The 112,376-nt window shown below is 71.8% G+C and carries 107 protein-coding genes and 1 tRNA gene (2 of these 108 cut by a window edge); 54 read left to right on the forward strand and 54 right to left on the reverse strand.

The features are described 5' to 3' along the window. On the reverse strand, positions 1-868 hold the 5' end (the start) of the coding sequence (locus IW245_RS16395) for a hypothetical protein (protein WP_231398826.1). Its footprint begins 869 nt before the window's first position; only the first 868 of its 1,737 coding nucleotides appear in the window; it begins with the start codon at positions 866-868; the stop codon falls past the left edge of the window. Between the two features lie 354 nt (positions 869-1,222). Here IW245_RS16395 and IW245_RS16400 point away from each other — a divergent pair, with 354 nt between their 5' ends. The 6 genes from IW245_RS16400 (at position 1,223) to IW245_RS16425 (ending at position 6,999) form a co-directional block, all read left to right on the forward strand. Next, the gene (locus IW245_RS16400) at positions 1,223-2,272 is read left to right on the forward strand and encodes a glycosyl hydrolase (protein WP_197004049.1); all 1,050 of its coding nucleotides are present in this window, start codon (positions 1,223-1,225) and stop codon (positions 2,270-2,272) included. A 90-nt stretch (positions 2,273-2,362) separates the two neighbouring features. Then, positions 2,363-3,166: a Cof-type HAD-IIB family hydrolase gene (locus tag IW245_RS16405; protein ID WP_197004050.1), complete on the forward strand. Its 804-nt coding sequence runs from the start codon at positions 2,363-2,365 to the stop codon at positions 3,164-3,166. After that, positions 3,163-4,152, forward strand: coding sequence for a Gfo/Idh/MocA family protein (locus IW245_RS16410; RefSeq protein WP_197004051.1), 990 nt, complete (start codon positions 3,163-3,165; stop codon positions 4,150-4,152). Before IW245_RS16405 ends, IW245_RS16410 begins: the two co-directional genes overlap by 4 nt. Continuing rightward, positions 4,149-5,057 carry an MBL fold metallo-hydrolase gene (locus tag IW245_RS16415; RefSeq protein WP_233473101.1) on the forward strand — a complete coding sequence of 303 codons (909 nt, stop codon included), beginning with the start codon at positions 4,149-4,151 and terminating at the stop codon, positions 5,055-5,057. Before IW245_RS16410 ends, IW245_RS16415 begins: the two co-directional genes overlap by 4 nt. Positions 5,058-5,137: 80 nt before the next feature. Continuing rightward, on the forward strand, positions 5,138-6,367 hold the full coding sequence (locus IW245_RS16420) for a sensor histidine kinase (protein WP_233473100.1): 1,230 nt from the start codon (positions 5,138-5,140) through the stop codon (positions 6,365-6,367). Continuing rightward, on the forward strand, positions 6,364-6,999 hold the full coding sequence (locus IW245_RS16425) for a response regulator (RefSeq protein WP_197004052.1): 636 nt from the start codon (positions 6,364-6,366) through the stop codon (positions 6,997-6,999). The genes IW245_RS16420 and IW245_RS16425 overlap by 4 nt, the downstream gene beginning before the upstream one ends. A gap of 9 nt (positions 7,000-7,008) precedes the next feature. Here the strand turns inward: IW245_RS16425 and IW245_RS16430 are convergent, their stop codons facing one another. Beyond that, the gene (locus IW245_RS16430) at positions 7,009-7,932 is read right to left on the reverse strand and encodes a hypothetical protein (protein ID WP_197004053.1); all 924 of its coding nucleotides are present in this window, start codon (positions 7,930-7,932) and stop codon (positions 7,009-7,011) included. Positions 7,933-8,075: 143 nt separating this feature from the next. Here IW245_RS16430 and yidD point away from each other — a divergent pair, with 143 nt between their 5' ends. Next, a complete protein-coding gene (yidD, locus tag IW245_RS16435) occupies positions 8,076-8,816 on the forward strand; it encodes a membrane protein insertion efficiency factor YidD (RefSeq protein ID WP_233473099.1) in 741 nt (246 codons plus the stop codon). On the opposite strand, the gene thpR is transcribed toward yidD, so the two are convergent. The 3 genes from thpR to IW245_RS16450 form a co-directional block, all read right to left on the reverse strand. Then, positions 8,755-9,300 carry an RNA 2',3'-cyclic phosphodiesterase gene (gene thpR, locus IW245_RS16440; RefSeq protein ID WP_197004054.1) on the reverse strand — a complete coding sequence of 182 codons (546 nt, stop codon included), beginning with the start codon at positions 9,298-9,300 and terminating at the stop codon, positions 8,755-8,757. The two genes, yidD and thpR, sit on opposite strands and share 62 nt — an antisense overlap. Next, positions 9,252-10,157, reverse strand: a complete 906-nt coding sequence (locus IW245_RS16445) for an NAD-dependent epimerase/dehydratase family protein (protein ID WP_197004055.1) — start codon at positions 10,155-10,157, stop codon at positions 9,252-9,254. The genes thpR and IW245_RS16445 overlap by 49 nt, the downstream gene beginning before the upstream one ends. Before the next feature lie 62 nt (positions 10,158-10,219). Beyond that, positions 10,220-11,074: an exonuclease domain-containing protein gene (locus IW245_RS16450; RefSeq protein WP_197004056.1), complete on the reverse strand. Its 855-nt coding sequence runs from the start codon at positions 11,072-11,074 to the stop codon at positions 10,220-10,222. A gap of 53 nt (positions 11,075-11,127) precedes the next feature. Here IW245_RS16450 and IW245_RS16455 point away from each other — a divergent pair, with 53 nt between their 5' ends. Together IW245_RS16455 and IW245_RS16460 are read left to right on the forward strand one after the other, a co-directional pair. After that, positions 11,128-12,450, forward strand: coding sequence for a coiled-coil domain-containing protein (locus IW245_RS16455; protein ID WP_197004057.1), 1,323 nt, complete (start codon positions 11,128-11,130; stop codon positions 12,448-12,450). 111 nt (positions 12,451-12,561) lie between these two features. Beyond that, on the forward strand, positions 12,562-13,998 hold the full coding sequence (locus tag IW245_RS16460) for a hypothetical protein (RefSeq protein WP_197004058.1): 1,437 nt from the start codon (positions 12,562-12,564) through the stop codon (positions 13,996-13,998). Positions 13,999-14,004: 6 nt separating this feature from the next. Here IW245_RS16460 and IW245_RS16465 read toward each other — a convergent pair whose 3' ends face one another. Beyond that, positions 14,005-15,486 (reverse strand): peptide MFS transporter, encoded by a 1,482-nt coding sequence (locus tag IW245_RS16465; protein ID WP_197004059.1) that lies wholly within the window; start codon positions 15,484-15,486, stop codon positions 14,005-14,007. 301 nt (positions 15,487-15,787) lie between these two features. Here IW245_RS16465 and IW245_RS16470 point away from each other — a divergent pair, with 301 nt between their 5' ends. Both IW245_RS16470 and IW245_RS41670 read left to right on the forward strand, forming a co-directional pair. Beyond that, positions 15,788-16,135 (forward strand): RNA polymerase-binding protein RbpA, encoded by a 348-nt coding sequence (locus IW245_RS16470; protein ID WP_197004060.1) that lies wholly within the window; start codon positions 15,788-15,790, stop codon positions 16,133-16,135. A gap of 136 nt (positions 16,136-16,271) precedes the next feature. Further along, complete coding sequence (locus tag IW245_RS41670; RefSeq protein ID WP_267920108.1) at positions 16,272-16,400, forward strand: hypothetical protein; 129 nt, start codon at positions 16,272-16,274, stop codon at positions 16,398-16,400. Between the two features lie 55 nt (positions 16,401-16,455). Here IW245_RS41670 and IW245_RS16475 read toward each other — a convergent pair whose 3' ends face one another. From IW245_RS16475 to lnt, 3 genes are read right to left on the reverse strand one after another with little or no spacing between them, the layout of a single operon-like run. Continuing rightward, entirely contained in the window at positions 16,456-16,923 is a 468-nt protein-coding gene (locus IW245_RS16475; RefSeq protein ID WP_197004061.1) for an FxsA family protein, read from the reverse strand. A 7-nt stretch (positions 16,924-16,930) separates the two neighbouring features. Then, the gene (locus tag IW245_RS16480; protein ID WP_197008539.1) at positions 16,931-17,698 is read right to left on the reverse strand and encodes a polyprenol monophosphomannose synthase; all 768 of its coding nucleotides are present in this window, start codon (positions 17,696-17,698) and stop codon (positions 16,931-16,933) included. Between the two features lie 20 nt (positions 17,699-17,718). Further along, positions 17,719-19,338 (reverse strand): apolipoprotein N-acyltransferase, encoded by a 1,620-nt coding sequence (lnt, locus tag IW245_RS16485; protein WP_197008540.1) that lies wholly within the window; start codon positions 19,336-19,338, stop codon positions 17,719-17,721. A 478-nt stretch (positions 19,339-19,816) separates the two neighbouring features. Here lnt and IW245_RS16490 point away from each other — a divergent pair, with 478 nt between their 5' ends. Next, on the forward strand, positions 19,817-20,155 hold the full coding sequence (locus IW245_RS16490; protein WP_197004062.1) for a YciI family protein: 339 nt from the start codon (positions 19,817-19,819) through the stop codon (positions 20,153-20,155). On the opposite strand, the gene IW245_RS16495 is transcribed toward IW245_RS16490, so the two are convergent. Together IW245_RS16495 and IW245_RS41675 are read right to left on the reverse strand one after the other, a co-directional pair. Beyond that, the gene (locus IW245_RS16495) at positions 20,121-21,311 is read right to left on the reverse strand and encodes an RNA polymerase sigma factor (RefSeq protein ID WP_233473098.1); all 1,191 of its coding nucleotides are present in this window, start codon (positions 21,309-21,311) and stop codon (positions 20,121-20,123) included. The two genes, IW245_RS16490 and IW245_RS16495, sit on opposite strands and share 35 nt — an antisense overlap. A gap of 73 nt (positions 21,312-21,384) precedes the next feature. Then, a complete protein-coding gene (locus IW245_RS41675) occupies positions 21,385-24,060 on the reverse strand; it encodes a helix-turn-helix transcriptional regulator (RefSeq protein ID WP_197004063.1) in 2,676 nt (891 codons plus the stop codon). A 218-nt stretch (positions 24,061-24,278) separates the two neighbouring features. On the opposite strand from IW245_RS41675, the gene IW245_RS40735 reads away from it, so the two are divergent. From IW245_RS40735 to IW245_RS16520, 3 genes are all read left to right on the forward strand, one after another. After that, positions 24,279-26,162, forward strand: a complete 1,884-nt coding sequence (locus IW245_RS40735; RefSeq protein ID WP_231398828.1) for a carbohydrate-binding protein — start codon at positions 24,279-24,281, stop codon at positions 26,160-26,162. 53 nt (positions 26,163-26,215) lie between these two features. Further along, on the forward strand, positions 26,216-27,667 hold the full coding sequence (locus IW245_RS16515) for a glycoside hydrolase family 64 protein (RefSeq protein WP_197004064.1): 1,452 nt from the start codon (positions 26,216-26,218) through the stop codon (positions 27,665-27,667). Positions 27,668-27,773: 106 nt separating this feature from the next. After that, positions 27,774-28,538, forward strand: a complete 765-nt coding sequence (locus IW245_RS16520) for a trans-aconitate 2-methyltransferase (protein WP_197004065.1) — start codon at positions 27,774-27,776, stop codon at positions 28,536-28,538. On the opposite strand, the gene IW245_RS16525 is transcribed toward IW245_RS16520, so the two are convergent. The 7 genes from IW245_RS16525 to kdd form a co-directional block, all read right to left on the reverse strand. Beyond that, positions 28,535-28,960, reverse strand: coding sequence for a DUF1761 domain-containing protein (locus IW245_RS16525; RefSeq protein WP_197004066.1), 426 nt, complete (start codon positions 28,958-28,960; stop codon positions 28,535-28,537). The genes IW245_RS16520 and IW245_RS16525 overlap by 4 nt on opposite strands. A gap of 61 nt (positions 28,961-29,021) precedes the next feature. Further along, positions 29,022-30,326, reverse strand: a complete 1,305-nt coding sequence (locus IW245_RS16530; protein ID WP_197004067.1) for a glutamate mutase L — start codon at positions 30,324-30,326, stop codon at positions 29,022-29,024. Next, positions 30,326-30,697: a 3-aminobutyryl-CoA ammonia lyase gene (gene kal / locus IW245_RS16535; RefSeq protein WP_197004068.1), complete on the reverse strand. Its 372-nt coding sequence runs from the start codon at positions 30,695-30,697 to the stop codon at positions 30,326-30,328. The genes IW245_RS16530 and kal overlap by 1 nt, the downstream gene beginning before the upstream one ends. Continuing rightward, positions 30,694-31,443, reverse strand: a complete 750-nt coding sequence (gene kamE, locus IW245_RS16540) for a lysine 5,6-aminomutase subunit beta (RefSeq protein WP_197004069.1) — start codon at positions 31,441-31,443, stop codon at positions 30,694-30,696. The genes kal and kamE overlap by 4 nt, the downstream gene beginning before the upstream one ends. Next, complete coding sequence (gene kamD / locus IW245_RS16545) at positions 31,440-32,993, reverse strand: lysine 5,6-aminomutase subunit alpha (RefSeq protein ID WP_197004070.1); 1,554 nt, start codon at positions 32,991-32,993, stop codon at positions 31,440-31,442. The genes kamE and kamD overlap by 4 nt, the downstream gene beginning before the upstream one ends. Before the next feature lie 3 nt (positions 32,994-32,996). Continuing rightward, on the reverse strand, positions 32,997-34,475 hold the full coding sequence (locus IW245_RS16550; protein WP_197004071.1) for an amidohydrolase: 1,479 nt from the start codon (positions 34,473-34,475) through the stop codon (positions 32,997-32,999). Between the two features lie 6 nt (positions 34,476-34,481). Continuing rightward, the gene (kdd, locus tag IW245_RS16555) at positions 34,482-35,510 is read right to left on the reverse strand and encodes an L-erythro-3,5-diaminohexanoate dehydrogenase (protein ID WP_233473097.1); all 1,029 of its coding nucleotides are present in this window, start codon (positions 35,508-35,510) and stop codon (positions 34,482-34,484) included. Between the two features lie 102 nt (positions 35,511-35,612). Between kdd and IW245_RS16560 the strand changes: the two genes are divergently transcribed. Beyond that, positions 35,613-37,016 carry a KamA family radical SAM protein gene (locus tag IW245_RS16560; protein WP_197004072.1) on the forward strand — a complete coding sequence of 468 codons (1,404 nt, stop codon included), beginning with the start codon at positions 35,613-35,615 and terminating at the stop codon, positions 37,014-37,016. A 43-nt stretch (positions 37,017-37,059) separates the two neighbouring features. On the opposite strand, the gene IW245_RS16565 is transcribed toward IW245_RS16560, so the two are convergent. Beyond that, positions 37,060-37,974, reverse strand: coding sequence for a polysaccharide deacetylase family protein (locus tag IW245_RS16565; protein WP_197004073.1), 915 nt, complete (start codon positions 37,972-37,974; stop codon positions 37,060-37,062). A 78-nt stretch (positions 37,975-38,052) separates the two neighbouring features. Further along, a complete protein-coding gene (locus tag IW245_RS16570; RefSeq protein WP_197004074.1) occupies positions 38,053-39,108 on the reverse strand; it encodes a PP2C family protein-serine/threonine phosphatase in 1,056 nt (351 codons plus the stop codon). 89 nt (positions 39,109-39,197) lie between these two features. Between IW245_RS16570 and IW245_RS16575 the strand changes: the two genes are divergently transcribed. Both IW245_RS16575 and IW245_RS16580 read left to right on the forward strand, forming a co-directional pair. Further along, complete coding sequence (locus IW245_RS16575; RefSeq protein WP_197004075.1) at positions 39,198-39,806, forward strand: PadR family transcriptional regulator; 609 nt, start codon at positions 39,198-39,200, stop codon at positions 39,804-39,806. Then, the gene (locus IW245_RS16580; RefSeq protein WP_197004076.1) at positions 39,803-41,134 is read left to right on the forward strand and encodes an FAD-dependent oxidoreductase; all 1,332 of its coding nucleotides are present in this window, start codon (positions 39,803-39,805) and stop codon (positions 41,132-41,134) included. Before IW245_RS16575 ends, IW245_RS16580 begins: the two co-directional genes overlap by 4 nt. 54 nt (positions 41,135-41,188) lie before the next feature. Here the strand turns inward: IW245_RS16580 and IW245_RS16585 are convergent, their stop codons facing one another. Beyond that, on the reverse strand, positions 41,189-41,641 hold the full coding sequence (locus tag IW245_RS16585; protein WP_372445168.1) for a DUF4442 domain-containing protein: 453 nt from the start codon (positions 41,639-41,641) through the stop codon (positions 41,189-41,191). Positions 41,642-41,653: 12 nt separating this feature from the next. After that, positions 41,654-42,781 (reverse strand): lipase family protein, encoded by a 1,128-nt coding sequence (locus tag IW245_RS16590; protein WP_197004077.1) that lies wholly within the window; start codon positions 42,779-42,781, stop codon positions 41,654-41,656. Between the two features lie 119 nt (positions 42,782-42,900). Here IW245_RS16590 and IW245_RS16595 point away from each other — a divergent pair, with 119 nt between their 5' ends. Further along, a complete protein-coding gene (locus tag IW245_RS16595) occupies positions 42,901-43,710 on the forward strand; it encodes an SAM-dependent methyltransferase (protein ID WP_197004078.1) in 810 nt (269 codons plus the stop codon). A 26-nt stretch (positions 43,711-43,736) separates the two neighbouring features. Here IW245_RS16595 and IW245_RS16600 read toward each other — a convergent pair whose 3' ends face one another. After that, the gene (locus tag IW245_RS16600) at positions 43,737-44,186 is read right to left on the reverse strand and encodes an Lrp/AsnC family transcriptional regulator (RefSeq protein ID WP_197004079.1); all 450 of its coding nucleotides are present in this window, start codon (positions 44,184-44,186) and stop codon (positions 43,737-43,739) included. Positions 44,187-44,293: 107 nt separating this feature from the next. Here IW245_RS16600 and IW245_RS16605 point away from each other — a divergent pair, with 107 nt between their 5' ends. Further along, the gene (locus tag IW245_RS16605; protein ID WP_197004080.1) at positions 44,294-44,950 is read left to right on the forward strand and encodes an O-methyltransferase; all 657 of its coding nucleotides are present in this window, start codon (positions 44,294-44,296) and stop codon (positions 44,948-44,950) included. A gap of 240 nt (positions 44,951-45,190) precedes the next feature. Next, the gene (locus IW245_RS16610) at positions 45,191-45,838 is read left to right on the forward strand and encodes a response regulator transcription factor (RefSeq protein WP_197004081.1); all 648 of its coding nucleotides are present in this window, start codon (positions 45,191-45,193) and stop codon (positions 45,836-45,838) included. Between the two features lie 62 nt (positions 45,839-45,900). Here IW245_RS16610 and IW245_RS16615 read toward each other — a convergent pair whose 3' ends face one another. Continuing rightward, positions 45,901-46,824, reverse strand: coding sequence for a hypothetical protein (locus IW245_RS16615; RefSeq protein WP_197004082.1), 924 nt, complete (start codon positions 46,822-46,824; stop codon positions 45,901-45,903). Between the two features lie 153 nt (positions 46,825-46,977). After that, entirely contained in the window at positions 46,978-48,126 is a 1,149-nt protein-coding gene (locus IW245_RS16620; RefSeq protein WP_197004083.1) for an acyl-CoA dehydrogenase family protein, read from the reverse strand. Between the two features lie 147 nt (positions 48,127-48,273). On the opposite strand from IW245_RS16620, the gene IW245_RS16625 reads away from it, so the two are divergent. The 5 genes from IW245_RS16625 (at position 48,274) to IW245_RS16645 (ending at position 52,251) form a co-directional block, all read left to right on the forward strand. Then, entirely contained in the window at positions 48,274-49,017 is a 744-nt protein-coding gene (locus IW245_RS16625; RefSeq protein WP_197004084.1) for a HipA family kinase, read from the forward strand. Next, complete coding sequence (locus IW245_RS16630; RefSeq protein ID WP_197004085.1) at positions 49,014-49,388, forward strand: DUF3037 domain-containing protein; 375 nt, start codon at positions 49,014-49,016, stop codon at positions 49,386-49,388. The genes IW245_RS16625 and IW245_RS16630 overlap by 4 nt, the downstream gene beginning before the upstream one ends. Positions 49,389-49,498: 110 nt before the next feature. Continuing rightward, positions 49,499-50,800 (forward strand): GH1 family beta-glucosidase, encoded by a 1,302-nt coding sequence (locus tag IW245_RS16635; RefSeq protein ID WP_197004086.1) that lies wholly within the window; start codon positions 49,499-49,501, stop codon positions 50,798-50,800. A gap of 9 nt (positions 50,801-50,809) precedes the next feature. Next, positions 50,810-51,352 carry a hypothetical protein gene (locus IW245_RS16640; RefSeq protein WP_197004087.1) on the forward strand — a complete coding sequence of 181 codons (543 nt, stop codon included), beginning with the start codon at positions 50,810-50,812 and terminating at the stop codon, positions 51,350-51,352. Then, positions 51,349-52,251, forward strand: coding sequence for a Gfo/Idh/MocA family protein (locus tag IW245_RS16645; RefSeq protein WP_197004088.1), 903 nt, complete (start codon positions 51,349-51,351; stop codon positions 52,249-52,251). The genes IW245_RS16640 and IW245_RS16645 overlap by 4 nt, the downstream gene beginning before the upstream one ends. Positions 52,252-52,303: 52 nt before the next feature. Here IW245_RS16645 and IW245_RS16650 read toward each other — a convergent pair whose 3' ends face one another. Next, on the reverse strand, positions 52,304-52,732 hold the full coding sequence (locus tag IW245_RS16650) for a VOC family protein (protein ID WP_197004089.1): 429 nt from the start codon (positions 52,730-52,732) through the stop codon (positions 52,304-52,306). Between the two features lie 139 nt (positions 52,733-52,871). Between IW245_RS16650 and IW245_RS16655 the strand changes: the two genes are divergently transcribed. Next, positions 52,872-53,594, forward strand: a complete 723-nt coding sequence (locus IW245_RS16655) for an SOS response-associated peptidase (RefSeq protein WP_197004090.1) — start codon at positions 52,872-52,874, stop codon at positions 53,592-53,594. A gap of 35 nt (positions 53,595-53,629) precedes the next feature. Here IW245_RS16655 and IW245_RS16660 read toward each other — a convergent pair whose 3' ends face one another. Both IW245_RS16660 and IW245_RS16665 read right to left on the reverse strand, forming a co-directional pair. Beyond that, positions 53,630-55,132, reverse strand: coding sequence for an RtcB family protein (locus IW245_RS16660; protein WP_197004091.1), 1,503 nt, complete (start codon positions 55,130-55,132; stop codon positions 53,630-53,632). Positions 55,133-55,311: 179 nt separating this feature from the next. Beyond that, entirely contained in the window at positions 55,312-56,514 is a 1,203-nt protein-coding gene (locus IW245_RS16665; RefSeq protein ID WP_197004092.1) for a PucR family transcriptional regulator, read from the reverse strand. A 105-nt stretch (positions 56,515-56,619) separates the two neighbouring features. On the opposite strand from IW245_RS16665, the gene IW245_RS16670 reads away from it, so the two are divergent. Further along, positions 56,620-58,080 (forward strand): rhomboid-like protein, encoded by a 1,461-nt coding sequence (locus IW245_RS16670; protein WP_197004093.1) that lies wholly within the window; start codon positions 56,620-56,622, stop codon positions 58,078-58,080. On the opposite strand, the gene IW245_RS16675 is transcribed toward IW245_RS16670, so the two are convergent. Next, complete coding sequence (locus tag IW245_RS16675; protein ID WP_197004094.1) at positions 58,071-59,498, reverse strand: sigma-70 family RNA polymerase sigma factor; 1,428 nt, start codon at positions 59,496-59,498, stop codon at positions 58,071-58,073. The two genes, IW245_RS16670 and IW245_RS16675, sit on opposite strands and share 10 nt — an antisense overlap. Before the next feature lie 131 nt (positions 59,499-59,629). Further along, positions 59,630-60,358 carry an NBR1-Ig-like domain-containing protein gene (locus tag IW245_RS16680; protein WP_197004095.1) on the reverse strand — a complete coding sequence of 243 codons (729 nt, stop codon included), beginning with the start codon at positions 60,356-60,358 and terminating at the stop codon, positions 59,630-59,632. Between the two features lie 135 nt (positions 60,359-60,493). Here IW245_RS16680 and IW245_RS16685 point away from each other — a divergent pair, with 135 nt between their 5' ends. The 3 genes from IW245_RS16685 to IW245_RS16695 all read left to right on the forward strand — a co-directional run bounded on the left by IW245_RS16685 (position 60,494) and on the right by IW245_RS16695 (position 64,050). Next, the gene (locus IW245_RS16685; protein WP_197004096.1) at positions 60,494-61,444 is read left to right on the forward strand and encodes a hypothetical protein; all 951 of its coding nucleotides are present in this window, start codon (positions 60,494-60,496) and stop codon (positions 61,442-61,444) included. An 86-nt stretch (positions 61,445-61,530) separates the two neighbouring features. Further along, complete coding sequence (locus IW245_RS16690) at positions 61,531-62,298, forward strand: phosphotransferase family protein (RefSeq protein ID WP_197004097.1); 768 nt, start codon at positions 61,531-61,533, stop codon at positions 62,296-62,298. A 102-nt stretch (positions 62,299-62,400) separates the two neighbouring features. Next, the gene (locus IW245_RS16695) at positions 62,401-64,050 is read left to right on the forward strand and encodes an FAD-binding dehydrogenase (RefSeq protein ID WP_197004098.1); all 1,650 of its coding nucleotides are present in this window, start codon (positions 62,401-62,403) and stop codon (positions 64,048-64,050) included. Positions 64,051-64,110: 60 nt separating this feature from the next. Here the strand turns inward: IW245_RS16695 and IW245_RS16700 are convergent, their stop codons facing one another. After that, positions 64,111-65,415 (reverse strand): outer membrane protein assembly factor BamB family protein, encoded by a 1,305-nt coding sequence (locus IW245_RS16700; RefSeq protein WP_197004099.1) that lies wholly within the window; start codon positions 65,413-65,415, stop codon positions 64,111-64,113. 56 nt (positions 65,416-65,471) lie between these two features. Here IW245_RS16700 and mug point away from each other — a divergent pair, with 56 nt between their 5' ends. Continuing rightward, on the forward strand, positions 65,472-66,011 hold the full coding sequence (gene mug / locus IW245_RS16705; RefSeq protein WP_197004100.1) for a G/U mismatch-specific DNA glycosylase: 540 nt from the start codon (positions 65,472-65,474) through the stop codon (positions 66,009-66,011). 4 nt (positions 66,012-66,015) lie between these two features. On the opposite strand, the gene IW245_RS16710 is transcribed toward mug, so the two are convergent. Together IW245_RS16710 and IW245_RS16715 are read right to left on the reverse strand one after the other, a co-directional pair. Continuing rightward, positions 66,016-66,618, reverse strand: a complete 603-nt coding sequence (locus tag IW245_RS16710) for a class I SAM-dependent methyltransferase (protein ID WP_197004101.1) — start codon at positions 66,616-66,618, stop codon at positions 66,016-66,018. Continuing rightward, complete coding sequence (locus tag IW245_RS16715) at positions 66,615-69,383, reverse strand: M36 family metallopeptidase (protein WP_231398831.1); 2,769 nt, start codon at positions 69,381-69,383, stop codon at positions 66,615-66,617. The genes IW245_RS16710 and IW245_RS16715 overlap by 4 nt, the downstream gene beginning before the upstream one ends. A 157-nt stretch (positions 69,384-69,540) precedes the next feature. On the opposite strand from IW245_RS16715, the gene IW245_RS16720 reads away from it, so the two are divergent. Then, positions 69,541-70,167, forward strand: coding sequence for a phosphoribosyltransferase (locus tag IW245_RS16720; RefSeq protein WP_197004102.1), 627 nt, complete (start codon positions 69,541-69,543; stop codon positions 70,165-70,167). Here the strand turns inward: IW245_RS16720 and IW245_RS16725 are convergent. The 3 genes from IW245_RS16725 to IW245_RS16735 are packed head-to-tail and all read right to left on the reverse strand — an operon-like array spanning position 70,164 to position 71,492. Next, on the reverse strand, positions 70,164-70,556 hold the full coding sequence (locus tag IW245_RS16725; protein WP_197004103.1) for an ASCH domain-containing protein: 393 nt from the start codon (positions 70,554-70,556) through the stop codon (positions 70,164-70,166). The genes IW245_RS16720 and IW245_RS16725 overlap by 4 nt on opposite strands. A gap of 6 nt (positions 70,557-70,562) precedes the next feature. Next, on the reverse strand, positions 70,563-71,336 hold the full coding sequence (locus tag IW245_RS16730; protein WP_233473096.1) for an arylamine N-acetyltransferase family protein: 774 nt from the start codon (positions 71,334-71,336) through the stop codon (positions 70,563-70,565). 9 nt (positions 71,337-71,345) lie between these two features. Then, entirely contained in the window at positions 71,346-71,492 is a 147-nt protein-coding gene (locus tag IW245_RS16735) for a hypothetical protein (RefSeq protein WP_197004104.1), read from the reverse strand. 337 nt (positions 71,493-71,829) lie between these two features. Between IW245_RS16735 and IW245_RS16740 the strand changes: the two genes are divergently transcribed. Further along, on the forward strand, positions 71,830-72,885 hold the full coding sequence (locus IW245_RS16740) for a methyltransferase (protein ID WP_231398833.1): 1,056 nt from the start codon (positions 71,830-71,832) through the stop codon (positions 72,883-72,885). Between the two features lie 133 nt (positions 72,886-73,018). Here IW245_RS16740 and IW245_RS16745 read toward each other — a convergent pair whose 3' ends face one another. The 4 genes from IW245_RS16745 to IW245_RS16760 all read right to left on the reverse strand — a co-directional run bounded on the left by IW245_RS16745 (position 73,019) and on the right by IW245_RS16760 (position 76,020). Continuing rightward, positions 73,019-73,390, reverse strand: a complete 372-nt coding sequence (locus IW245_RS16745; RefSeq protein WP_197004105.1) for a hypothetical protein — start codon at positions 73,388-73,390, stop codon at positions 73,019-73,021. A gap of 156 nt (positions 73,391-73,546) precedes the next feature. Next, positions 73,547-73,927 carry a hypothetical protein gene (locus IW245_RS16750; RefSeq protein WP_197004106.1) on the reverse strand — a complete coding sequence of 127 codons (381 nt, stop codon included), beginning with the start codon at positions 73,925-73,927 and terminating at the stop codon, positions 73,547-73,549. A gap of 81 nt (positions 73,928-74,008) precedes the next feature. Next, positions 74,009-75,325 (reverse strand): sensor histidine kinase, encoded by a 1,317-nt coding sequence (locus IW245_RS16755; protein WP_197004107.1) that lies wholly within the window; start codon positions 75,323-75,325, stop codon positions 74,009-74,011. A 2-nt stretch (positions 75,326-75,327) separates the two neighbouring features. Further along, entirely contained in the window at positions 75,328-76,020 is a 693-nt protein-coding gene (locus IW245_RS16760; protein WP_197004108.1) for a response regulator transcription factor, read from the reverse strand. Between the two features lie 107 nt (positions 76,021-76,127). Here IW245_RS16760 and IW245_RS16765 point away from each other — a divergent pair, with 107 nt between their 5' ends. Next, positions 76,128-77,102 (forward strand): glutathione S-transferase family protein, encoded by a 975-nt coding sequence (locus tag IW245_RS16765; RefSeq protein ID WP_197004109.1) that lies wholly within the window; start codon positions 76,128-76,130, stop codon positions 77,100-77,102. A gap of 40 nt (positions 77,103-77,142) precedes the next feature. Next, a tRNA-Gly gene (locus IW245_RS16770) sits at positions 77,143-77,218 on the forward strand. Positions 77,219-77,226: 8 nt separating this feature from the next. Here IW245_RS16770 and IW245_RS16775 read toward each other — a convergent pair. Beyond that, positions 77,227-77,841: a hypothetical protein gene (locus IW245_RS16775; protein WP_197004110.1), complete on the reverse strand. Its 615-nt coding sequence runs from the start codon at positions 77,839-77,841 to the stop codon at positions 77,227-77,229. A 654-nt stretch (positions 77,842-78,495) separates the two neighbouring features. Here IW245_RS16775 and IW245_RS16780 point away from each other — a divergent pair. Beyond that, positions 78,496-79,476, forward strand: coding sequence for a hypothetical protein (locus IW245_RS16780; protein WP_197004111.1), 981 nt, complete (start codon positions 78,496-78,498; stop codon positions 79,474-79,476). Between the two features lie 632 nt (positions 79,477-80,108). Here IW245_RS16780 and IW245_RS16785 read toward each other — a convergent pair. Continuing rightward, positions 80,109-81,464 carry a helix-turn-helix domain-containing protein gene (locus tag IW245_RS16785; RefSeq protein ID WP_197004112.1) on the reverse strand — a complete coding sequence of 452 codons (1,356 nt, stop codon included), beginning with the start codon at positions 81,462-81,464 and terminating at the stop codon, positions 80,109-80,111. Positions 81,465-81,631: 167 nt separating this feature from the next. On the opposite strand from IW245_RS16785, the gene IW245_RS16790 reads away from it, so the two are divergent. The 5 genes from IW245_RS16790 (at position 81,632) to IW245_RS16810 (ending at position 83,451) form a co-directional block, all read left to right on the forward strand. Next, entirely contained in the window at positions 81,632-81,922 is a 291-nt protein-coding gene (locus IW245_RS16790; protein ID WP_197001451.1) for a hypothetical protein, read from the forward strand. After that, complete coding sequence (locus tag IW245_RS16795) at positions 81,919-82,146, forward strand: hypothetical protein (RefSeq protein ID WP_197001452.1); 228 nt, start codon at positions 81,919-81,921, stop codon at positions 82,144-82,146. Before IW245_RS16790 ends, IW245_RS16795 begins: the two co-directional genes overlap by 4 nt. 127 nt (positions 82,147-82,273) lie before the next feature. Then, entirely contained in the window at positions 82,274-82,534 is a 261-nt protein-coding gene (locus IW245_RS16800; RefSeq protein WP_197004113.1) for a hypothetical protein, read from the forward strand. An 81-nt stretch (positions 82,535-82,615) separates the two neighbouring features. Further along, complete coding sequence (locus tag IW245_RS16805) at positions 82,616-83,029, forward strand: DddA-like double-stranded DNA deaminase toxin (RefSeq protein ID WP_197008548.1); 414 nt, start codon at positions 82,616-82,618, stop codon at positions 83,027-83,029. Beyond that, positions 83,026-83,451, forward strand: a complete 426-nt coding sequence (locus IW245_RS16810; protein WP_197004114.1) for an Imm1 family immunity protein — start codon at positions 83,026-83,028, stop codon at positions 83,449-83,451. Before IW245_RS16805 ends, IW245_RS16810 begins: the two co-directional genes overlap by 4 nt. A gap of 9 nt (positions 83,452-83,460) precedes the next feature. Here the strand turns inward: IW245_RS16810 and IW245_RS16815 are convergent, their stop codons facing one another. Together IW245_RS16815 and IW245_RS16820 are read right to left on the reverse strand one after the other, a co-directional pair. Further along, on the reverse strand, positions 83,461-84,120 hold the full coding sequence (locus IW245_RS16815; RefSeq protein ID WP_197004115.1) for a HEPN domain-containing protein: 660 nt from the start codon (positions 84,118-84,120) through the stop codon (positions 83,461-83,463). After that, entirely contained in the window at positions 84,121-84,915 is a 795-nt protein-coding gene (locus IW245_RS16820) for an ApeA N-terminal domain 1-containing protein (RefSeq protein ID WP_197004116.1), read from the reverse strand. It abuts the gene before it with no gap. Positions 84,916-85,170: 255 nt separating this feature from the next. Here IW245_RS16820 and IW245_RS16825 point away from each other — a divergent pair, with 255 nt between their 5' ends. The 3 genes from IW245_RS16825 (at position 85,171) to IW245_RS16835 (ending at position 86,858) form a co-directional block, all read left to right on the forward strand. After that, the gene (locus tag IW245_RS16825) at positions 85,171-85,410 is read left to right on the forward strand and encodes a type II toxin-antitoxin system HicA family toxin (protein ID WP_197004117.1); all 240 of its coding nucleotides are present in this window, start codon (positions 85,171-85,173) and stop codon (positions 85,408-85,410) included. Beyond that, positions 85,403-86,026, forward strand: coding sequence for a hypothetical protein (locus tag IW245_RS16830; protein ID WP_197004118.1), 624 nt, complete (start codon positions 85,403-85,405; stop codon positions 86,024-86,026). Before IW245_RS16825 ends, IW245_RS16830 begins: the two co-directional genes overlap by 8 nt. A 451-nt stretch (positions 86,027-86,477) precedes the next feature. Further along, on the forward strand, positions 86,478-86,858 hold the full coding sequence (locus IW245_RS16835) for a DUF1304 domain-containing protein (protein ID WP_197004119.1): 381 nt from the start codon (positions 86,478-86,480) through the stop codon (positions 86,856-86,858). A 116-nt stretch (positions 86,859-86,974) separates the two neighbouring features. On the opposite strand, the gene IW245_RS16840 is transcribed toward IW245_RS16835, so the two are convergent. Genes IW245_RS16840 through IW245_RS16855 form a run of 4 tightly spaced genes read right to left on the reverse strand, consistent with a single transcriptional unit; the run spans position 86,975 to position 93,060 of the window. Continuing rightward, positions 86,975-90,082 (reverse strand): GH92 family glycosyl hydrolase, encoded by a 3,108-nt coding sequence (locus IW245_RS16840; protein WP_197004120.1) that lies wholly within the window; start codon positions 90,080-90,082, stop codon positions 86,975-86,977. A gap of 16 nt (positions 90,083-90,098) precedes the next feature. Then, the gene (locus IW245_RS16845; RefSeq protein ID WP_197004121.1) at positions 90,099-90,905 is read right to left on the reverse strand and encodes a carbohydrate ABC transporter permease; all 807 of its coding nucleotides are present in this window, start codon (positions 90,903-90,905) and stop codon (positions 90,099-90,101) included. Then, the gene (locus IW245_RS16850; protein WP_197004122.1) at positions 90,902-91,789 is read right to left on the reverse strand and encodes a carbohydrate ABC transporter permease; all 888 of its coding nucleotides are present in this window, start codon (positions 91,787-91,789) and stop codon (positions 90,902-90,904) included. The genes IW245_RS16845 and IW245_RS16850 overlap by 4 nt, the downstream gene beginning before the upstream one ends. A 2-nt stretch (positions 91,790-91,791) precedes the next feature. Next, positions 91,792-93,060, reverse strand: coding sequence for an ABC transporter substrate-binding protein (locus tag IW245_RS16855; protein ID WP_197004123.1), 1,269 nt, complete (start codon positions 93,058-93,060; stop codon positions 91,792-91,794). Positions 93,061-93,219: 159 nt separating this feature from the next. On the opposite strand from IW245_RS16855, the gene IW245_RS16860 reads away from it, so the two are divergent. Then, positions 93,220-94,386 carry an ROK family transcriptional regulator gene (locus tag IW245_RS16860; protein WP_197004124.1) on the forward strand — a complete coding sequence of 389 codons (1,167 nt, stop codon included), beginning with the start codon at positions 93,220-93,222 and terminating at the stop codon, positions 94,384-94,386. A gap of 78 nt (positions 94,387-94,464) precedes the next feature. Here the strand turns inward: IW245_RS16860 and IW245_RS16865 are convergent, their stop codons facing one another. After that, complete coding sequence (locus tag IW245_RS16865; RefSeq protein WP_197004125.1) at positions 94,465-94,908, reverse strand: Lrp/AsnC family transcriptional regulator; 444 nt, start codon at positions 94,906-94,908, stop codon at positions 94,465-94,467. A gap of 87 nt (positions 94,909-94,995) precedes the next feature. Here IW245_RS16865 and IW245_RS16870 point away from each other — a divergent pair, with 87 nt between their 5' ends. From IW245_RS16870 to IW245_RS16880, 3 genes are all read left to right on the forward strand, one after another. Further along, positions 94,996-95,880, forward strand: coding sequence for an SMP-30/gluconolactonase/LRE family protein (locus IW245_RS16870; RefSeq protein ID WP_197004126.1), 885 nt, complete (start codon positions 94,996-94,998; stop codon positions 95,878-95,880). 125 nt (positions 95,881-96,005) lie between these two features. Beyond that, positions 96,006-98,057, forward strand: coding sequence for a glycoside hydrolase family 183 protein (locus IW245_RS16875; RefSeq protein WP_197004127.1), 2,052 nt, complete (start codon positions 96,006-96,008; stop codon positions 98,055-98,057). 192 nt (positions 98,058-98,249) lie between these two features. After that, positions 98,250-98,678, forward strand: coding sequence for an NUDIX hydrolase (locus IW245_RS16880; RefSeq protein ID WP_197004128.1), 429 nt, complete (start codon positions 98,250-98,252; stop codon positions 98,676-98,678). A gap of 123 nt (positions 98,679-98,801) precedes the next feature. On the opposite strand, the gene lpdA is transcribed toward IW245_RS16880, so the two are convergent. The 3 genes from lpdA to IW245_RS16895 all read right to left on the reverse strand — a co-directional run bounded on the left by lpdA (position 98,802) and on the right by IW245_RS16895 (position 102,889). After that, complete coding sequence (lpdA, locus tag IW245_RS16885; RefSeq protein ID WP_197004129.1) at positions 98,802-100,202, reverse strand: dihydrolipoyl dehydrogenase; 1,401 nt, start codon at positions 100,200-100,202, stop codon at positions 98,802-98,804. Positions 100,203-100,324: 122 nt separating this feature from the next. Then, complete coding sequence (locus tag IW245_RS16890) at positions 100,325-101,365, reverse strand: family 2 encapsulin nanocompartment cargo protein polyprenyl transferase (RefSeq protein ID WP_197004130.1); 1,041 nt, start codon at positions 101,363-101,365, stop codon at positions 100,325-100,327. Between the two features lie 120 nt (positions 101,366-101,485). After that, positions 101,486-102,889, reverse strand: a complete 1,404-nt coding sequence (locus IW245_RS16895) for a family 2B encapsulin nanocompartment shell protein (protein ID WP_197008549.1) — start codon at positions 102,887-102,889, stop codon at positions 101,486-101,488. A gap of 274 nt (positions 102,890-103,163) precedes the next feature. Between IW245_RS16895 and IW245_RS16900 the strand changes: the two genes are divergently transcribed. The 4 genes from IW245_RS16900 (at position 103,164) to IW245_RS16915 (ending at position 108,719) form a co-directional block, all read left to right on the forward strand. After that, positions 103,164-104,357 carry an MFS transporter gene (locus IW245_RS16900; RefSeq protein ID WP_197004131.1) on the forward strand — a complete coding sequence of 398 codons (1,194 nt, stop codon included), beginning with the start codon at positions 103,164-103,166 and terminating at the stop codon, positions 104,355-104,357. A gap of 50 nt (positions 104,358-104,407) precedes the next feature. Further along, positions 104,408-106,129: a DNA polymerase/3'-5' exonuclease PolX gene (polX, locus tag IW245_RS16905; protein ID WP_197004132.1), complete on the forward strand. Its 1,722-nt coding sequence runs from the start codon at positions 104,408-104,410 to the stop codon at positions 106,127-106,129. A 64-nt stretch (positions 106,130-106,193) separates the two neighbouring features. Then, positions 106,194-107,015, forward strand: a complete 822-nt coding sequence (locus IW245_RS16910; RefSeq protein WP_231398835.1) for a methyltransferase domain-containing protein — start codon at positions 106,194-106,196, stop codon at positions 107,013-107,015. A 72-nt stretch (positions 107,016-107,087) separates the two neighbouring features. After that, the gene (locus IW245_RS16915; protein ID WP_197004134.1) at positions 107,088-108,719 is read left to right on the forward strand and encodes a catalase; all 1,632 of its coding nucleotides are present in this window, start codon (positions 107,088-107,090) and stop codon (positions 108,717-108,719) included. Between the two features lie 117 nt (positions 108,720-108,836). On the opposite strand, the gene IW245_RS16920 is transcribed toward IW245_RS16915, so the two are convergent. Then, positions 108,837-110,432: a discoidin domain-containing protein gene (locus tag IW245_RS16920; protein WP_197004135.1), complete on the reverse strand. Its 1,596-nt coding sequence runs from the start codon at positions 110,430-110,432 to the stop codon at positions 108,837-108,839. Between the two features lie 173 nt (positions 110,433-110,605). On the opposite strand from IW245_RS16920, the gene IW245_RS16925 reads away from it, so the two are divergent. Further along, a complete protein-coding gene (locus tag IW245_RS16925) occupies positions 110,606-111,565 on the forward strand; it encodes a helix-turn-helix transcriptional regulator (protein ID WP_197004136.1) in 960 nt (319 codons plus the stop codon). Positions 111,566-111,601: 36 nt separating this feature from the next. Here the strand turns inward: IW245_RS16925 and IW245_RS16930 are convergent, their stop codons facing one another. Then, positions 111,602-112,376: the 3' end of an APC family permease gene (locus IW245_RS16930; RefSeq protein WP_197004137.1), read on the reverse strand. The gene runs 1,202 nt beyond the window's last position; the window shows 775 of its 1,977 coding nt (coding positions 1,203-1,977); the start codon falls outside the window, past its right edge; the stop codon is at positions 111,602-111,604.

Here is a 112,376-nt window from a genome sequence, read left to right on the forward strand (position 1 = left end):
TGGCGACGTCGGCGGGGAAGTACTCGGGCGGGTACAGGCCGCTCCAGCCGCGCTGCGGCCCGGCGAACTGCAGCCACAACGGCCGGGCCACGAACGGCGCGGCCGTGGCGAGGGCGACGCCCGCGCCCACCAGCAGGGGCCGCAGGACGCCGAACACCAGCCGCGGGGCGAGTACGAGATAGGCGAGGAGGAACAGCCCGAGGGTCAGACCCGTCAGGAACAGCACCTCCTCGCCGGTGAAGACCTGCGCCGTGACCGCGAGACCCAGGGCGCAGCCGGTCCACACCGGCGTGCGGCGGCGCACGAGCCGCACGACGCAGTACACGATGACCGGCGGGAGCCACCAGGCCGTCAGATTGATGTGCGCGTGGGAGTGCGACACCATCGGCGGGGCGAATCCGCAGAACATCCCGCCGACCGCCGCGGCCAGCCGGTCGAGGCCGCAGACCCGGGTGAGGAGCAGGTACCACGCCGAAGCCGTGCCTGCGAGGTTCAGCGTCACCAGGGTCACGAAGGTGAACGGCACCCCGAACGCCCAGGTGAGCGGAGCCAGCAGCGCGCCGGGGAACAGGTCGTTCGTGTTGGCCATCATGTTGACCCCGTCGGGGCTGTTCATCCGGTCGGTGAGCAGCGAGAGGTCGCCGCTCCACAGCCGGGAGGCCCAGGCGAGGAACCACTCCGTCTGGCTCTGGTCGTTCAGGTTGACGGCCACCCCGCGCAGGTTCGGGTCCCGCCACAGGGGCAGCGTGAACACGACGGCGACCGCCAGGAAGACCAGGCACGGCGCGAGATCGACCGGCGGCCGCCTCCCCGCGCGGGGGGTCGCCCGCTCCGCCTCCTCGGCGACCAGCGTGTCCGCCCCAGCCATGAGAACCCCTCTCGCGCGACATCACTGCGGGCTCAGCATTTCATGCCATATCAGACTTTTCACGCACATGCGCCGCGCGCTCGACGAGTGAGCCAGGACCCCATTGGCGGCATTGGTCCATGTCTGTCAATGGCGGTGAGACCAGCGTCACACCCACCCGCACACGAGGGCCCTGAGCTGCAGAGATACGAATGTGACCACGTCAGGCGACGGAGTGGTCACCATCCGTCGAGATATCACCGAGAGTAGTCAAATCTGCGCAAACTCGGCCTGGTCATTCACCGTCGGTGATGGGTAGCGTCGCGGTCTCAGTACACCAAAACCCTCACTGAGCTGCCCAAAGGATCAACACAGATGCGCAAGACCCCTCGCATCGGTGCCCGAATCGCAGTGGGACTGACCGTAGTGGCACTCTGCCTCGCGTCGGCCACCACCGCGACGGCCGCCGCGCCCCGCGACTGCACCCCCGACAAGCTTCTCGTGAACCCCTGCCGCCCCCTCCTGGGCGCCCGGGCGACCGGCTACACCGAGGTGGGCGCCGGCGAGCGGGCCCAGATCGAGTTCCACGAGCAGCGCATCGGCCGCAAGCTCGACGTCGCGCACACGTTCTCGCCGGCCGGCAGCCTGCCGCTGACGAACCCGGACGTGCGCTACCTCGCCCAGCGCGACGGCACGACCCTCTTCCAGAACTGGAAGGCCGCGGACGTGTGGAAGGACGCCGGCGGCGGCAACGCCACCGTCAACGCCCGGATCGACAAGGCCGCCGACAACATCAAGAAGCTCGGCGACAAGAAGATCTTCCTGACGCTGCACCACGAGCCCGAGAACGACGTCTCCAGCGCGCCCGGCTGCAAGACCAAGGCCGGGGCCATCGGGGGTACGCCGGCGGAGTACCGCCAGATGTGGGCCAACGTCCGGGCCCGCTTCGACGCCAAGGGCGTCAGCAACGTCATCTGGGTGATGGACTACATGAACTACCCCACGTGGGACTGCCTCGTCCCGCAGCTCTACCCGGGCGACAACCTGGTCGACTGGGTGATGTTCAACGGCTACGGCGCGAGCTGGAACCCGAACTTCGCCGCCAACATCGACCGGTTCCAGAAGATCCTGGAGAAGAACACCACGCCCACCCGGCAGTACACGTCGAAGCCCTGGGGCATCGTGGAGTGGGGCATCACGCACGCCACGGCCGCCGAGCAGCGCTCCTACTTCCAGCAGGCCAACGCCGCCCTGGACGCCAACAGGTTCCCGAAGCTCAAGCTGTGGATGATCTTCGACTCCCCCGGCTACGAGCCCTTCCCCGGCCTGCGGATCCGCTACGACGACGCCGGCAACAAGGACCTCAGCGAGGAGTCGCTGTACAAGAAGTTCGCGAACAACCCGGTGCTGACCGCCGGCATGTGAGCCACTGACCGGCCACGGCACAGGACCGCCGTGGACGTGCCGCGTGCCCCGAGCCCTCCTGGGCCCGGGGCACGCGTGCGATCATGACGGATGCGCCTGATCGCCACCGACCTCGACGGCACCCTCCTCCGCTCCGGCGGCGTCCTGTCCGACCGGACCGCCGACGCCCTGCGCCTGGCCCGACGGTCCGGGGCGACCGTCGTGGTCGTCACCGCCCGCCCTCCCCGCTTCGCAGACCCGTACGCCGGCCTCGTCGACCTCGCCGTCTGCGGCAACGGCGCCGTCGTCTACGACCCGACCGCGCGGCAGATCGTGGCCAGCCACGCGCTGGACGTGCCCACCGCCCGCAAGACGGCCGACGCGCTGCGGGCCGCGCTGCCCGGCATCGGGTGCGCCGTGGAGACCGGACACCGGGTGTTCCTGGAGCCGGCGTTCACCTGGCGGTGCGCCAACGACACCGAGGCGTGCTGCCCGGAGCCGATCCAGGTCGAACTCGGCTCCTTCGAGGAGGTCCTCGACCGCGCCGAGCTGATCACCAAGATCCTCGCGCACCACCCGACGATGGACGTGGACGCGATGCTGGCCACGGCCCGCGAGGCGCTGGGCGACAGGGTCGAGGTCACCCACTCCGGCGGCGCCGGCCTGCTGGAGATCTGCGCCGCCGGCGTCACCAAGGCCAGCACCCTCGCGCGGATGTGCGCCGAGCGGGGCTTCCTCGCCTCCGACGTGGTCGCGTTCGGCGACGCCCCCAACGACCTGTCCGTCCTGCGCTGGGCCGGCACGTCCTACGCCATGGGCAACGCACACCCCGACGTCCTTGCCGCCGTCGCCCGCCGGACACTGACCAACAACGAGGACGGCGTGGCCGTCGTCCTGGAAGGGTTGTTCGCATGAGTACCAAGATCCGGTGGGGCATCCTCGCCACGGGCGGCATCGCCGCGACGTTCACCGAGGACCTGCTGACGCTGCCCGACGCCGAGGTGGCGGCCGTCGGCTCCCGCTCGAAGGAGTCCGCGCAGGCGTTCGCCGACCGGTACGGCATCCCCCGCGCCCACGGCTCCTGGGCCGACCTCGCCGCAGACCCCGACGTCGACATCATCTACGTCGCGACCCCGCACCACGCGCACAGCGAGGCCACGGCCCTGTGCCTGGAGGCCGGCAAGGCGGTGCTGTGCGAGAAGGCGTTCACGTTGGACGCCGCCGACGCGCGGTACCTGGTCGACCTGGCGCGCGACAAGGGCCTCTTCCTGATGGAGGCCATGTGGATGCGCTGCAACCCGGCGATCCTGAAGATGGCCGAGCTGATCGCCGACGGCGCGATCGGGCCGGTCCGCACCGTGCAGGCCGACTTCGGGCTCGCCGGCCCGTTCCCGCCCGACAGCCGGCTGCGGGACCCGGCGCTGGGCGGCGGGGCGCTGCTGGACCTGGGCGTCTACCCGGTGTCCTTCGCCCAGCTGGTCCTCGGCAGGCCGGACAGCGTCGCGGCGCACGCACTGCTCACCCCCGAGGGCGTGGACGAGAACACCGGCATGCTCCTCGGGTACGCCTCCGGCGCGCACGCCACCCTGACCTGCTCGATCGGGAGCGACACCGCCGCGCGGGCGTTCGTGGCCGGACCGGGCGGCCGGATCGAGCTTCCCCCGGTGTTCTTCCGCCCCGACCACTTCACCCTGTGCCGCGAGGGCGCCGCACCGGAGGAGTTCCGGATCGGCTACGACGGGCACGGCATGACCCACGAGGCCACCGAGGCGATGCGCTGCCTGCGCGCCGGCCTGACCGAGAGCCCGCTGGTGCCGTGGCAGGCGACCCTGGACGTGATGGACACGATGGACCGGGTACGGAAGTTGGTAGGCGTCCACTATCCGGGGAGGGCGGCGTGACCGACTACCGCGACCGGCTCACCGACCCGCTGCCGGGCCTGGGGTCCGTCCTCCGCGTCCTGCGCTCCGGCGGGCTGCGCCCCAAGGGCGAGGCGCTGGCGGACGTGCCGAACCTGCCGGTCCGCCGCGACGGCCTGCCGCCGATCGTCGACGGCCAGGCCTCCGTCACCTGGATCGGACACGCGACCTACGTCGTCCGGATCAACGGGCTGACCGTGCTCACCGACCCGGTGTGGTCCCGGAAGATCCCCGGCGTGCCCGCCCGGTGGACGCCGCCCGGGGTGGACTGGGCGGACCTGCCGAGCGTCGACGCCGTCGTGATCAGCCACAACCACTACGACCACCTCGACGCGCCGACCATCAAAAGGCTGCCGAGGGACACGGCCGTCTTCGTGCCGGCCGGCCTGGCCCGGTGGTTCACGAAACGCGGATTCACCCAGGTCACGGAACTCGACTGGTACGAGCACGCGACGCTCGCCGGCCTGCGCCTGGACTTCGTCCCCGCCCACCACTGGAGCCGGCGCACCCTGACCGACACGTGCCGGAGCCTGTGGGGCGGCTGGATCCTCGACGAGCGGGTGTTCTTCGCCGGCGACACCGGGTACGGGCGCTACTTCGCGGAGATCGGCGCACGGTACCCGGATCTCGACGTGGCCCTGATGCCCGTGGGGGCCTACGCGCCCCGGTGGATGATGAAGCCGGTGCACATGGACCCGTCGGACGCTGTGCTGGCGACCGGTGACCTGGGCGCGCGGCGGATGGCGACGATGCACTGGGGCACGTTCGGGCTGACCCGCGAGCCGGTGCTCGAGCCGGTGGTGCTGGCCCGGCAGGCATGGGCGGCGGCGGGGCGCGCGCCGGAGGACCTGTGGGACCTGGCGGTGGGCGAGTCCCGGGTGTTCTGACCCGGGACTCCCCGCCCCACCCGGCGGCCCCCGGACCGAGCCGGCCCGCCGGGGCCGCCCTCGTCTGGCAAGATCATGACGTGCGCGGGCTCTGGGTGCGGTGGATCTTCCTGATCATGGGCGGGGCCCTCCTGACCCCGTACGTGCTCCTCGGCATGTTCCTGTCCACCCTGGTCGTCCAGCTCCCGAGCGAGGGCCTGCTCCTCCTCGGCGTGCAGTTGCTCATCCTGCTCGGCGCGGTCCCCGCCATCATGGTGACCGCGTTCCTGCCGGCCGTCCGGGTCCTCGAGGGCGGGGCAGCCCACGCCCTCCTCGACGGCCCGGCGAACGTCGGCCCGCCGCGCGGCTGGGGCGACCGGTGGCGGACCGCGTGCTGGTTCACCCTGCACCTGGTCCTCGGCGGCATCGTCAGCGCGTTGACCCTGTCCGTGCCGCCGGCGGCGGCCGTGCTGATCGGCGCGCCCCTGATCCCCGGGAACGCTGACACGTTCGCCGTGTTCGGCTACCGGCAGGACGAGTGGGGAACCGGCACGGCCCCGCTGGCCGGCGTCGCCGCCCTGGCCGTGCTCGTCGCGCTGGTGGCCGGGGTGGGCGCACTGATGGCCCGGCTCGCGCCCATCCTGCTCGGACCGTCGGCCGCCGACCGGCTCGCCGCCGCCGAGGAGCGCGCCCACCGGCTCGCCGAACGCAACCGGCTCGCCCGCGACCTGCACGACTCGGTCGGGCACGCGCTCAGCATCGTCACGTTGCAGGCGGGCGCCGCCGGTCGGGTGCTCGACCAGGATCCGGCGTTCGCCCGCCGGGCGCTCACCGCCATCGAGGAGTCCGCCCGGGCGGCGCTGACCGACCTCGACCATGTGCTCGGGCTGCTCCGCGAGGAGAGCGACGGCCCGGCCCCGACCGCGCCGACCCCGACCCTGGCGGCCCTGCCGGATCTGCTGGACCGCACGAGGGTCGGCGGCGTCGAGGTGCGCTCCGCGGCGACCGGCGACCTGGCAGCCCTGCCGACCGTGGTGTCGCAGGCGGGGTACCGGATCGTCCAGGAAAGCCTCACCAACGCCCTCCGGCACGCCGGCCCGGTGCCGGTCACGGTGCGCGTGCACGCAGCCCCCGACGAACTGGAGATCACCGTGACCAACCCGTTCACCGGCCCCGCCGCGCCCAGGGACGGCGGAGGCCGGGGCCTGCCCGGCATCGTCGAGCGGGTAGGCACCCTCGGCGGCACGGTCACGATCGGCCCCGGGTCCGGTACCGCCGCCGTCGGCCCGGAGGCCGGCGTCTGGCGGGTCGACGTCCGGTTGCCGCGATGACCACGGTGCTGATCGTCGACGACGAGGAACTCATCCGGGTCGGCCTGCGCGCCGTGGTCGACGCCGAGCCCGACCTGACCGTGGTCGGGGAGGCCGCCGACGGTGCCGACGCGCTGGACGCCGTCCGCCGGCTGCGCCCCGACGTGGTGCTGATGGACGTGCGGATGCCGGCCGTGGACGGGATCGCCGCCACCCGGCACATCCTCGACACCGTCCGGCCGGCCCCGAAGGTGGTCGTGCTGACCACCTTCGAGAACGACGACTACGTGTACGACGCGCTGCTGGCCGGCGCGCAGGGCTTCCTGCTCAAGCGGGCCCGCCCGGCGGAGATCGTGCAGGCGGTGCGGATCGTGGCCGCCGGGGACTCGCTGCTCTTCCCGGCCAGGGTCCGCGACCTGGCCGTCCGCCGGCCCGCCGACGGCCGGCGCGGTCTCGGGCACGCGGGCCTCACCGACCGGGAGGAGCAGGTGCTGCGGTTGATGGCGGAGGGGCTGTCCAACGCTGAGATCGCGGCGAAGCTGTTCCTCGGGGTGGAGACCGTCAAGACCCACGTGGGCAACGTCCTGGTCAAGCTGGCCGTCCGCGACCGGACCCAGGCGGTGATCGCCGCCTACTCCTCCGGCTTCGCCTGAGACCGGACATCATCGGGTGCCAGCGCCCGCCTCGACCCGGTCCACCGGCGCTTCGGCGACCGCCTGCCGTTCGACCAGCAGGAACGCGGACACCGTGCCGATCAGCACCGCTGCGAGCACCTTCAGCGCGTCCACCGCGTCCAGGATCCCCGGCTCGGCCTGCCCCGTATCCAGCGCGGTGCCGTGCAGCAGGCGCACGAACGCCCACAGCCCCCAGCCGAACATCGCGCCCGACCCGATCCACGTCACGATCAGCGCCGCCCCGAACGGCCGCCGGCGGTGCGCCATGGCGAGCAGCCCGGCGGCGGCGGCCAGGGTCAGCGCCGCGTTCACGACGAACGTACTGGTCGCCGGGGTGCCGTCGGGCAGGCCGGCGGGGCCGCCGAGGCCCCAGTACAGCTCGACGGCGGCGGTCACGGCCGCGATACAAGCAGCGACCCGGGCCAGGAGCACCTGGAGCGCGCGGGTCGGGCCGGGCCGCTCCGCGCGGTCGGCGAACAGGCCCGGCCACCGGTCCCGGGCGTAGTGCAGGAACGCGAGGGCGAGCAGGACGCCCTGGATCGAGAAGCCGCCGTAGACGACCAGGTAGACCCAGTTCTGCAGCGCGCCCTCCGGTGGCAGGCCCCGGGTCGCGAGGACCAGCACGACCGACACCCCGATCGGGGCGAGCAGCCCGGTGCCGACCCACATCGGGAACGCGACCAGCCACGCCGGTATCCGTCGCCCCCAGCGGTGGGTGAACCCGAGGGCGAGCAGCGCCCCGACGAGCTGCATGCCGGCGGTGACGGCGTTGGCGACGAACAGGGTGTGGTCGTCGAGCATGCCGCGGTCGTTGAGCCCGACGGGAACTCCGGCCAGCCAGCACCCCTTGAGGGTGAGGTAGGGCACGGCGCTGGCGACGGCGGCGTACCCGATGATCAGTCGTGTTCTCATGCCCCCAGCCTCGTCGGGCCGGGCGTCGGGGGCCTCCCGCGCGCGAGCGTTCCGCCTCCCCCGCGCGGGGGAGGCATCCACCTGAGCTGTCACCGGCGTCGGTGCATCGACCCCGGTTGGCGGCGAGCCGTTAGAGTCCGCTGGTGAGATCTCGCTGGCTGTGGGCCGTGCTGGGGGCCCTGGGCGCGGCCGGGGTCGCCGCCCTGATGGTGCTGACCTGGTTGACCGGCTGGCGCCGGCACCCCGACTCGGGCCGGCTGGCCCCGCCGGACATCGACACGCCGCCGCCGACGCCGACCCCCGCGCACCCGCCGTCGACCGCGCCGTACACCGCGCACCCGGCGAGCGGGGGCGTCACGCACGACTCCTGGTCGTGCCAGCAGAGTTGCGCCGGCGACGCGGTGGACTCCTGCGGCGAGGGCTGCTCGAAGCAGGCGTCGGACACCTGCGACAAGGCGGTCAACGACGCCTGTTCCTCGTCGGGTTGCGACGCCACGAAGGGCTGCGGCTCCGGCGGCTGCGACGACGTCCAGGTCTGCTCCCACGCCGCCACAACACTGTTCCACGGCGCGTGGCTGACCGCCGCGACGCCCCCGCCCGTCGGCCACGTCACCCTGGGTGCCCGGCTCGGCGTCAGGGCCATCCGGGGGTACCAGCGCTGGCTGTCCCCCCGCCTGGCCAGCCACTGCCGCTACACCCCGAGCTGCAGCGGCTACGGCATCGCGGCCCTGGAGGCGCACGGCCTCGTCACGGGCAGCCGGCTCGCCGTCGCCCGGATCCGCCGGTGCACGGCGGAGGTGCCGTGCGGCACGCCCGACCCGGTCAGCGCAGTGGCCAACTGGCTAGGTCCTCGTACGCCACGTCCGGGCCCGGCAGGCTGCTGACCAGGGCGAGGCTGTCGATCGTGGACACCGGGCCGGAATAGGCCGACAGGGCGGCGAGCTGCGGCTCGACCGGTTCGGGCAGCCGACCCAGGGTCAAGTGCGCGCGGAAGGGCCGATCGTCGTAGCCGACGCCGTACCGGTCGAGTTCGCGGCGCACCGTCGCGGCCAGGCCGTCGAGGGCCGGCGCGGCCACGCCAGCCCACAGCACGGTCGACCCGCGCCCGGTGAAGCTGCCGCCGCCGACGAGCCGCAGGTCGAACGGGCCGGTCGCCGACGCCGCCGTCTCGATGGCCGCCAGCGCCGGGGCCGGCGGCGCCTCGCCGAGGAACGCGATCGTCACGTGCAGCGAAGCGCGCGGCGCCGGCCGGGGACCGAGGTCCAGCCCGGCCGCGAAGGCCGCCACGTGGTCGAGGGCCGCCGCCGACGGGTACACGGCTACGAAGAGCCGAACCCCTCGCGGTACGTCCGGTACGTCGGTTCCCATCCGAGCTCCCGCTTCGCCTTGGCGTTGGACACCCGCAGGTCCGAGCGGGTCATGACGGCCCCACCGTACGGGGCCGCGAGCCGCAGCACCCAACCGGGCAGCCGGAGCGGCGCGGGCGCCCCGAAGGTCTTCGCCGCGGTGGTGAACACGTCCGCCCAGGTCGCCGGCTCGTCGTCCACCAGGTTGTACGCCTCCCCGGCCCGGCCCTTGTCCACGGCGGCGACGGTCCCGGACGCGGCGTCCTCGATGTGCACCCAGCCGGCCATGTTGCCGCTGCGCGGCACGGGCAGCTGACGCTTCCTCAGCATCGGGGCGAGCGCGTCGTCCCCGCCGTAGAACAGCCCGTACCGCAGCGCGACGCCCTCGATGCCGTCGGCGGCGAACACCTGCTCCTCCGTGGAACGGATCGCCGCGAGGTGCGGCCAGAACGGCGAGCCGTCGTCGGTGGCGAGCGGGGTGTCCTCGGTGACGGGGCCGACCGCGCCGAACCCGTACCCGAAAATGATCGACTGGGTGAGGAAGCGGCGCGCGCCGAGCACCCGGGCGGCGGCGAGCAGGTTCGCGGTGCCCTCGACCCGCAGCCGGTCGGTGAGGGCCATGTCCCGGTGCCGCAGCGGCGCCTTCTTCAGGGCGGTCAGCTCGTGCAGGACGACGTCGGCGGACAGGCCGTCGACCGCGCGGAGCAGGCCGTCGCGGTCGAGGGCGTCGGCGATGACCGGGGTGACCCGGAGCGCGGCCAGCCGCTCGGCTCCGGCGGCGTCCCTGGTCAGGCCCAGGACGCGGTGCCCGTCGTCGAGCAGTTGGCGGATCAGCGGGCGGCCGAGGGTGCCGGTGGCACCGGCGAGGAAGATGTTCATGCCGGGTGGACGAGACAGCCCACGGGGATGTGACATCCCCGCCGGGGAGGGCCCGCGACGGTCTACGCCCCCGGCCACTCCTCGACCCGGACGGTGGCCAGTGGCCAGGCCGGGTCGGAGCTGCGGTCAGGGAACTTGCTCGCGAAGTAGGCGACGGACTCCGCGTACCACTCCGCCTGGCCGGCGTGCAGGTCGGCGAGCGTGGCGTCGGCGATCGACCGGTGGCAGGCCGCGATCGCGATCGCCAGGTCCATGCACGCCTGGGTGTCGGCGTCGGCGCGGTGCGGGCCCGGGTGGGTGACGCCGTAGAAGGCGCAGACCTGCTCCAGGGTGCGGCCACCCGACCGGTACCGGTCGACGTGCCGGTCGATGACCAGCGGATCCACGATCGGGGCGAGCGCCCCGCCGGCCCGGTCGGTCAGGGAGCGCAGCCCGTGCCGGAGCAGCTCCGTCTCCAGCATCGTCAGGTCGTAGACGGCGTTGTAGATGACGATCGGGATGCCGGCGCGCAGGTAGTTGGCCAGGGCGTCGGCCAGCTCGTCGAGGGCCTCGGCGGGCGGGCGGCCGTGCGCGCGGACCTGCTCGGTGGTGATGCCGTGCGTGGCCGTCGCCTCGGCCGGGATCTCCACCCCCGGGTCGACCAGCAGCTCCAGGCTGTGGCCGCTGGTGTCGCGGAGCGAGGCGGACACGATCCGGTCGACGCCGGTGCGCACCCCCGTACTCTCCACATCGAACGCCGCGAGGTGCCGGCGGTGCCAGCCGTCGTGCTCCCCCGGTCGCGGGGCACGGGGCGCTGGCACGCAGTGCGGGTGGTACGTCACCCAACCGCCGGCATCGGTCCTGGTCAGCGTGCCTTCCCCGGCGGGCACTCGCTGTGCGCACGTGCCGCACTGTCCGGGATACTTGTTCGAAGCCATCGCCGGCCAGCTTAGCGGAACGGACACGACGCTCCCGACTAGACTTTCCGGCCGTGACCAGCGTCGAACCCACCATCACCCGGCCGTGTGCGCACTGTGGCCTGCCCGTACCGCAGAAGTCCTCGTCGGGCCGCCCGTTCCAGTACTGTCGGGACAACGACAGCGCCTGCCTGCGGGCCGCACGCAGTGGCCGGCAGCGCGAGCGCAGCTCCCCCGGCCTCACCGGCCAGGTCACCAAGGCGTGGGAGCTCGTCGAGCGGATGGAACTCGCCGCGGCCGACCTCGCGGCGTCGTTGGCCGCCGAGTTGTCCCCCGCCGGGGTGGAGCGGCAGGCCGCCGAGGTCCGCGCGGAGGCCGCCGCCGCCGTGGCCGCCGCGCACACCGCCCGCGACGACGCCCAGACCGCCACGGACCGCGCCGAGGAGGCCGCCCGCGCCGCCCAGGCCCGCGCGGCGACCGCCGAGGCGGCGGCGACGACTGCCCGCGAGGACGCGGACCAGCGGCGCGAGGCGGCCGACCGACACGTGACCGAGGCGCGCGAGCAGGCGGCGCGTCAGGTGGCGGAGGCCGCCGAGCGGGTGGGTCAGGCCGAGCGGGACAGGTCCGCGGCTGTCGAGGCCGCCGCCCAGCGGGTCGCCGAGGCCGAGGCGCACTGGACCAGGGCCGACCTGGCCCGGGCCGCCGCGGAGGAGGCCACGTCGACCGCCCGGTCCGCGGCGGCGGCGGCCGAGGCGCTGCGCGCCGACGCGGTGTCCGAACGCGACGCCACCCGCGGGGAGCGCGACACCCTGCGCACCGAACGCGACGCCGCCCGCCGCGAGCGGGAAGCCCTCCGTGCCGAACGCGACGCGGTCGGCCGGGAGCGGGACACGGCCCACGCCGAACGGGACGCCGCCACGGGCGGGGCCGCCCGGCTGGCGCGGGAGCACGAGGAGCTCTCCGTCGCCCACGAGGCCCTGGTCGCGGAGTTGGCCACGACCCGCGCGGACCTGGCCCGGCTCACCGTGGAACGCGACGAGGCGACCGCGGCCCTCGGGACCACAGCGGCCCGGTCGGCCGCCGCCGACCGCGCACTGGCCGAGGCGACCGCCCGCGCGGACTCCGCCTCCCGCCGCGCCGACGACGCCGAGGCCCGCGCCGGAGCCCAGCACGAGAAGATCGAGGATCTGCGCGAGATGCTGCGGGGCGCGGTGGCGAGCGGAGCCGACGAGCAGGACGCGATCCGCGCCGCCGAGCGTGCCCAGGCCGAGCGCGACGCGGTCCGCGCGGCGGACCTCGCCGTCAGGGAGCGCGACGCCGCCCGGGCCCAGATCGCCAGCCTCAGCGAGCAGGTGTCCAACCTGGCCGCGGCCCTGGCCACCCTCGGCAGGCCCTGACCCCCGCGAGGGGCGACGGCGCGCTGCCGCCGCCCCTCACGACGTCGCCGGCCACCATCCCGCCAGCAGGCGCAGCGCGGGCAATGCCCGATTATCTGCTATTTTGCCGAGATGCTTGGCCACGAGGAGCGCACAGTCACCGCCGACACCGGCCGCCCGGTGTCGCCCACCGCCGAAGCCATCCTCGGTGCCCCGGCCGGCTCCCACGCCCGCGCCGAGGCCGGCTGGGACCACCTCCGGACCAGTCGCCGGCTGGGCCGCACCGCCGCCGTCACCGACTACCTGCTGATCGCCGCCGGAATGGTGTCCCTGCTGGTCACCGACCGGCACCTGGTGGGCGACGGCGCGCGCCGGTTCGACGCGCTGACCCAGCTGCTGACCGGGGGCGGATTGTCGACGGACCGGTACTCGCTGGTCGGCCCCCTGTTCGCCGCTCCGGTGTGGTGGCTGGGCCGGGCGGCCGGTGACCCCGGGGGCTGGATCACCCACTACAACCTGGTCCTGTTCGCCCTCTCCCTCGGGCTGCTGTTCGGGCTGCTCCGCCGCCGGGTGGACGCGGTGCTGCTGCGCAGGTTCCTGCTGCTCCTGGTGGCCGGCAGCATGATCGCCCCGCACGTCAGCGACTTCTACGGCGAGACGTTCACCGCGATGACCGTCGGGGTGGGGGTGCTGTGCGCGGTGGCGGTGGTCGGCCATCCGGCGCTGCGGGCCGCCGGCTGGGTCGCGATGACCCTGGGCGGGGCGAACACGATGTCGACCCTGCCGGCGCTGGGGCTGGTCGGGTTGCGGCAGGGGGCGCGTACCCATCGGCTGCGTTTCGTTGTTCCGGTCCTGGTCGCGGCCGTCCTGGCCCTGGCGGAGTCCTGGGCGCGCCGGGGAAGCCCCTTCGATCAGGGGTACGGCACGGAGCGCTTCGACTTCCCGGTCCTCCTCGGCGTCCTGGCCATCCTGCTGTCCTTCGGCAAGGGCCTGGTCTTCTTCACCCCCGGCCTGCTCCTCCCCGCCCGCCGCCGGCTGCGGGGCCTGTACGACCCGGCCGCCGTCGACCTGTGGCGCGGCCAGGAGGCCTGGCTGTACTTCGTCGCCGGCCTCGTCGTCGTGTACGGCGGCTGGTGGGCCTGGAACGGCGACCTCTACTGGGGCCCGCGCTTCTTCCTGGTCGCCATCTTCCCGGCCTCCCTGGCCCTGGCCGCCTGGCTCACCCACCACGACTCGCGCCCGTCGCGGAACCTGGCGCTGCTGGGCGTGCTGGCCCTGTCCCTGTGGGTGGGCGCGAACAGCACGGTCTTCGAGATGCTGCTCTCGCCGACGTGCTACCCGCTGGCCACCAAACAGGAGGACTTCTGCCGGTACGGCGTCCTGGAGAGCCGGCTGTGGTACCCGTGGCTGTCGTGGCCCGAGGACCTGTCGGCCACCCGCTGGGCGCAACTGCACTACCACGCCCTCGTCCTGTACTGGCTGGCGCTGCCCGTCATCATCCGCTCGTTCCCGGAGGTGCTGCGTCGCGTGCGCCAGGCCGTCCGGCGTCTCCCGGAGTGGCGGCTGTGACCGCGCCTAGTGGATGCCGCGCATCAGCGTGTGCAGCTGCCGGGTGAACCCGACGGCGGCCACCCCCAGCACCACGGACGCGATCCCGAGCACCATGAAGTACACCGGCTGCGAGTAGTCCGCCCCGATCTTGGCGACCTGCCCGCCGAGGGCGTCCCCGACGGCCGTGGACAGGAACCACAGCCCCAACATCTGGCTCGCGTACCTCACCGGGGCCAGTTTCGTCGTCGCAGACAGGCCCACGGGCGACAGGCACAGCTCGCCGCAGACCTGGAGCGCGTACACGGCGACCAGCCACAGCGGGGACACCAGGGTCTCGCCCACTGCGGCCCGGGCGGCGGCGGCCATCAGCATGAACGACAGCCCGTTGAGGATGAGCCCCATGCTGAACTTCAGCGGGGTGGACAGCCGGTGCCCGGCCCTCACCCACAGCAGGGCGAACAGCGGCGAGCCGACGATGACGAAGACCGGGTTGACGGACTGCAGCCACGAGGCGGGCATGTCCCAGCCGAACACCACCCGGTCGGTCTCGTCCCGGGCGAACCGGTTGAGCACCGAGCCGGCCTGGTCGTAGATCAGCCAGAAGGCGGCGGCGAACAGGAACAGCCACACGTACGCCTTCATCCGGCTGCGCTCGTCGGCGTCCAGCGACTTGTCGAGGAAGATCCGCGCGAAGTACCCGATGGCGACCAGGACCGTGAAGACCGTGAGCCCGGTGACGACCCGGGAGACGGTGAGCGTGCCGGTGAGCGCGGCCCCGCCGACCAGCACGACGACGGCCGCGACGGCGATCCCCAGCCAGCGCAGCAGCGCGGGGCGCTCGGCGGCGGTCAGCGGGTTGTTCGGGTGGTCGCCGATGCCGTGCAGCCGGTTGCGGCCGAGCACGTACTGCACCACGCCCAGCGTCATGCCGAGGGCCGCCACCCCGAAGCCGAGGTGCCAGTTGACCTTCTCGCCGAGGTACCCGGTGATCAGGGGCGCGATGAACGCACCCAGGTTGATGCCCATGTAGAAGATCGAGAAGCCGGCGTCGCGGCGCACGTCGTCGGGGCCGTAGAGCCGGCCGACCATGGCCGAGATGTTCGGCTTGAGCAGGCCGGTGCCGATGGTGATCAGGCCCAGCCCGAGGAAGAACGTCGGCACGGTCGGCAGGATCATCGCGTAGTGCCCGGCGGCGATGACCATGCCGCCCCACAGCACGGAGCGGCGCGCGCCGAGCAGCCGGTCGGCGATCCAGCCGCCGGGCAGGGCCATCAGGTACACCATGGCGACGTAGACGCCGTAGAGCGCGTCGGCGTCGCCGTCGGCCCAGCCGAGCCCGCCGTGGGCGACGGTGGCCGTCAGGTACAGCACCAGGAGCGCCCGCATGCCGTAATAGCTGAAGCGTTCCCACATCTCGGTGAGGAACAACGTGGAGAGCGCCCTGGGGTGTCCGAAGAATCCTTCACCGTCCGTGGTCGGCTCGACCGGTGCCGTGATCTCGGACATTCGTTGTACCTCCTGTGATCGTGGCGCTAACCCTCAGTATCGAAGCGGCCCAGTGAGCCAGTCCTCGCAATCCGAATATTCGGCGGTAACCGGGGCAACCCCTCGTCCGTTCGGTCACATTGGGGGGTGAGGGTACTCACCGCCACCCGCGAGGTACTACCCTCGACGGGGCCGGGGGCCGTAGTGACTCACCGTGAGAAATACCCTGTACGGGGAACATGAGACGGGTCACGATCGTTAAACCCGTTGTACGCGAGAGCGTCTGTTGTACGCGCACCACAGCCGGAGGGGAAAGCCGATCATGGGCGAGCGCATGCTGCGCGGAAGCCGTCTCGGAGCTATCAGCTACGAGTCGGACCGAAACACCGAGTTGGCGCCTCGGCAGACTCGGGAGTACCTGTGCGCCAGGGGGCATCAGTTCGAGGTCCCGTTCGCGGTGGACGCCGAGGTTCCGCCGATCTGGGAGTGCAAGTTCGACGGCACCGTCGCCCGTCTCGTCGACGGTAGCGAGCCGGAGTCGAAGAAGGCGAAGCCGCCGCGCACCCACTGGGACATGCTGCTGGAGCGGCGTTCCATGTCGGAGCTCGAGGACATCCTCAACGAGCGTCTCGACGAGGTCCGCAGCCGTCGCGGTGGCCGCACGGTCTGACGCACGACGCCGAGGAGGCCCCGACCCTGGCGGGTCGGGGCCTCCTGCTGTCGGGTCCCGACCAGACTCTTGACTTTTTTCCAACGTCGGCTGATGCTGGATTCGCCCAAGCACAACCTAACTGGAAGGAACAGCCATGCGCGAAGTTCCCGTTGGTGGCGGCACCCGTCCCGGCACGCAGATCCCGCTCCGCTTCGTCGAGGTCGAGCCCCGCCTGCCGAACTACGAGGTCACCCCTGGCGGCGGCCGGGTTCTCACGAACTAGTCGCACCACACACATATAGAAAAGGGCCGCCCTTCGGGGCGGCCCTTTTCGCAGCTCAGACGATCTCGCCCTCGATGGGCGCCTCGGGGCTCGCACCCCGCTGGGACCTGATCCTGACGGTACGCGGCCCGAACAGGTCGTTCGTCGTCCTCGGGTCGAGCCTTCGGGTGGCCACCTGCTCGACCAGCCCCCGGAACAGCCCCCGGGTGGGCGGGGCGATCATCAGCAGCCCGAACAGGTCGGAGACGAACCCGGGCACCAGCATCAGGATCCCGCCGACCACGACGAGCACCCCGTCCGTGGCGTGCCGACCCGGAGCCCTGCCCGCCTGCACGTCCGCCTGGACGGCCCGCCAGGCCCGGCCACCCTCCCGGCGCAGCAGCCAGCCGCCGAGCGCCGAGGTGGCCAGCACCAGCAGGACGGTCCACCCCAGGCCGATCACCTGACCGACGGCGATCAACGCCGCGATCTCCACGATCGGGACGATGATCAGTGCCGCGACGATCAGCCAGAGGGTACGCATGCCGGGTTCAACGCTTCGCGGTGCCGCTCTTCTTCCCGGGCAGCCGGTCGCGGATCGCCCAGCCGGTGACCTTGAACAGCGCCTCGCGGATGATCGAGCCACTCATCTTGGACACGCCGTGCACCCGCTCGTGGAACGTGATCGGCACCTCGACCAGCTTGCACCCGGTCTTGTACGCCCGGTAGGTCAGGTCGACCTGGAAGCAGTAGCCGTGCGAGATGACCGAGTCCAGGTCGATCTTGTCGAGCAGGGGCAGCCGGTAGGCCCGGTAGCCGCCGGTGGCGTCGCTGACGGGCATGCCCAGCATGATCCGGATGTACAGGTTGCCGCCCCGGGACAGGAACAGCCGGCGCTTCGGCCAGTTCACCACGGAACCGCCCGGGATGTAGCGGGCGCCCAGCGCGCCGTCCGCCCCGGCCGCCACGGCGTCCAGGAGGCGGTGCAGCTGCTCCGGGGCGTGGGAGCCGTCGGCGTCCATCTCGCACACGACGTCGTAGCCGTGCTCCTTGGCCCAGCCGAAACCGGCGATGTACGCGGCCCCGAGCCCCTCCTTGCCCTTGCGGTGCAGCACGTGCACCTGCGGGTCGGCGGCGGCCAGCTCGTCGGCCACCGCACCCGTCCCGTCGGGGCTGTTGTCGTCAGCGACGAGGATGTCCACCTGGGGGACCGCACGGCGTACACGATCGACGATGAGCCGGACGTTCTCCAGCTCGTTGTACGTCGGGATCACCACAAGGACCCGGCCAACTCCGGGGTAACCCTCCTCCGCCGGGATCGACGGTGTGGTGTTCTCGGTCACGCTTCCTCCTCATCGGTGTGCTGGACCCTGGCACGGCGTCGGACGAATCCGGCCATGACCAGCCCAAACAGCGCCAGCCCCGCCAGAACGGCCTCCGGCGTGCCCCCCAGCGTAGTCGCCGGGGTCTTGACTACCGTCAGGTGTGTCTGCCTGACCAGCGCGGCGCGGGTGTTGAACGTGGTCGCGTCGTAGGCCCGGCCGTCCGGGGAGACGAACGCCGACACCCCCACGGTGGACGCCATCAGACCCGGCCGGCCGTGCTCGACGGACCGCAGCCGCACCATGCTGAGCTGCTGCAGCGCCTCCGCCGTGTTGAACGTGGCGTTGTTCGTCTGGACGACCAGCAGCCGCGCGCCGCCGGTCACCGTGTCGCGGACGATGTCGTCGTAGGCGACCTCGAAGCAGATCACGTCGCCGACCGGGAAGGACCCGCCCTCGGCCGGCACGGTGATCAGCCCCGGCCGGTCGCCGGCGAGGAAGTCCGAGCGGACCAGGTCCACCTTCTTGGTGATCTTCCGAACGAGCGGGCGCATCGGGATGAACTCGGCGAACGGCACCGGATGCCGCTTCGTGTACTGCTGCTGCGGCCCCTGCCCCGCGATCCACAGCACCCCGGTGTTGCGGACGTGCCCGTCGTCGGGGGCCAGCACCGCCCCGACCAGGATCGGGGCCCCGATCGTGCGCGCGGCCCGGTCGATGGCCTCGTAGGCGTCGGCGTTGACGTAGGGGTCGATGTCCGAGGAGTTCTCCGGCCACACCACCAGCGCGGGGCGGCGGATCTCGTGCCGGTCGACCTTGGCCGCCAGTTCCAGCGTCGCGGAGACGTGGTTGTCGAGGACGGCCCGGCGCTGCTCGTTGAAGTCGAGGCCGAGGCGGGGCACGTTGCCCTGGACGATCGCGATGTCCACGGCCCGGCCCTCGCCGGGGGCGACGAGCGGGATCAGCGCCCCGGCGGCGATGACGGCGACCGCGCCGAGGTCGGCGAGCAGCGCGGGCAGCACCCCCGGGCGCACCCTGCCGGGGGCCGGGGCCTGTCGGAAGGAGGCGAGGTGCCAGGCGGCGAAGGCCAGCAGCCCGCCGGCGAGGGCCACCACGAGGGTGACCAGGGGCGCGCCGGCCAGGACCGCGTAGCGCACCGTGGGGGCGTCGGCCTGGCTGAACGCGAGCCTGCCCCACGGGAAGCCGCCGAACGGGGTCCGCGAGCGGGCGTACTCCTGCGCCGTCCAGAGCAGGGCCGTCATCAGGGGCCAGGTCCACCGGTACCGGAGGAACAGCGGGGTCGCGAAGGCCGCCGCAGCCCCCAGCAGGCCGATGTAGGCGGCCTCCAGGTTGGCCAGCAGGATCCACGGCCACCAGCCGACCTGGGTCCCCGTCCAGCTCAGCAGGGGGACGAACAGCACCACCCCGGCGATCCAGCCGAAGCCCAGCCCGCCCCACACCCCCCGGCCGCGCACCGCGCACGCCAGCAGGGCCACCCCGACCGGCGCGCAGAACCACAGGCCGTACGGCGGGAAGGACACCAGGAGGAGGCCACCGGCCACCACGGCGGCGGCGTACGCCAGCCACCGGGGGATCCTCGCCGGCCGGGCGGCGGCCGGGGCGGCGGTCTCAGTCATCAGCACCGGCTCATTGTGGGGGTAGGCACAAAAATAACGGGGCGCGGCCCCCGCCGCGCCCCCTACATTCACCCAGGTATCCCTGCCGGTCCGGCAGGATGTCCGGGAGAACCTTCGGACCAGTCCGACACGAGTTGGCTGCCCGCCCCGCACTGTTGTCTACTGGCTCCCCGTACATCCTGCCCGGAACCGGCGTCGCGGCCACTCCCGCACCGCCCCGCCGACTTCCATCCTGTGGACCTGGCCGCTGGCGGCATCGACGCGACCTGTCGGCCGCCATGCCCACCGGATGGAACGACGGAACGAGCTGAGCCGCTCCGAAGTAGGACTCACAGACCGTACGCATCGCAGGCCCGTTCGCGCCAACCAAACCCAGAATTTGGCAATAGGAAACCGGCGTGTCGCCGGTGTGTCGTTTCGGAGGGCTCGCCGTTCGTCATACCCGTGACAGGCTTGACCGGAACGAAGGAGAACGATCATGCGGTACGTGATGCTCATCGTCAGCGACGAGTCCCTCGAGGAGGCGGCGTCACCCGAGGAGGCCAAGGCGCACGAGGGCGAGATCTGGGCCTGGTTCGAGCGCTGGGACGGGCACTTCGGCGAGGGCGGGGCGGAGCTGCAGCGCGTCGCGCACGCCCGCACGATCCGTGGCGGGGTGGTCACCGACGGCCCGTACGTGGAGCTGAAGGAGGTCATCGGGGGCATCGTGTTCCTGGAGACCGACACCCTCGACGAGGCCGTGGCGATCGCGGCGACCTGGCCCGGGCTGAAGTACCCCTACGTCAGCGTGGAGGTCCGGGGGACTGTCGTGCGCTGAGCCTGGCGTCGAGGAGGCGGCGTTCGGCCGGGTCGACGGCCAGGTCGAGCGCCGTGCGCGCCGCCCGGCCCGCCTCCTCGTCGCGGCCCAGCGCCGCCAGCAGCTCCGCCCGGGTCGCGTGCAGCAGCCGGTAGCCGCCGAGGCGGTCGGCCACCTGCTCCACCTCCGCCAGGGCCGGCCCCGGGCCGTCGAGCCGCCAGGTGGCCACGGCCCGCGACAGCCAGGTGACCGGGTCGGGGCGCAGCGCGTACAGCCGGTCGTAGAGGGCGCGGATCGCCGCCCAGTCGGTGCACCCGGCGCTCGCGGCGGTCGCGTGCTGGGCCGCGATCCCGGCCTGCAGCTGGTACGGCCCCGGCCGGCACAGGGCGACGGCCCTGCGCAGCCGGCGCAGTGCCGCCCCGATCAGCGCCCGGTCCCACGCCGCGCGGTCCTGCGCGTCGAGGACGACCAGCCCGCCGTCCGGGTCGCACCGGGTCGCGGCCCGCGCCCCGTGCAGCTCCATCAGCGCGGCCAGCCCGGCGACCTCCGGCTCGCCGGGCATCAGGTCCGCCAGCTCACGGGTCAGGCGCAGCGCCTCGGCGCGCAGGGCCGGCTTCGACTGGTATCCCTCGTTGAAGACCAGGTAGAGCACGTGCAGCACCCCGTCGAGCCGGGCGGCCAGCCGCTCGGGATCCGGCACGGCGAACGGCTTCGGACGGATCTTCAGGGTACGACGCGCCCGGGTGAGCCGCTGGGCCATCGTCGCCTCGGGCACCAGCAACGCCGCGGCCACCTCCGCCGTGGACAGCCCGCCGACGGCCCGTAGGGTGAGCGCGATCCGCGTCTCCGTCGGCAGCACCGGGTCGCAGCAGCCGAACAGCAACGCGAGCCGGTCGTCCTCCGCCCCGTCGGGCTCCAGATCCCGGTCGGCGGCCACGGCCAGCAGCTCCCGGCCCCGGGACTCGCGGCGCAGCCGGTCGACCGCCCGGTGCCACGCGGTGGTGAGCAGCCAGCCTCCCGGGTTGGCCGGCACGCCGTCGGCCGGCCAGCGGTCCAGCGCGGCGGCCACCGCCTCCTGGAGGGCGTCCTCGGCGGCGTCGAGGTCGCCCAGCCGGCGGGCGAGCGCGGCGCGGATCCGGGGCGCGTCGGCGCGCCACACCTGGTCGAGGGCTTCCACCAGGGCAGATTAACCCGCACCCCCGACACTCCGGAGTCGCTGGGCGGACCGGGGGCCGGGGCCCCGGTACCCGTCAAGGGGGTTCGGGGTTTCTGTGGGCCAGGGCGACGGCGATCTCGACGCGCGAGGTGTGGCCGAGCTTGGCGAGGATGTTCGACACGTGGGTCTGGACCGTGCGGGGCGACAACAGCATCTCGGCGGCGATGTCCGGATTCGACCGGCCGAGGCCGACCAGCGCGGCGACCCTGGCCTCCGTCGGGGTCAGCGCGTCCCAGCCCGCCGCCGGATGCCGGCGCACGGCCCGGGGCCCGCGGCGGATCCCGTGGCCGCGCAGCCGGGCGTCGGCGCGGGTGACGTCCCAGGCGGCGCCCAGGCCCTGGTAGGCCCGCACGGCGTCGGTGAGCGCCGCGCGGGCACCGGCGGTGTCCCCGGCCATCGCCAGCAGCACGGCGGCCTCCTCGCGGCACTGACCGTCGGCCAGAGGGGCCGTCCGGTGCAGATCGGCGACGGCGAGCAGTGCCGCGGCGTCGCCGTCGAGCACCGCGCGGGCCTGCCGGGCGGCCGCGACCCGCCGGGGCAGCGGCTCCCGGGCCGCGTCGGCCTCGGCCGCGCCGACCGCCGCCCGGGCGAGGTCGCCGTCCCCGCAGGCCAGCGCCAACCGGACCAGGTCCGGCAGCCACGACCACCGGTCGAACAGGTCCGCCCCGTCGCCCGGTCCGGTCGTGTCGGCGAGGATCTCCGCCGCGGCCCGGGGTCCGCCGCGCCGCTCGGCGTCCACGGCCCGCGCCATGGTCAGGTAGGCGGCGTTGCCGCGCATGTAGCCGGTCAGCGGCGGGAGCCCGGCGGCCGACTGGAGCAGGCGGGCGCAGCCCGGCCGGTCGTCGCGGTGCGCGGCCAGGAACGCCATCGCCCCCGTCCGGACCAGCCGGACGAACACGCCGAACCGGCCGGTCAGCGGCTCCCGCCCGTCCGTGCCGCCGGTCAGCGGCTCCAGCTCTTCCAGGGCGGCGTCCCAGTCGCCGGTCTCCACATAGTGGCCGGCCAGCTGGACCCGCAGCACCGGCAGCCGGCCCCGGCCGAACCGCTCGGCCACCGCCAGGGCCTCGCGCATCGAATCCGCCGCGCCCGGCCGGCCCAGCGCCGCCAGGCTGTGGGCCCGGTTGGTGAGCAGCGCGACCCGCAGGTCCACGGTGTCCGGGTACTCGCCGATCACCTCCAACCCCCGGTCCAGGTACGCGACACCCGGGCCGTGGTCGGCGAGCAGGTAGAGCAGCTGCAACGCGTGGCCCATCGCCACCCGGTCGGCCAGTCGCTCCCCGTCGGCGAGGGCCCCGCGCGCCTCCCGCTCGCCCTCGGCCCGCCGCCCGGTCAACGGCAACGTCTTGGCCCGCATCGCCCGCAGCCGGGCCCGCCACAGCGCCGGGGCGTCCGCACTGGCCAGGGCCCCGTCCAGCACGGCGAGGGCCTCGTCGTCGCGGCCGGCCAGCCGCAGCACGGAGCCGAGGATCCAGCCGAACTCCGCCGCCAGATCCGGTGCGACGGGTACGGCCGCGGCGTGCCGGGCGACCACCTCCGCCTCGGCGAGCCGTTGGGACTGGTGCAGGGCCCTGGCCAGGGCGAGCAGGACGGGGCCGTGCCGGGGGTCGTCGGCCGGCCAGTCGCGGCCCACGGCGGGGAGGAGGTCGGCGGCCAGGGCCGGGGCCGTGTGGGCGAGTTCCCCGGCGTGCCCGGCGAGCCAGGCCACGGCCCAGCCGTCGAGGGCGTCGCGACCCGGGTCGCCCGGTGCGGGGGCGTGGCCGAGGGCGACCGCCAGGTGCCCGGCCACCCGGTCGGCGGGCAGGCCGGCGTCGGCGAGGGCGCGGGCGACCTGCCGGTGCAGGGCGGAGCGGGCGCTGGCCGGTGTGGCCGCGTACAGGGCTTCGCGGACCAGGGCGTGCCGGAACCGCACCCGCTCCCCCGCGTCGGCGAGCAGTCCGGCGGCCGTCGCCTCGTCGAGGGCCGGCAGCAGGTCTCCTGCGGGGCGGCCGGTGATCGTGGCCAGGTCGAACACCGGGAACTCGCGGCCAAGGACGGCGGCCAGCCGCAGCGTCGCCCGGGTCCGCGCGGTCACGCGGTCCAGCAGGTCACCGACCGCCGCGGCCAGCCCCGGCGGAAACGGCCCGCCGGACCCGGACGCCGTCACCCGGAGCGGGTGCTCCCCGCCGACCAGCTCGGCCCTGCCACCTCCCACGGCCAGCAGCCCGTCGTCCCCGAGCGCCGCGACCAGCTCCCTGGCGAGGCGCGGATTGCCGCCGGCCGAGGCGAGGGCGCGCCGCAACCCGGGCCCGGGTACGCCGCCGAGCCAGCGCCCGGCGGCCCGCGCGAGAGCCCCGGCGTCGAGGGGACCGAGGGTCACCAGCACAGCCCCCCGGTCCGACACCGCCCGGCGCACCGCCGACACCACGGTCACGGCGGGGATCGAACAGGCGCTGAGCAGCAGCAACGGCAACCGGTCGACCTCGTCCGCGAGCCGTCTCCAGGCCGTTAGGGTCTGCGGGCCGGCCCGGTGCAGGTCGTCCACGGCGAGCACCAGGGGTCCGGTCGCGCACCGGCCGACCACGAGTTCGTGCAGGTCGTGGGGGTCGGGCGTGGCCCGGTACACCGGAAAGGGGGTTTCGGTCAGGAGCGCCGACAGGACGGTCGTGCACCCGATCCCCGGCTCGCCCTCGAGCCAAACGATGCCGCCCCGCCCTTTAGAGAGCGCTCTCATAGCTACGCGGGCCGCACCGAGTTCCGCCCCGCGCCCCGGGGGCTGCTCTACGGGTCCATCGGCTACCACACCCCCATCCTAATAGGAACAACATCGTCAAGGGGTCCGCGTGTTGGCGGATGTGTGCGGGACAGGATTCGGCTATCAACAGAGCGAGAGCGCTCTCTTCACGCCTCGGAAACACCTCCGACACGCACACTTCTCCGAAAGGTTGGGCCATGACCCCCTCAGACAGCCCCCATCCGGCGAGACGGTCCCGCAGCCCGGTCCGGTTCGCGGCGGCCCTCGGCGCGGCCACCCTGCTGTTCGGCGCGGGGGTGGCGGCGTCCCTGGACGCGAACGCCGCCGCCCCGCCCGCCCCCACCGGCTGGACGCAGACGTTCCTCGACGACTTCAACGGCGGCGGCCTCGGCGGTGACTGGCGGGTCAGCGAGGGCACCTCCTACCCCGGCGGTCCGGCGAACTTCGGCACAGGCGAGGTGGAGGTGTCCTCCCGCGACAATGTGACCGTCTCCGGCGGGATCATGTCCATCACCGCCCGGGGGCAGGGCCTGGGCCCGTGGACGGCCGCGCGGATCGAGACCAACCGCCAGGACTTCCGGCCCCCGCCCGGCGGCAAACTCCGCGTCGAGGGCTCCCTGCGCCTCCCCGAGGCCCCCAACGGCCAGTCCGCAGGGTACTGGCCGGCGTTCTGGATGCTCGGCGGCCCCTACCGCGGCAACTGGTGGAACTGGCCGGGCATCGGCGAGTTCGACATCATGGAACAGGTCAACGGGGCCAACCGGGTGTGGTCCACGGTGCACTGCGGCACCTCGCCCGGCGGACCGTGCAACGAGAAGAGCGGCGTCGGCAACGGCGGACCCGGCGGCTGTCAGGGCACCGCGTGCACCAAGGGCTTCCACCGGTACACGATCGACTGGTCAGCCGCCGACAACTCCGCCACGTTCTACCTCGACGGCCGCCAGACCTGGCGGGTGCAGCGCGGGGCGAACATCGACGCCGGCACCTGGGACCAGGCGTTCGGCAGCCACGGCTTCTTCCTCATCCTCAACATCGCCATGGGCGGGGAGATGCCGGCCAACACCCTCGGGCCGCTGAACGGCGCGACCACCGGGGGCGGGCACCTCGACGCCGACTACGTGGCCGCGTACACCGGACCGGCCAACGCGCCGCCGCCCCCGGTCGGCCCGCCCGGCGGTGGGCCGACCCCGACGCCGACCCAGACCCCGCCCACCTGCGGGCCGCTGATCTCCCAGGGCCGGCCGGCGACGTCCAGCGCCATCGAGGGCGACCTGGTCGCCGGCAACGCGTTCGACGGCAACCCGGCCACCCGGTGGAGCAGCGCCTGGAGCGATCCGCAGTGGATCCAGGTCGACCTCGGAGCCGTCCAGGCGGTCAGCCGGGTGAAGCTGGACTGGGAGGCGGCCTACGGCAGCGGGTACACCATCCAGGCGTCCACCAACGGCACCACCTGGACCACCGCCTTCGAGGAGTCGTTCGGCGACGGCGGCACCGACGACCTGAAGGTGACCGCCACCGCCAGATTCATCCGGCTCAACGGGACCACGAGGGGCACCGGCTACGGCTACTCGCTGTGGGAGTTCCAGGTGTTCGGCGGCTGCGGCGGCACCCCGGGCCCGACACCCACGAACGGCCCGACGCCCACGGGCACACCTTCCGGCGGCGGCAACCGCGACGCCTACTCCCCGATCGAGGCCGAGTCCTCCGACGGCCGGTCCGGGTTGACCCTGGAGACGTGCGCGGACACCGGTGGCGGCCAGGACCTGGCCACCGGAGCGAACGGGGACTGGGCCCTGTTCCGGGGCGTCACCTTCGGCACCACGGCCGCACGCCAGTTCACCGCCCGGGTGGCCAGCGGGGCGGGCGGCGGGGTCAGCGGCCTCGTCGAGGTCCGGCTGGACAGCGCGTCGGGCCCGCCGATCGGCAGCTTCGCGATCGCTGACTCCGGCGGCTGGCAGACCTGGCGGACCGTGCCGGCCAACATCAGCGCCGTGACCGGCACGCACGACGTGTACCTGACGTTCACGAGCGGCCAACCGGCCGACTACGTGAGCGTGAACTGGATCAGTTTCGGGCACTGAGCACTCCGTGGGCCGCTCCGAGGGGGCGGCCCACCCCACAACGGAGGTAAGCGATGAGAAGGCTCCTCTTCGGCATGGTCCTCGCGCTCGTGGCGTCGGTGTCCACCGCGGCCCCCGCCCGGGCCGCCGTCGACTACACCCAGGGCGTCACGCCCGTGACCGCGAGTCAGGCGCGGATCTGGTTCACGCCGACGACGGCGTCGGCCCTGGTCGACGTGCACTACGTGGTCGCCGGCAGCCCGGACGGCCAGCAGAACTTCCGGATGACCCGCAACGGCGGCACCTGGGAGAAGGCCGTCGCGGGGCAGTCGTTCGAGTACTGGTTCACCTACGAGAAGGGCGGCCCGCTCTACGACACACCACATTTCACCTACGGGCAGGGCGGCGGCACTCCGACCGATGGCACCTTCCCGGTGACGTTCCAGAACAACACCCGGGGCACCTGGTCCAACAGCCAGATCCACGTTCTGGTCCTCGGCATGGCCACCCCCGGCGAGTGGTCCTACCTGCGCCCCGACGGCACGATGGCGCACATCAACCACCTCGACGAGTCCGCCCCGAACCACCTGACGAAGAACGGCCGCAACTACGCGAACATGTCCTTCACCCTGGCGCGGGCCGGCACGGTCACGATGCCGTCCCGGGTGGAGGGCGGCCGGATCTACATCTCCGTCGGCTCGCCGATGTTCCTCCCGATCTCCCCCGACGACCGGGGCTGGGGCGGCCCGGACCTGCGCAACCCCGACGATCCCAACCTCGACGTGTACTTCGACTGGTACGAGTTCACCTACCGCGACGGCGTGGTCCCCTTCGGGGGCAACACGACCCAGGTGGACATGTTCGGGTTCCCGATGACCGCCCGGCTCACCCAGCGCGCGATCGGCTACGACCAGACGGTGGGGATCACGCTGACCCGCGACCAGGTGCTGGCGCAGTACCCGGCGGCCGTCGGCCCCGCCTTCCGTCCGCTGGCGAACGCCTACCGGATCGTGGCGCCCCGCTCCTCGTCGACCTTCCGGCCGGGCGGCGCGCAGGCCGGCCACCTCCAGTCCACGATCGACCAGACCTGGGCGTACTACACGACGCACCCGTTCACCCTGACCCGGCTCAACCAGACTTTCACGGGTCGGGTCGCGGGCGACCGGTTGACGTTCACGAAGGACGGGGCCGGCCCGTTCTTCCTCGACAAGCCGACGACGACCGACGTGGTGGAGTGCTCCGGCGCGCTGGCGTCGGCCGGGATGAGCACCACGGCCCTGGAACTGGGGGCGGAGTTCTGCGCGGCGTTCAACCGGGGCGTGGCGATGAACCCGGCGTCCTGGTACACCCCGGCCGCGTACTACCCGGCGACGCCCCGCAACGACTACGCCCGGTTCTTCCACACCATCGGGCTGGACCACCGCGCGTACGGCTTCGCCTACGACGACATCAACGACCAGTCCTCGGTGCGGATCCTGCCGAACGCGAACCCCCCGACGTCGCTGACGATCGGGATCGGCTGGTGAGCCACGCCGGCCGCGGGGCCCTCGACCCCCCGCAGCCGGCGCTTGTCCCCGGCGATCTTCCGGTGTACGTTTACCAAGACGTACGTACGGTTTATAAGGAGCGCACATGTGGGACCCGAATGCCTACGCCCGCTACGGTGACGAGCGCAGCCGCCCCTTCTTCGAGCTGGTCGCCCGGATCGGCGCCACGGCTCCGCGCGCCGTGGTCGACCTGGGCTGCGGGCCGGGCAACCTGACCGCCACCCTCGCCTCCCGGTGGCCCGGCGCGACCGTCAGCGGCCTGGACAGCTCCCCCGAGATGATCGAGAAGGCGCGGGCGTCCGCCGACCTGGACTTCGCGGTCGCCGACGTCAACGACTGGACCCCCGGCCCCGACGTGGACGTCATCGTGTCCAACGCCGTGCTGCAGTGGGTGCCCGGGCACGAGGACCTGCTGCGCCGCTGGTCGCGGGCGCTGCCGGCCGACGGCTGGCTGGCGTTCCAGGTGCCAGGCAACTTCGCCGCCCGCTCCCACGAGACCCTGCGCGCCCTGGCCTTCGAGGAGCCGTGGCGCGACCTGCTCGAACAGCCCCGGGTCGCCCCGGTCCTCGACGCCGCCGGGTACGCGGAGCTGTTCCTCGCCGAGGGCATGACGGTCGACGCGTGGCAGACGACGTACGTGCACCTGCTGCCCGCCGCCGACGTGCACCCGGTGCTGACCTGGATGGAGGGCACGGCACTGCGCCCGGTGCGCTCACGCCTGGACGACGCGAACTGGGCGGTGTTCCGGGCGGAGTTGGCCGGGCGGCTCGCGGAGAGCTACCCGACGGTGGGCGGCGTGGTGCCGTTCCCGTTCACCCGGATCTTCTGCGTCGCCCACAAGGCCGACTAGGTCCACAGTGCGAGGATCACCGCCACCAGGGTCAACCCCACCAGGTGGTACCCGGCGGTGATCGCCACCCACAGCATCGGATGGGCCTTCTGCGGGTCGAAGAACCCGGTCACGGACAGCACCGCCGCCGAGATGCCGAGGCCCACCACGATCCCGAGGACGAGGCCCTCGGCGAACGTGTCGGTCCCGGTGGCGTGGGCGAGCATCGCGGTGGCGACCGTGGCCACCGAGCAGGTGATCAGCGGGCCGATGTAGTAGGACGGGCCGGGGTTCACCCCGCCGGCCATCTCGGCCCCGGTCGCCCTGATCCAGGGCTTGGCGAACAGCAGGTTGGAGAACCACAGGCCGCCGAGGGCGAAATAGGCGATGATCGCGACGAGGACGGCCCACCAGTTGAGGTCGCCGAGTACACCGAAAGTCATGGCACTCCCCCGATCAGTCAGGGGTCCGCACCTTCGAGAATAGTCTCCCGGCGTGTCGGATCTATACCGCTTCAGCCACTCCGGCGAGGAGCGCCCGGGCCGCCGCCGGGTGGTCGTCGGCGAGCAGGCCGGCCGCCGCCAGCACGTAGGCGCGGTCGACGTGCCGGCGCGCGGCCCGGGGCGTCGGCCAGGAGCCCGCGTGATCGGACAGCGCCGCCGACAGCAGCGCGTCGGACGCGCCGGCCGGCAGGGTGCGCAGCACACCCCCGGAGCCGATCACCAGCCGGACCTCGCGCAGGTCCTTGCCGCCGCGCAGCGGGCCGTCGGCCAGCACCCGTTCGCCCCGGGCGTGCCGGCGCAGCGCCACGGTGACCGCGAGTTCGGCAAGCCGGGCGTCGACGGCCAGGTCGTCGGCGAGGTAGCCGGGGTCACCGGCGCGGGCGTCGGCCGCCGGGGCCAGCACGGCCGCCTCCGGTTCGCCGATCAGCTTCTCCCGCAGTGCCGCCTCCACGACGCCGGGCGCGCCCCAGCGCACCCCCAGGTCGCCCTCGACGGTCCGGGAGCGCCACAGGGTACCGGCGACCTCGCCGTGCAGGCCGGCCTCGCGCTCCGGGTCGGGGGTGAGGACCGAGTACACGTCGGTGGTGGCCCCGCCGACGTCGACGACGACCACGTCCCCGTCGAGGAGTTCGACGGCCGACAGCACGATGTCGGGGGTCGCGCCCCGGACCAGGTTCGCGAACCGGGGGCCCCTCGAAAGCTTCTTGCCGCCGATCACGTGCCGCAGGAACACCTCGCGCAACGCCAGGCGCGCCGGGCCCGGGTTGAGGGTGCCGATCCGGGGCAGCACGTTGTCGCAGCCCACGACGTTGCGGGCTGCCAGGAGTTCACAGGCCTCGAATCGGGCGTCCGCATTACCCGCCACGACGACGGGCACCGCGATCCGGCTGATCCGGCGCGCGTTGTGCAGCAGGGTGTCGGCGTCCCCGCCGTCGGTGCCGCCGACGAGGAGCAGCACGTCGGGTTTCGCGGCGCGGACGGCGGCCACCCCGGCCGCGTCGAGCCGGCCGGCGGACACGTGCACGACCTTCGCGCCGGCGGACATGCCGACCCGGTAGCCGGCCTCGGCGGTGACGAGGGCCTCGTACCCGATGACGGCCAGCCGCAACCCGCCGCCCGCACTGGAACACGCCCGCAGGTCGTCGAGCCGCAGCCCCGTCGCGGCGACCGTGGCGTCGACGCCGCGCAGCACATCGGTGCCCAGGGTGGTGGGGTGGCTGGCCGTGGCGGCCAGCTCACCCGTGGCGGTGTCGACGACGGCGAGCTTGGTGAACGTGGACCCGACGTCGACGCAGCCGATCAGCATTACTTCGGGGGGACCACTACGGTGCCGGTCGCCGTGACCGCCACGATCGGCGTCTCCAGCATCTCGGCGGCCGACTCGGACCTGTCGGGGCGGCCCCGGCCGACGACCCGGCACTCGAAGTCGATGGTCCGCGACCGGGTGCCCATCCGGGTCACGGTCGCCACGATCTCCAGCACGTCCCCGGCCTTCATGGGGGCCTTGAACTGCACGTCGGAGTAGGACGCGAACAGGCCCTCGTCGCCGTCGAGGACGATGCACACCTCGGTGGCCACGTCGCCGAACAGGCCCAGGGCGTAGGCCCCGTCGACCAGGTTGCCGGCGTAGTGGGCGTGGCTGTAGGGGACGTAGCGGCGGTGGGTCACGGTGGTCATGCTGCGACTGCCTTCTTTTCTACGAGGGCGTGGACGAGGTAGCTGGCCACCTCGCCGGGGGTGGTGCCCCGGCCGAAGATCCGGTCGACGCCGAGCTCGCCGGTGGCCAGTTCGTCGAAGCGGGGGCCGCCGACGATGAGCAGGGGACGCTTGGCGGCCGGGAACGCCTCCCGGAACGCCGCCGACATCTCCTTGGTGTTGTGCAGGTGCGCGTCCTTCTGGGTCACGACCTGGCTGACGAGGACCGCGTCGGCCTTCTCCGCGCGGGCGCGTTCGACCAGCTCGGGGACGGCGACCTGGGCGCCGAGGTTGACGACCCGCAGCTCGCGGTAGTACTCCAGGCCCTTCTGGCCGGCGTACCCCTTGATGTTGAGGATCGCGTCGATGCCCACGGTGTGCGCGTCGGTGCCGATGCACGCGCCGACGACGACGAGTTTGCGGCGCAGCCGCTTCTTCACCACCGTGTTGACCTCCTTGGCCCCCAGCAGCGGGAAGTCGCGCTCGACCACGACGACCTTGTCGAGTTCGACGAGGTGGCGCACGGAGCCGTAGACGACGAAGAAGGTGAAGTTGTCGCCCATCGGCTTGGCGTGCACGAGCATCGCCGGCTCCAGGCCCATCTTGGCCGCGAGCTGCAACGCCGCGCCCTCGGCCCGCTTGTCGTGCGGGATGGGCAGCGTGAACGAGATCTGGGTCATGCCGTCGCCGGTGGTGTCGCCGTAGGGGCGCACGATGTTCTTGCTCACGCCTGCGCCTCCAGGATCTCCGTGGCGGGGTTGTAGTAGCCCTCGCCCTGGGCGGCGACGCCGTCGAGGCCCTTGCCCCGGTCGGCGGGCCGCTTCATGATGCCGAACGTGCCGTCGGCGATGGCGTTGAGCAGGGTGTCCTCCTCGATCGCCTCCAACAGCCCGATCGACTCGTTGAGCACCTCGTTGGCCCGGTTGCGGATGAACCCGCCGGGGGCCGGGACGAAGTCCTCGTGCAGGTTGCCGGCCGCGCCGATGACGTAGCGGACATTCTGCAGGGCGATGTCGCGGTCGGACAGCCACGGGGTGACCACGGCCTCGGTCATCATGCCGACGAGCAGGATGCTCTGGCCGGTCAGGGCCCCGGCCAGGTTGAAGAACCCGTCGAGAAGGTTGCCCTTGAACACGTCGCCGGTCATGTGCTTGGTCGGCGGCATCCACTTCAACGGCGCGTCGGGGAACAGCTCCCGGGCGAGCAGGGCGTGGGCGAGTTCGAGCCGGAACGAGTCGGGCACGTCCGGGTTGATCTCGAAGGCGTGCCCGAGGCCGAGCTGCCAGTCGGCGAGGCCGGCCTCTTTCGCGAAGTACTCGTTGAGCAGCTGCGACACGGTCACCGTGTGCGCGGCCTCCACGGCGTCGGCGGTGGTGAGGTAGTTGTCCTCGCCGGTGTTGATGATGATGCCGGCGCGGGCGTGGATCTGCCGGGAGAACCGCTGGTCGACGAACGTGCGGATCGGGTTGATGTCGCGGAACAGGATGCCGTACATCGAGTCGTTGAGCATCATGTCGAGGCGTTCGAGGCCGGCGAGGGTCGCGATCTCCGGCATGCACAGGCCGGACGCGTAGTTGGTCAGCCGCACGTAGCGGCCCAGCTCCTTCGACGACTCGTCGAGGGCCGCGCGCATCAGGCGGAAGTTCTCCTGGGTGGCGTACGTGCCGGCGAAACCCTCCCGGGTCGCGCCCTCGGGCACGTAGTCCAGCAGGGACTGGCCGGTGGAGCGGATCACGGCGATGATGTCGGCGCCCTCGCGGGCGGCGGCCTGGGCCTGCGGGATGTCCTCGTAGATGTCGCCGGTGGCCACGATCAGGTAGATCCACGGCCGCTGCTTCGGGTCGCCGTGCCGCTTGATCAGCTTCTCGCGTTCAGCGCGGCGGCGGTCGATCTGCTTGATGCCCGCCCCGACGGCCCGCCGCGACGCCTTGCGGGCCCTGGTCGCGTCGCCCCTGCCCGGCATCGCGAACGTGATCGAGCCCGCGGCGGCCTTCTGGGCCAGCAGCGTCGGGTCGTCGATGTTCTCGGCGGCCATGGCGTGGAACACCGGCACCGCCACCCCGTGTTCGAGGCCGATGTCGGCGCGGACGGCGTCCACGAGCCGGTTGACCCACGGGATGCCGTCCGGGTCGGCCCCGGTGACGCCGGCCAGCCGCAGGAGGGCCCGCTCCACGGACACCGTGGTGTGGGTGCGGGCCATCTCCACGACGGGCGCGCCGGCCCGTCGTGCGAGCTGTCGGGCCCGGTCGACCAGGACCGGGTCGAGGTCGAGCTTCACGTCTTACTCCTCATGAATTGTCCTCCCACGCAGTACCGTCCGCAGGCAGCGGGGTGCGCCCTGGTCCAGGTCGGGCAGGCCCTTGGCGTCGGTGTCCCACACCGCGAACGTCGCCGCCGCGCCGGGGGCCAGCACGCCCTCGTTGTCGTGGCGCACCGCGCGCCAGCCGCCCCGGGTGTGCGCCGCGAACGCCGCCTTCGCGCTGATCCGGTGCACCGGGTTGTGGTGCCGGGTCGCGGCGAGCACCGCGCCCCACGGATCCAGCGGGGTGACCGGCGAGTCGGAGCCGAACGCCAGGGTCACGCCCACGCCGTGCAGGGCGCTGAACGGGTTGGCTGCCAACGCGCGCTCGACGCCGAGGCGTTGGGCGTACATGCCGTGCTCGCCGCCCCACAGCCGGTCGAAGACGGGCTGGACGCTGGCGATGATGCCGTACTCGACGAAGCCGGCGATCAGCTCCTTGTCCAGCAGCTCTGCGTGCTCGACCCGGTGGCCGGCCTCGCGGACGGCGTCGACGCCGAGCTGGTCGGCGGCGCGGGCGAAGCCGTCCACCACGGCGCGCAGCGCTCCGTCGCCGATGGCGTGGAAACCGCCCTGCATGCCGTGCGCGGCGCAGTCGACGAGGTGCGCGGCGACCTGCTCGGCGGTCAGGTAGGCGTGGCCGTGGGTGTCGCCGTCGAGGTAGGCGTCGCGGACGCACGCGGTGCGCGACCCGAACGCCCCGTCGGCGAACAGGTCCCCGCCGGCCCCGACCGCGCCCAGCTCCCTGGCCTTCGCGGCGGCGCAGAGCTCACCCCAGAAACCGAACACCTGGGGGTACTCCTCCCCCGCCGCCAACAGCCCCGTGAAGTCCGCCTCGCTGGACAGCACCGGACCGCCGCACTCGTGCACGGCGGCGATGCCCAGCGAGGCGGCCCGGCGCAGGGCGAGCCGCCCGGCGTCGGTGCGCTCGGCGGTCGACAGCGCCGCGTAGGCGGCCTTGCGGATCTCGTGGTGGGCGTCCAGGCGCACCCAGCCGTCGGGGTCGTGCCCGATCCGGCCGGCCGCGTGGTGCAGCAGCGCCGTGGACGCCAGCGCGGAGTGCTTGTCGATCCGGGTCAGGTACACGGGCCGGCCGCCGGCCGCCGCGTCCAGCTCGGAGGCGGTGGGCGGCTCGGCCAGCTCCCAGCCGTGTCCCATGATCAGGCCGTCGGTGCGCACGGCGCGGGCGGCGACCCGGGCGAGCAGGTCGCCGGCGCTGTGGCAGCCGGACAGGTCCAGCCCGGACAGCGCCAGGCCGGTGTCGGTGGCGTGCATGTGCGCGTCCACGAACGCCGGCGTGACCAGGCGGTCGCCCAGGTCGACGACGCGCGCGGCTGACGGGGCGTCGGCGCGCGCACCGAGCCACGTGATCCGGTCACCCTCGACGAGCAGGGCGGTGGCTGTCGGGTCGGCGGGGCTGTAGACCCGTCCGCTTACATACAGGATGGGGGTGGTGTCCATGGTGTATCAGTCTGCCCGCAGCCGGCCCTCGAACAGCGACCTGACGCCCGGCTCGCCGCGCAGGAGTCGCAGGGCCACGTCGGCGTGCCCGGGGACGTAGCCGTTGCCCACGAGCATCGTGACGTCCGCGGCCAGGCCCTCCGCGCCGAGCGCGGCGGCGGCGAAGGAGGTGGCCATGGAGAAGAAGATGACGGTGCCGCCGGCGGCGGTGGCCAGGATCGCGCCGTGCTCGCAGCCGGGCACGTCCACGCACACCACGGTGACGTCGGCGGGGCCGCCGAGCGCGCCGGACACGGCGTCGGCGAGGGCGACCGGGTCGCGGGCGTCGGCGATGGCCACGTGGTCGGCGATGCCGGCGCCGGTGAGCAGCTCGGCCTCCCGGGCGTGCGGGACGATCCCGACGGTGCGGGCCCCGGCCTGCCGGGCGGCGGCCAGCGACAGGGAGCCGGACTTGCCGGCCCCGCCGATCACGGCGACCGTCGCGTCGCGGTAGCCGGCGACGACCCGGGCGGTCAGGGCCGGCGCGCCGCACACGTCGAGGACGGCCAGGGCCAGCTCGGGGTCCATGTCGTCGGGGAGCTTGGCGGCGATGGAGCGGCCGAACAGGATGGCGTGCCCCTCGGCGGGCACCTGCTCGCTGCGGCCGTCCCAGCCCTTGAGCCCGTCGGTGATCATCAGCGGGGTCAGGGTCAGCGACACCAGGGTGGCGACCCGGTCGCCGACGGCCAGGCCGAGCGGGGACTCGGGGCCGACCTCCTCGACGACGCCGATCAGCATGCCGCCGGAGCCGGTGACCGGGTTCTGCATCTTGCCGCGTTCGGTAACGATCGCGCATACCTCTGCGCGGACGGCGGCCCCGTCACCGGCGTGCTTCTCGGACAACTGCCGGAAACTCGCGGCGTCGAGATTGAGCCGTTCGACCCGGATCCGGACCTCGTCGGCGGAGATTTGGGGGCTCGCGTCCAGTTTCCGGGCGGCCTGGGGCAGCACCCCGGCCGGCTCGATCACTCTGTGCAGACCCACTGGCGACGACACGTAAAACCCCCTCCGACCGGAAATCCTCCGGCAGCGTACTTCCTACACGGGATATTCTCCAGTACGGTTCCGCAGGCATATATTTTTTGTAGGAGGGGTGACATGGCCGAGCAGCCTTACGAGTACCGGCGCCGGGAGATCGTCGAGCCGGACTGGACGCGGCTGCCCGGGTACCGGACAGTCACCCGCGAGCAGTGGGAGTCCGCGCAGTGGCAGCGGGTCAACTGCGTGAAGAACGTCAAGCAGCTGCGCGCCCTGATGGGCGACCTGCTCGACGAGTCGTTCTACGCCGACCTCGAGGCCGACCAGGCCCAGCGCGCGACGATGTCGATGCTGGTCCCGCCGCAGATGATGAACACGATGGTCCCGCACGAGGTGCCGACCACCGAGTCGTTCTACGCCGACCCGGTCCGCAAGTACATGCTGCCGGTGCTGTCCGACCGGCGCACCGACTTCCCGTCGCACCCGTACGCGACGCGCGACTCGCTGCACGAGCACGACATGTGGGTGGCCGAGGGCCTGACCCACCGGTACCCGACGAAGGTGCTCGCGGAGCTGCTGTCCACCTGCCCGCAGTACTGCGGGCACTGCACCCGGATGGACCTCGTCGGCAACTCGACCCCCACGATCGACAAGCTCAAGCTGTCGCTCAAGCCGGTGGACCGCTACGACGCGCACATCAACTACCTCAAGTCGCAGCCCGGCGTGCGCGACGTCGTGGTCTCCGGCGGCGACGTGGCCAACGTGCCGTGGAAGAACCTCGAGTCCTACCTGATGCGGCTGCTGGACATCGACACCATCCGCGACATCCGGCTGGCCACCAAGGCCCTGGCCGGCCTGCCGCAGCACTGGCTGCAGAACGACGTCGTCGAGGGCCTGGAGCGGGTCGCGAACACCGCGCACCGCCGGGGCGTCAACCTCGCCATCCACACCCACGTCAACCACGCCAACTCCGTCACCCCGCTGGTCGCCAAGGCCGCGCGGACCGCGATCGACGTCGGCGTGCGCGACGTGCGCAACCAGGGCGTGCTGATGCGCGGCGTCAACGCGACCAGTGTGGACCTGCTGGACCTGTGCTTCGCGCTGCAGGGCGAGGCGAACATCCTCCCCTACTACTTCTACATGTGCGACCTGATCCCCAACGCCGAACACTGGCGGGTCTCGGTGTGGGAGGCCCAGCACCTCCAGCACGCGATCATGGGCTACCTGCCCGGATACGCGACGCCGCGCATCGTGTGCGACGTGCCGTTCGTCGGGAAGCGCTGGGTGCACATGCTCAGCGAGTACGACCGGGACAAGGGCATCTCGTACTGGACGAAGAACTACCGCACGTCCATCGAGGCCACCGACACCGAAGCCCTCGAACGCACCTACGCCTACTACGATCCGATCTACACGCTGCCGGAAGCCGGCCAGGCCTGGTGGCGCGAGCAGCACCCGGTCGAGGACCCGGCGGCCCAGGTCGTCGCCCAGGCCTCCCGCACGGCCGCCGCGCTGGCCTACTAGAACGACCTCGACGCCCGCCCCACCTGGGGCGGGCGTCGTCGTGTCAGCAGGGGCCCAGGTCGCTCCACACCCACCACGCCGTGCGCGGATCCTCCAGCGTCGTCCACCAGTTGGCCTGGTAGACCCGCCCGCCCCGCGACACCCGGTCCCCGCCGACGTGCGTGTCGTGCGCCCGCCAGGCCGGCGCCGTGCACGCCGGCGGATACGGCCCACCGGTCACGGCCGGCAGGTCGAACCCCCACCCGCCGCCCTGCCACTCCGGGATCATCACCGTGTACGCGTCCAGCGTCGGCTGCCGCCAGCCCCCGCCGTCGTGCGACAACGCCACGGCCGTCGGGTACGCCTGGGCCCGCAGCCGCGCCGTGATCGCCTCCGCGCCGGAACCGTCCCAGTCCCGCGGGTCCATGGTCCACGCCAGGGCGGTCATGCCCAACTCCGCGGCGACGGCCGGGGACACCCCCCAGCCGGCGTAGGGGGCCCGGAAGTAGCGGATCGGCAACGCCGGGTCCCCGGCCGCCGCCCGGATCGCGGCACTGGTCGCCGACAGGTCCGCGCGGACCGCCTCCGGGGTCCAGTCGGCCAGGTAGTCGTGCTTCCAGGTGTGGTTGCACACCGCGTGCCCGTCGGCGACAATCCGGCGCACCAGATCGGGGTGGGCCTGCGCCTGGCTGCCGAGCAGGCAGAACGTCGCCCGGACCTTGCGCTGGCGCAGCAGGTCGAGAACCTGTGGGGTCCAGTCGGGCGAGGGTCCGTCGTCAAAGGTGAGGGCGAGGACCCGGCCGTCGCCCCGGGTGGCGTAGACGATGTCACCGGTCGGACCGGCGGCGGCCCGGGCGGAACCGGCGGCGGCCGGGATGGAGCCGGCCGGTGTGGAGCCGTTGGGACCGGCCGCCCGGGCCGGGGACGCGGTGCCGACGGCCGCGAGGACGAGCAGCAGGGCGAGGGCGCGCGTGCTCATGCGCATGAGAGGGCCTTTCGACGTCCCGCCGACCGGCGGGAGTGAGGGGTGTCGATGGCACACTATGAGAAATATTGTTTACAGTAAAGGGTTCCTGGCCACCAGCAACAGCACCGCGTCGTCGGTCAGCGCCCGCCCGGTGTGCCGCAGCAGATCCGCGTGCAGCCGCCCCGCACTCGCGTCGAGGTCCCCGTCGACCAGCGCCACCACCCGCCGGGTGAGGGGATAGAACCCGCCCTCCCCGCGCGCCTCGACCACCCCGTCGGTGTACAGCACGAGCGTGTCGCCCTCCTTGAACGCCGCCGACCACGGGGCCGGCCGGGTGTCGACGAGGTGCCCGAACCCCAACGGCGGCCCCGGCACGGCGGTGTCCAGGGTGGCCACGGTCCGGTCGGGGCGCACCACGAGCGGCGGCACATGCCCACGGTGCAGCACGGTCACGTCGTCGGCCCCGACCTGCAGAAACAGGGCGGTGATGAAGTCGTCGGCCGCCAGGTGCCGGTACACGGTGCTCTCGACCCGGCGCCCCAGCTCGGCCAGGTCCGGCTCGTCGTAGGCGAGGGCCCGGAACGCGCCGAGCACGATGGACGCCGCGTACACCGCGCCCAGGCCGCTGCCCTTGACGTCGCCGATCAGGATCCTGGTGCCGTACGGGGTGGCAGCCACGTCGTAGAGGTCGCCGCCGATCAGGGCCTCGTCGGCGGCGGAGACGTAGCGCAGCCCGACCCGGACGTCGGTGACCGCCGCCGGCAGGTCGCGCAGGATCGCGTGCTGGGCCGCGAGGGCCACGGACGTGACGGCGCGCAGTTTGCTCTCCCCGCGTTGCCGGCGGGCGGCGAGGGCCATCGCGGCGGCGGTGACGGCGACGTACCCGACGGTGCGGATCGCGAAGATCCGGGTGTCGCCTGTCTCGGACAGCACGTTGTCGTAGATCGCCAGGAGGTAGCGGACCGCGAGGACCACCGCGCCGACGACCGCGACCCCGGCGGGGCTGGCCGCTCCGGCCGCCATGGCGGGGGCCGCGATCAGCAGGGGCGCGAGGTAGGTCTGCTCGGTGTCGCCGAGCAGGATGTCGAGGACGGCCACGACCAGCGCGAACAGCAACGCGGCCCTCGTGCCGCGCAGCGGATCCATGCCACCACGCTAGGGGCTGGGCCCGGCGCGGGTGCCCGGTTTCCGGTACCCGGTTGCATAGTTGCCAGGCAACTAGTAGCTTTGCACCTATGACGTTTCGCCGTTCACCCCTGGCCCTCGCGGTACTCGCGCTCCTCATCGAAGAGCCCATGCACCCGTACCGGATGCAGCAGCTCATCCGGCAGCGCCACAAGGACCAGGTCGTCAACGTCGGACACCGCGCCAGCCTCTACAAGACGATCGACCGGCTCCTCGCGGCCGACCTGATCACCGTCGAGGCCACCACCCGCGACACCGCCCGCCCCGAGCGCACCGTCTACGCGGTCACCGACGCCGGCACGACCGCCGCCCGGACCTGGATGGCCGACATGCTCGCCCACCCGGCCGCCGAGTTCCCCGACTTCCCGGCCGCGATGAGCTTCCTGCCCCTGCTCACCCCGGCCGAGGCCGCCGGACACCTCGCCCGGCGCGCCGAGGCGCTCGCGGCCCGACTGGCCCAGCTCACGACAGAACTCGACGAGTACGGGCCCGTGCTGCCCCGGGTCACGCTCGTCGAGTCCGAGTACCTGCGCGCCGTCACCGCGGCCGAACTCGGCTGGGTCACCTCCCTCGTCACCGAACTGCGCGACGGCTCCCTCAGCTGGAGCCTGGAGGAGCTGCGCGCGTTCGCCGCCCAGTTCAGGAGTACACACCCATGAGAGTCATCGTCATCGGCGCCGGCACCGGCGGCCTCTGCCTCGCCCACGGCCTGCGCCGCGCCGGCATCGACGTCAGCGTCCACGAACGCGACCGGACCCGCACCGGCGGCCTGCAGGGCTACCGGGTCGGGATCAGCCCCTCGGGCAGCCGCGCCCTGTCACGCTGCCTGCCCCCCGAGCTCTACCGCACGTTCCTCGCCACCTGCGCCCGCGCGCCCCGGCACTTCAGCACGTACACCGAGAAGTTCCGCGAGGTCCTGACCATGGACCTCGTCGAGCGGCCGGCCCCGGAGGACAACGAACGGTCCGTCAGCCGGATGACCCTGCGCCAGGTGCTCCTCACCGGACTGGAGGACGTCACGCACTTCGACCGCGAGTGCACCGGCTACGACCAGCACCCCGACGGCACAGTCACCGCGCACTTCGCCGACGGCACCACCGTGGACGGCGACGTGCTCGTCGCCGCCGACGGCTCGAACTCCGTGGTCCGCCGGCAGTACCTCCCCCACGCCCGGCTCGAGGACGCCGGCATCCTCGCGGTCGGCGGCAAGGTCGCGCTCACCCCCGAGACCCGCGCACTCCTGCCCGACCGGGCGTTCCACGGCATCTCCACGGTCTTCGCACCCGGCGGGCAGTTCCTGATCCTGCACGTGATGGAGTTCCCGTGGGGCCGCGACGGCACCGTGAAAACGGGGATCGGCGGCACCGACGCCGCCCTGATCGCCGCCTGGCCCGGGCTGCTGTTCGACAACACCCGCGACTACATCATGTGGGGCTTCTCCGCCGCCGCCGACAAGTTCCCCGCCGACTTCGGCGACCGCAGGGGCCCGGCGCTGCTCGACCAGGTGCGGGCGATGACCGGCACCTGGCACCCCGACCTGCGCCGCCTGTTCGCCCGTACCGAGGCCGACACCGTGTTCCGGGTCAACATCCGCACCTCGGTACCCGTCGCACCGTGGCGGCCGAGCACCGTCACGCTGCTCGGCGACGCCATCCACACCATGACCCCCGGCCGGGGCATCGGGGCCAACACGGCGCTGCGCGACGCCGCGCTGCTGACCCGCACGCTCACGGCCGTCCGCGACGGGCGCGCGGACCTGCTCACCGCCATCGGGGAGTACGAGACCCGGATGCGCGAGTACGGCTACGAGGCCGTGGCCGCGTCCAAGAAGCAGATGAACGGCGCGGACCCGATCCACCGGCCGGTCCTCGGCCGGGCGGTGCTGGCCGGGATGCGCACCGGGATGCGGCTGGTCAACCACGTGCCGGCCCTGAAGAGGAAGATGGCCGCCGCCGAACAGTCGTTCAGGCTGGGCGACGACGAGTAGCGCGACGACGGGGAGGTGGGCACCGCCCGCCTCCCCGTCGAACCGTCTACCGGGTCAGACCCGGTTCGGCCGCAGCGTCCAGAAGATGGTCATCTCCCCGGTCGGGGTGCCGTCCTCCGTCCGCAGCGCCACGTGCACCGGGAACTCCGGCCGCTGTCCGGCGTCGAGCTCGGCGACGACCTCCGCGCGCGGCCGGCCCAGCGTCGCCTCGGCGAGCACCGGCCCCATCGCGAGCTTCGTGTACCGGATCTCCGCCCGCGCGGCCAGGGGCGTCGCCCGGGCCATCTGGTCGGCGAAGCTGCCGATCACGACGGCCCCCGACGCGGACTCGGCCAGGGTGAACATCGCCCCGGCGTGCGGGCCTGCGACGTGGTTGTGGTGCGCCTCGTTGTCGGGCAGCCGCAGGACGGCCCGCTCCGGGGTCACCTCCAGGTACTCCAGCCCGAGGGTGCGCACGAACGGCACGGCGTCGCGCAACGCCGCCACGACTGCTTCGAAGGTCATCATGCCGCCAGGTTACTAGCCAGTAACTCTGTTGGCCAGCCACCCCACCACCGCCGGCGCCATCATCTCCAACGTCGTGACGTGCCCGCCCGACGGCGTCGCCCACCACGTCATGTCCGCGCCCAGCGCGCCCCACCGGTCCCGCAGGTCCGTCGACACGTCGAACGGCAACAACTCGTCCGACGGCGAGTGGTACAGCAGGACCGGGTCGGCCGGCCGGACCGCGCCCAGCCGCTGCTCGTCGATGCGGGCCCGCCACGCCGGCAGCGCCAACACGTCCACCGTCGTGTACGTCGACAACCGCCGGAACGCGTACTTCATCGCGAGTTCCGCCACGCAGTCGTCGCGCACGTCGGCCACCGCGAACGTCCCCAACGGGTTGAGATACCCGCGCAACCCCAGCTCCGGGTACGCCGCGTCCAGGCCGATCCCCGCCGCCAGGATGAGCCCCGCACCGGCGTTGCCGTCCTGGAACGCCGCCACCCGGGCCAGGTCGGCCGGTGGCGCGCCCACCGCAGAGCCCTTGACCAGCAGCTCCGGCGCGTACGACCCCGCCAGCTCCGCCGCCCAGCCCGACGCCTGGCCGCCCTGCGAGTAGCCGTGGATCGCCACCGGGGACGCCACCGACAGCCCGTCGAGCCGCTCGGCCGCCCGGACCACGTCCAGCAGCGCCTGGCCCTCCGAGCGGCCCACCACGTACGTGTGGTCGCCCGGGGTGCCCAGGCCCTCGTAGTCGGTCACCGCGACCGCGAGGCCCTTGTCGAGGAACATCCGGATGATGTTCGCCTCGCCCTCCGCCCCCGACGCGATCCGGCGCGACGGGGCGCACTGGTCGCCCATCCCGTGCGTGCCGACCGCGTAGCCGACGACCGGGCGCGGGCCCGCGTGATCACCCTTCGGCACGAGCACCGTCCCGCCGACCACGTTCGGCAGGCCGAGCGCCGTCGTCGACCGGTAGGAGATCTGCCAGGTCGTGGCCTCGTCGAACCCTGGAGCCGCGATCTGCCGCGCGGAGACCAACTCCCCCGGCCCGACCGCCGCGACGCGCCCGGGATCGTCGGTCGCCGCCACCGCCGTCGACGCGGGGCCCGTCGTCACCAACAGGCCCGCGACCAGCACCGCCACAGTCCATCTTCTCGCCATGGTGCCTCCTTCAAAGGTTGCCCCCATAGTTAGCATGCAGTCTGGACTGCATGCTAGAGGGCAGCGATGCCATTCGATGTCCAAGAAAAAGGGCACCTATCGTGCATAGAGTTTCCAACATGGATGAAGCGGTTCAAAGCACCAACGACTGGATGGCCGCCATCCGCGCCCACGAGACCGCCAGGGCGGACCGATATCTGCGCGACCCGTACGCGACCCTGCTCACCGGGCCCGACCCCGAAGGCACCCTCGCCGCCCTACGCGCGATGAACTCCCCCGTGGACATCGTCATCGTCCGGGGCCGGTTCGGCGACGAGGCCCTCACCCGGGCCCTGGCCCGGGGCGTCCGGCAGGCGGTCTCCCTCGGCGCGGGCACCGACACCCGCGGCTACCGGCTCGACCTGCCCGAGGACCTGGTGCTCTACGAACTCGACCTGCCCGGCCGGCTCGCCGCCAAGCACCACGTCCTCGCCACGGCCGGACTCACGCCGAGCTGCCGGATCTCACCCGTGGAGACCGACCTGCGCGGCGACTGGACCAGCGCCCTGGCCGCCGCCGGCCACCGCCCGGACCGGCCGACCGCCTGGATCGTCGAGGGCCTGTTCTACTACCTGGACCCGGCCACCGCCGACACCCTGCTCGGCCAGCTCACCGCCCGCTCCGCCCCCGGATCCAGCGTCCAGCTGGACATCCCGGCCGACGACTACCTCACCGACCCCGCGAACACGGAATGGCTGGCCTACCTCGTCGAACGCGGCTCGCCGTTCCTCGGGCACACCGCCGACCCGACCGGGTGGCTCGCCGGGCACGGCTGGACCGCCGAGTCCTACCAGCCCACGACCCTGGACACCTGCCCCTGGCTGCCCCCACCGCCCGCCCGGCTGACCAGCAGTTACCGCCACCTGTGGCACGTGCACGCGACCCGGTAGAAACCTCTTTGCCGCGTTTGGCTCCTCTACTCCTGGCCGATCCGCCCCGGCCGGCCCTCGTACGGCGTGGACAGCACCACGGTCGTCCGAGTCGTCACGTTGGCGGCGGTCCGGATCTCCTGCAGCAGCCGCTCCAGGTGCGTCGGGCTGGCCACCCGCACCATGAGCAGGTAGAAATCCTCCCCCGCCACCGAGTAGCACGACTCGACCTCCGGCAGGTGCGACAACCGCTCCGGCGCGTCGTCGGGCTGGGAGGCGTCGAACGGCCGGATCGCCACGAACGCCGTCAGCGGCAGCCCCAGGGCCTCGTAGTCGATCCGGGCCGAGTAGCCCTGCAGGACGTTGCGCTGCTCCAGCCGGCGCACCCGCTGGTGCACCGCCGACACCGACAACCCGACCCGGTCGGCCAGATCCGTGTAGGACAGGCGGCCGTCCGAGCGCAGCGCCGCCACAATGGCGCGATCGATGTCTTCCATGGTGGAAGACGTTACCGGTGGTTGGGACGCAGGTCACTGTGGCTTGTGCATCCTAGGAGACTAGGTCCTAGGCTCGGACGTTCCGGACCCGGCGGTAGCCTGAGGGCATGACGAGCAGGAATCTGACCATTGACCAGACCCTCCAGGACTACATCACCGCGCACAGTGGGGTCGACCCGCTGGTCGCCGAGCTGATCGCCGAGACCCGCGCCGCGACCGGCGGGGCCGCCGGCATGCAGATCTCCCCCGAGCAGGCGGTGTTCACCACCACCCTGGCCCGGCTGCTCGGCGCGCGCAGCGCCGTCGAGGTCGGCACCTTCACCGGGATGTCCGCGCTGGCCATCGCCCGAGGCCTGCCCGAGGACGGCCACCTGCTGTGCTGCGACGTCAGCGAGGAGTGGACGAACATCGGCCGCAAGTACTGGGAACGGGCCGGGGTCGCCGACCGGATCGAGCTGCGGATCGCCCCGGCCGCCGAGACCCTAGCGGCGCTGCCCGCCGACGCCACGGTCGACCTCGCGTTCATCGACGCCGACAAGACCGGGTATCCGACGTACTGGGCCGAGCTCGTGCCCCGGATGCGGCCCGGCGGGGTGATCCTGGTGGACAACACGCTGTGGAGCGGCCGGGTGGTGGACCCCGCCGACACGAGCGCCGACACGGTGGCGATCCGGGCGTTCAACGAGTTGGTGACGGGCGACGATCGGGTGGAGTCGGTGATCCTGCCGATCGGGGACGGGTTGACGTTGGCGCGCAAGAAGTAGCCGAACCGGGCGGCTCGCGGGTCGTGTGTGGGGCGTCTTCGGGTGGTTGTCGTCGTTCGCGGAGGAACAGCGGCGACACCCGGGGACGCCCCGGTAGTTGTGCCACTCCGGCGCGGAGTTGTTCCTGGTTGGCACGACGATTCGACGTGGACGCCCGCGTTCCCTTGACCAGCCACTGTGGATCTGTGAATATCCCCGCATACGTGAAGTCGCGTTCCCCTCCCACCGGAGTGTGGACTGATGCACCTACTGCTGGTCGACGACGCACGCCTCTACGCCGAGCCGCTCGCCGACCGCCTGCGCGGCGACGACCGGATCTCCACAGTGGACACCGTGTCGGATCCGGCGCAGGCCGCGCGCGGCATCGCCGCCGGTCCGGTGGACGTGGCCCTCGTGAACGCCGCGATGGGCCTGCCCATGGTCCGCCTGCTCGCCGGGACGCACCGGATCCCCACCGTGGCGCTGGGCGTCACCGAGTCCGAGGCCGAGGTGCTGGAACTCGTCGAGGCCGGAGTGCGCGGCTATCTGCCGAGGGACGGCTCCTTCGCCGACCTGTTGACGGTCCTGGACCACGTCACCCGGGACGAGCTGCTGTGCTCGCCGCGGATCGCCGCGGCGCTGGGCCGCCGGCTGGCGTCCCTGGCCGCCCGGTTGCCGGCCGCGCGGCCGTCCGTGCCGCTGACGCCCCGGGAGGTGGAGGTGCTCGGCCTGCTCACCCAGGGACTGTCCAACAAGGACATCGCACGGGTGCTGTCGATCGAGATCCGGACGGCGAAGAACCACGTGCACAACATTCTCGACAAGCTCGGGGTGAACAGCCGGGGCGAGGCCGCGGCCCTGGCCCGGCACCAGACCGGGCGGACTCCCCCGCCGCTGCGGGTCGCCTGACGCCTCCGCCGACGGCCCGTCGCGTGCGGGGGTCGGAGTCCGCGACGCGACGGGCCGGGTGGTCAGGAGTTCCAGGGCATCTGGGGGAACCACCAGTAGCCGAACTTGGAGCCGGCGCGCAGGCCCCAGTACACGATCATGAAGGCGCCGCCGACCAGGAACGAACCGGCGGTCACGGCCGCCGCCCGCGACGGTACGGCCACGAGCCAGCGGGCGAAACGGCCCCGGGTGCCGTACGCGAGAAGCAGGAAGATCAGGGCCATCACGACGATGTTGCCCAGGGACTGCAGGATGAACGCCGACGCGCCGTAGAACGGGTTGTGGGTGGTGGCGGCGTACGCGAACATCTTGCGGAACAGGCCGAAGGGGCGGCCGATCAGGAACGCCCCGATCAGCGCGCCCATGAAGATCATGCGGCCGTTGGCGGACAGTCTGCGCAGCGGGTCAGGCAGGACCTTCACAGCAGCCAGGCCCAGCCAGACGAAGATCAGGCCGAGGACCGTGAACACCACGATCGCCTGGACCGAGCGGGCGCTGACCGCGCCGACCTTGGCCGCCGACAACTGGGGCATGCCGGTGCCGACGAGGGCGCCGATCGCGCCGTACACGCCGGAGACCACGACGGCGCCGATCGCGACGAAGCCCAGCGGGCGCAGCACGGTGCCGAGCCTGGTGCCGACGGACTCGTCGCGGGCGAGCATCGGGGCGACGGCGCTGAAGGCCGCGACGTTGCACGCGGTGAACGTGCCGGCGAGGCCGGAGACGAACGCGAACACGATGCCGGCCAGGCCCGAGGAGATCGCGGCGTCGGCGTCGGAGCCGAGCGCCGTGTCCATCACCGTGCCGCCGATCTCCTTGTCGACGAGTTTCGCCGACCACAGCACGGCCACGGCGAGCCCGGCCAGGACGCTCAGGAGGATCAGCCAGCCACGGTGCCTCGGAATGACGGAAGGGGTGTCATGGGTGGTTTCTATGAGGCGAGTCATAGATGTCAGGCTATGGATGCGCATCGCGGGCGGGAATAGAACAAAGGACCCGCACGGGTACCAGACGGGACGTGGACCCTGGACCCAGCCCGGCCCGGCACGCGGAAACGCCCGGTCCGCCGCGGAGGGCGGGCCGGGCGTCCGGGATCGGGACTACGGCTTGCCGGCGAGGGAGCGGGAGATCACCAGGCGCTGGATCTGGTTGGTGCCCTCGACGATCTGGAGCATCTTGGCCTCGCGCATGTAGCGCTCGACCGGGTGGTCGTGCACGTAGCCGTAGCCGCCGAGGACCTGCACCGCGTCGATCGTGACCTTCATGGCGACATCCGTGGCGAACAGCTTCGCCTTGGCGGCCTCGACGCTGTACGGCCGGCCGGCGTCGCGCAGCCGCGCCACCGACAGGTACAGCGCGCGGGCGGCGGAGATCTGGGTGGCCATGTCCGCGAGCATGAACCCGAGACCCTGGAAGTCGATGATCCGGCTGCCGAACTGCTGGCGCCCCTGGGCGTACTCCACCGCGTAGTCCAGCGCGGCCTGGGCCAGGCCCACGGCGCACGCCGCGATGCCGAGCCGGCCGGAGTCCAGGGCGCTCATCGCGATCGTGAACCCGATGCCCTCGGCGCCGACGAGCCGGTCGGCCGGCACCCGGGCGTCGTCGAAGGCGACCTGCGCGACCGGGGAGCCGGTCAGGCCCATGGTCTTCTCGCGCTTCTGCGGCACGATGCCGGGGGTGGTCGCGTCGGCGAACAGGCAGGAGATGCCCTTCGGGCCGGGGCCGCCGGTGCGGGAGAACACGTTGTAGAAGTCGGCGACGCCCGCGTGGGTGATCCACGCCTTCGTGCCGTTGACCACGTAGTCCTCGCCGTCGCGGACGGCCTTCGTGGTCAGGTTGGCCGCGTCGGAGCCACCGGCGGGCTCGGAGAGGCAGTACGCCCCGAGCAGCTCGCCGCCGATCGCGTCCGGGAGGAACCGGGCCTTCTGCTCCTCGGTGCCGAACGCGGCGACCGGGTAGCACGCGAGAGTGTGCACGGACACCGCCTCGGCCACGGTGAGCCAGCGGGAGGCGAGGATCTCCAGCACCTGGAGGTAGACCTCGTAGGGCTGGTCGCCGCCACCGAACTTCTCCCCGTACGGCAGGCCGAGGAGGCCGGCGCGGCCCAGGGTGCGCAGGACCTCGCGTGGGAACTCGCCGCGCGCCTCGAAGTCGCTGGCCCGGGGGGCGAGCTCGGCGTCGGCCAGCTCCTGGGCCAGGCCGATCAGGGCTTCGGCCTCTTCGGTGGGCAGAATTCGCTCGACGTTCACTGGGCTCAGGGCTCCCCGGCATCGTTGAAGGGTGTACCCGTCAGCTTAACGCTCGTTAGGGACCCCCGCCACGCGCCCTCAGAACCGGCCGGTAATACAGAGGGGTGTTCCGGAAAGACCCGTTACGCTCTCTGGGTGCTTCCTGAGGTGAGAGCGATCCGATACGTCACGCCCCTGCGCGAGGGCGGTTCCCTGCCGGGGCTGCTCGAGACCGACGACCTGGGCACCTACGTGGTGAAGTTCCGGGGCGCCGGGCAGGGCACCAAGGCCCTCGCCGCGGAGATCATCGGCGGCGAGCTGGCCCGCCGGCTCGGGCTGCGGGTCCCCGACCTGGCCTTCGTCGAGCTGGACCTGGCCATCGCGATGGGCGAGCCCGACCCGGAGATCCAGGCGCTGCTCAAGGCAAGCGTCGGGCGCAACCTGGGGCTGGACTTCCTGCCCGGATCCCTCGCGTACGACCCGGCGGTGCTGCCGCCGTCCGCCGAGCTGGCCACGACCATCCTGTGGCTCGACGCGTTGATCGAGAACGTGGACCGCAGCTGGCGCAACCCGAACCTGATCGTCTGGCACGGCGAGCTGTGGCTGATCGACCACGGCGCGTCGCTGTACTTCCACCACAACTGGCCGCGCGCCGACCGGCACGTCGAGCGGGCCTTCAAGGCCGACGACCACGTGCTGGTGCGCTACGCCCGCGACCTGCCGGCGGCCCACGCCCGGCTCGCCCCGAAGGTGACGCCGGAGGTGCTGCGCGAGATCGTGGCGCTGATCCCCGACGCGTGGATCGACGACGAGCCGGGGTTCGAGGGCCCCGACGCGGTCCGGGAGGCGTACGTGACGCACCTGACCGGTCGGCTGGCCACCTCCTCCTGGCTGCCGGAGCTGGCGGCATGACCGGGCTGAGCCCGTTCTCGTACGCGCTGGTCCGGGTGGTGCCCCGGATCGAGCGCGGCGAGTGCGTCAACGTCGGGGTGCTGCTGTTCTGCAAGAGCCGGGACTTCCTCGCCCTCGGGGTGCGGATCGACGACGCCCGGCTCGCGGCGTTCTCGCCCGGGCTGGACCTCGGGGCCGTGCGGGCGGCCCTCGCGGGGTGGGCCGGGACCTGTGCCGGCGACGGGCCGGCGGAGGGCAAGTCGCTCGGGGAGCGGTTCGGGTGGCTGACCGCGCCCCGGAGCACGATCGTGCAGCCGGGGCCGACGCACCTGGGGCTCACCGGGGACCCGGAGGCCGAGCTGGCGCGGCTGGTGGAGTTGCTGGTCGGGTGACCCCCCGCCGTCGGGCGAACCGTGGCCGGGGTGGGTGTCGCCGTAACCCTCTAGTTTTTTGAGAAGTTTTCATCTTTCGCGATCCGGGGTGGACGGATAGCCTTGGATGGATGAGCGACTGGCCTGAGGTTCCGCAGTTCCCCGCCGACTTCCGCTGGGGGGCCGCGACCGCGGCGTTCCAGATCGAGGGCTCCCTGCACGCCGACGGCCGGGGAGCCTCGATCTGGGACTCCTTCCCCACGAACAACGGCGACACCGCCGCCACCGCCACCGACTCCTACCGGCGCTGGCGCGACGACGTCGACCTCCTGTCCGGACTCGGAGCGAACGCCTACCGGTTCTCGATCGCGTGGCCCCGGATCCAGGCCGACGGCGCCGGCGCGCCCAACCGGCTCGGCCTCGACCACTACGACCGGCTCGTCGACGAGCTGTGCGCACGTGGCATCGACCCGGCCGTCACCCTCTACCACTGGGACCTCCCCCAGGCCCTCGAGGACGCCGGCGGCTGGCTGAATCGGGACACGGCGGCGCGGTTCGCCGACTACTCCGCGCACGTGCACGCCCGGCTCGGCGACCGGGTGAAACTGTGGATCACGCACAACGAGCCGTTCGTGCACGCCGCCTACGGGTACACGCTCGGGCAGCACGCGCCCGGCAGGACCCTGCTCGGCGCCAGCTTCCCCGCCGTGCACCACCTGCTGCTCAGCCACGGGCTGGCCACCGCGGCGCTGCGCGCGCAGGGCGCGACGAATATCGGCATCACCCACAACCTCGCCCCCGTCTCCCCGGCCAGCGACGCGCCGGAGGACGCGCTCGCCGCCGCCCGGTTCGACGGCTGGCAGAACCGGGTGTTCTGCGACCCGGTGCTGCTCGGGCACTACCCCGACGGCCTCGACGACCTGTTCCCCGGAGCCTCCGACGTCATCGCCGACGGGGACGCCGCGGTGATCGGCGCGCCCCTGGACTTCCTCGGGGTCAACTACTACAACCCTTATCTGGTACGGGCGTCCGCCGCCAGCCCGCTCGGTTTCGAGTTCGCCGAGCACGAGGGGGTCGAGCACACGGCGTTCGGCTGGCCGATCGTGCCCGCCGGCCTGACCAGGCTCCTGCTGGAGCTGAAGGACCGCTACGACCTGCCGCCGGTCTACATCACCGAGAACGGGGCCTCCTTCACCGACACCCTCGCCGACCGGGACCGGATCGACTACCTCGCCGGACACCTGACCGCGCTGCGGGCCGCGATGGACGCCGGCGTCGACGTCCGGGGGTACTTCTGCTGGTCCCTGCTCGACAACTTCGAGTGGGCCGAGGGCTACTCCCAGCGGTTCGGGCTGGTCAGGGTCGACTTCGAGACCGGCGAGCGGACGCCCCGGGAGTCCTACGGGTACTTCCGGAGCCTCGCGACCCGATAACCTGGCGGCATGTCCGTACGCCTGATCTGCGCCAATCCCTGCCTGCTGCTCACCGTGGACGGCGAACGGGTCGCGTTCGCCTCCGCCTGGCGGGTCGACTGGTCTGAACACGGGTCCGGCAACGCGCTCGTCCTGTGGCATGAGGGCCGGCCCCGGGTGATCGCGGCCAGGCCGGAGCTGGGTCGCTGGCTCGCCGAGAACTTCGTCCGGCACTTCACCGAGACGAAGGGCCTGCCCTGGGAGGGGTTGGAGGTGACCGTCGCGCCGGTCAGCTTCGACCTCGACCTGGCGTCCGGGCTGCGCGCCGCCGGCGGCGACGTGGAGCTGACCATCAGCGGGCCGAAGGAGGTCACGCTGGACGGGGCAGAGGCATACCAGCTCGGGGACGTGGCCAACGCGTTGACGCTGGTGTTCGTGCCCTGCGGGGACGGGACGCTCAGCGTCGGCGGGGTGCAGGTGGAGGGGGCGCCGACCTCGCCGTTCCTGACCGACGCGGAGGTGTGGAGTCACCTGCCGGCCGGGTCGGGTTCCGCTGCCGGGGATCCGGCGTGATCCGGTTCGGGCTGCTCGGCACCGGGCACTGGGCCGCCGAGACCCAGGGCGCCGCCCTCGCCCGGCACCCCGGGGTCGAGTTCGTCGGGGTCTGGGGCCGGTCGCCGGCCAAGGCCACGACCGTCGCCGACCGGTACGGGGTCCGGGCACACGCCGACCTAGACACGCTGCTCTCCCAGGTCGACGCCGTGGCCATCGCCCTGCCGCCCGACATCCAGGGCGACCTGGCGCTCCGGGCCGCGCGGGCCGGCCGGCACCTGCTGCTCGACAAGCCCGTGGCGCTCACCGTCGAGGCCGCCGACCTGCTCGTCGCCGAGGTCGACGCGCGCGACCTGGCCTCCGTGGTGTTCTTCACCAACCGGTTCCACGCCAACGTCGCCGATTTCCTCGCGCACGCCGCCACCCGGCCCTGGGCGAGCGCCCGCGCGACCCTGTACGCGTCGATCTTCACCCCGGGCGGGCCGTACGCGGACTCCGCGTGGCGGCGCGAACACGGCGGACTCTGGGACCTCGGCCCGCACGCGCTGTCCCTGATCCTGCCCGTCCTCGGCCCCGTCGAGCGGGTCGAGGCCCTGGCCGGGGTCGGCGGGATCAGCCACGTGCTGCTCCGGCACACCGGCGGCGCGACCAGCACGCTGTCCCTGAGCCTGGACGCCCCGGTCGCCGTCAACGAGGTGGTGTACTACGGGCGGGACGGCGCCGTGCCCCTCGTCGAGGGCAGGCCCGGGTCGTCGGTGGACGCGTTCGGGACGGCGATCGACGCCCTGATCGGGCAGGTCGGGACGGCCTCGCCACGGCACGCGTGTGACGTGCGGTTCGGGCGGGACGTGGTGGCGGTGCTCGCGGCCGCGCAGGCCGCCGTCGACGGGGTGACGCCCCGGTCCGGCGCGGCGACCTGACCGACACGAGCCGCGTGCCCGCCGCCGCGGCCCCCGGGCGGTGTGCTCGCGGTCAGGCCAGCGGCGGGTCCGTGACGTCGGCGGAGAGTTCGCCGAGCTCCGTGAACAGGGTCAGCTGCAGGCCCGCCGGGCCCTCCAGTCGGGAGTTGAGCGAGTTCCACGGCGTCCGCGTCGGCGGGGCCAGCACCGTCGCTCCCCCGTTCGCCAGCCGCTCGGTGGCCGCACGGGCGTCCGGCACCTGGAAGGCGACCCGGATGTGGCCGGCGACGCGGTGGCCGACCTCCACCTCGTCGACGTACGCGGCATGGCCCGGGTCGGCGATCTCCAGGGTCGCGATCCCGGCTTCCAGGATCGTCACCCGACCGTCCGGGGAGGAGTACGCGGCGCGTTCGGGGAGGCCGAGGGTGTCGCGGTAGAAGCGGAGGGCCTGGTCGTAGTCGGCGGCCGTGACGACGAGGCGCAGTTCGCGGACTTCACTCATGATCGGATCGTAGTCGGCGGGTCCACGCACAGTGGAGGGTTCGGATAGGGTGTTCCTCTCACTCTTCCCCCGGAGTTCCTGAGGGGTCACCCCGACGTGGGGCGGATGGTCCGTCGGGACCGGAGGTAGGCTCGGCGGCATGTGTGGGAGATACGTCAACAGCCGGTCGCCCGAGGACCTCGGGGTCGAGTTCGACGTCGACCAGTCCGTGTTGTCCGAGCGCCTCGCCCCCGACTACAACATCGCCCCCACCAAGAGGATCTACGCCGTCCTCGACCGCCCCGGCGACACCCCCGAACGCCAGCTCCGTGTCGTGACCTGGGGCCTCGTCCCGTCCTGGGCCAAGGACCGCTCGGGAGCGGCGAAGCTGTCCAACGCCAGGATCGAGACGGCCGCGGAGAAACCGTCGTTCGCCCGCGCGTTCAAGAGCCGGCGTGCCGTGGTCCCCGCCGACGGGTACTTCGAGTGGCGGCGCCAGGACGGCGGCGTCAAACAGCCGTTCTTCCTGCACCGGCCCGATGACCGGGCGCTGCACCTGGCCGCGCTCTACGAGCTGTGGCGGGACTCGACCCGGGAGGCGGGGCACCCGGACGCGTGGTGGTGGAGCGCGACGATCCTGACCACGGAATCGACCGGGGAGCTGCGCGACATCCACGACCGGACCCCTTTGACGGTACGACCCGGCGCGCTCGACGCCTGGCTCAGCACCGCCCCGAGCCACCCGGACGAGCTGCGTGCTCTGCTCGCGCCGTCCACGGAGGAGTTGGTGGCGCGGCCGGTGTCGACGCTGGTGAACAGTGTGCGCAACAACGGGCCGCACCTACTGGAGGAGTACGTCGAGGCGGCCCCGACCCTGTTCTGACACCTGGCCGGCGCGACGCGAGGCCAGGCCGCTTCTCAGCCCTTGACGGTCAGCAGTGGCCGCAGTTCCGCGACCGGGGTCGCGACCCCCGCGCCGTCCAGGCTGGACACCACCGGCCCGATGTCCTTGTACGCCCACGGCGCCTCCTGTTTGAGGTCGCGCCGCCAGGCCGCCAGGACGTCGGAGCGCCGTCGGACGGCCGGGTCGCGGTGGTCGAGCGGGGTGACGACCCGGAAGTCGCGGAGGAACGCGTCGAGTTCGGCGTCGCCACCCCTGGCCGACGCGCCCCGGGGCACCCGGCGGCCGGCCCCGTGGCAGGCGCTGGCCAGGGTCCGGTCGCTGCCGTGGCCGCGGAGCACGTAGCTGGCCGCGCCCATCGAGCCAGGCACGATGACGGGCTCGCCCCACGGGGCGTCCACCGTGGGGCCACCGGCCGGGGTCGCGCCCTTGCGGTGCACCACGGAGCCGTCCGGATCCGGCCAGAGCAGGTTGTGCGGGGCGTCGTACACCAGGTGCGCGTCCAGGTCGCCGCACTCGGCGGCCAGTCCGGCGCGCATCATCAGGGCGAGGAAGAACCGGTTGCCGACGGCGAAGTTGGCGGCGTTGCCGAACGCGTCGAGGTACCGCCGCCGACGGGCCGCCGACCGCTCGTCGAGGAGCATCGGCACGATCCTGTTGTCCGGCAGCGCGAGCCCGGTCGGCCACGCGGCCCGGGCCTGGTCGAGGCCGCACGCGTTGGCCTGGTGGCCCAGCGACAGCGAACCGCTGTGCGCCATGACGACGACCCTGCCGGGGGTGAGGCCCCACGCGTAGGCGGCCGGCCCGTCGTGCACGGCCGCCACGTACTGCAACTCCACGAAGTGGTTGCCGCCGCCGACGCTGCCGATGATGCTGTCGTGGCTGGTACCCCCGGCGCTGCGGATCCAGTCGGCGAACGGCTCGGCGGTGGCGGTCGGGTAGCTGGCGCCGTGGATCCCGGCCGCCGGGTCCAGGTCCCCGGGCCGCAGCGCCGACCAGATCCCGTCGGCGGGCCGGCCGGGTCCGCGCTCCGCCAGCAGGCCGGGCAGCCCGTCGCGGAGCAGGGCCTCGCGGTCCGCGCCGGACAGGGCGATCCGCCGGCCGCCCTCGAAGAACAGGTGTCGCAGACGGCGTTCCAGGCCGTCGAGGTGCCCGCGGACGTCGTCCACGGTGAGGGTCGTGGTCTCCAGGCGCATGCCACAGTTGATGTCGTTGCCGACGGCCTGCGGGAGCAGCGCGCCCCGGGTGCGCAGCACGGTCCCGATCGGGATGCCGACTCCCTTGTGGACGTCCGGGGTGAGCACGACCCGGTCGATCGTGGCGGTGTGGCCGGTCGCGCGGCCGAGGAGTTCGAGGGTGTCGGCCGTGCGGAGCACGGTGAGGATCTCGTCGACGGCGCTGGATTCGACCGGCACGTCGACCCGGGCGCAGATGTCGACCGGGATCCCCCACGGGTTGGGGAGTTCCAGCCAGTTGTCGTCGGTGCGGAGGAGTCGCGGGTCTTGTCTGTGCGCCGTCATAGTGCGCGCCAGCCTAATGACCGCCCCGGGCCGGCCCCACCGGTTTTCGGTTCCCACGGAAGAAGATCACGATCATTCTCCGGTTACGGTGGCGCCCGACCCGGCGCGCGTCGGCCGCCCCGCGTGCCCGGTCGGCGACGGCCAGCGGGTGGCCGCGACGCCGGGCCGGGCGGACGCCGTCAGGCGATCTGGAGGAGGTGGCGGGCCACATCCAGGACGAGGCGCTGCCACGGGGTGCGCGGGTCGCGGCCGGTGCACTCGCGGACCCTGCGCAGCCGGTACCGCAGGGTCTGCGGGTGCACGCCCAGGTGTTCGGCCGCCCCGGTGGCGGTGCCGGCGGCCAGGAACGCGTCGAGCCCCTCGAGCAGGTGCGCGTTGCCCGGGTCGGCGAGCGGGCCGAGGACGAGGTGCGCGATGTCGGCCGAGCGGGCCGCCGGCCGGCCGGCGAGCAGGGCCAGCAGGTGCGCGTCCCCGGTGTCGAGGAGCCGGCCGCCGTCGTGGGCGTGCGCGGGGGCGGTGTCGAGGGCGTCCTCCGCCAGCCGGTACCCGACGGGTGCCTCCGCCGGGGGCGTCTCGATCCGGCAGCCCCGCCAGCCGCGCCGCACGACGACCGGGTCGAGCAGCCCGGCCGGGGACGCCACACCGACCCCCGCCGTCGCGCCGGGCAGCAGCAGGACCAGGCGTCGGCCGCGCAGGGTGAGCAGGTAGCGGCGGGGGTCGTCCCCGGCCAGGCCCAGCTCGGCGGCCAGGTCCTCGCCGTCGGCCTCGGTGAGCACCCGGGCCGGGTCGGTCGACTCGACCAGCAGCAGGGTGGGGCGGGCCGGGATGTCGACGTCCAGCTCGCGGCAGCGGTCGACCCACGCGCCGGCGGAGGCCTGTCGGCCGACCAGCAGGTCGTCGAGAAGTTCGCGCCGGGAACGGCCCCGGTCCCCGGTGAGGCGGTCGGCGGCGGAGGTGTATCCCGAGTAGACCGCTTCGGACAGTGCGTCGATGCTGGCCAGCCACAGCCGGGTCAACGCGAGGGTGTCGGCGACGTCGAGCGTGTCGCGGCCCCGGCCGACCACGATGTCGATGGCGAGGGTGGCGGCGACCCGGTACGCGCGCAGCACGGCCGGCAGGGGTCTGCCGTCGGCGGCCCGGGCCGCGCCGATCCCCCGGAACCGGGCCAGGTCGGCGGCGTCGAGGGCCCCGTCGCGGACCCAGAGTTCGAGGACCCGGGTCAGCGCCCAGCCGGCGATCGCCCGGACCTCGGCGAGCTGGGCGGCCTCCAGTCGCTGGTAGGCGGGGATCCTGCCCTGCACGGCGGCGGCCAGCTCCTCGCCGATCGTAGGCAACGCCTCGGACACCTCCCGCTGCACGGCCACCCGCTGCTGCACACCCATCCGTTTATCATGCCCTGACAACTCAGCACCGCGATCCCGGTCCGGCCCCGCTGCCACGCCGGCCCCGGCCCGGCCACGCGCGGATAAATGGATCATGATGGTGCGATGTTGCCCCTGACCGAGATCGCGTTGCTCGCCGCGGCGATGCTCCTCGTCGTCGCCCTGCGCCGGCACTGGCGGTTCACCGGCCCCCTGCGCTCCGCCGCCCGGTGGCTGTGGGCCTGGGCCTCGGCCAACCCCGCGTCGGCCGTGCTGTGGTGCCTCGTGGTCCTGCACGCCGTCATGGTCGCGGAGCTGCCGTCCGCGCTGCGCGACGAGGTGCTCCGGGTGCACAGCACCAACCCGCAGCAGCTGGGCAGCCACCCCGTCAGCGCGCTGCTCACCTCCGCGCTGTGGGTCGAGCCGTCCGACGTCCCGTTCATCACCCTGCTGACGCTGCTGGTGCTCGCGCCGGCCGAGCGGTGGCTGGGCGGTTGGCGGGCGGTGGGGGTGTTCTTCGCCGGGCACGTCATCGCGTCCCGGCTGATCGCGCCGAGCCTGCTGGGGGACCCGGAACTGCGGCACGTGGTCGACGTCGGGATCAGCTACGGCGGACTGTGCCTCGCGGCGCTGCTCACGTACCGGATCAGGTCGTGGACCTGGCGGATCTCGGCCATGATCACTCTGCCGACCCTGGTGGGGCTGAGCGGCGGGCTGTTCGACTGGTGGACCAACGACGGTCACCTGGTCGCGGTGTTCCTCGGGTTCTCGCTGTGGCCGGTGACCCAGGCGACGAGCGTGCGGGCCCGGTTCTCCGGCCCGTGGATCCAGCCGCCCGGCTACGCGGACCTGCCCCTGCCCCGGGTGACCCCGAGGTTCCGCCGGCTGGCGCTGGTGGCCCTGTTCGTGCTGGCGGCGGTGGTCTACGCGTGGCGGCCCGGCTCGTCGGTCACCACCGGGATCCGCGACTACCAGGTGCCGGCCGAGAGGGTCACGGCGCTGCGGGTACTCGCCTCGGGCGGCGGGATCACCGTGGTGGCCGGCGCGCCGGGGGTGATCCGGGTGACCGAGACGCTGCGGCACGACCGGGCCCGGCCCTACACCTCGCACGCGACGAACGCCGCCGGCGAGCTGGTCCTCGAGTCTGGCGGGTGCGGGTTCTCGATCATCGCGTGGTTCGACCGGGAGAAGTGCACCGTGAACTACCGGGTGGAGGTGCCGGCGGCGCTCCCCGTGCGCCTGGAGAGCAACGGCGGCAAGGTCTCCCTCGACGGCCTGGCCGGCGCGGTCGAGGTGCACGCGGACGGCGGCGCCGTGCGGGCCGCGAACCTGCGCTCGACGACGTTCTCGGCGCACGCCGACGGCGGCAAACTCGACGTGGGGTTCTCCGGCGTGCCGGACCTGGTCGACCTCTCGGGCGACGGCGGGTCGGTGACGGTGCGCCTGCCCGACGCCGCGTACGCCGTGGACGCCGGGACCGAGGCCGACGGCACCCGGGCGGACGTGAGCGTACGGGTCGACCCGGCGTCCCCGCACCGGATCAGGGCGCACTCGTCCGGCAGCCGGGTGACGGTGGCCTACTTGTAGCCGAACATCTGCGTCCAGTAGTACCGGTAGGAGCCGCCGGTGGCGCGGCCCACGCCCATCGCGCGCGACGAGCAGTTGAGGATGTTGGCCCGGTGGCCGGCGGAGTTCATCCACTGGTTCATCGTCGCCTCGGCCGTGGCGTTGCCTGCGGCGATGTTCTCCGCCGACGGGTCGTTGTAGCCGGCCGCCTTGGCCCGGTCCCAGGGGCTGACGCCCTCGGGGGTGTTGTGATCGAAGTAGTCGCGCTTGGCCATGTCTGCGCTGTGGTCGTAGGCGGCCTGGCCGAGTTTGAGGTCGTAGTGCACCGGCTGGCAGCCGGCCTCGGCCCGGCGCTGGTTGACCAGTACCAGGATCTGGTTCTCCAGGTCGCCGACCCCGGCCGGTTTCGGCGAGGCGGTCGGCTTGGCCTTGGTGGGGCTCGGCGTGGGGCTGGGCGTCGGGGTCGGCGAGGGGGTCGGCGACGGGATGGTGTCCATCCGCGCCTCCTGGACCGGCGGCGGGATGGCCGGGGCCTCGGCGTCCGCACCGGACACGCCGGGGCGCAGGGCGTAGACCACGCCGCCGCCGAGGGCGAGCAGGACGGCGATGGCCGTGACCGTGCCGACCAGGCCGTTGCGGCTCGGGTTGACGTGCCGGGGGGCCGCGCCCTCCTCGAGAGGGGTCCGGGCAGCGACGGGTACCGGGCGGGGGCCGGACAGGGCCGCGTCGGCCGCCGCGTACAGGGCGACGAGGAGGGCGGACGCGCCGACCCGGGCGCCGAGTCCCCGGCAGGCCGGGCAGCGCCGGATGTGGTGGTCCACGCTGGAGCGCTGCCGGGCGGAGAGCCGGGGGCGACGTTCCACCAGGGCGTCGAGGCCGTCGCACCGGCCGTGCTGGCGGGCGACGAGCAGGGTGCGCACGGCGTTGCCGAGCGCCGAGCGGGTCCGGTGCACGAGGACGGAGGCGTGCGCCCGGCCGACGCCGAGCACCTGGCCGATCTCGGCGCTGGACAGCTCCCAGCGCACCGACAGCTCCAGGACGGCGCGCTGGCGGGGCTCCAGGCCCTGGGCCGCGGTCCACACCAGGGCCGCGGCCTCGCGCTGTTCGGCGACGGTGTCCGGGTTCACGCCGGGGGCGTTGTCGGCGATGTCGGGCACGTCGGCGACCGGGGTCGCGGCGGTGTGCCGGAACTGCTCCATCGCGCGCCGGTAGGCGATGCCGAACAGCCAGGACTTCACGGCGGCCGGGTCGCGGAGGGCGTCGAGGTCGCGCCAGCCGACGAGGAAGCAGTCCTGCACCACGTCCTCGGCGAGATGCCGGTCACCGGTCAGTCGCGTGACGAAGCCTCGCAACTCCGGAGAGTGACGGGCATACAGTTCGCCAAACGCGTCGCGGTCCCCGAAGGACGCGGCGGTGGCCAGTGACGCGTCGCTCTGCATCTGGATACCTCCCGGCTCGTACGGTCGTCGACACTACGTCGTGTGACGGCCCCGGGGATTACGCCCAGTGCGCCAACTTTCTTCGGTACCCGTCTGGTCCCGGATTTTCCGGTGGGGCAAATCATGACCTTTCAGATGACTGTGACGAAGAAGTACACCGGACGGTAGCTCGCGAAGAACGACCTGCCCGACTCGTCGACCATCTTCCAGCCCGACCAGAACGTGCCCGGCGTCGACGGGGCCAGCACCGGCACGCTGATCATCACCCGGTCGCCCGGGTCGGTGTCCCCGATCGGCACCCGGGCGGGCACCAGGCCGCCGGGGGCGTGCTGGGCCTGCAGGTACCGGTTGCGCCAGGCGACCGAGCCGGCGTTCTCCAGGGACCACACCTTGACGAACCGCGAGTTCGCCCGGACCCGGCTGCCGTCGGGGATCGTCACGTCGCCCAGGAAGTCGCTGGCGTCCCCGGCGATCAGCGGGCCCGGGGCGTCCCCGGGCGTCGCGCCCGCCCGCCCGAGGGACACGGCGATCGTGGCGGTGACCCCGCCGACCGCCAGGGACACCGAGCCCTCCAGGAGCCGGCGCAACAGGCCGGTCGAACCGGTCTCCGGCGGCCCGGTCCGGGCCCGCTCCCACATCGCCCGCCACTCCGGCTCGTCCCCGCCGCACACCCGGACGAACTCCCGGGTCGTCTCCCACGACGGGAACCGGGACCCGCTCACCGCCTCGAACAAGGTGGTGTGCGAGATCCGGCCGGACCGCCCGGCCATCGCGCGGAACGACGGGTTGCCCGCCGCGCTGCGCAGCTCCCGCAACTTCGCCGCCCACCGCGCGACGTCCCCGGTCGACTGCCTGTCCATGCGCACCTCGCACAGTTGTCAGAACGTGTCAGAACCTGTCGAACATGCCCCCACCCGGCCATCGTGATTGGACCATGGTCGACTCGGCGCGAACAGCCGTGCGGCCTGCCAATTTCTCTGTCAGGAGGCGGTTTCATGCACCGGAGACTCACCGTGGGACTGTTGGCTGTGGCGTGCACGGCGGCGGGTCTGGCGTTCACGGCCAGCCCCGCGTCGGCGGCGGCCACGTATCCCGTGAAGACCACACTGGACGGTCGGACCGTCAAGGATCCCGAGGTGCCGGTCGGCAGACAGCGGGTCGCCGACAAGTACCCGGAGGGCAGCTCGGTCACCATCGTCTGTCAGGACGACGGGCCCAGCTACGGCGGCAGCACCCTGTGGGACCTGACCACCGACGGACTGTACGTGCCCGACGCCTACGTCAAGACCGGCTCGTCCGGCCGGGTGATGGGGGCGTGCTCGATCCCGCAGTCCTTCCCCGCCAAGGTCACCCTCAACGGCCGGCGGAACAAGGGCGACGCGGCCACCGCGCCCGGCTCCGTCGTCGACCGGTACCCGGCAGGCGTGAACGTGCCCGTCGTGTGCCAGGCGGCGTCGGGCGGCGCGATCTGGGACCGCACCTCGCACGACCTGTGGGTGCCCGACGAGCAGATCAAGACCGGCACCACCGGGTACGTGTCCGGCCTGCCCCGCTGCGACACCGACGGCACGACCGGTGGCGGGGGCGGCTTCCCGGCCGACCCGAACGCGGCGGAGGCGATCGCGTTCGCCCGCGCCCGGCTCGGGCACACCGACTGGAACAACCAGTGTGAGCTGTTCGTGGAGCGCGCGTACGGCACCAGCGGCCGGTTCGCGACCGCGCTGGCGCACTACCGGTGGCAGCGCGACAACGGGCGGATCCACACCGGTTCCGTGCCGCCGCCCGGGGCCGCGGTGTTCTTCACCTCCACCACCTCGGCCGGGCACATCATGCTGTCGATCGGCGACAACAGCGCGATCAGCACGGGTCCTTCGGTGTACCAGACGAACACGTTCCGGGAGCGGTCGGACTACCTGGGGTGGGCGTACGTGCCCAGCGGCTGGTAGGTCGCGCTCCGGGGCGGCCGTGGGGGTCCGCGGCCGCCCCGCCCACGGGGTGGCAGGAGCGGCGGCGCGCGTCTACTGTCTCCCGGATGTCCCAGACCCACGAGCTCGTCGCCACCGGTGGCCTGCTCACCAAACGGTACGTCTCCTGGTCCCGTGACGAGCACCGCCGGGAGTGGGGCGTCCTGACCCGGGTGCACGCGCACACCACGGACCTCGCGCCGCGTCCGGTCGCCGCCGACCTGGACGCCGACCCGCCGACTGTGACGATGAGCCTGCTGCCCGGCCGGCCGCTCTCGGGCAGCCTGTCGCCGGCGCAGCTCGACGGCCTGGCGGCGGCGTTGCGGACGCTGTGGTCGGTGCCGTGCGCGGACCTGCCGGCCCGCCGCGACGAGCCGGACGCGTTCGTCGGCATGGTCGCGGCCCGGCTGGCCGAGGCGCCCCGCCCGACCGGGTCGGCCGGCGAGGCCTACGACGCCGCGCGGGACTGGTTGCGCCACGCGGCCTTCGGCCCGGGGCGCACCACGGTCCTCGGCGGCGCGGATCCGAATCTGGCCAACTACCTGTGGGACGGCGAGCGGGTCCGGATCGTCGACTTCGAGGACGCCGGCCGCTCCGACCCGGAGATCGAGCTGGCCGACCTGGTGGAGCACCTGCGGGCCCGGGCCACCGACTGGACGGCGTTCCTGGCCGGGTTCGACCTCGACCCGGACCGGCTGCTGGCCGGTCGGCGGCTGTTCGCGGCCTTCTGGCTGCACCTGCTACTGCCGGGTGGGCGCGCCGAGGCCCGCAACCCGCCGGGCACCCTCGACCGGCAGGCCGCCCGGGTGCTCGGGCTGCTCACCGACGGGCGCTGACGGGCTCCGCTGCCATCGGTTTGTCAGCGGCTGATACATCCGTTCCGACTTCCCTGCGCAAGGTGCTTGCGTCGCGGGGGCGCCCGGGTCAGGCTCGTGCGCATGGACGCTGACGTCATTGTCGTGGGAGCCGGCCTCGCCGGACTGGTCGCCGCCGCCGAGCTGGCCGACGCCGGCCGGAGAGTGCTCCTGCTCGACCAGGAGCCGGAGTCCAACCTCGGCGGGCAGGCGCACTGGTCGTTCGGCGGCCTGTTCCTGGTCGACTCGCCCGAGCAGCGCCGGATGGGGATCCGCGACTCCCGCGACCTCGCCTGGCAGGACTGGCAGGGCAGCGCCGGCTTCGACCGGGACACCGACGTGTGGGGCCGGCGCTGGGCCGAGTCCTACGTCGACTTCGCGGCGGGCGAGAAGCGGTCCTGGCTGCGGGAACAGGGCATCGGGTTCTTCCCGGTGGTCGGCTGGGCCGAACGCGGCGGGTACACGGCCACCGGGCACGGCAACTCGGTGCCCCGGTTCCACGTCACGTGGGGCACCGGGCCGGGGGTCGTCGCGCCGTTCGAGCGCCGGGTCCGGGCCGCGGTGGACAAGGGGCTGCTCACGCTGCGGTTCCGGCACCGGGTGGACGAGCTGACCGTGACCGGCGGGGTGGTCGACGGGGTGCGGGGCGCGGTCCTGGAGCCGAGTGCCGCCGGGCGGGGCGAGGCGAGTTCGCGGGTCGAGGTCGGCGAGTTCGCGCTGCGGGCCCAGGCGGTGGTCGTGACGAGCGGCGGGATCGGCGGCAACCACGACCTGGTGCGCCGGCAGTGGCCGGCCCGGCTCGGCACGGCCCCGGAGCACATGCTGTCCGGGGTCCCGGCGCACGTGGACGGCCGGATGCTGGGCATCACCGGCGCGGCCGGCGGGCACCTGGTCAACGAGGACCGGATGTGGCACTACACCGAGGGCATCACCAACTGGGACCCGATCTGGGCCAGGCACGGGATCCGGATCCTGCCGGGGCCGTCCTCGCTGTGGTTCGACGCCACCGGTCAGCGGCTGCCCGTGCCGCTGTTCCCCGGGTTCGACACGCTCGGCACGCTCGAACACATCATGGGCACCGGGCACGAGTACACGTGGTTCGTGCTCACCCAGAAGATCATCGAGAAGGAGTTCGCGCTGTCGGGCTCCGAGCAGAACCCCGACCTGACCGGCAAGAGCATCCGACAGGTACTGAAGCGGGTGCTCCCCGGCGCGCCCGGCCCCGTCGAGGCGTTCAAGGAACACGGCGCGGACTTCGTGGTCGCCGACACGCTCGCCGAACTCGTCGCCGGCATGAACCGGCTCACCGACACGCCCCTGATCGACCTCGCGGACCTCGAACGCCAGATCGTGGCCCGCGACCGCGAGATGACCAACACGTTCACCAAGGACCTGCAGGTCACCGCCCTGCGCGGGGCGCGCAACTACCGGGGCGACCGGCTGGTGCGGGTCGCGTCCCCGCACCGGATCCTGGACCCGAAGGCCGGACCGCTGATCGCGGTCAAGCTGCACATCCTGACCCGCAAGTCCCTGGGCGGCCTGCAGACGGACCTCTCCGCCCGGGTACTGCGCGCCGACGGCACCCCCCTGCCCGGCGTGTACGCGGCCGGGGAGGTCAGCGGCTTCGGCGGCGGCGGGGTGCACGGGTACCGGTCGCTGGAGGGCACGTTCCTCGGCGGGTGCCTGTACTCGGGGCGGACGGCGGGCCGGGCGGCGGCGGAGGCCACGGGGTAGGGCTCGCGGGCCCGGTCACCGGACGCTGGGCTCCGGCCCCCGATACCCAGGCCGGCGTGTCTACGTGAGCGGGTACACCCCGAACGACTCCGCGCCCGCGCACAGCAGGAAGCGGTCGCTCCACGAGCACGACCCCGGGCTGGCGGACACCGAACCGAGCACCCGCCGGGCGCCGTCGGCCGGGGACACCCAGGCCACCTCGGTCGCGACCGGCGAGACCGGGAACCGGCCGATCCTCGCCGACAGGCCCACCAACCGAGCGTCCGACGCCCGGCCCAGCGAGGAGTACGTCCCGTCGGCCGCGTCGGCGCCCCGGTGCAGGGTCCTCCCGTCCGGGGCGAAGACGGAGCCGGCGTAGACGACCCGGTCACCGGCCATCGCGAGCGACGTGTGCGGGTCCCTCGGGGCCTGCGCCCGCCACAGCTGCTGGCCGCTGGACGCGTCGAACGCCCGCAGCTCCGCGACGCCGCCCGCGCCGTCCTCCGCCAGGCAGATCCGGCCCGCCCCGCACCCGGCGAGCACGGAGACGCGCCGCTTGCCCTCGATCTGGTGCATCGACCGCGGCGGCCGGGCGCCGTCCAGGTCGGCGATCATCACCTGGGTTCCGGGGTCGCCGCTCGGCCGGGTCGCGACCAGGGTGCGGCCGACGACGGTCGGGGACTCGAACCCGCCGGGAAGCGTCACGGTCGCGGTCGCCTTCCCGGTCCGCACGTCGTAGGACCGCAGCACGCGGTCGTCGCCGACCAGGTACAGCAGCGGGTCGGGGACGAGCGCCGACGGTTCCCCGGTGGTGACGGACAGCTGGCGCACCTTGCCGGTGGCCGGGTCCGGAATGGTCCACCGGGTGGCGCCGGTCCTCCAGTCCAGGCCCCGGGTGGTCCTCGCCTTCCGGGAGCCGAGGACGACAGCGTCAGGGTAGAAGGTGACCCCGTCGGTCGTGCTGTCGTAGTCGGCCATCCAGCGGGTCGCGCCGGACGCCGGGTCCAGCACCACGACGCCGTCCGCCGAGCCGTCCTGTCGCGAGAACCGGTGCGTCGTGAGGACCAGGGCGTCCGGGAGAGCCATCAGGCTCGTGACCTCCTTGGCGGAGCCGAGTTCGTGCGCGGACCACGCGAGCGTGTTCGTCGCCAGGTCGATCCCGACGACCTGGACGCCGGCGTCGGTGATCCACGCCGCGTACCCCCTGTCGCCCTGGATCCGGGTCCTGACCACGTACTCCTCCGCCGCGACCCGCACCCCCGGGCCGGCGACGGGCTTCAGCGTGGCGGCCGGCGGGTCGTCCCCCACCAGGAACGGGTCGCAGCCGGTCAGGGCCAGGGCGGCCAGCACCGCGCAGAGTCCACGAAGCACTACGAGTCGACGCATGTCATCCCCCGGTCGTAGAAATCGGTCCCCAATATAGACAGGTCTATGCTCGCGGTATGGACAAGCCCTCCCCCGCACAGGTCGCGGCGGCCGCCGGCCGGACCATTCCCGACGTGATCGGCCCCGGCCTCGACGTGCTGTTCTGCGGCATCAACCCCGGCCTGTGGTCCGCGGCGGTCGGGCACCACTTCGCCCGGCCGGGCAACCGGTTCTGGCCGGCGCTGCACCGGTCCGGCTTCACGCCGCACCAGCTCGACCCGGCCGACAGCGCGACGCTGCCGGAGTACCGGCTGGGCCTCACCGACCTGGTCGCGCGCGCCTCGGCCCGCGCGGACGAGGTCACCTACGAGGAGCTGGTCCTCGGCGGCAAGGCCCTGGTGACGAAGCTGGAGACGCACCGGCCGACGTGGCTCGCCGTGCTCGGGGTGGGGGCGTACCGGTGGGCGTTCGGCACCCCGGCGGCCATGGTCGGGCCGCAGCCGGAGCCGCTGGGCGAGACCCGGGTCTGGGTGCTGCCGAACCCGAGCGGCCTCAACGCGCACTACACGCTGGACCGGTTGGCGGAGGAGTTCGGGCGGCTGCGCGCGGCCCTGTGAGGGGCTACCCGGCCAGCCGGTGCACGCTCACCGCGTACGGCCCGTCGTCGTAGGCCGCGCCTTCCCACGTCGCGAAGCGCTCGAACGGCAGCAGGCCGGCGTCGGCGCACCACATGTCGTAGGAGTCCAGGTCCACCGGCGCGGACGCCAGCGGCAGGTGCGCGGCGTCGAGGCCGAACCCGGCGACCAGCAGCCCGCCGGGGCGCAGGTGCGCGGCGAGCCGGGCCACCGCCGCCGGCTCCGTGCCCGGGGCCAGCAGCGGGATCACGTTGCCGGCGGCCACCGCGAGGTCGAAGTCGCGGGCCGGCAGGTCCAGGTCCGCCAGGTCCGCGAGCACCCAGCGCAGGTCCGGGGCCGCGCGGCGCGCCTCGGCGAGCATCGACGGGTCGAGGTCGACGCCCACGCAGGCGTAGCCGAGTTCGGTGAGCCGGACCGTGACCCGGCCGGTGCCGCAGCCGGCGTCGAGCACCCGGGAACCCGATGGGACCAGCCGGGCGCACAGTCCCGCCTCGCCGTGCACGTCGGCCCCCGTGGCGGCCAGGTCGGCGAACCGGGCCGCGTACCGCACGCCCGGGTCCCCGCCCGCCACCTCACTCCAGCGACTCATGGCCTGACCGTACCGTGCACGGCCAGTTCCGAGGCGGATACGACGGTGCACGCCGAGAACGCGCCGGGGCACGCGCCGCCCGCGTCGACGAGCTGGTTGCCGGCCATCGTGAACCGCAGCCACCGGACCCCGGCGCCCGACCCGGGGGCGAGCGGCACGGCGTTGGGCCGGTTGCGGTCGGCCACCCCGAAGTGCCCGGCCGCGGCCGCGCGCCAGGTGACGCCGTCGGCCGAGGTCTCCAGCCGGTAGTCGCCGACCGAGCCACTCGGGCCGACCCCGCAGGCCGCCGCCGGGTCGACCGTGACCTCGGTGACGTCCACCGTCTCCGGCAGCCGGAACGTCATGGCGCGCGGTTCGATCCCGCCCGGTGCTTCCTTGGCGTCGGTGACCCAGCCGTCGCCGAGGGACTGGTCGAGCATCGCGGCCGGGCCGCAGCCGTCGGCGGTCAGGTCGTCGCCGGTGGACGCGGTCACCGCCGCGCCGCCGGAGGTCGCCGCCCAGTTCCGGCGGAGCGCCCAGTCGCGGGAGTTGGGCCCGGCCGCCACGGTCTGCGGGCCGCCGTCGCGGTCGTAGCCGGGCGCGGTGGCGGAGACCGCCGGGTAGGTGCCGGGGCGGATGCCGTGCACCGTGTACCGGCCATCGCCGTCGGCCACCGCCACGTAGCCGCCGGCGAAGGTGGCGCGGTGTCCGCCGAACAGCACGGTCGCGCCCGGCAGCGGCTTCCCGGTCACGGCGTCGGTCACCGCCCCCGACAGGGCGCCCGCTGTCCTGAGGGGCGGCGGGGTGCTGAAGTCCGCCGTCGGCGCGGTGTCGTCCACGTCGAACGTGCCGGCGAACCAGCCCATCCCGCGCGCCGCGAACACCTTCCAGATCGCCGCGGTGTTCCGGCCGCCGGAGACCAGGTGGTCGGCGCGCAGGATCGCGTTGCGCTCGTCGAGGAACGACGGGTCGGCCGGGGAGAGTTCCATGGCCCGGGTGACCAGGTTGCGGGTCAGCGTCGCACCGAGCGCGGTGCGCAGGTCCCACAGGGTCTCGGCCCAGATCTCGCCGTCGGCGTGCGACTCCGGCCGGCCGGCGATCCTCGTGTACTGGCCGTAGGTGTAGCCGCCCTTCGGACACGCCTTCGTCGGCTCGCCGGGCCGGCAGTCCAGCGGCTGGGTGCGGATGGCGTCGGTGCCGTGGCTCATGTAGCGGCCGATGGCGACCTCCCCGTCGGCGGCCGTGTCGGGCACGTCGCCCTGGCTGACGAGCAGGTCCATCGCGTACCAGTCGCTCCACGCCTCGCCCATGGCCGTGGCCTGCAACCCGCCGATGGTCGACACCCCGTTGACATCGCTGACCAGCCGGTTGGACAGCCCGTGGGTGTACTCGTGGTAGACGATGTCGGCCACGTCGCCGGAGTTGGCCGCGACGTACGGGTCGCCCTCGAACAGGTACATCCGCATCCGGGGCGGGGTGCCGTCCGGGTACGTGGACATGTTGGCGTTGTTGCGGTGGTCGTCGTCGGGCAGGCCGTCGCGGGTGGCCGCGCCGTCGAGGGCCGCGATCTGCACCGCGTCGCCGTCGCGGGCGTCGAAGTTGCCGGCCGCGCGGGAGAAGCCGATCGGCGCGGCGGCCAGGTGGTCGTGGAAGACCCCGGCGAAGTAGAGCAGCTGGACGGCGTTCTGCGGGGCGTTGGTCTGCCAGGACCGGGCCCTGGCGGGATCCCAGGTGCACGGGTACGCCGCCGCGCACGGCGCGCCGACCGCCCTGGTGAGATCGTGGAACGGGTAATGGAACCGGCCGGGCGAGCTGGGACGCACCTCCTCGGCCGGGGCTGCGGTGTCGTCGTCGTCCAGGTCGAGGTAGACGTGCGCGACGTCGCCGGACAGGGTCCGCGCGCCGGCCGGCAGCCAGCCGGGGCCGGTCAGGTCCCGGACCTGCTGTTTCCCGCCGGTCGGCGCGCCCGGGTGGCGGTCCCAGGCCAGGCCCGTGTCGTGTTGTTCGAGGTCGCGGCGCAGCAGCACCCGTCCGGTGTCGGCGTCGATGACGTGCAGGAAACCTTCGGCGTACCGGGTGACCTGCCAACCGAGCCGGGGACCCTCGGCCGTGGGGAACACGACGAGCTGGGCGGAACTGCCCGGCCCCCGCCCGGGGGCGGCGTGGGACGGCGCGTCGCGGGTCGCCGCGGACCGGGCGTCCGCGGCCGTCAGCCGGGGCTTCGGGAGGCTGGCGGGCAGCAGCCGGACCGGGGAGCCGTCGACCTGGGCCAGCCGGCCGTCGCGGCTGACGTGCGCGCGGACCCCGTTGCCGAACACCGGCACCGCCCCGACGTGCTGGGTGAAGCTCAGGTGGTGGGTGCCCTCGGGGTCGGTGTACGCGCGGCGCAAGGTCAGCGCGGCCACCTCCCGCGCGGACAGTCCGAACAGGTCCGGGTGGTCGCGCAGGTAACCGAGGGCGACGGCGGCTGGCTCGGCGCGGCCAGGGTCGGTGAGGAAGCCGTCGAGGGGGGCGACGAGGCGGGGGGTACCCGTCAACGGGTCGATCTCGACGGGAGCCGGGCCGGTGCGCGCGGTGGTGGACTCCGGGCGGGGGGCGGTGCGGCGGGCGTCGAAGTTGGCGGGCCGGCCCGTGTCCGGCGCGGGATCGGAGGTGCCGGGGGCCAGCCCGGGCGCGCCGGGGACGGCCGGAGGCGCGGCGCTGACCGGGGGCGCGGACAGGGTCGCGCCGAGGAGGGCTGTGGCCAGCTGGGCGACGACCGCCCGCCGCATCCAGGGTGTACGCATTGCGCCTCCTCGTCCGGTTTTGCCCACTCTACGACCGGAGAGCCGTGGCGACCGGAGCGAACACGCGGGACGGCGCCCCGGGCCCACCCCGGCCGCCGCGTCGGCGCTGTCCAGCGTTCCGCGCCGTGACCCCTGGCGTGCGGCGTAGAAAAGGGGGGTGAGATACCGCGACCGCGAACACGCCGGGCTCGTCCTGGCCGAACTCGTGGCCGTCGAGGCCGACCTGGGCGCGGACCCCCTGGTCCTCGGGCTGGTCCGGGGCGGGGTGCCCGTGGCCGCCGCCCTGGCCGGGGCGCTCCGGCTGCCCCTGGACGCCCTGGTGGTCCGCAAGCTCGGCGTCCCGGGGGCCCCGGAGGTGGCGTTCGGCGCGCTCGGGCCGGCCGGGGTGCGGGTGATCAACGACGACATCGCGATCCACCTGGACGACCGGGAGATGGCCGCCGTCGAGCACCGGGAGGCCGTCGAGCTGGTCCGCCGCGAGGAGCTCTACCGGGCCGGTCGCCCGGCGCCGGAGCTGAAGGGCCGCACCGCGCTGATCGTCGACGACGGGCTGGCCACCGGGGCCACGGCCCGGGCCGCCGTCGCGGTGGCCCGGCTGCTGGGCGCGGACCGGGTGCTGGTCGCCGCGCCGGTCGGGTCGCCGGAGGCGGTGGACCTGGTGGCCGGGGAGGCCGACGGGGTGGTGTGCCCCGAGGTGCCGGCCCGGTTCATGGCCGTGGGCCTGTCCTACGCCGACTTCGGCCAGGTCCCGGACACGGAGGTGCTCCGACTGCTGGCCGGCTAGACCAGGCGGAACCGGACGCACACCACCCGGGACTGGTCGTCGACGTCCTGGCCGCGCTTGGCCCAGTACTCCTCGCACTCGCGCCGCCAGTCGTCCACCGACGCGAACCCCTCCCCCAGCGCCTCGACGAACTCCCAGGTCACCTGGCCGAGCCGGGTCAGCTCCACCGCGGTCACCTCGACCTCGGCGACCCGGTCGCCCACGTCGTCGACGAGCACGAGCCGCTCCCCGACCTGCTCGGGCTTCTCGGACTCGTCCAGGTAGTCGAGGTCCAGCAGCCCGGCGGTGGCGCGCTTGCTGCCGAGCAGGACCAGGGCGTTCAGCCGGGTGCGCAGGTCACCGGCCGTGCCGAGGTCCAGGGTGCGCAGTCCGTCGATTCTCCCCCACATGGCTCGTCAGCCTACGGGAGCGGCCACGGTCGGGACACGGTCCAGTGCGAACCCGAACTCCCTTGTGTACGTGTCGAGAACCTCCCCGCCCGACAGCACCCGTTCGACCCGGTCGTCGCCAGTGGTGTGGATCAGGGTGTCGCCGCTGAGGGTGACCCGGCCGGTGTCGGTCAGCCGGGAGCACACCAGTGACCGGGTGAAGTGCGAGTCGGGGGACGTCTGCTGCCACCAGCACGTCGGGGCGAAGTCGGCGAGGTCGCGGGGCCGGGCCTCGAGCCGGTACTCCCCGCGGCCGTCGCGGAGCACGTCGGTGTCGCCGAACGCCGCCGGCACCAGTCGGAACACACCGTCCGGGTCGGCCTGGTCGCCGGGGAAGTCCAGGCTGAGCGGGTAGTGGCTGTGCCGGCCGAACCCGACGTCGGCGAGCCACGGCCCATCGGCCTCGACCCGCAGCGCCAGGTGGTCGAACGGCGGCCCGAGCCCGTCGCGGCCGTGCACCGAGGCCGCCAGCAGGGTGACGGGGAAGCCCAGGCCGGTGAGCAGGGCGGCGAACAGGCCGTTGAGTTCGTAGCAGAAGCCGCCGCGCCTCCGGGTGACGATCTTGTCGTAGAGGGCGTCCTCGTCGAGGCTGATCGGCTCGCCGAGGTGGATGCTCAGGTTCTCGAAGGGAACGGCGCGCAGGTGCCGCACGTGCAGCTCCCGCAGCGCCGCCCCGTCGACCCGCTCGGGGCGGGCCGCGTCGATCCGGTGCAGGTACGCGTCGATCTGTCGCTCGTCCACCTGATCATGCTAGGCGGGCCGGCGCCCGGGCACACCGAAAGGACCCGGTCTCTCGGCGCTGACCAGCCGGAGGGTCAGCGCGACCGGGGGCACCTGCCGGGTCCCGGTCAGCACGAGCCGGGCGACCAGGGACTCGCGACCCCTGGGCACCGTCACGGGCGGCCACCGTCGCGTCCAGCGCCCCCGAGGCGCTGGCGTGCGCGGCGCGCGACGGACTCGTCCATCGCCCACCTCCCCCGTCGGACGCGCCGCCCGTGCGACGCGTCCGCCAGTCTGCCGGGAGCCGCTTACATCTGACTTACACGGAGATCCGCCATCCGTTTTCGCACCATCTGGGCGGTCGCGACATCATTCACCGTCGCGTGGGGACACGTTGCCCACTCATTCATCCCTTGTGGACTAAACCTCCATTGACATTGATGTCCGTACATCGCTAACTTGCGCTGTCGGTGCCCGAAGCCACGACGCCGGCCATGACCCTCTCGGAAGGACCATGACGTTGCGCCTGGAGAATGCGAACCCGCTCACGCCCGACGACCTGACGCTCCTACTGTTCGGTGCGGCCGCGTTTCAGCAGCTCAGGGCAGGTTGCGAGCTCGGCCTCTTCGAGCTGCTGCACGCCGAACCGGGACGGACCCGCGACGAGATCGCCCGCCGCCTCGGTCTCGCCGACCGCGCCGTGGACACCCTGCTGCTCGGCACCACGAGCCTGCGGCTGACGACACTGGCCGCCGGCTCGTACAGCAACTGCGCGGTCGTGGACGCCCTGTTCGCCTCGGGCGACTGGGGCCGGTTCGCCGACGTGGTCGGCTTCGAGCAGTACGTGGTCTACGCCGGCCAGGCCGACTACACCGAGTCACTGCGCGACAACACCAACATCGGGTTGCGCCGGGTGCCCGGCGAGGGACCGGACCTCTACCACCGGCTCGCCGAGGACCCGTTCCTCGGCGGGGTGTTCTACCGGTACATGCGGTCGTGGTCGGAGCTCGCCAACCGTTCGCTCACCGAGCGGGTCGACTTCGACTCCGTCAGCCGGGTGCTGGACATGGGCGGCGGCGACGGGGTGAACGCCCTCGCGCTGGCCGAGGCCCACCCGCACCTGTTCGTCACCGTCGTCGACCTGCCAGAGAACCTGCACGTCGCCCGGGGCCGGATCGCGGCGGCCGGGCTCGCCGACCGGGTGTCGGTGTACGCCGCGGACATGTTCACCGACCCGCTGCCCGGCGGCCACGACTGCGTGCTGTTCTCCCACCAGCTCGTCATCTGGACCCCGGAGGAGAACGTCGCCCTGCTCCGCCGCGCGCACGAGGCCCTCGAGCCCGGCGGCCGGGTGGTCATCTTCAGCTCGATGTCCCGCGACGACGGGACCGGCCCGGTGATGGCGGCCCTCGACAGCGTCTACTTCACGGCCATCCCGGCCGAGGGCGGCATGATCTACCCCGCCGGGCGGTACCTGGAGTGGACGAAGGAGGCCGGCTTCGACAACGCGGCGTTCACCGACTGCTCGGCCTGGACCCCGCACGGCATCGTCCAGGCCACCCGCGCCTGACGCGACGTGGGCGGCCGGATCTCCCCGACCGCCCACAAACCCGTTCCTCCGGTTACGGAGGAGACCGACCCGCCAGCGTCGGCCCACGGCGGCGTGGTCCCGGGTCCCCTGCCCGGGGACGCCCGCACGGGGATCAGGGATTGAGACCCGACGCGCACGGTTCGTCGCTGTGGAAGGTCAGGAAGTCGCTGCGCACCCAGCCGATGACCCCGGTGCTGATGTCGGTCAGGTAGGTCCAGTACGCGCCGTTGTCAGCCACCGCCTCACACCGGTAGCGCAGCGCGTCCTCCGGAGTCGCGAGGCCGAGCCGGCCGCACTGCACGCCGTTGCCGTTGCGGATGTTGACGGTCTGGGTCGCCGAGTTGCCGTACTCGCCCTCCTGGTTCACCGGCTGCCAGCCGCAGTGGGTCTGTCTCGACTCGGCCTGGGCTGGTGCGGCCAGCCCCGTGCCGGCGATCAGCGCGGTGCAGGCGACCGCCAGCGCGTACCTGGAAATCGTTCTCATCTCGTCCCCCGTGATGCGGTTCCCTACAGGTCACTCCATCGTGGGACAACCGGGCGGCCGCCGTCCCCAACTTGGGGATACCGCAATGCCCGGGCTTCGCGCGTGATAAACGACAGGGCGGCCCCGTCAGGGACCGCCCACGCGCCGTGCCGGTGACTACTTGGCCGCGAAACCGTGGTCCGTGCACCAGGTGACGGCCTTGTCGACCTTCGTCTTGCGGGTCTCGATCTTCGTGGCCGCCTCGGTGCGCTTGGTCGCGGCCTTGTCGAGCTTGTCCGCCTTCTTCGTGTTCCCGGCGGCCCGGGCCTTGGCGGCCTCCGCCTTGATCCACGTCACCGAGCCGCGCTGGTTGGCGTCGCCGTTGATGATGGCCAGCCGGTCGTCGAGCACCGGCCGCAGGTCCTGGGCGAGCTTGCAGCCCTTGGCGTCGAGGGTGATCGGCTTGTCCCCGGCGCCGGGGCCGGCCACCGCCGGGAGAGCGGCCCCGCCGAGCACGACCAGCGCCGTGCCGCCGATGATCGCCAACTTCTTGTACATCGTGTGCTCCTCGTCGTCCGACGCCGGTCCGCACCGGCGCACCCCGAACGCTAGAGACGTTCCTTGGGGAAACACTGGGAGTCAGGGGCCGATCCTGAGCCAGTCCACCGGCGCCGGCCCGCCCGACTCGGGGATCCTGACCTGGAACCGGGCCCCGCCGCCGGGCTCCCCGCCGATCGTGACGGTCCCCCGGTGCAGCTCCGCCACCTCCGCCACCAGCGTCAGGCCCAGACCCGAGCCGGGACTGTCCGCGCGGCGGTGGAACCGCTCGAACACGCCCACCCGGTCCTCCTGCGGGACACCGTGGCCGGAGTCGGACACCGTGAGGGTCGCCGCGCCGTCCGCCGCGGCGACGGTCACCGTGACGGGCGCGGCGCCGTGCAGGACGGCGTTGTCGAGCAGGTTGTCCAGGGTCATCCGGATGCCGTCCGGCCAGCAGTCCGCCGGTACCGGCCCGTCGGTCTCCAGCCGGAACTCCGCCCCCGGGTGCCGGGAGCCCGCCGAGTGCACGGCCGCCCCGGCAATCTCCACCAGGTCGGTCCGCACGAACTGCTCCGGCTGGGCCAGCTCGGCGTGCGTCAGGGCGCGCAGGACACTGAGCAGGCCGAGCAGCCGCGCGTGCTCCGCCGACAGGTCGGAGAGCACCTCGCCGCGTTCCGGCTCGGACAGCCGGGGGTGGCCGAGCAGCTCCAGGTTGGTGCGCATACTGGTCAGCGGGGTGCGCAGCTCGTGAGCCGCCGCCGCCGCGAACGACCGGGCGGCCTTCAGCGCGTGCGCCGTACGGGCCTGCTGGGCGTCGCGCTGGGCCAGGCTGGCGTCCAGGGCCCTGGCCACGTCGTCGACCTCGGCGACCCCGGTGACCAGGTCGGTCCGCTGCCCGGGGGTCGCGCCCGCCACCGCCGCGCGCCGCTGGAGCCGGCGCAGCGGCCGGGTCGCCGCGCTGCCGAGGGCGAACCCGGCCAGGGCCGCGATCGGCACCGACAGGCCGGCGACGGCGAACATCCGGCGGCGCTGCTGGCCGAGCCGGTTGGTCAGGGCGGAGTTGGGTTCCAGAGCGTAGACCCGGCGGTCGTCGCCGGGCATGACGGCGTACCCGCGCCACAGCTCGCCGGCGCTGGTCAGCGTGAACGGCCCGGCCCGGTTGGGCAGCCGCCCCCCGGCGGGCACGTCCCCGACCGCGCGCTCCCCCGCCCGGGTACTGATGATCACGCCGCCCTCGCCGACCAGGCCGTCGACCTTGGGAGCCGCTGCCACGGCCACGGCCCGGTCGTGCAGCCGGTCGTCGCGTTCGAGTTTCAGGTCGGCGCGCAGCCAGGCGAGCAGCCCGAAGCTGGACACCAGCACCAGGACGGGCACGGCGACGGCCGCGAGCAGGGCGAACCGGGTGGACAGGCGCATGGCTACCAGTTCCCGTCATCGCGCAGGACGAATCCGGTACCGCGCACGGTGTGCAGGATCCGGCGGCGGCCGTCGGCCTCCAGCTTGCGCCGCAGGTAGGAGATGATCGTGTCCACGGCGTCGGTGCGCACGTCGAAATCGTAGCCCCAGACCCGTTCGAGGACCTGGGAGCGGCCGAGGACGATGCCGGCGTTGCGGGCCAGCAGCTCCAGCACGTCGAACTCGCGCCGGGTCAGTTCCACCGGGACGCCGTCGATCGTGACCCGGCGCGCGTCGGTGTCCACCGCCAGGCCGCCCACGACGTGCACGCCGTGCGGAGCGGCCCCGACCCTGCGGACCAGGGCGGCCAGCCGCAGCTCCACCTCGGCGATCGCGAACGGCTTGACCACGTAGTCGTCGGCCCCCGCGGCGAGCCCGGCGACCCGGTCGTCGACCTCGTCGAGGGCGGAGAGCATCAGGACCGGCAGGTCACAGCCCGCGGCCCGCAACCGCCGGCACACCTCGATCCCGGAGATGTCCGGCATCGACACGTCCAGGACGATCGCGTCCGGGGCGGAGGAGGCGACCAGCTCCAGGGCCCGAAGCCCGCCGGAGGCCAGCTCCACGACGAACCCCGCCAGGGACAATCCGCGGCCCAACGCCCGGCCGATCGCCGGATCGTCGTCCACCACCAGAACCCGCCACGCCCGCGTCACCCTGTCATCTTCCCGCACGCGTCCACCGGTACACCCTGGGTCGGGATCTTGGGAAAACCCTGTGGCCACGTTCGCCGGAGGCGGCTGTATCGACCTACAGTGATGTCATGCCTGTTGCCAGCCCGGTGGACTTCGCGACATTCGGCGACTACACGGTCACCTCCCCCTCGAGCGGCCCGCCCGGCCGGTTCCGGGGCCGGGTGACGGCCGACGGGAGCAGCGGCTGGCGGGCCGAGCCGGGGCGGTACCACCTCTACGTCTCCCTCGCCTGCCCCTGGGCGCACCGGTCGATCATCGTGCGGGGCCTCAAGGGACTCGAGGACGTGGTCGGCATGACCGTTCTCGACCCGGTGCGCGACGGGCGCGGCTGGGCGTTCCGCGACGGCCCCGGCCACACCGCCGACCCGGTCAACGACTTCGCCCTGCTCCGCGACGCCTACGAGGCCACGGAGCCCGGCTACGACGGCCACGTCTCCGTCCCCGTGCTGTGGGACCGGGAGACCGGCCGGATCGTCAGCAGCAACTACCCTGACGTCACCCTCGACCTGGGCGGCGCGTTCGACGCCTGGGCCACGCCGCTGGACCTGTACCCGGAGCCGCTGCGCCCCGACATCGACGCCCTCAACGAGCGGATCTACACCACCCTCAACAAGGGGGTGTACCGGTGCGGTCTCGTCCGCTCCCAGGCCGCGTACGACCGGGCGGTGGCCACGGTGTTCGGGACCCTCGACGAGCTGGAGCGGCGCCTGGCGACCCGCCGGTTCCTGTTCGGCGACCAGCTCACCGAGGCCGACGTCCGGCTGTACGTGACCCTGGCCCGCTTCGACGCGGTGTACGGACCACACCAGCGGGCCAACCTGCGCCGGCTCGCCGACTACCCGACCCTGTGGGCGTACACCCGCGACCTGTACGAGATCCCGGCGTTCGGCGGCAGCACCGACCTCGACCACATCCGCCGGCACTACTACCGCACCCAGTCGGCCCTCAACCCGTCCCGGATCGTGCCCGCCGGCCCGGTGCCGGACTTCACCGCGCCGCACGGCCGAGGACCCCGTTTTGTCCCCGGCGGAGGGGTCCGGTAAAGTTCACCCGTCGGCAAGGGGCACCTGACCGGGCCGACAGGCGGATGTAGCGCAGCTGGTAGCGCATCACCTTGCCAAGGTGAGGGTCGCGAGTTCGAATCTCGTCATCCGCTCCAAATGTTCGTTACTCGAACCCGCAGCTCACCAGGGTGAGCTGCGGGTTTCTTGTTGAATCGGTGTGCCCACCCTGATCATCTTTCGGACGCGTATCGACTGAACTGCCCTTGATGTCATGGATGACCTGGCCCAGCTCGGTGAGCTGCAAGCGGGTCTTGCCGTCCTCGGCGTCGACCAGGGCGTGGGTGATCAGCACCGGGTTCAGCGCTCGACGATCTTCCGGCGCGAGGCTGCGGTATCGCCCCTCGCTCAGCGAGGTGAGCAGGTCGACCATCTCGTCAAACGTGGTCAGCGTTTCGGCATGGGAGCCTTCTAGCCGCTCCAAGATCGCCTCGGCTTGGGCCTGTTCACGCCGGAGTCCGTCCTGCTCCTCCTTGAGAACATCGAGCGGCACGACGTCGGCCAGATGAGCGCGAAGAAGCTTCACGCTTCGGTCCTTGAGGTCTCCGAGGCGACGGCGCTGACGCTTGACCTCCGTGTCCCGCCGAGCCGTCGCACTCTGGATGAAGTCTTCAAGATCGGCCCTAGCAGCCGCCAAGACTTCAGAGGGCAGCTTCAGCGTGTTGTATGCCTGAGCGACTTTTTCCTCGATCGTGGCGACCGGCAGGTCGGCAGGGTGCACCCGTTCCCACGATGCCGCCCCAGGCAGAAGCCCCTGGCCCGGCGGTCGGTTGGCATCACGAATCAAGGCAGCCCAGGGGGACACCGTGACGATGCTGTTTGTGTTGATGTTCAGCTCGGAGCTTCATCTGACTGCGGGGCTTCCCACACGCAACAAAGCCACCCGCTCGAACGCTTGAGTTCGGCGGGCAGTCGAGTACGAGACTCAGTTGGTATCGCAGGGAGCGAGCTGGTCACTGTGGCGAACAAAAATAAGTGCATGTGCGCTTCCACTGGGAGCGCGATTTGATGTGACCTGCCCGGCGCATGAGCGAGGGGTTAGAGCTTTTGGTGAAGCGGTCGGGCGCGACAATTGTGACGCAGCGTCCTGGCCGCTTCGGCGGATCATCACGAATATGCCGCGAGATACAGAGGTATGCCATGTCGAAAATCTACATGGACCAAGAAGTATAGCATGAATCGGACACAAAGTCAATGACTGCGCGTGATTTGCATATCCAGGATTATGAATCTTTACAAATCGCAAACGTGAGACTGGAAGTAATTGTAAGCTGCCTTAAGACGCATGCAAGCGTGACATGAAGGGATGTGAAGCGCGCCCAGCAAACCGCGTGTTATGGGAGGCGACATGGCTAGCCCGAAGGACGGGCCTCAGGTGACCATTCCCGACGAGGATGAGGCCATTAAGAAGCATCCATGGCACAAACGGCTTCGCAGCTGGGTCGCCAAGTTATTTCGAAATCACCTCGATGCCGTTCTCCTCGTTGTCGCGGGAATAGCATTCTTTGCTGTAGGCATTTGGCGTTCGCCCACCGGTTTAGGTGAAGCGATTGCCATAGCCGTGCTTACTTTCGGCTCCACGCTGATCGTTGGCGCGATTCTCGGTGGAATAGTCGAAAGTCGGGCACACAGGCGATATCGCGATGAAATTACAAAAGGCGTAATAGCGGCCGTGTATGGACCACATGCTCCGCCTGCTTATCGCAAGGCGATCGGAGATTTCTTTACCTCCATCGATAGGTGCAGCCTCCAGGCTGATTGGGGCATTAAGTTTAGCTGGATAGGGGATGAGAAATCGGCAGTACAGCTGGATATTGCCATGATCCAGACTGGTCTCAACATCTCGGACGAGCCTTACTGTTTTGAAGACATTGGACTTGTCGCGTCGCTGATGGGGCATCATAGTGCGTTCCAGCGGTTCAGGCTCCAGTTGCTGTCCGAACACGACGGCCACGCCTCTCCAGCTATAAGACCAAATCCCGAAGAACTCAGGCGCATCACGATCGAACGTCCAGATGGAACGGTCGGACTTAAAATTGCCAACCTGGGTGCGGACGCCAATATCCCTGCTGGCGCGAAATATCTGTTTGAGCTAGAAGCTTCAGTTGTCCTTCCGGTGCATGGTTCGTTTCCCACTCGCACCAAAGGTGCGCACCTGCACCAGACGATTATCGTTGAAGGCGAGCCCCTAAGAAGTCTGAACTTCGAGTTAATTCATCGCGGCATGCCAGTCGTGCCTAAGCAGCGACGGCCAACTACGCGGCCGACCCATTACGAATATGAATTGTCTCCAACATTTCCAGGAGCCATGCCATTGCTTATGTGGTCGCCATCTGCCGAGCATGATGGCCATTGACAACAGTGTTCACTGTGTGTTATATACGGGATATGGATATTTAAACCCCACACCCTAGCCCACTAGAGCCCCGGCGAGAACGCCGGGGCTCTCTATTGTTCAGTCGCCCGGCTGCCTGAAGCGCCTTAGCGTAGCCAGCCAAGGACAGGCAGCCCTTGCTCTCGGGGACCTTGGCGATGGCGGCTTCGGCGTACCGGATGCCTGCGGCCTTCTCGCCCTGCTGCACCATGGCCCTGGCCCGGTGGATCTCGATGTGGGCCAGGTAGCTCCCATACCCATCCGGAATGGATCGGGCGGCCTCGTCCTGGGCGTTGGTGGCCTTTTCGTGGCTGACTCGGTCAGCTTGCCGCTCTTGCACACCAGCCAGCGCCAGTACGGCATGTCGTAGTCGCTGGCGGCCTCGTTGGTGCACACCTTGTCTGGGCCGCAGTTAGGAGAAACAGCCCGCCCCGGGGCTCACTATCAGGGGCGGGCGGCTCGTTGATCAGGCATGAGCCCTGAGCGACGCCCCTACGTGCCCGCCCCGGAGTGGATCGCGGAGACCACTAGGCGTTCCCGGGCCGAACAGGGCCTACCTCCGACGATCGAGGACCCGGATACCCTTGAGAAGGCGGCCTACGGCCCCTAGGCCGTCACCTGACGAGGGCCGTCACCTGACGAGCCGCCCGCCAGTACTCTCGTACCTCGGCGGTCCCCGGCTCGTCGGCCGGAAGCTGGTCCAGAAGGCCAGTGAGCCGCTGGGTCACTCGGCTGGAGTCGACCCCGGCGGCGGCGTCGATGGCGGCCCGGGCGCTCGCCATGGCCTCGTCCAGCCGGCCCGCGCTGAGGCTGGTCTCCGCGATGCGGACCAGGTACAGATTCCGGTCCCGGGTCGCGGCAGGTGACAGGGTGGCCAGTCCGGCGTGTAGCAGCTCGTCGGCGTGGCTGAGCTGCCGAAGGTTGATCATCGCCGTGCCGGCCTCGGCGGTCAGGCTGGGTTGAGGCATCCAATAGACCCAGTCGGGATCGTCCCCGTCCCGCCGGTTGGCCCAGAGATCGTCAGCCCGGTTTAGGAGCTGGGATGCCTGGCGCTGCTCGCCGAGGATGGCGTGGGCCCGGACCTGCCAGGCGTCGAGCATCGCGGCGACGATCCGGTGAGCGGGGTCGAGCTGGGCGCGGGCCGCTTCGAGCAGGTCGACGGCGGTCCGGCCGTCCCCGGCGTAGATGGCCTGAAGGGCGAGGTTGGACAGGATGTAGATCCCTTGCACGGTGTCGTGGGCGGCGTGTGCGGCCCGTAGCGCGCCGTGCCAGTACCGCTGGGCGGCGGCAAGGTGCCCGCAGTCGAAGGCGGCCCAACCTGCGAACCGGGCGAGGCTCGCGGCCGTTGACAGCAGCTCGCGGCCAACCGGCCCGGTGTGTCGGGCCTGGCGTAGTAGTGCGTCAACCATCCGTAGGTCTGCGGCGGCGGCCTGGAGGCACGAGCCCCCGCCGAGGGTGTCGTCCAGCCGCCAGAGTTCGGCCACCCGAAGTTGGAGACCGGCTATCGCGTTGGTGCCGACCCGACCGCCATCGAGACCATCGGCGATCGGTTCGGGTGGAGTATCGGCCCAGCCTGCGGCGATGCTGGACAGCGCCGACCCGCCGTAGATGAGAAATCCTCGCCGATCCGTGCTTCCTGACTCTACGAGCGCCGCCAGGACTTTACGAGCGTTCTCGATGGTCCATTCGCCGTCGTCCGCCGGCGTGGTCGCCGTCGCCAGATGAAGCCACCCGGGCCAGCCGATCGCGTCCACGGCCGTCTGATCGACGCCGAGCGCGTCGGCCAGGGCGTACTGAGCCGTCATCTCCGGGACCACGCCGCGTTCCCAGCGGTAGACCTTCTGCCGCCAGGTGGCCATGTTCAGGCCCGAGCCGCGTTGGACCAGCTCGGCGACCTCCCGCAGGCTCCAGCCGCGTTCCCCACGTATGTAGGTCAGGGGGTGCTGTGTGCCGTTCGCGGTGCCAGTCATAGGTGCTCCCAGCAGGGCGGATCTTCCGTAGTCGCAGCGCTACGCAGAGGCTACACGGAGGCTACGCGCCGATTCTTCATCCCATCCGCTCGTCTGTCGAAACTGGAACCAACCCCGCTTGCCGGGCTACCCCCGCCCAGACCCTCACACGCTCCACGGAGGCAGACATGACGATCAAACCCGCACGTCGCCAGGTGCAGGAACTCGGCGAGAAACTACCCGCCTTCCTCGACATCTACGCGCCGGGAGAACTTGAAGCCATCCTTTTCCTCGACCCGTCCGGCAAGATCGGTTACGCCCCGGGGCCAGACGCCCCCGCCGGTTGCATCACTATCATGAACCGGGCCGGCGTCGACCGGCTGATGGTCCTGCACGCCTACACGCCGCTGGACCTCGCCCGCGACCCTGGCCGGGAGGCGTTCGCGGAGCTGATCTTCGAGAACAGCTGGTCGTCGTGACCAGGGAACCGCAGTGCACGGACCCGCGGTGCGCCGACGAGCGTCTGTCGCACGCCCGGTTCACCCGGGCCCAACTGGAGACCTTCACCGCGCTGGCCAAAGCCCGCGTCCGGCCGGTGCCCTGCGCAACCTTCCCCGGCGAGTACCACACGATGCGCCGCGCCGAGAACCTGGCCGGCTCGGCCGACTGGGCCGTGTACCTCGCCCAACCGATCTACCGCTGAATGCAGAAGAACGGCACCCCCAGCCGCGTGAAGGGCTGCGGCGTTCATAGGCGTCGTCGCGCTGCTCGTTCTCGGCTCGCTGCAACCAATTAATCCCGAAGCAAGCCCCCACTCAGGAGGTCAGCCGGTGGCTGAGTTCGGTGACGTGTATCAGAAGATCGCAACCACGAAGGAAGAGGTCGAGCTGGTCGTCGACAGCGCGGGCGTCGTTGCGGAGTTGTTGGACGAGCTGGGCAGCGCTGCCGGTGCACTCGGCTTCCACGCCCGGTCGGCGGCCTGCCATGCTGCGGCCGAACTGGCTCGCGAGGGCATGGTGGCGGCTGGCGCCATCCTGGAGAAGCTCGACGGGGTTCACACAGCGACGTACAACGCCCAAGAACAGGCTTGAGGGACGGCACCGGCCGCTGACGTCACTCCGGCGCGAGCGGGGCCGGTACAGCCAGCACCTAGCCAACCGGTTTCGAAGCTCATCTCCGACCTTGCCCGCCGCCTGGTCCTCGGCCCCGGGGTCAAGGTGGCGGGCACGGTCAGCCTCAACGACGGCGGCGTGATCACTAGCGGTTCGCGGTACCAGATCGTCGACAACGCGGCCACGTTGAAGACCGACATCGAGCCGTTCGTTCGGCCCGGCAACATCGGCTTGGCTCACGTCGAGGGGCACATCGCGGCGCTGATCCGCGAGCGAGCCAAAGCCCTCGGCCAGCAGGTTCACGCCACAGCCGTTTTGACCCGCGAACCCTGCCCTGGTGATCGTGGCTGCCATGAGAACCTGCACAAGATGCTTCCCTTTGGCTCGACGCTGCGGGTGTACGTCCGCCAGGCTGACGGCACACTGAAGCAGTTCAAGATCTACGAAGGCACCGGACAAGGAGTGAAGCCGTGAGGCTGGTCATCGAATGGGGCACCGACCCGTACGTCCGCGAGCCGGTAGAAACGCTGGCCGAGCTGGACGCCGCGCTGAGCCGAGCCACGGCTGCACTGAGCGAAGATGGCCTTCCCGTCATGATCACTCTGTACAACCCCGAGGAACTGACCTCGCCGGATGGCATCCACGTGGGGCTGTTCTTCGGGGTGGGCCCCGAGCGGGCCACCGTTCAGTGGTCAGGCAAGGGCGAAAGCCTCCAGGGCTTCAGCCCGGAGGTGAAGCCCTGGGATGGCGAGCCGATCGAGTTCGACTTCGGCGGCGTGCCCACCGAGGAGACACCCGAAACTGTGCGCGTACTGCCCGCTGCGGCCCTACAAGCCGCTCGGCAGTTCACGACTACCGGCGAGCGGCCGGCCTGCCTGGAGTGGCTGGCCGTCTGATTGGCATTGTCACGGGGCGACTTTCTTCTTCCGATCCTTCCGCTGCGTTCTCTGCGTCTCGGCCAGGCGGGTAACGGTTTCCCGTAGTAGGAATCCTGTTCCCCGAAGGGGCTCGGACTTGGCCAGCTTTGGCAGCCGTGCTGGGTCCAGCCCCGCGTACAGCAGAAGGCACAAGCGGGTTGTGTTGAATACCGATTCAGCCAGCACGTAAAGGTCTTTGCCGTCGTAGTGAGCTCGCTCGGCTTCGAGGTGGGTAAGGTCATTGCGGCACCCAGAAATCACGCTGCCCCAGGCCTTCGCATCTCCGATCAAGTCCGCGCCAATCATGTCGAGCCGATCGACCAAGCCTTGGAGCCGTTGGTTCAGGCTGGGGTCGTTGGCGTGGGCTAGTGAGTTGTCGAACCACTCGCGGTGCTCGGCAGGAACGTGTTCCTTTAGCGCTTTCTTCATCGCCTTGTACTCGGCCGGGTCCATGCGAACGACGTCGGTGAGCGTCGACCGGTGGAAGCCTTCGGCTGCCGAGCAGACGTTGAGGAACCGGTTCTCGCCGAAGATCCGGCTGGCCCGCATCGTCACGAGGGACCCGATGATGACCTTCAGCTCGGGTCCTTGGTTGAGCCAAGTCGCAGTCGTGTGGATTCCGCCCACCGTTTCGAACGTGGCCAGCATCTAATGCGGCTCTGGACGGCTCTCCTTTCGGCCTGCTCGGGATTCAACGAAGGCGGACAATAGCTCGATCCGTGCCATGGTGCCAGGGATGACGTCGCCGGACAGCACCCGCTCGGGAATGTCGGAGCGATACAGATAGACGCTTTCGACCTCGCCGGGGCTGTCCGCGCAGAGCGTCAAAAGGTTCTGGAGTGCGCTGAGATCGTCCATGATCTCGCCCAGCGGAGCCCGCTCCGAGTATTCGAGCTCGAACTGTGGCCACTGCTGAATATTGACCTTTTCGTACCGAACGTCGTCACGCGACCAACGGAAGTCGAGGACGATTTGCCCGCGTGCGAAGTCAGCTCGAACCGGCGGCGGCCGATCGAACCGTACGCTCAGCTCGCGCCGCTCCACGGCGTCCAGGGCTTCGTCTACCTGGATCGTGAGCCCGTCTTGGCCCACCCACGCAGGCAGGTCCTGCAAGCGAATGATCGCCTCGTCGAAGGCGGTGTCGTCCACGGGGAAGTGGCCACCGATCAACAAGCGATTGGCGTAGTACTCGGTAGGCGAAAGCCAAATGCAATCAACCAGGGTGACATCGACCTTGTGCCCGCCTCGGCGGATGCGCCCAAAAATGCGATCGCGCATCCCGCCCAGCAGCTCCGTACCCTCGCCGCCCGGGCCCAGCTCGCCCAGTCCGTCCAGGAGCGCCAAGTTCGTCCCCTCCGAGGGGCTGAACTTCAAGGATCCGTACACGGCGGCACCATCGCTCCCCGGTAGCCAGAAACTACCGGTGGCCTCCACGATTTCCATAGCGTCCTTACTGAACTTGTTCGCGTGTTCGCTACGGCCACGCGCCCCGCTGGCACGAGCTTCCGCTGAACTGAGCTTGCGCCTCCCAGGAGCACGGCGCGTCGGCCGTTCGGTAGCGCGCCGGTGTCCGATTTCCGACCTGCACTACGTGTCTGAACTGCCGCGCGGCAGCTACTCGATCAGTGCAACGGTGCAAATTTCCCTTGGCTGATACTTGTCACAATTTGGGGGTTTTGTACGCTAGAATCGGTCCCCATGGGAAGCCGGTGGCCGTCGGTCAATGCGCCGAAAATGCTGCGGTTGCTCCAGAAGCTTGGCTACGTGATCACCCGCCAAAACGGGTCACACCGATACCTTCAGGCCGAAGGGCACGGCGTCATCATATTTGCGTTCCACGACAGCGCTACCATCGCTCCCCACATTGTGAGGAAGATACTGATCAGGGATGTTGGGCTGACCATCGATGAGGCTTGGGAGGTGCTCAAGCATGTCTGATCTGAGGACCATCGACGTCGTAATGGCTGGGCCCATCGAGGAGGGAATCGATGACTGGACCGTGTACAGCCCTCAGATCCCTGGCTTCACTGGAGGCCGCAAGACCCGGGACGAACTGCGGGCGGCCCTGCCTGAAATGCTTGAGTTTGTCGACGTCGATGTTCCACGCACACGCATTCATCTGCACGAGGAGCACGTCTACAGGGCAGGTGACCTCGACTATCTGATCCGGGTGCGGCGCGATGATCAGCAAGAGCCGCGTGTCCACACCGCTCGGGTGCTAGAGCGCGTGCTGACCGACCCCGTGCAGCGTGCTGAGCTGCTCAGTGGCCCTCGCACGCGTACCGGTGAGGTGCTTTTCATTTGCGCCCTCGCCACCGACCGCCTCGGTGATTTGGCAGACCAACTGCATGGATCTGGAGATGTTGCTGCCATCGTCGCACCAGTGGGAGAAGACATGATCTGGTCTGCTCGCCTGGCCAACGCCGACGATCTTTTAGAGGAAGGGCACCCGCCGGAGTACTGGGGTTGGTCCAGGGACATGACCATCGCCGAGTTGATGCGTAGCACCAAGAGTGGCGGTCATCCCAACGTCCTCATGTCCACCTCCGCTTGATCGTGAGCGTGGTCAGACCAGCCGTCTTGCCGAAGGTTCGAGCGCTTCCGGCCGACGTTCGACAGCGGTGATTACGGCTGTTTACGAATAGAAAGGACATCTAGGAAGAGCTTGCGCCTATGACTCCTTGCCGTAGCGCTTGTCGTGAAGCTTCCGAGCGCCCCCCGACCGCATCCACCTGACTTGGTGGGCCTGGTCTACGAACGACCGCCCCAGAGGCACCTCAGCGCCACAGCCACACCGGCACCAAGCGCGGTCCTTCGGCCGCGACAACCGCCGAGGAGGGGTACGACCCTCCAGGGCTCGCTGACCTCGCGCGATCTTGACGCGCCACTCAGAATTTGACAGAACTTGCAGCAAGCGCTCCATCACGAAGACTCGTGACCCACTCGGCCACGGGTTTTCGCGTCCTCGCCGGCCGGGGCCCACCGTGGTGTGGATACTGACCGGTATGAACCTCGCCGCACAGATCTTCGCCGTCCTCGCCGGGCTCCTGCACGTGGTCATCTTCGCGATGGAGAGCGTCCTGTTCCGCCAGCCCGCGGTGCACGGCCGGTTCCTCGTCAAGGCCGACGAGCTCACCGCCGTCCGGCCATGGGCCCTCAACCAGGGCTTCTACAACCTGTTCCTGGCTCTCGGCGCGCTCGGCGGCGTTCTCGCGGTGCACATCGCCGACACCGCGACGGCCGGCGCGGCGGTCGCGCTGTTCGCGTGCGGGTGCATGCTGGGCGCGGCCCTGGTGCTGCTGGTCACGGACCGCCGGATGATCCGCGCGGCGGCCATGCAGGGCACGTTCCCGCTCCTGGCGCTCCTGTGCGCGGCGGTTCTCTAGAGGAGACGGCGACACCTGACCGGGCTCCGTCGGCGACCTGACGCGGGACCCCGACGCGGCGCACCCCGGCCTCGGGCACGGGCGGCGGGGCGCTTCGCGCCCCGCCGCCCGCCACGCTACGAGTACACCTCTATCTCATAGATCCGAGCGGCCGCGTCGGTCGTCTGCGTCGGCGTCAGCACATTGACCCGCACGTACCGCCCCGACCCGCTCACCGGATGGCTCGACACGTCGGCCGTGTTCCCCCGGACCTGCGCGACGGTCATCCACGCGGACCCGTCACCACTGACCTGCACGTCGAAGTCCTTCGTGTTCCACGACGCTGACTCACCCCCGGCCCCGGCGTGCCGCACCGTCACGGTCCCCACCGGCACGGAACTCCCGAGGTCGACCTGCCACCACTTCGTGGCACCGGTCGAGCACCACTTGTCGCCAGTCCCGCCGGTCACCGACCCGTTCACGGCCTTGGCCGGGCCCTCGTTGGCGTTGCACGAGGAGTCCGCCGTGGCCGGCCTGTTCAGGGCCAGGTTCGCCCCGGTGGCCGACGGGCCGTACACCCCGAACTCGTAGATCCGGGCCGCCGTGTTGCCGTTGTTGGTCGGCGTGGTGATGTTCAGCCGGACGTACCGGGCGGTGCGGCCGGCCACCGAGTGGTAGGTGCGGCTGGCCCGGGAGCCGGTCACGGTCACCGCCGTGCTCCACGTGCTGCCGTCGGTGCTGGTCGCGACCGTGTAGCCGCCCGTGTTCCAGCCGGTGGTCTCCCCGCCCAGCCCGGCGTGCTGGATGACGAACTGCCCGACGCTCTGATTGCTCCCCAGGTCCACCTGGAGGAACGCCCCCGAGGCCGCCGAGCACCACTTGCTGTTGTTGGTGAGGCTGCCGTCCACCGCCTTGTCGGAGCCCTCGGCGGCCCCGCAGGTGGCCGAGGAGGTGGTGGCCCGGCCGAGCGCCAGGTTGGTGCCGAGCGCCGGCGCGGCCGGGACCGGGCTGGCCCCGTCGTCGAAGGACGGCGGGACGTCGCCGGCCCCGGTGCCCCAGGCGCTGGCCGCCGAGCCCATGGTGTAGCCCAGCGTGGCGCCCGACGCGATGTCCGCGTACCGCAGGTAGTTGTGGCTCGTCGCGGTCCCGTTGACGGTCAGGCTCTGCACGTACTGGCCCGAGCCGCTGCCGGTGAGCGTGATGTTCCCGGCCGTGCGCTGGATCAGCACCGACGGGAACAGCGGGCCGTGCAGGGCGAGGGTGTCGGCCCCGGGGGTGACCGGGTACATGCCGAGCGCCGCCCACACGTACCAGGCGGACGTCGCGCCCAGGTCGTCGTTGCCGGGCAGCCCGCCGGCACCGGTGGTGAACGACTCGGCCATCACCCGGCGCACGGCGGCCGACGTGCCGGCCGGGTACCGGGCGAAGTTGTAGGCCCACGGCACGTTGTGCTCGGGCTCGTTGCCGATGTAGAAGTACGGCCTGGTCAGCCCGCCGTTGAGTTCGGTGAAGTGGTGGTCGAGCCTTTGTGCGGCCTGCGCGGGCCCGCCCATCAGGTTGACCAGCCCGCCGAGGTTGTACGGCACCATCCAGGTGTACTGCGACGCGTTGCCCTCGGTGAAGCTGCTGTTGCTCGCCGGGTCCAGCGCCCACGGCCAGGACCCGTCGCTGTTGCGCGGGTGCACGTACCCCGACTCGGGGTTGTACACGTTGCGCCACCACTGCGCCCGGGTCATGTAGGTGTTGTACTTCGCGGTGTCGCCCTGCGCCCTGGCGAACTGCGCGACGGCGAAGTCGCTGCCGGAGTACTCCAGGGAGTCCGAGGACTCGTTGTTGATGAAGTGCTGGCTGGTGTAGGTGGACTGCCGGCCGCGGATGGCACCGCCCTGGGTGGTGCCGCCGTTGGAGCTCTTGTCCATCAGGGACAGCGCGGCGGCGGTGTCGAAGTCGCGCGCCCCGAAGGCGTACATGCTGCCGACGATGATCGGGCCCGGGTCGCCGGTCATCACGAAGTCCTCGTTGGTCTGCTGCGACCACTTGGGCAGCAGGCCGCCCTGCTGGCCGTCGAGGACCATGGACGCGGCGATGTCACTGGCCTCGGCCGGGGCGACGAGGCCGACGAGCGCGGCCCAGGACCGGTAGATGTCCCAGCCGGAGTAGTTCTGGTACACGGGGTGCGAGGCGGTGTGCACAACGTTGTCAAAGCCGAAGTACTGGCCGTTGGTGTCCGAGGAGATGTTCGGGTTCTGGAACACGTGGTACAGCGCGGTGTAGAACTTCTGCAGGTCGGCGGCCGATCCGCCGGTGGCCTGCACCCGGTTGAGGATCGTGTTCCACGCGGTGTCGGCGGCCGTGCGGGTGCCGGCGAAGTCGAAGCCGGCGATCTCGGCGGCCAGGTTGGCGCTCGCGTTGGCCACGCTCACGTAGGACACGGCGACCTTGACCTGCACCGTGGCGTTCGAGGAGGTGTCGAACGTCAGGTAGGCGCCGGTGTTCGTCCCGGACGTGCTGGTCGAGCCGGCCGTGACCGTGCCGCCGTTCCAGGTGCCCGACCCGGTGGGGGTCCGGTCCGCCTGGAGTGCGAAGTAGATCTTGTAGGTCTTGGAGGAACCGCAGAAGCCGCCGGCAGTGACGTAGCCGGTGACCTGGGAGCCGCTGACGGTCACGCTGCCCGACCGGTTGCCGGTCGCGCTGCGCGAGGTGTTGATCAGCACCCGGGCGCTGGTCGACGCCGGGTACGTCAGCTTCGCGAACCCGGCCCGGGTGGTGGCGGTGAGCTCCACGTCGGTGGAGTACTTGTCCAGCCGGGTCTTGTAGTACCCGGGCGCGGCCTGCTCGTTGGCCTTCGTGTACCCGGACGCGTAGCCCGTCCAGCCGGTCCCCGGCGAGGTGCCCAGGGCCCCGGTCACCGGCAGGATGCCGATGTCCTCGTTGTTCGCGCAGCCGGCCCCGTTGAAGTGGGTGAGGCTGAACTCCTCCACGGACGTGTCGGAGTACCGGTAGCCCGACGGCGAACCGTTCGGGGTGTCGGGGCTGAACTGCACCCCGCCGAACGGCACGACCGCGCCCGGGTACGTGGAGCCGCCGGCCCCGCCGGGGACCGGGTTCGGCGAGTTGCTGTCGTCGGTGCCGATGAACGGGTTGACGTGTTGGGTGAGGTTGAGGGACGCGGCGGCCGAGGCCGGCGCGGCGCCGGGCACGAGGAGTGCGCCGAACAGGAGAGCCGCTAGGAGTTGAGGTTTCATGGAGGGGGGTTCACCTCTAACCTTTGAGGGCACCTGCCATCAGGCCACGCATGAAGAACCGGCCGAGGAGCAGGTACACGAGAAGAGTGGGCAGGCTCGCGAGGAGGGCCGCCGCCATCGCCTGGTTGAAGGGCACGGTCTGTGCTCCCGCGATGTTGTTCAGCCCCACCGTCACCGGCCAGAACTCGGTCCGGGTCAGGATCAGGCCGAACAGGAAGTCGTTCCACGCCGACGTGAACTGCCAGATCATCGACACCGCGAACGCCGGGGCGGCGATCGGCAGCGCGATCTTGAAAAAGGTGCGCAGCATGCCGGCGCCGTCGATCTCGGCCGACTCGACGAGCTCGTCGGGCAGGCCGAGGAAGTAGTTCCGGAAGATCAGGGTCGTGATCGGCAGCCCGTACACGACGTGCACCAGGATCAGGCCGTCGAGGCCACCGACGAGTTTCAGGTCGCTCATCGTCTGGAACAGCGGAATGATGATCGCCTGGTAGGGGATGAACATGCCGAACAACATCACCGGGAAGACGACGTCGGCTCCCGGGAACCGCCACTTCGCCAGCACGAACCCGTTGGCCGCGCCGAGGAACGACGAGATCAGGCTGGCCGGCACGGCGAGCAGCACACTGTTGACCATGCCGCCGCGCAGCTTCGGCCACACGGTCGCGAACGTGTCCAGGGACAGGTGCCTGGGCAGCGCCCACATGTGCGCCACGTCCACCTCGCCCGGGGACTTGAACGCCGTGACCAGCAGGACGTAGACGGGCATCAGGAAGAAGCAGGCCAGCACGAACAGGGCCAGGTGGCGCAGCGTCCTGCTCATCGGGTCCGCTCCTTGCGTGACGTGTACCAGATGTAGGGCACGACCACGAGCGCGATCGCGAGGAACAACAGGGTCGCGATCGCCGCGCCCCGGGCGAAGAAGCCGCCCCGGAAGGACGTGAGCCACATGTACAGCGCCGGGGTCTCCGTCCGGGCGTCCAGCGGGGCGATCGCGTAGATCAGGTCGAACGTCTTCAGCGAGATGTGCGCGAGGATCACCAGCGCGCTCATCAGCACCGGGGTGAGCATCGGGCGGACCACCGACCAGTAGACCTGCCGCTCGGAGGCCCCGTCGACCCGCGCGGCCTCGCGCAGTTCCTCCGGGATGCCGCGCAGGCCGGCCAGGAACAGGGCCATCACGTACCCCGACAGCGCCCAGCCCGCCGGCAGGGCGATCGCCGTGATCGCGCCCGCCGACGGGGACTTGTGCCAGTCGGAGTGCAGCCCGAACCAGTCGAGGAACGTGTTCAGCCCGGTGGTGCCGGCGCCCGGGTCGCTGTTGAGCAGCCAGCGCCACACGATGCCGGTCGCGATGAACGAGATCGCCATCGGGAACAGGAACACGCCCCGCCAGACGGACTCGCCCCGCGCGCCCTTGTCGAGGAGCAGCGCGAGCACGATGCCCATCGCCAGCGCGCCACCGATGAACACCACGGTGAACACGAGCAGGTTGCGGGCGTCGTTGCGGAACGTCTGGTCGGCGAACAGCTCCCGGTAGTTGGCCAGGCCCACGTAGGTGTCGCTGGGCGTGAGGCCCTTCCAGTCGGTGAGGGACACCTTCGCGTTCCAGCCGATGAAGCCGTACACGAAGACGCCGAGCAGGACCAGGGACGGCGCCACGAGCAGCAGCGCCGGCCCCCAGGAGCGGAACTTCCTCTTGCGCATGGTTACTTGTTCGCCGCGTACGCTTTGGCGACGGCGTCGGCGAAGGACGCCGTGTTCTTGTCCTGCACGAACACGCCGTACGCCTTCTCGATCTCGGCCTTCCACGCGTTGTTGGCGACGACGCCGTGCACGAGCGAGCCGACCACCACGGTGGACGTGCCCTGCCACTCCGTCAACGCCCAGGCCAGGTAGTCGGTGTACTTGGACTTGTCCGAGTCCAGCCGGGCCGGCACCGAACCCTTCTTCGGGTTGAACAGGTCCTGGCCCTCCACCGAGCCGCACAGCTTCAGCCACGCCTCGGCCTGCGCCTTGTGCGGCGCGCCCTTCGGCAGGGTGAAGGAGTCGGCGAGGAAGTTGTACACCCCGGTCGAACCAGGGGTCGCGACCACGTCGTAGTCCGTCTTGTACTTCAGGGCCTTCGCGCCCTGCAGGTACCCGGCGGCCCAGTCCCCCATCACGTTGTACGCCGCCGTGCCCGCGATCACCTTGTCCATCGTGGGCTGCCAGTCGTCGGTGGACACCGTGGCCACCGCGAGGATCCTCTTGAACATGTCCAGGGCGGCGAGGACCTCCGCGGACTTCCAGTCGGTGCCCCCGGTCCACAGCCCGTTGTACTTCGCGGTGCCCAGCTCGCCGAGCAGCACGTTCTCCAGCAGGTGCATCTGGGTCCACGTCTGGCCCACCGACAGCGGCACGACGCCCTTGCCCTTGAGCGTCTCGGCCTGGGTGAGGAACTCCGACCACGTCTTCGGCGGGCCGGCGATCCCCCACTCGGCGAGCTTCGCCGGCTTGTACCACAGCAGGTTGGAGCGGTGGATGTTCACCGGCACGGCGTAGGTCTTGCCGTCGATGGTGAGCTTGTCGACGAGGCCCTTGGGGAACTTCGAGGTCCAGCCGTTGGCCTGGTAGAGGGCGGTCAGGTCCTCGAGCTTGCCGGCCTTGATGTCGCTGGCGGCCTCCAGCCCGGCGTGCAGCTGGTAGGAGTCCGGCGGGTCGTTGGCCAGCAGCCGGGTGGTCAGCGCCTGCTTGGCCTGGGTGCCGGAGCCGCCGGCCACGGCGGCGTTGACGAACTCGACGCCCGGGTTGTCCTTCTTGAACCGCTCGATGAGCGCCTCGAGGCCCTCGCCCTCGCCGGGGCCGGACCACCAGGAGTAGACCTCGATCTTCTTCGCGGTCTTGCTGTCCCCTCCCGAGTTGGAGCAGGCGGGCAGGACGGCCACGGCCGACGCGCCTAGAGCCGCACCGAGGAGTTTCCTGCGACTGAGCTGCATTGCGCCCTCCCGGGCAAGTCGTGTGATCGGCGGGTATCGCTGGACCACCATCCACCCACCTCGGAGGCTCTGTCAATAGTTGGCAATACCTTCGGCATGAGCTGGACTTATCTCTGATACTTCCGGCACCGATTGACATAACCTGGCCGGGCGGGAAACATGCGGGGGGTGACGGTGTCCGCGCACGAACTCGGCACGACCGCCCGCCGCGTCGTCGACGTGCTGCGGGCCCACGGCGCGCGCACCCGCGCGGAGCTGATCACCCTCACCGGACTGTCCCGGCCCACCGTGGCCGCGGCGCTCACCGACCTGGCCACCACCGGCCTGCTCACCGAGGACGCCAGCGCGACCACCGGCCCGGCCGGCGGACGTCCGGCGGCGGTGTTCCGGCTGTCGCGTGCCGCCGGGCTCGCCGTCGGCGTCGACATCGGCCGCCGGCACCTGCGGGTCGCCGTCGCGGACCTCGGACACACGGTGCTCGCCGAGGACGCCGTCCGCCTCGACCGGGACGCCGACGACCACCCGCACGCCGCGCTCGACCTCGCCGTCCGGCGGATCGACGCGGTCCTCGCCCGGGTCGGCACGGACCGCGCCGAGGTCGTCGGCGTCGGCCTCGGCATCCCGGCCCCGGTCACCGACGCCGGCCGGATCGGCTCCCCCGCCCTGCTGCCGGCGTGGTCGGCGCTCATCCCGCGCGAGGAGCTGTCCGGCCGGCTCGGCGGGCTCGCGGTGCGGGCGGACAACGACGCGAACGTGGCGGCCCTCGCGGAGTACGTCTGGGGCGCCGGGCGGGACTGCGCCGACCTGGTCTACGTCAAGGTGGCCACCGGCATCGGTGCCGGGATCATCCTGGGCGGCCGGCTGTACCGGGGCACCGACGGCACCGCCGGCGAACTCGGCCACGTCACCCTCGACGTCAACGGGCCGGTGTGCCGGTGCGGCAACCGGGGCTGCGTGGAGCTGCGCGCCGGCGGCCGGGCGCTGCTCGACCAGGCCCGGGTGACCCTGCCGGAGCTGGGCGACCTGGCGGACCTGGTCCGGCACGCCTCGGCCGGGGATCCCGGCTGCCGGCGACTGCTGCTCGACGCGGGCCGCTATCTGGGGTACGCGCTGGGCGGGCTGTCCAACCTGGTCAACCCGGGGCGGATCGTCGTCGGCGGGGAACTCGGCACGAGTGAGCTGCTCCTGGAGCCGCTCCGGCGGGGGCTCGCGGAGACCGCGATGGCGTCGGCCGCCGCTGCGGTCGACGTGGTGCCGGCGCAACTGGGCGACCGGGCGGCGGCCCTGGGCGGCCTGGCCCTGGCACTGGGCGTCAACGCCGCCTGACGGGCCGCGCCGTCCGGCACCGGAACCGACCGCTGGAGACCGGGGCAGGTGTCGCCGTCATCATGAAAGGCTTTTGATCTATGTCGGGTTGACCGGGCGCTCGAAGAAGGTCTCCAGGACCACGATCGTCTGGGTACCCGTCACGCCCTCGATCCCGAAGCACCGGCGCAGGGTGGCTTGCAACTCCTCCGTCGTCGCCGTGCGGATCTTCACCAGCAGCGACGCCGACCCGGCCACGACGTGCGCCTCCTGGATCTCAGGAATCGCCGCGAGGGCCGCGTGCGTCGGCGGGTCGCCCATCCAGGCGTTGGACTCCAGCATCACGTACGCCAGCACGCCGCGACCGACCGCCGCAGGGTCCACGTCCACGGTCGTCCGGCGGATCACGCCGCGCTCGCGGAGCTTGCGGACCCGCTCGTGGGCCGCGCCGGCGGACAGCCCGACGGCCTGGCCGAGCGCGGCGTAGGCCACGGTGGCGTCGTCCTGCAACACGGCGAGCAGCGCCCTGTCGATCTCATCCAACGGGACTCCTCCAGATGTGAGCTACCAGACTGCGATCTTGACCATATCTCATTCGGTGATGTTTGCTAAACACCGAAGGAGGTTCCGATGCGGATACGGGCACAGTTTGAGAAGCTGGACGACAGGTTCACCGGCTGCGACGGGGACGAGTGGCTGGAGGTCCTGCACTCGGGCAGCCGCAAGACGGAGGGCCCGGCGTACTTCCCCGCCGGCCGCTACCTGGTGTGGAGCGACATCCCCAACGACCGGATGCTGCGCTGGGACGAGACGACCGGGGCGGTCGGCGTGTTCCGGCACTCCTCCGGCAACGCCAACGGCAACACCGTCGACCGGCAGGGCCGGTTGCTGACCTGCGAACAGGGCGCGCGCCGGGTCACCCGCACCGAGCACGACGGCACGGTGACGGTGCTGGCCGACCGGTTCGAGGGCAAGCGGCTCAACAGCCCGAACGACATCGTCGAGCACTCCGACGGCTCGATCTGGTTCACCGACCCGCGCTACGGGATCACCGACTACTACGAGGGCGCCCCCGCCCCCAGCGAGATCGGCGCCGACCACGTGTACCGGATCGACCCGTCCGGCGGGCTCACGGTCGTCGCCGACGACTTCGAACGGCCCAACGGGCTGGCGTTCACGGCCGACGAGTCTGAACTGTTCGTCGTGGACACCCGCCGGCGGCACCTGCGGCGGTTCCAGGTGGTCGACGGGACGCTGCGGGGCGGGGAGGTGTTCGCCGAGGGCTGGTTCGACGGGATCCGGTTCGACCACGCCGGCCGGCTGTGGTGCGCGGCGCTCGACGGCCTGTGGTGCTACCACCCGGACGGCACGCTGATCGGGAAGCTGCTGCTGCCGGGGTCGGCGTCGAACCTGGTCTTCGGCGGGGCCCGGCGCAACAACCTGTTCATCACGAACAGCGCCGGAGACGTGTACTCGATCCGGGTGACCTTCGCCGGGGCCAGCTACCCGGACTGAGGCGCGCGCCGGGTGCCGCCGCCCTGGGGGCGCCGTGACGCCGGGCTAGGTAGTCTGACCCGACATCAAGGGGGCAAGGCGGAGGCATGCGCAGCTGGGTAACGGCGGTATTGTGGTGTTTCGTCATGGCTTCCGGAGTGACGACGCAGTGCTCCCCACCGCCCCCGCCGGCCACCGGACCGGGGCTGGCCGACGACTACCAGTTCTCGACCGGCTTCTCCACCGTCCAGGGCGGAGTGTGGTCCTACCAGCAGTGGGACGGCACGACATACACCGACATGACCTGGGATCCGGCGCAGAACGCATGGCGGGGCGCCTGCGAACACTGCCTGATCGCCCGCGACTGGATGCATCCGGACGTCAACGACGCGGTCGTGGCCTGGAAGGCCCCCCGCACGGGTGACGTGGTCATCCGCGGCACCATGGACCACCACGGCGACGGCAACCGGGCCGGCGACGGGGTGCGCACCGTCATCCGGCAGCGGCACGGCGGCACGGTCGCCAAGATCTGGCCCTCGGCGGACTACCAGGTCATCCGGCCGAACTTCACCGCCCAGCACATCGTGCAGGCGCACGTCGAGGTCGGCGACGTCGTGTACTTCCACCTCAACCGGTCCGCGACCACCGCGTCGGACACCACCTCCTGGGACCCGCGGATCAGCTACGACTACCAGCCGAAGTTCACGCTCGACGAGGCCGAGCTGGTGATGGACCCGGCCGACTTCGACCGGGCCGGGATCGGCGTCGCGCTCGACGCCAGCCTGTCGACGGTGTCCGACGGTACGAACATCGACTTCTACCACTCCAACTCCGACGCGGTCCAGAAGTTCCGCGGCACGCTGGAACGACCGGCCGGCACCGGGCTCACCAGCCGGTTCACCAATCCGCGCAACCTCGACGGCGACTGGTGGATCGAGAATATCTACCGGACCCCGACGGGCCGCCTGCTGGCCTTCTGCCACATCGAGAACGCCACCACCCTCAGTACGACAGGGTGGTGGGCCGCCGGGTTGGCGTACTCGACCGATGGCGGCGCCACGTTCCAGAAGCTCGGCAAGACGATCTCCACGACCGTCCGGGATGACACGGCGCCGTTCGACGGCAACATCGGCGGCGTGCCGTACGTGGTGCGCGACGGCTACTTCTACGCCTACTACGGCGACCCGCGCCCGGCCGTCGCGCGCGCCCCGGTGGCCGACGTCCTCGCGGCGGCCGAACGGGGCACCGTGACCCCGTGGCGCAAGTTCCACGACGGCGGCTGGGAGCAGAAGGCACTCGGCGACCTGGCCGGCCCCGCCGGGCGGGCGACCACGGTCATACCGCAGGACGCCGTGGACTACTACATGACGCATGGCGACGCCGCCTACAGCACCTACCTGGGAAAGTACCTGCTGGCCGGCTACAGCGGCGGCGCGGGGAAGGGCACCTACCTGACCTTCTCCGACGACGGGACGAGCTTCGAGGTGCCGTCGTGGACGCAGAAGAGCGACAACCCGGCGAAGGACTCGCTGTCGCCCTACGAGACGATCGTGAACGCCGACGGTACCGACAACGGCGTCGTCGGCCAGTCCTTCTACGTGTACTACGGGTACCGCGGCAAGATGGCGAACGTCGTCAACAGCCAGTACCCGCAGGAGTGGCGTTGGCTGTACCGGCAGAGGGTCACCCTGCACCGCGCGGGGTTCGACCGCCCCGCCGCGAACGCGAGCACCGCCTTCACCGCCCAGCAGGGTGGCAACGACTGGCGGTACCTCGAACACAACGGCACGACCTACGTCGCGATGACCTGGGACGGCGCCCAGCACCGGTGGAACGGATCGTCACCCAACCTGTCGATCACCTCCACGGTGCAGCATCCGGACGGGCAGAAGGACGCGGTACGGGCCTGGGTCGCGCCCCGCGCCGGTACCGTGCGGATCACGGTGGGGATGAACGGCGTGACGGTCGGCGGCGGGGTCAACGCCGACGGCGTCAAAATCAAGATCATGAAGAGTGGTTCCGCGCTCTGGCCGGCGTCGGGCTATCAGCCGCTGAGCCCGGGGACGTTCTTCGTTCCGCCGGTGATCACCACGAAGGTCGCCCAGGGTGAGGTGTTGTACTTCCACGTGAACCAGAACCTGGGCACCGCCTTCGACTCGGTCACCTGGGTGCCCGTGGTGTCGTACGTGAGGTCCTAGCGGTTCACTGTTCCGCGTCCGGGAAGCCGCTGACGGCTGGTGCCGTGGCCCGCGTGGACCTTCCCCGGATGTCGGTGACGGCCGGCGCCGGAGTTCGCGGATACCGCGATCGTCGCCCACCCGGGACGAGTACGCGGATCCGGCGACGAAACCGGGCTGACGTGCACCCTGCTTTCCGACAAGATCACTCGCATGGACAAGGAACAACGAGTGGCCGCCTACGGCGTCGCGATCCAGGACAGCCGGGTGCTGCTGACCCGGATCGCCCGGACAGACGTCATCGGCGAGACCGGCCTGTGGATGCTCCCCGGCGGAGGCGTCGAGCACGGCGAACACCCCGAGGAATCGGTGACCCGCGAACTCGCCGAGGAGACCGGCTACACCGTGCGGGTGGACCGGCTGCTGCACGCGGGCGCCGAGCACCGTCAGCTCGACTTCCCCGGTCTCTCCGTGGACTGGCACAACGTCTACCTGACCTACGCCGTCACGGTCACCGGCGGCGGGCTCCGCGACGAACTCGACGGCTCGACGGGCACCCCGACCTGGTTCCCCCTCGACGACCTGCCCGCGATGCTCCCCACCAGTCGGGCGATCCTCGACCGGGCACTGGCCGACGGCTGAACCGGACCCGACGCCACCGAGCTCGAAAAGGTGGCTGAGCGAGACATGCCGGGACCGCGTGGTGCGACCGAACGGCTACGGCGCGGCGGCACGGTGCGACAGCACCGTGCCGCCCCACCCCACTCACATATTGATCATGTGCCCCGCGAGACCGTGGATGGCCTCCTTGACCGCCTCGCCCAGCGTCGGGTGCGCGTGGATGTTGCGCCCCAGCTCGTGCACCGTGAGGTCCCACTGCTGCGCCAGGGTCAGCTCCGGCAGCAGCTCCGTCACCTCGGGCCCGATCAGGTGCGCGCCGAGCAGCTCGCCGTATTTTCCGTCCGAGATGAGCTTCACGAACCCGACCGCCTCGCCGAGGCCGTGCGCCTTGGCGTTCGCGGTGAACGGGAACTTCGCCACCTGGACGTCGAACCCCTTCTCGCGGGCCTGCGCCTCGGTCCAGCCGAAGCTGGCGATCTGCGGCTGGCAGTACGTGGCCCGGGGGACCATCACGAAGTCGATCTCCATGGTCTCCGCGTTCGCGATGGTCTCCACGGCGACCATGGCCATCGCCTCGGCGGCGTGCGCGAGCATCAGCTTGGCCGTGACGTCGCCGATGGCGAAGATGTGCGGCACGTTGGTCCGGCCCCGGCCGTCGACGTCGATCGCGCCGCGCTCGGTCAGCGCGACCCCGGTGGTCTCCAGGCCGTACCCGGTGACCCGGGGTGCGAAGCCGATCGCCTGGAGCACCTTGTCCGCCTCGAGTACCTGCGAGACGCCGTCCCTGGACACGGTCACCCGGACCTTGGCGCCGGAGTCGTCGATCGACTCGACCCGGGTCGAGGTGTGCACCGTGATGCCGAGCTTGCGGTAGCGCTTGGCCAGCTCGGCGGACACCTCGACGTCCTCGAGCGGTACGAGCCGGTCCAGGAACTCCACGATCGTGACGTCGACGCCGTAGGAGCGCAGCACGTAGGCGAACTCGACGCCGATCGCGCCGGCCCCGGCGATCACGATGCTGCCGGGCAGGTCGGACGAGAGGATCTGCTCCTCGTAGGTGACGACGCGCTCGCTGAGCGAGGTGCCCGGCAGGAGGCGGGTGGTCGCGCCGGCCGCGATGACACAGTGCCCGAAGGTGACCGTCTCGGTGCCGCCCGCGGACATGGCGACCTGCAGGGTGTGGTCGTCGGTGAAGGTGCCCCGGCCGTCGTACTGCGTGATCTTGTTCTTCTTCATCAGGTAGTGGATGCCCTTGACCCGGCCGTCGGCGACCTGCCGGCTGCGGGTGTAGGCGGCACCGTAGTCGATGTTCACCTTGCCCTCGACCGTGATGCCGAACTTCTCCGCCTCGTGGGTGAAGATCTGGGCCAGCTCGGCGTTGCGGAGCAGTGCCTTGGACGGGATGCAGCCGACGTTCAGGCAGACACCGCCCCAGTACTTCTCCTCCACGACAGCCACGGACAGGCCGAGCTGGGTGGCGCGGACCGCTGCGGTGTACCCGCCCGGCCCCGCGCCCAGGACCACGACGTCGAAATGTGCGCTCATGGACCCGATCCTGCCAGGCGGCGGCGCGGCGGGAGGTCGGTGGGCGATGTGAGGTGCGTCCACCGCGTCCCGTACCGGTCCATCGGACAGGCCCGACTCGGGTGGGCCGGGCCCCGGTCCGCTCAGTGGTCCCGCCGGGTGACCAACCGGGCGAGGCCGCCCAACTCGGCCGCGACCCGTTCCGTCGGCCCGGCGGCGGCCAGCCGCTCCAGGGCCCGGCCGAGCAGGTCGTGGGCCTGGTTCTGGCTCCAGGTCCGCGCGCCGGCCCCGTCGATCAGGTCCGCCGCCCTGGCCAGCTCCGCAGTCGACAGCGGGTCCTCGCGCTCGTAGAGGTCCGCGAGCTGGCGGCCCTCCTCGGTACCGGAGGACAGCGCCGCCACCACCGGCAGGGACTTCTTCCGGTTCTGCAGGTCGGAGTAGACGGGCTTGCCGGTGACCGCCGGGTCGCCCCAGATCCCGAGCAGGTCGTCCACGAACTGGAACGCCAGCCCGAGGTGCTGCCCGAACGCCCCGAGGTGCTCGACCTGCTCCGGCCGGCCCCCGCCGAACAGCGCGCCGAGGGCACACGAGGCTCCGAGCAGAGCCGCCGTCTTGCCCTCGGCCATCCGGAGGCACTCGGCCACCTCCACGTCGGCGCGCTGCTCGAAGGCCAGGTCGGCGAACTGGCCCTCGACCAGGTTCTGCACTGCGGCGCTGAGCATCCGCAGCGCCGGCTGGGCCGCGTCGTGCCCGCTGGCGGCGAGCACGTCGAAGGCGCATGTGAGCAGCGCGTCCCCGGCCAGGATCGCCGGCCCGGCCCCGAACACCGTCCACGCGGTGGCCCGGTGCCGGCGGGTGACGTCGCGGTCCATGACGTCGTCGTGCAGCAGGGAGAAGTTGTGCACCAGCTCGACGGCCACCGCCGCCGGGAGCGCCGTGGCCGGGCCGCCACCGACGGCCTCGGCCATCAGGAGCACCAGCGCCGGGCGGATCGCCTTGCCGGCGGCCGCCGTGTCGGGCTCGCCGTACTCGTCGCACCATCCGAAGTGGTACCCGGCGATCCGTCCCATCGAGGGCGGCAGCCCGTCGACCGCGGCCCGCAGCGCGGGGCCCACGGTGTCGCGGCTCCAGCTCAGCACCTCGGGGGCGGAACGCCCGGCGGTCCTCTCATCCACAGTGGTCATCGGGCAGCGACCTCCCTGAGCAGATTTCGTTGTCCGCGGAGTCTCCCACGGGGACCGGGGCGTGTATCGCGATCCGGGGGACGGGTGCCGGCGAACCGCGCCGGCACCGCGACCCCCTCCCTAGGCACGGCCCCGGCCGATCTCGACGTTCTCCAGGATGCCCAGGGCGTCGGGCACGAGGACGGCCACGGAATAGTAGGCGGTGACCAGGTACGAGATGATCGCCTGCTCGCTGATGCCCATGAACCGCACCGACAGGCTCGGCTCGAACTCGTCCGGCAGACCGGTCTGGTGCAGGCCGATGACGCCCTGGTTGGACTCGCCGGTCCGCATCGCGATGATCGAGGTCGTCTTGGTGTCGCTGACCGGGATCTTGTTGCACGGCAGCAGCGGGACCCCGCGCCACGCCGGCACCATGGTGTCGAACAGCGGCACGTTGGTGGGATAGATGCCGCGCGCGGTGCACTCCCGGCCGAACGCCGCGATCGCGCTCGGGTGCGCCAACATGAACTGGGTGTTGCGCCGCCGGCTGAGCAGCTCGTCGAGGTCGTCGGGGGTCGGGGCGCCGGTGCGGGTGTGCAGGCGCTGCTTGAGGTCGGCGTTGTGCAGCAGGCCGAACTCCCGGTTGTTGATCATCTCGTGCTCCTGGCGTTCGCGCAGGGCCTCGACGGTCAGCCGGAGCTGCTGTTCGATCTGGTTCATCGGCTCGTTGTAGAGGTCTGCGACCCGGCTGTGTACCTTGAGCACGGTCTGCGCGACGCTCAGCTCGTACTCGCGGGGGGCCAGTTCGTAGTCGACGAACGTGCCGGGGAGCACGGCCTCGCCGGAGTGGCCGGCCGACATTGCGATCGCCGCCTCGCCGTGCTTGTTCTGCGGCTGCGACGCGCTCTCCAGGTACTCCTCGACCTGGGCGCGCAGCGCCGGCGACTGGGCGGCGACGTCCTCGAAGGCCGCCCGGGACAGGGCCAGAACGGTGCACCTGGTGGCTGCCTTGACGGTGTACTCCCAGATGCCCTGGTCCTCGACGAGCGACTCGTCGCCGAAGTAGTCGCCGTCCGCCTGCATGCCGAGGACGACCTGGCTGCCGTACTCCCCGGCGCCGATCCGGTTGACCTTCCCGTGCGCGATGAGGAACACCTGGTCTGCGACGTGGCCGAACTCGACGATGACGTCGCCGGGCTCGTACTCCTGCTGGGTGAACCTGCCGGCGAGCGCGCCGAGCACGTCGGGGTCCTCGAAGCCGCGCAGCAGGGCCAGCTCGCCGAGCTCCTGCGGGACGACCGTGACGGTCGAGCCGGTGCTGACGAAGGTGACCCGACCGTCGCCGACGGCGTAGGTCAGGCGGCGGTTGACCCGGTAGGCCCCGCCCGCGACCTGCACCCAGGGCAGGACGCGCAGCAGCCACCGCGAGGTGATCTCCTGCATCTGCGGCACGGACTTGGTGGTGGTCGCCAGGTTGCGCGCGGCGGCCGTCGCCAGACTCTGCTGGCGCTGCTCGGCCTCTACACCCGTTCCGGACCCCATCAACGACGTCACGACGCACCACCGATCTCTTTCGAATGGACGGCCGGATTAGGCCAGGAATGTCCCCCAATATCACCGGCATCCCCTGCGCTACCGGCTGTCATCATGCTAGGGACACAGAGAGATCTGGGGCAAGACCCACGTTGATGCGTAAATCGGACACCGGCCACTGATAGAAACCCAGATTTGGTGGTACAGGTGTGACGGGTGTGATTCGGGGCGGTGGAGGACCCACTGACAAAAGATGGCAGTGGTCCCACGGCACAGTGGGCGCATGACGATCACCGCTCCCCCGGCACCCCGCCCGACCGTCCCGGCCACCCGGGCCGAGCGCCTGCTGCTGCCCGCCACGTTCGTGACCAGCCTGGGCAACGGCATCCAGCTCGTCGCGGCGGCCGTCCTGATCTTCACCACCGGGCACAGCACGGTGTCGGTGGGCTGGCTGTTCATCGCGGCCTCTGTCCCGCCCGCGCTGCTGTCGCTGTTCTTCGGCCGGGTCGCCGACCGGCTCGACCGGCGGACGTTGTGCCTGGTGGCCGACCTGACCAGCGCGCTCGCCGCCCTCGCGTTGCCGGCCTGGCTGCTGCTCGGCGGGGAGGCGACGAGGGCGGCGTACCTGGTCACGTTCGTTCTCGCCGTGATCTCCGCGCTGTTCATGCCGGCCAGCAACGCCCTGATCAAGGAGCGGATCGCGCCGGAACGGGTCGGCCGGTTCAGCGCGCACTTCGAGATCGCGACGCAGGCCGGCAACCTGCTGGCGGCGGCGGTCGGCGGGTTCACCATCCAGCTGGTCGGGACGGCCCCGCTGTTCGTGGTCAACGGGGCGACGTTCCTGCTGTCGGCGGCCGGGATGTGGCTGATCGGCCGGGCCCCGGCCCCGGTCCGGGCGGCGGCGGTGTCCGCGCCGCGAGCCGCGGTGACCGGCGTGCCCCTGCTCCGGGTCGGCCTGCTGTACGCCACCTGCACCGTCCTCACCATGGTCAGCAACACCCTGCTCGTCGTGCTCGTCTACCGGGGCTTCCACCGGGGAGCCGGCGTCTACGGCCTGGTCGACGCGCTGGCCGGGATCGGGTTCGTGACCGCCGCGGCGCTGTACCCCCGCGTCGCGTGGCGCGGGCACCTGCCGATCGCCGTGGTCGGGATTCTCGGCTGCTGCGCGCTCGTCGCCGTGGAGCACCTGCACGTGGCGGTGCTGCTGCTCGGCATCCCGTTCGCCGGGGCGCTCGTCGGGCTGGCCCGGGTGGCGACCCGGAGCCTGCTGCTCACGGCCGTGCCGGAGAGCCATGCCGGGCGGGTGTTCGGGGCGACCAACGCCGCCGGGTTGGGGCTCAGCGCCGGGGTGACCGTGCTGGTCGCCGCCGTGTCCGACCGGGTGGGGATCTCCGCGTCGTTCCTGGTGCTGGCCGGGCTGGTCGCGGTCACCGCCGCCGGCACGGCCGCCAGCCTGCGGGGCCGGACCCTCGGATGAGAGGACCGCGTCCGGCGTCCCGAGCCGTCCCGGGGCCCTATGCTGGGCGTATGGCTCGGTCGAACGAGGCCGTCGCCGCGGTGCTGCGCGAGTACGCCGACCTGCTGTCCATCACCGACGGCGAGGCGTTCAAGGCGCGGGCGTACGAGAAGGCCGCGCGCTCGGTCAGCGGGTACCCGAAAGACGTCTCGACCCTCGACGGCGCGCAACTGCGGCAGATCCCGCAGGTCGGCTCCTCGATCGCGGACAAGATCAGCGAGTTCCTACGCACCGGCACCTTGCCCGCCCTGGAGAGGGCCCGCGAACAGATCCCCGCCGGGGTGCGCGAGCTGACCAGGATCCCCGGCCTGGGCCCGAAGAAGGCCCGCCAGGTGTACGAGGACCTCGGCGTCACCTCCCTCGCCGAGCTGCGCGCCGCCATCGACGAGGGCAGGCTCGCCGGCCGGCGCGGCTTCGGCGACAAGACGGTGGAGAACATCCTGCACGGCATGGACCTGCTCGCCCACGACTCGGGCCGGACCACTGTCGACGTCGCGACCACCGTGGCCGAGGAGGTCGTGGCGGCGTTGTCGGCCGTGCCCGGCTGCGTCCGGTGTGCCTACGCGGGGTCGCTGCGCCGGATGCGCGAGACGGTCGGGGACGTCGACCTGCTCGCCGTCGCCGAGGACTCCGGCCCGCTGATGGCGGCGTTCGTGGCGTTGCCGCTGGTCGGGGAGGTGATCGCCCACGGGCCGACCAAGACGTCGATCCGCACCACGACCGGGCTGCAGATCGACCTACGGGTGGTGAGGCCGGAGTCCTGGGGCGCGGCGCTGCAGTACTTCACCGGCAGCCAGGGGCACAACATCCGCACCCGGGGGATGGCGGTGCGCGCGGGGCTGAAGCTGTCGGAGTACGGGCTGTTCCGGGTCGAGGACGGTTCACTGGTCGCGTCGGAGACCGAGGAGGACGTGTACGCCGCCCTCGGCCTGCCCTGGATCCCGCCGCCGCTGCGCGAGGACCGGGGCGAGGTCGAGGCGGCGCTGGCCGGGGAGCTGCCGGACCTCGTCACGGCCGCCGACATCCGGGGCGAGTTGCACAGCCACACGGACCTCACCGACGGGGTGGCGTCCCTCACCGAGATGGTCGCGGCGGCCCGGGCCCGGGGCTACGCGTACTTCGCGGTCACCGACCACGCGAAGGACATGCCGATGCAGCGGATGACCGACGAGAAGATGCTCGCCCAGCGGGCCAAGCTCCGGGCGCTCGGCGAGGGCCGGAAGATGACCCTGCTGCACGGCACGGAGCTCAACATCGGGCCCGACGGGGACGTGGACTGGGGGCCGGAGTTCCTCGCCGGGTTCGACGTGTGCGTCGCGTCCGTGCACTCGCACTTCCAGCAGTCGGCGGAGGAGTTGACCCGGCGGTTGGTGCGGGCGTGCGAGAACCCCTATGTGAACGTGATCGGGCATCCCAGTACCCGGCTGCTGGGGCGGCGGCAGGGGATCGAGCCGGACTGGGACGACGTGTTCGCGGCCGCGGCCCGGACCGGTACCGCGATGGAGGTGAACTGCTTCCCCGAGCGGCTCGATCTGCCCGACGAGCTGATCCTGCGGGCGAAGCGGGCCGGTGTGCGGTTCGCGGTGGACACCGACGCGCACGCCGTGACCCACCTGGACAATCTCCGGTACGGGATCGGGACGGCCCAGAGGGGGTGGCTCACCGCGGAGGACGTGGTCAACGCGTGGCCGCTGCGGAAGCTGCGGGCGTTCATCGCGGCGAAGCGCCGCTGACCCGGCGCCCTGGCCAACCGCCGAACCGGCCGGCCGGTTCCCGCACATGCGGGACACTCAGGGCATGACCGAACCAACCAGGCCCTTCGCCCACGTCGACGAGAGCCCCGAGGACGTCCGCAAGGGCATGCTCGACTACCTCGACGCCGCCGCGGCCCACCCGGAGATCCAGCGGGTCCGCGCGGACGCCCTCGAAGCCCTCGCCCCGGCAGCGGGCCAGCGCCTCCTCGACGCCGGCTGCGGCGCCGGCGAGGTCGCCCGGCTGCTGCGCCGCCTCGTCGGCCCGGCGGGCGCGGTCACCGCCCTGGACTTCTCGAAGGAGTACGTCGCGGCCGCCGCCGCCCGGCACGACGGCGACCCGGTCGACTACGTGGTCGGCGACATCACGGCCCTGGACTTCCCCGACGGGCACTTCGACGGGGTGCGCTCCGAGCGGGTGCTGCAACACCTCGACGACCCCGACGCGGCGATCCGGGAGCTGGCCCGGGTGACCCGCCCCGGCGGGACGGTGTGCGTGATCGACACCGACTGGGCCTCGTTGCTGTTCGACGGGGTCGACGAGGCGGTGGTGGACGAGCTGGTCACGACGATCGCCGGTACCGGCCTGTGGCGCAACGCCCGGATGGGCCGGTCGCTGCGGGGCCGGATGGTCCGCGCCGGGCTGCGCGACGTCGACACGCTGCCGGTGACGCTGCGGTTCACGGAGGCCGACAGCGCCGCGTCGGTGCTGCCGCTGGTGAACCGGCGGTTCGCCACCCCGCTGGCGGGGATGCTGCCGGAGCGGCTGGTCACGGCGTTCCACGACACGGTCGACGCGTCGGTGGCCCGGGGCGACTTCCTGGCGGCGTTCACGATGTGGATCACCGTCGGGCATGTTTTTTCGTGATTAGGGGGAATACGGATGGGTAAGGCAACACGATAGGTCGGTAGATACCAGTGGGAAGGACAGCAGACGATCATGACTGACGACGAGCGTCCGGTACTCACCAACCGGCAGGGTCACCCCATCCACGACAACCAGAACCAGCGCACCGTCGGGGCCCGCGGCCCGGCCACGCTGGAGAACTACCAGTTCCTCGAGAAGATCGCCCACTTCGACCGAGAACGCATCCCGGAGCGCGTGGTGCACGCCCGGGGCTTCGTCGCATACGGCTACTTCGAGGCGTACGGCACGATCGGGGATGAACCGGTCGCGAACCTGACCCGGGCGAAGCTCTTCCAGAAGAAGGGCCAACGCACCGACCTGGCGATCCGGTTCTCCACCGTGATCGGCGGCCGGGACTCCTCGGAGGCGGCGCGCGACCCGCGCGGCTTCGCCGTGAAGTTCTACACCGAGGACGGCAACTGGGACCTGGTCGGCAACAACCTGGGCGTGTTCTTCATCCGGGACGCGATCAAGTTCCCCGACGTGATCCACTCGCTGAAGCCCGACCCGCTGACGTTCCGCCAGGAGCCCAACCGGATCTTCGACTTCATGTCCCAGACCCCGGAGAGCATGCACATGCTCGTCAACCTGTTCAGCCCGCGCGGCATCCCCGCCGACTACCGGCACATGCAGGGCTTCGGGGTCAACACGTACAAGTGGGTCAACGCGAGAAACGAGACGGTGCTGGTCAAGTACCACTGGATCCCGAAGGTCGGGGTGTCCAGCATGACCGCCGAGGACGCCGCCGCGGTGCAGGCCGACGACCTCGGGCACGCCTCGCGCGACCTGTGGGAGGCGATCGAGCGCGGCGACTTCCCCGAGTGGGAGCTGCGGGTCCAGGTGATGAGCGACGAGGAGCACCCGGAGCTGGACTTCGACCCGCTGGACGACACGAAGACGTGGCCGGAGAACCTCTTCCCGCCCCGCCCGGTCGGCCGGATGGTGCTGGACCGCACCGTGGACAACGTGTTCGCCGAGAACGAGCAGATCGCGTTCGGCACCGGCGTACTCGTCGACGGGTTGGACTTCTCCGACGACAAGATGCTGGTCGGCCGCACGTTCTCCTACAGCGACACCCAGCGCTACCGGGTGGGCCCGAACTACCAGCAGCTGCCGGTGAACAACGCCAAGCACGCCGACGTGCGCACCAACCAGCGCGACGGATTCATGGCGCACCACGTGGACGGCACCGGCGCCAACCCGCACGTCAACTACGAGCCGTCGATCACGGGCGGCCTGCGGCAGGCCGCCTACCCGACGGCCGACGAGCAGGGCCCCGAGCTGCGCGGCCGCCTCACCCGGGCCCGGATCCCCCGGACGAACGACTACCAGCAGGCCGGCCAGCGCTACCTGCTGATGCAGGACTGGGAACGCGACGACCTGGTGCTCAACCTGGTCGCCCTCCTCGGCCAGTGCGACCGGGAGATCCAGGAACGCATGGTCTGGCACTTCCTGATGGTCGAGAACGACCTGGGCACCCGGGTCGGCGACGGCCTGGGCGTCACCCCGCAGGACGTCGCGGGGCTCCCGCCGCTGGCCACCCAGAACCTGTCCGACGAGGAACGCGAGCGCCTGGCCAACCTGGGCAAGAACCCGCCGCGCGACGTCACCGGCCTGGTGATGACCCACTGCGTCCCCGACGAGCGGCGCACAACCACCGGCTGAAAGATCCAGAACCTCAGACGGCTACGGCGACACCTGCCCCGGCATCCATCGGCGATCCGGGGCAGGACGGCGCACGCCGGGGCCCCGGGCGGCTTCGCCGCCCGGGGCCCCGACCGGTCAGCCGGTGGTGCCGTAGACCTGCATCTCGTAGAGGGAGTAGCCGTAGGCCGTGCCCCGGGCCGTGCCGTTGACCCGGACGTAGCGGCCGGCACCCGTCAGGCCGGTCAGGTCGTCGGTGCCGCCGTTGCCGGTGGTCGTGGAGAACACCGTGGTCCAGGTGCTGCCGTCGGGTGAGGTCTGGATGGTGTACGCCTTGCCGTACGCCGCCTCCCAGCTCAGTTTCACCCGGCTGATCGACGCGGTGGCCCCCAGGTCGACGCGCAGCCACTGCGGGTCGACGCCCTCCTTGCTCGCCCACCGGGCCCCGCTGAGAGCGCCGTCGAACGCCGCGCCCGCCGGGAAGCTCGAGGACTCCACCGAGGACGCCGTCGCCGGCCTGCCCTGCGACAGCAGCACCGGGGTGCCGCCGGTGCCGGCGACCGTCAGCGCGTAGCCGGTCGCGTGGCTGGCCGACGCGGACGTGCCGGTCACCGTGACGGTGCCGGAGGTGGCCGAGGCGGTGGTGGCCACGGTCATCGTCGACGTCCCGCCGGCCGGGACCGACGCGGGGCTGAAGGTCACGGTCGCCCCGGCCGGGGCGGTGGCCGACAGGGTCACGGTCTCCGCCGTCCCGGACACCACCGAGGTGGACACGGTCGAGGTCGTCGAGCCGCCGGCAGTCACCGTGCCCGCCGTCGGGTTCAGGGCGAGGGCGAAGTCGTTGGTGGCCGGGCCGGAGCGGGTGAACACCCACTGGCTGGCGCTACCGGAACAGCTGCCGGCGGTCACGGTGCCGCCCGACTCCCGGAAGCACTTGGCCCCGGTCTGCATGTCCGAGATCGTGAGGTTCGGATTGACCGACCACTGCTGGGTGGGTCCGCCGGTGCACGTCGCCAGCACGATCTTGTTGCTGGAGTTGGCCGCGCACAGGTCACGGATCTGCATGAACGCGCCGTGGAAGGTGAACTGCTGGGTGGCTCCCCCGGTGCACGGCGCGGTCTTGAAGGCGTTCGACGGCGCGTCCATGCACATGCCCGTCGACACGTTCTTGTACTGCCCGACCGACGTGTTCGGCTGCGCCCCGCCGTAGCACGCGCCGGTGGAGGTGTTGAAGATCGGCGTCGCGTCGTAGGGCTCGTCGGCGCCCGGGTTGACCACCACCGGCTCCATCGTGGGCGTGTTGTCGGCGTTGTAGTGGGTGAGCGCGTCCTCGCAGTCGATGGCGTTCATGGCGTTGCCGCCCTTGCCGCCGAGCCACAGGTCGATGTGCCGCAGGTTCGGGCCGCCGTTGGGGCCGTGGCCGCTCCAGTCCGCCGAGCACTCCTGGCAGGAGTCCTCCATGATGAAGTACTTGCGGACCCTGGGCACCCAGACCCGGGTGCCGGCCGCGAGCTCCGAGGTGGACGTCGCGAACGTGATCGGGTCGGCGTAGCTGCCCTTGCCGCCGGCCGTGTCGTGGATCTGCGGGTAGGAGATGTCCCCGCCGGGCGGGGTGTTGTCCCACCAGCCGTAGAAGGTGAGGAAGGTCTGCTGCGTCGTGGCGGCGTGCGCCGGCGTGCCGATGAGCAGGCTGGCCAGCAGGGCCAGCAGGATGAGCCAGGGTGCGCGCTTCATGGGGGCCTCCGTGCGCGGGTGAGGGGTGTCGATGGCAGCGTCGGCCCCCGCGTACCCGGGAGTCAAGGGATCTGACAGGAAACCTGACTATCAATCCGTGGGGCGGAAAGGTCGCCGAGGTGTGCCCGCTATCAGGAAGACTTCGTTCCTAGTTCGCGGGCAGACTGGTGGACATGTTGGAAACCTCGGCGCGGCTGCTGCGCCTGCTCTCGCTGCTGCAGACGACCCGGGACTGGACCGGCTCCGAGCTGGCCGACAAACTCGCGGTCAGCACCCGGACCGTGCGCAACGACGTGGAACGCCTGCGCACGCTCGGCTATCCGGTGCACGCCACCCGGGGCGCGGTCGGCGGGTACCGGCTCGGAGCAGGCGCGGCGCTGCCACCCCTGCTGCTCGACGACGAGGAGGCGGTCGCAGTCACCCTGGGGCTGCGCACGGCGGCCGGCGGGTCCATCGCCGGGATCGAGGAGGCGTCGCTGCGGGCCCTCGCCAAGCTCGAACAGGTGCTGCCGTCCCGGCTGCGGCGGCGGGTGAACGCCGTGGCGGCGTACACGGTGCGGGTGCCCGACGGCGGCACCAGCCCCACGGTGGACTCCGAGGTGCTCGGCACGCTCGCGGCGCTGTGCCGGGACCACGAGCGGCTCCGGTTCGACTACCGCGACCACTCCGGCGCGTCCACCGTGCGGACCGTGGAGCCGTACCGGCTGGTCAACTGGGGGCGGCGCTGGTATCTCGTCGCGTGGGACACCGAGCGCGCCGACTGGCGGACGTTCCGGGTGGACCGGCTCACCCCGCGGATCCCGACCGGGCCGCGCTTCGCGCCCCGCGAGCTGCCGGACGCCGACGTGGCCGCCTACGTGTCGCGCCGGGTGTCGGCGGCCGCGTGGCGGTACCGGGCCCGGGTGCTCGTGCGGGCCCCCGCCGCGGTGGTTGCCGAGCGGATCACGGCGGCCGTCGGGACCGTGGAGGAGGTCGACGCGGACACGTGCGTGCTGGACACGGGGGCCGACGCTGTGGAGACGCTCGGCGTCTACCTCGGCATGCTGGGTGTGGACTTCGAGGTGGACGGGCCACCGGAACTGGTGGCCCACCTGCGCGAACTCGCGGGCCGCTACGGCCGGGCGACCGGGTGAACCGGCCCGGCGGGGTCGCCGCCGGGCCGGTCGGAGTCAGCCGCCGACGTGGATGCCCGGGCGGCGCTCCGGCACCGGCTCCACCGAGCGGATGATCTCCCGCACCACCGGCGCGGTGTCGCCCCGGCCCAGGATCAGGTACCGGAACAGGTGGCCGAGCGGGTTGCCCTCCGCCCACTCGAAGTAGCAGTGCGGCCGGACCCCGGTCGCGTCGCGCAGGGCGAGGAGGATCGCGGCGATCGCGTTCGGGGCGGCGGCGCTGCGGGCGCGGAGGATCCGGTACCCGTCGACCTCGACGCCCTCCACGGCGAGCACGTCGCTGAACTCCGACGGGTCGGAGATGTCGATCTCCAGGAACATCACGTCGGCGTTGCCGGGCACCGGGTTCATGCCGCGCTGCGAGAGCTCCTTCTCCGAGTACTCCGCGTGGTCGCCCGTCTGCCGCCGGTTCGCGATCAGGTTCAGCGCCCCGTCGAACGCGATCGAGTCGGTGACGAACCCCCGGGCGGCGTCGTCGAACTCGATCCGGTCGGCGCGCAGCTCCGTGGTCCGCGACACCCGGGAGATCAGCGAGACCAGGATGATGCCGACGATGAACACCGCGGAGATCGCGATGCCGTCGGGCTTCTCGATCACGTTGGCGACCAGCGCGTACAGCAGCACCAGGGTCAGGACGCCGAAGCCGGCCGTGGCCACGTGCCGCCTGCGCCGCGCCGCGCTGATCGTGACGGCCACGGCCCCGGACACCATCATGGCCAGGATGCCGGTCGCGTACGCCCCGGCCTGCGCGTTGACGTCCGCGCCGAACGCG

Origin of the sequence: Longispora fulva, from assembly GCF_015751905.1 — a bacterium.
GTDB lineage: Bacteria > Actinomycetota > Actinomycetes > Mycobacteriales > Micromonosporaceae > Longispora > Longispora fulva.

Coding starts and splice junctions, on each gene's coding strand:
- IW245_RS16550 (WP_197004071.1), bottom strand. CDS start 34,475: ATGGACACCACCCCCATCCTGTATGTAAGCGGACGGGTCTACAGCCCC.
- IW245_RS16460 (WP_197004058.1), top strand. CDS start 12,562: ATGCTTGGCCACGAGGAGCGCACAGTCACCGCCGACACCGGCCGCCCG.
- IW245_RS16630 (WP_197004085.1), top strand. CDS start 49,014: ATGACCGGGCTGAGCCCGTTCTCGTACGCGCTGGTCCGGGTGGTGCCC.
- IW245_RS16605 (WP_197004080.1), top strand. CDS start 44,294: ATGACGAGCAGGAATCTGACCATTGACCAGACCCTCCAGGACTACATC.
- IW245_RS16655 (WP_197004090.1), top strand. CDS start 52,872: ATGTGTGGGAGATACGTCAACAGCCGGTCGCCCGAGGACCTCGGGGTC.
- IW245_RS16900 (WP_197004131.1), top strand. CDS start 103,164: ATGACGATCACCGCTCCCCCGGCACCCCGCCCGACCGTCCCGGCCACC.
- IW245_RS16725 (WP_197004103.1), bottom strand. CDS start 70,556: ATGTGGGGGAGAATCGACGGACTGCGCACCCTGGACCTCGGCACGGCC.
- IW245_RS16815 (WP_197004115.1), bottom strand. CDS start 84,120: ATGCTGGCCACGTTCGAAACGGTGGGCGGAATCCACACGACTGCGACT.
- IW245_RS16615 (WP_197004082.1), bottom strand. CDS start 46,824: ATGACTCGCCTCATAGAAACCACCCATGACACCCCTTCCGTCATTCCG.
- IW245_RS41675 (WP_197004063.1), bottom strand. CDS start 24,060: ATGAGAGCGCTCTCTAAAGGGCGGGGCGGCATCGTTTGGCTCGAGGGC.
- IW245_RS16825 (WP_197004117.1), top strand. CDS start 85,171: ATGGGAAGCCGGTGGCCGTCGGTCAATGCGCCGAAAATGCTGCGGTTG.
- IW245_RS16840 (WP_197004120.1), bottom strand. CDS start 90,082: ATGAAACCTCAACTCCTAGCGGCTCTCCTGTTCGGCGCACTCCTCGTG.
- IW245_RS16910 (WP_231398835.1), top strand. CDS start 106,194: ATGACCGAACCAACCAGGCCCTTCGCCCACGTCGACGAGAGCCCCGAG.
- IW245_RS16600 (WP_197004079.1), bottom strand. CDS start 44,186: ATGGAAGACATCGATCGCGCCATTGTGGCGGCGCTGCGCTCGGACGGC.
- kal (WP_197004068.1), bottom strand. CDS start 30,697: ATGACCACCGTGACCCACCGCCGCTACGTCCCCTACAGCCACGCCCAC.
- polX (WP_197004132.1), top strand. CDS start 104,408: ATGGCTCGGTCGAACGAGGCCGTCGCCGCGGTGCTGCGCGAGTACGCC.
- IW245_RS16850 (WP_197004122.1), bottom strand. CDS start 91,789: ATGCGCAAGAGGAAGTTCCGCTCCTGGGGGCCGGCGCTGCTGCTCGTG.
- IW245_RS16465 (WP_197004059.1), bottom strand. CDS start 15,486: ATGTCCGAGATCACGGCACCGGTCGAGCCGACCACGGACGGTGAAGGA.
- IW245_RS16585 (WP_372445168.1), bottom strand. CDS start 41,641: ATGATGACCTTCGAAGCAGTCGTGGCGGCGTTGCGCGACGCCGTGCCG.
- IW245_RS16920 (WP_197004135.1), bottom strand. CDS start 110,432: ATGAAGCGCGCACCCTGGCTCATCCTGCTGGCCCTGCTGGCCAGCCTG.
- IW245_RS16745 (WP_197004105.1), bottom strand. CDS start 73,390: ATGAGAACGATTTCCAGGTACGCGCTGGCGGTCGCCTGCACCGCGCTG.
- IW245_RS16890 (WP_197004130.1), bottom strand. CDS start 101,365: ATGACCACTGTGGATGAGAGGACCGCCGGGCGTTCCGCCCCCGAGGTG.
- IW245_RS16665 (WP_197004092.1), bottom strand. CDS start 56,514: ATGGGTGTGCAGCAGCGGGTGGCCGTGCAGCGGGAGGTGTCCGAGGCG.
- IW245_RS16710 (WP_197004101.1), bottom strand. CDS start 66,618: ATGAGTCGCTGGAGTGAGGTGGCGGGCGGGGACCCGGGCGTGCGGTAC.
- IW245_RS16675 (WP_197004094.1), bottom strand. CDS start 59,498: ATGCAGAGCGACGCGTCACTGGCCACCGCCGCGTCCTTCGGGGACCGC.
- IW245_RS16855 (WP_197004123.1), bottom strand. CDS start 93,060: ATGCAGCTCAGTCGCAGGAAACTCCTCGGTGCGGCTCTAGGCGCGTCG.
- IW245_RS16685 (WP_197004096.1), top strand. CDS start 60,494: ATGCACCGGAGACTCACCGTGGGACTGTTGGCTGTGGCGTGCACGGCG.
- IW245_RS16690 (WP_197004097.1), top strand. CDS start 61,531: ATGTCCCAGACCCACGAGCTCGTCGCCACCGGTGGCCTGCTCACCAAA.
- IW245_RS16490 (WP_197004062.1), top strand. CDS start 19,817: ATGCGGTACGTGATGCTCATCGTCAGCGACGAGTCCCTCGAGGAGGCG.
- IW245_RS16670 (WP_197004093.1), top strand. CDS start 56,620: ATGTTGCCCCTGACCGAGATCGCGTTGCTCGCCGCGGCGATGCTCCTC.
- IW245_RS16880 (WP_197004128.1), top strand. CDS start 98,250: ATGGACAAGGAACAACGAGTGGCCGCCTACGGCGTCGCGATCCAGGAC.
- IW245_RS16580 (WP_197004076.1), top strand. CDS start 39,803: ATGAGAGTCATCGTCATCGGCGCCGGCACCGGCGGCCTCTGCCTCGCC.
- IW245_RS16860 (WP_197004124.1), top strand. CDS start 93,220: ATGCGGGGGGTGACGGTGTCCGCGCACGAACTCGGCACGACCGCCCGC.
- IW245_RS16425 (WP_197004052.1), top strand. CDS start 6,364: ATGACCACGGTGCTGATCGTCGACGACGAGGAACTCATCCGGGTCGGC.
- IW245_RS16660 (WP_197004091.1), bottom strand. CDS start 55,132: ATGACGGCGCACAGACAAGACCCGCGACTCCTCCGCACCGACGACAAC.
- IW245_RS16530 (WP_197004067.1), bottom strand. CDS start 30,326: ATGCTGATCGGCTGCGTCGACGTCGGGTCCACGTTCACCAAGCTCGCC.
- IW245_RS16915 (WP_197004134.1), top strand. CDS start 107,088: ATGACTGACGACGAGCGTCCGGTACTCACCAACCGGCAGGGTCACCCC.
- IW245_RS16560 (WP_197004072.1), top strand. CDS start 35,613: ATGGCCGAGCAGCCTTACGAGTACCGGCGCCGGGAGATCGTCGAGCCG.
- IW245_RS16565 (WP_197004073.1), bottom strand. CDS start 37,974: ATGAGCACGCGCGCCCTCGCCCTGCTGCTCGTCCTCGCGGCCGTCGGC.
- IW245_RS40735 (WP_231398828.1), top strand. CDS start 24,279: ATGACCCCCTCAGACAGCCCCCATCCGGCGAGACGGTCCCGCAGCCCG.
- IW245_RS16590 (WP_197004077.1), bottom strand. CDS start 42,781: ATGGCGAGAAGATGGACTGTGGCGGTGCTGGTCGCGGGCCTGTTGGTG.
- IW245_RS16445 (WP_197004055.1), bottom strand. CDS start 10,157: ATGAACATCTTCCTCGCCGGTGCCACCGGCACCCTCGGCCGCCCGCTG.
- IW245_RS16740 (WP_231398833.1), top strand. CDS start 71,830: ATGACGTTGCGCCTGGAGAATGCGAACCCGCTCACGCCCGACGACCTG.
- IW245_RS16525 (WP_197004066.1), bottom strand. CDS start 28,960: ATGACTTTCGGTGTACTCGGCGACCTCAACTGGTGGGCCGTCCTCGTC.
- IW245_RS16575 (WP_197004075.1), top strand. CDS start 39,198: ATGACGTTTCGCCGTTCACCCCTGGCCCTCGCGGTACTCGCGCTCCTC.
- IW245_RS16450 (WP_197004056.1), bottom strand. CDS start 11,074: ATGGCTTCGAACAAGTATCCCGGACAGTGCGGCACGTGCGCACAGCGA.
- IW245_RS16595 (WP_197004078.1), top strand. CDS start 42,901: ATGGATGAAGCGGTTCAAAGCACCAACGACTGGATGGCCGCCATCCGC.
- IW245_RS16405 (WP_197004050.1), top strand. CDS start 2,363: ATGCGCCTGATCGCCACCGACCTCGACGGCACCCTCCTCCGCTCCGGC.
- IW245_RS16895 (WP_197008549.1), bottom strand. CDS start 102,889: ATGGGGTCCGGAACGGGTGTAGAGGCCGAGCAGCGCCAGCAGAGTCTG.
- IW245_RS16765 (WP_197004109.1), top strand. CDS start 76,128: ATGCCTGTTGCCAGCCCGGTGGACTTCGCGACATTCGGCGACTACACG.
- IW245_RS16750 (WP_197004106.1), bottom strand. CDS start 73,927: ATGTACAAGAAGTTGGCGATCATCGGCGGCACGGCGCTGGTCGTGCTC.
- IW245_RS16695 (WP_197004098.1), top strand. CDS start 62,401: ATGGACGCTGACGTCATTGTCGTGGGAGCCGGCCTCGCCGGACTGGTC.
- IW245_RS16790 (WP_197001451.1), top strand. CDS start 81,632: ATGACGATCAAACCCGCACGTCGCCAGGTGCAGGAACTCGGCGAGAAA.
- IW245_RS16845 (WP_197004121.1), bottom strand. CDS start 90,905: ATGAGCAGGACGCTGCGCCACCTGGCCCTGTTCGTGCTGGCCTGCTTC.
- IW245_RS16715 (WP_231398831.1), bottom strand. CDS start 69,383: ATGCGTACACCCTGGATGCGGCGGGCGGTCGTCGCCCAGCTGGCCACA.
- IW245_RS16835 (WP_197004119.1), top strand. CDS start 86,478: ATGAACCTCGCCGCACAGATCTTCGCCGTCCTCGCCGGGCTCCTGCAC.
- IW245_RS16475 (WP_197004061.1), bottom strand. CDS start 16,923: ATGCGTACCCTCTGGCTGATCGTCGCGGCACTGATCATCGTCCCGATC.
- IW245_RS16755 (WP_197004107.1), bottom strand. CDS start 75,325: ATGCGCCTGTCCACCCGGTTCGCCCTGCTCGCGGCCGTCGCCGTGCCC.
- IW245_RS16680 (WP_197004095.1), bottom strand. CDS start 60,358: ATGGACAGGCAGTCGACCGGGGACGTCGCGCGGTGGGCGGCGAAGTTG.
- IW245_RS16870 (WP_197004126.1), top strand. CDS start 94,996: ATGCGGATACGGGCACAGTTTGAGAAGCTGGACGACAGGTTCACCGGC.
- IW245_RS16410 (WP_197004051.1), top strand. CDS start 3,163: ATGAGTACCAAGATCCGGTGGGGCATCCTCGCCACGGGCGGCATCGCC.
- lpdA (WP_197004129.1), bottom strand. CDS start 100,202: ATGAGCGCACATTTCGACGTCGTGGTCCTGGGCGCGGGGCCGGGCGGG.
- IW245_RS16515 (WP_197004064.1), top strand. CDS start 26,216: ATGAGAAGGCTCCTCTTCGGCATGGTCCTCGCGCTCGTGGCGTCGGTG.
- IW245_RS16650 (WP_197004089.1), bottom strand. CDS start 52,732: ATGAGTGAAGTCCGCGAACTGCGCCTCGTCGTCACGGCCGCCGACTAC.
- IW245_RS16785 (WP_197004112.1), bottom strand. CDS start 81,464: ATGACTGGCACCGCGAACGGCACACAGCACCCCCTGACCTACATACGT.
- IW245_RS16820 (WP_197004116.1), bottom strand. CDS start 84,915: ATGGAAATCGTGGAGGCCACCGGTAGTTTCTGGCTACCGGGGAGCGAT.
- IW245_RS16635 (WP_197004086.1), top strand. CDS start 49,499: ATGAGCGACTGGCCTGAGGTTCCGCAGTTCCCCGCCGACTTCCGCTGG.
- IW245_RS16830 (WP_197004118.1), top strand. CDS start 85,403: ATGTCTGATCTGAGGACCATCGACGTCGTAATGGCTGGGCCCATCGAG.
- IW245_RS16700 (WP_197004099.1), bottom strand. CDS start 65,415: ATGCGTCGACTCGTAGTGCTTCGTGGACTCTGCGCGGTGCTGGCCGCC.
- IW245_RS16430 (WP_197004053.1), bottom strand. CDS start 7,932: ATGAGAACACGACTGATCATCGGGTACGCCGCCGTCGCCAGCGCCGTG.
- IW245_RS16570 (WP_197004074.1), bottom strand. CDS start 39,108: ATGGATCCGCTGCGCGGCACGAGGGCCGCGTTGCTGTTCGCGCTGGTC.
- mug (WP_197004100.1), top strand. CDS start 65,472: ATGGACAAGCCCTCCCCCGCACAGGTCGCGGCGGCCGCCGGCCGGACC.
- IW245_RS16520 (WP_197004065.1), top strand. CDS start 27,774: ATGTGGGACCCGAATGCCTACGCCCGCTACGGTGACGAGCGCAGCCGC.
- IW245_RS16470 (WP_197004060.1), top strand. CDS start 15,788: ATGGGCGAGCGCATGCTGCGCGGAAGCCGTCTCGGAGCTATCAGCTAC.
- IW245_RS16640 (WP_197004087.1), top strand. CDS start 50,810: ATGTCCGTACGCCTGATCTGCGCCAATCCCTGCCTGCTGCTCACCGTG.
- IW245_RS16925 (WP_197004136.1), top strand. CDS start 110,606: ATGTTGGAAACCTCGGCGCGGCTGCTGCGCCTGCTCTCGCTGCTGCAG.
- IW245_RS16400 (WP_197004049.1), top strand. CDS start 1,223: ATGCGCAAGACCCCTCGCATCGGTGCCCGAATCGCAGTGGGACTGACC.
- lnt (WP_197008540.1), bottom strand. CDS start 19,338: ATGACTGAGACCGCCGCCCCGGCCGCCGCCCGGCCGGCGAGGATCCCC.
- thpR (WP_197004054.1), bottom strand. CDS start 9,300: ATGGGAACCGACGTACCGGACGTACCGCGAGGGGTTCGGCTCTTCGTA.
- IW245_RS41670 (WP_267920108.1), top strand. CDS start 16,272: ATGCGCGAAGTTCCCGTTGGTGGCGGCACCCGTCCCGGCACGCAGATC.
- IW245_RS16875 (WP_197004127.1), top strand. CDS start 96,006: ATGGCTTCCGGAGTGACGACGCAGTGCTCCCCACCGCCCCCGCCGGCC.
- IW245_RS16610 (WP_197004081.1), top strand. CDS start 45,191: ATGCACCTACTGCTGGTCGACGACGCACGCCTCTACGCCGAGCCGCTC.